We start from the raw sequence: 115343 nt of genomic DNA, 5'->3' as shown, positions 1-115343 counted from the left end.
CAGATTCAATTCGCAACGAGTTGAATAATGCTATAACAGGTGTGGCTGTCGCCAATGATAACACCTATAATCTAAATCCTGCATTGAATGTAAAACGTACGCCGTCTATAAGGCGTCAGGTAGACGTGCAGGCTAATACTGCTATTTTGACTGAGCTGGTAAAGAATACCGAAGTAGCGAAAGTTAATTTACGTAAAGAAACTCCTTTGATTCAAATTATAGATACCCCTGTTTACCCGTTGTTGAAGCAAAAGCCGAGCCGCTTATTATCTCTGATTGCCGGCGGCTTTGTGGGGGGGGGGCGTGCATATTTTTCTTATTGTTTCAATTGGTTTATCGGAGTGCTATGGGAGCAGAATAGCTGTTGCCATTAAAATATCGTTCTGAATATTTTCCTAACTAGTTTTTTTCTAGTCGACTTTTGAAGTATTATTTAATAAACTTTGATGGGTGCTTTTTTAAAAAATGAATTAAATAAGACTTCTTTATGGGGTAGTATTTTTCAGTCTGCTGGGATAGGAGTCATTAATAGGTTGGTAAGTATCGGCGTTCGTACTATCACCATTCCGCTCCTACTTAATTATCTTGGGGTGGAAAGGTTTGGATTATGGATGACAATATCATCCATATCTGGATATATTATGTTTCTTGATTTTGGAATAGGTTCAGCAATTGTGAATGAGCTTATTGGGTTTTATACAGAAGATAAAAATGGAAGAGCTAATTTACTTATCACAAATGTTTTGTTTTTTTTCCTGGGCACAGTAATAATTTTAATTGTTGCCACCTTAATCGCATTACCACTTATTGATCTTAATGCCATTTTTCATCTTAAAAGTCTCATTGCCCAGCATGAGGTTGCATCTGCAACATTTATTGCCCTGATAATGTTCTACATGCAGCTTATTTCTCAAATAGTATTGAAAATTCCCTATACTCTTCAAAAGGGCGCGCTTACCGAAACATATATACTTATAGGAAATTTAATTAGTTTAGCTGGGATTTTATATGGGGTTTATGAAAAGCTGTCTTTACCCTTTCTTGTGTTTTTTTTAACGGGAACAATGTTGTTTGCAGCAGCATTGTTGATTTTCAGATTGATACGTAAAAAGATATACTATTTAGCTTGGGAGGGGGTAGGGGCCATGTTTAAAGAAATACGAAGGATATCTAAGGTGGGTTTTCATTACTTGCTCATGCAATCTGCTGGTATGCTTTTGAGTTCATTGCCATTAACTTTAATTGTTTCATATCATGGTGTTGGGGCAGTAGCATTCTTTGGGCTTATGTCACAGGTGATGGCTGCCGTTCAAATACCTTTCACTGTACTTCAACAGCCTCTGTGGGCTAAACTTAATCAATTCGCTAATCTTAGAATGCGAGAAGCTATATTTAGCATTATTAAAAACTATGTGTTATACGCATTTTTATATTCTTGTCTGGCTGCTTGTTTTTTAATTTTTGCAGTGAATTACGCATTAAATATATTTCTTCATAAAGATATTCTCATTCCTCTTTCATTAAGGGCGCCGTTTGCTATATGGTGTGCCTGTGGTTTAATTGCCGGAGGAGGATTAGGTACTTTGATTATGGCATTGGGTTTAACTAAGCAAATGGCAGCAATATCGGTTTTTCAATTGGTTGTTTTTTTAGTGACATCCTATTGGTTAATTCCTAAATCGGCTGCAACAGGGGCCGTGTGGTCTATAGTGTTTGCTTATACGCTTTCCTTTCCATTTATTATCAGGCTAGTTTGGTTGAAAATATTTAGTAACAGACATGATAACTAAGTTAAAGAATATTTTACGTCGTTTATGGGCTTTATATAAAGCTTATAAACCTGTTCGCGTTTTAGATTATTATAACAATAAGTCAATTCCCCCTGTTGGTCGTGTATTGATAAATTATATTCCGGAGCCTCTTTTATGGAAAGAAGATGACAGAAGGTTTGGAGGCCATAGTAATTTGTGGGAAAGCAGGGAGATTGCCAGAATATTTAATGAGTTTGGATATGTTGTAGATTGTATTTCCTTTCTTGATGATCGTTTTGCTGTGTCGAAGAAATACGATATTGTGTTTGATATATTTAAAAATATAGAGAAATATTCTAATTTGCCAACGCATAAAATTTTGCATCTGACGGGCTCTGATCCCTTATTTGCGAAAGAAGCTGAATTGAAACGAATAAAAAATCTGAAACTCAGAAAAGGTTTTGAGGTTAAGCCAAGAAGGGTTGTTCCTGAAAAAGATATTCATATTTTTCACACGTCAATACTTCAGGCAGACACATTGACATTAATAGGTAATGCAACTACTGTTTCCACCTTTCCCTTGGAAATTCAAGGCAAAATAAATTGTATACCAGGTACAGGCTCTCTGTTAAATTATGTGAGAACTCCTGCGAAAATTGAGTTCCGTAAAGAGTTTTTATGGTATGCAGGTGCTGGAGCTGTTCATAAAGGACTGGATTTGGTTTTAGAGGCGTTTTTGATTTGTCCAGAGTGCAAACTGCATCTGGTTGGTCCATATGAAGAAGAGGGTGACTTTATGAATGCATATGGAGAAATAATCAGGAATACTGATAATATAGTGAGCCATGGGTATTTATTTCCGGGGAGCGAAAGATTTAAAGAGATTACTCAGTATGTTATTGCGTTTATCGCTCCTTCGTGTAGTGAAGGTACTGCTACGGCCGCAGTTACTTGCATGCAATATGGCTTTTTGCCTATTATAAGCAAAAATGTAGGAATCTCTATTACCGAGTTTATGGGAATACTTTTAAATGAGTGTTCTGTTGAAGAAATAGTAACCTCATTAAAATGTATCAACGAGAAAAAAAATGTAGAACTAAAGGATATGATTACTAAAAGTCAGGCTTATGCATCTGAAGTCTTTTCAAGGCAAAACTTTCATCACCAAATGAAAAATGTAATTTTCGAAATTTCTGAAAAGTTGAAGAAATAGCCATGTGTACTAAAAGAAGTCATATAAAATAATCTGACCGTCATTATGAAGATTGGAATTGTTGTAAATAATCTTGACACAACAGGTGGATACCAGAAGTTGGTCCTGAGAATGTATCAGGAGTTGACAAAAAGAGGATATGAGGCTATTATATATACGCTGTCTTTAAATAGGGAACGCTGTTACCCAGATATTATTAAAGATGTCAATATTATCGCTCTTTCAGAGGGGACTGTAAAAAAAAGTTCGAAGTTCGAACATGTAATTAAAACTATTTTTTCCAAAGTGAATGGCATTATAAAGATGCGTTCTTTAGCCAGGTTAATGGCCTCTGATTTAAATGGTCTAATATTACACGATGAGCCTTCGCTTCATTTGTTACCTTTTTACAAGTCAAATGAAAAAGAAAGTAAGGTTGTCTGGATGCTGAATAACCAATTATCTTATGACTTTTTGGATACAAAAAGCTGGTTGACCGAGCATTTTGCGGGCAATAGGAGTGTAAAATCCATTATAGCTAAACTGGTAACCTTAACGCCTGATTTTATCAACCATAAAATTATCAGTAAAAGAACGGCTTACGTTGATCATTTTGCAGTTTATGATAGTTTCAATCGCAATCTCGTACAACAAAGGGTCAAGCGAAACGCTGCGCTAGTATATGCAGGAGCTGACTTGCAATGGTTTGAAGAATTATCGCATGATAGAGTTTATGGCAAAAAAGAAGTCTATACCATTTTGTCTGTAGGTGTAATCTTTCCGCATAGAAGATATGAAGATTTGCTTTATGCCGTGTCTTCTTTAATAGAAAGAGGAATAATCGTTCAATTGAATATAGTAGGGGCTCAAGATAAGAGCCCTACCTATTTTAAAATGCTTTTAGGTATAAGAGAGCAATTAAAAATAGATAAGTATGTTAATTTTTTAGATTATGTTAGTGATCAGGAATTAAAAAAACTGTATAAACATGCTGATGTATTTGCTTTCGTGAATAATGGGTTTACATGGGGTATTTCTGTATTTGAAGCGGTTGCAGCCGGCTTGCCAGTTGTTATTACTAATAACATCGGAGCAGCGGATATCATAGAAAATGAGGTCGATGGGTGCGTTATAAATCCGTGCCAGCCAAAAGAAATTGCTAATGCAATTGAACAACTATTTTCCAGCCCGGAAAAGAACGCGGCCATCTGTCGCTCTGCGCGGAGCAAAGTAAATGATTTACTAACATGGCGGGCGTATACGCAAAGGATATTGTCTTTAGTTGGCGCTGAGCGAGACATTAGTAAATGAAGAATCAGTAGATGTTAGGAGATATTATTTTTTACAAGAAAGACTATTTCAGATATTTTAGTATAGTATTTTTGCTATACAGTGTTTCTATTTCGGTAAGTTCCGTTTTTGGGCTCCCTATCTTGTTTTATAGGCTGTCTACCTCTTTATTATCTTTACTTTCTTTATTTATAATTATTAAAAATTTAGATACAACGGATGCCTCTCCGATTGTTTATTGGTTGTTTGCATTAACATTGTCTTGGTATGGGATAATTGTTTTGCGGGGATTAAGCCTTGACCCCAGAATACTGGCTCGCTTATTCGTGAGCCCGACGTTCTTTTTGCCTTTTGTCGCTATTGTTTTTCTGTATATAAATAAGGATATTTCATTTATTAGAGTCCTTTTTAAAATAATAGTGGTGTATGATATCTTTTTTATATGCTTGGTTCTTTTTGGAGCGAGAGCTGTCTTTGATGATGTGAATAACTATGAAGCCATATCGAAACAACTTGCGTTCCCAAATTGTTTTTTGTTGTTGTGTTATGCTTATCAGAAGCGAAGAATAAAAATTTGGACTTTATTTATCTTTCTAGTTTGCTTTATTACCGTTCTGTTTTTAGCAAGAAGAAATCAGATATTTACTTTAGGTCTTTTTGCTTTTATGGCTTTAATGCTGCATATTTTTTACTTCTACAGAAGGTACATCATTCGTAATGCTTTGATAATATTTTTAGTAGTAGTGGTACTGGTGGGAGGTTATCAAAAATATGCCTCGGATCTTTTCTCTACATTTTCCCTGCTAGTCGAGCGGATTGATGCGAATACCAGACAGGTAGTTGAAGATTGCCTATATGAAGATATGAAGCCGCTAGATTACGTTATTGGTAAAGGTATGGCTGCTAAGTATTATTGTCCGAGTATTGACTATAACGAGGGGGAAAGCGATAAGAGAACAGAAGAAGAAAAAGACTATAGGATGGATATCGAAACGGGCTATTTGAATATTATTTTAAAAGGCGGTATAATTAGTCTGATGCTGTTTGCTCTATTTTGTTTGAGTGCTATTGTTAAAGGTCTTTTTTTCTCAAAAAATGGATTTGTAAAAGCTTGTGCGTTGCTTGTTCTAGTAAACATGTTAGGCATCTCTATAGAAAGTAACCAGGCCTTTTCTTTAAGGTATTTGTTAGTTTGGATTTGTATTGGATGTTGTTTTTCTAAACGGATTAATAGTTATTCTGATGCAGAAATTGAATTCGAAATAAAAGGAGATAATTTATTGAAATATGGTAAATTATAAATTTGATATATCTGTAGTTCTTGGCTCAAAAAATAGAAAAAATCTATTAAAAGCTACCATAGCTAGCATTCAGAATAACGGCTTTAAAGGGAAAATGGAGATAATTGTTGTTGATGGTGGGTCTACTGATGGCACATGTGACTGGCTTGCTAAGCAAAAAAATATTCTAACTTTCATTCAACCTAACTTTAAGATCAAAGATCAAGATGGCATTGATATATTGGCTCACTCTTGGGGTGAGTTTATGAACATTGGCTTTAAATACGCCAGTGCGCCTTGGGTCGTAATGGTCAGTGACGATTTAATTTTAGAATACGGATGTATTCAAAAGGGATACGATGAATTAGCTAAACGAACTAAAGAGGGACAGCGTATTGGTGGTGGAGCCTTTTATTTTAGAGAATACCCCAGACAGGCGTATTATCGGGTAGGCTTCCTACCTCAAGATTACATAGCTATAAATCATGGATTCTATAATAAACAAGCCTTGATAGAGATAGATTATTTGGAAGAAAAAGCGTACAACTTTTATTGTGCAGATGGCGACGTTGTCATGAGGCTACAGGGAAGAGGCTGGGAGGTGATAGCATTAGAAGAGTGCTATGCCGGGCACCTGGTTCATTTGCCAAAACTTTCCAAAGAAGCGGTTTCCAAGGCTACGTTGAGGGATATAGAGGTTTTTAGCAAGACATATCCTTATAAATGTAGTAGCTCCATTAAGGTGAAATACAGCAGACCTCAGATTAACTATAAGCCTTTTTGGAGGTTTGCTTTTTTGAATTGCGTACTTGGATATTTTTTGAAATTTGTTGATTTTTATCGAAAGAAATAATGATTGAAAAAGGAAGGCTTAGGATAATTGGCGAAAGGTTTAAAAGGCATCCTGCCTATAAATATCTTTTGCTTGAGAAGGTTTTTAGTATTGTTTTTACATTTACTATAAATCTTCTTTTATTTCCTTTAAGATATTTGTTTTTAGGTAAAATACGATTTGGCTCAAGCATTTCGATATCGGTGAGTTGTAGAAATCTGAAAAGCATATATATAGGGAATAGGGTACGGATTAATAAGGGAGTCGTGTTGTGGGCAGGTTATAGGGGGGGGATTTACATAGGTGATTTCTCACAACTAAATCCTTATACAACTATATATGGAGATGTCAAAATAGGCAGATATGTAATGATAGCTCCTCATGTAATGCTGGCCGGAGGGGGGCATGGATTCGACGATATATCAAAGCCAATGATGTTGCAACCTTCAACAAATAAAGGAGGGATCGTAATTGAGGATGATGTTTGGATTGGAGCAAATTGCACGGTTGTAGATGGAGTTGTTATCGGTAAAGGTGCAATTATTGCAGCAGGGTCGGTGGTTGTTGGCAATGTAGCTTCTTATGACATCGTAGCGGGGGTGCCTGCTAAGAGAATCAGAAGTCGTCTGGCCTAAATTCTTCTTTGATTGGCGATATTGGAAATTAGGAATGGTATTATAATGTTGGAATCAAGTGGATGTGATAAATAGTAATTTTATGCAAGTAATAGATTTTATGGGAGGCCTTGGGAATCAGATGTTCCAATATGCTTTTTATAAGAGGCTACTGGCAAATGATATAAATACGTTTGGTTCTTTATTATACTACAAATACATTGACCCACATAATGGTTTCGAACTTGATAAAGTTTTTGATGTAAAGCTCTGTTTTTATAAGGATTATAAATTGTATAGGTTTCTGCCGGATACCTTTAAAGTAGCTCAAATTGTTTGTGCTTTAAAGGGGCATAAAATTGTTAAGGAAAAAAAAACTAATTTTTATAGTTTTCATAGCAGGTACTTAAAGCAGCCCCCATCCCAAAGTGTACTTCGTTTCATAGGATATTGGCAGTCTCCATTTTATTTTCAAGACATAGTCAAATCAATTAAGGCGGATTTCGTTTTTGATGAGAACCGTGTCTCTACTCACAACAAGCAATTTTTGGAGGAACAGCGTGGGAGGATAACTGTAGCTATTCACGTAAGGCGTGGTGACTATTTGAATAAAGAGAATCATGCGCTATTGGGGAGTATTTGTTCTGTATCATATTACCAAAAGGCCATCAACTATTTTACATCTCACTTTTCTGATGTCTCTTTGGTTTTCTTTTCTAATGATATTCGGTGGTGCCAGGCGAATTTTTCTACTCAAAATAGTTATTTTATTGATTGGAATAAAGGCGCTGATAGTTGGCAAGACATGTATATAATGTCTAATTGCACCCATAATATTATTGCCAATAGCTCTTTTAGTTGGTGGGGAGCATGGTTAAATAATAATGAAGAAAAGATTGTGATTTGTCCTGACCGATGGACAAATGAGGGGGGGCATTCAAATTGTGATTTATTACTTGATGCTTGGATTAAGATTAAAGGGTAATTGTTTTAATATGTCTGATTTGGTATCTGTAGTAGTGGTAACATATAAGAGATTAGAATATTTAAGGCAGACTGTTGAGTCTATACTTCGCCAAAGTTATTATAATTTGGAAGTGATCGTTGTTGGCGACGGAATGGAAGAAGACGTGGCTGAATATATTACTAGTCTAAATAATCGACGAATTAATTATTATTGGGTTGAGCATTGCGGGTATCCTGCAAAGGCCAGGAATTTCGGTATTCAAAAGGCCTTGGGACAATACATTGCTTTTTGCGATGATGATGATTTGTGGTACCCTGATAAAATAGCAAAGCAGGTAGCAATATTGGATGGTTGCCCTGGACTACTGCTTTGTTGTTCCTTAAGAAATACGATTGACGGAAAAGGTAATAGAATAGCCAATAATGTAAATTGGATACCTAAAAAATTGAGTCTTAGGTCTTTACTTCTTACGAACTATATAACGTATTCGTCTGTGGTTATTAGGGGGGGGATTCTAAACAAAGTAGGCTTTTTCCCGGATACTGTTACTTTTAAAGCTGTAGAGGACTACCATTTATGGTTGCGGATAGTTAACAAGGGAGATGTTTTTATGATTAAGGAGGCTTTGGTTGAGTACAGGATACATAACTCTAATATTACGGCTAATTTATTCTGGGGAACAAAATTGACCTTGTTAGTTCTGAATGATTTTTTCAAGAATCATTCAGTATCGTATTCAACCAAAATGGTCGCTTTAATGGTTATTTATCTTAAGAGGATTTATTATAAAATAAAGTATAGCTATCCATTGGGTTAATTTTTGTTCGGACACATATTTTGTAGAGGAAGTTCTTCAAGAGAATAATATTTGGCTCTTATAGACTTAGAAATGTGGCAGGGAGTATTGACGGAGATAAGATATGCCAGTTGCTTCGGCCGGAATAAAGGTTTTAATCAGATGCAGCTATTAACTTCATCTTTAAAATATAAGTTTTACGGAGTTGCTATTTGGTGCAAATTTTAATCTGAAATTATAGTAATGAAAATAGGTATTATAGGGAGTGGAATTTCTGGCTTAAGCATTGCTAATTTGTTGAAAGACAAGCATGATGTGCAGGTATTTGAAAAAGAACAGCAACCTGGTGGGCTTATTAAGTGTGAAAGAGTGCAGGATTGCCTTTTTCATAAAGTGGGGGGACATGTATTTAATTCAAAGAACGAAAAAGTGCTGAACTGGTTTTGGGGGCATTTTGATAAAGATAGTGAGTTTGTGAAGGTGAAGCGTAATGCCAAAGTTTTTTTCAATAATTCAATTATAGGATATCCTATCGAAAACTATGTTTATCTGATGAAACCGTCTTTGGTTAAAGATATTACCAAGGAGTTGTTAGAGCTTTCTAAACGTCCCGGAAAATCACCTTTTGAATATGAGAACTTTGAATTGTTTTTAAAAGGGAATTTTGGACAAACACTGTTCGATATTTACTTTCAGCCATATAACTATAAGATCTGGAAAACTGACTTAGGTACTATTTCTATGGAATGGCTGGAAGGTAAGTTGCCTATGCCGGATTATGCTGAAATATTATATAGTAATATCATAAGGATAGAGGAAGAGAAGATGGTGCACGCCAGCTTCTTTTATCCTAAAGACGGAGGATCACAGTTCATTGTCGACAGGTTTAAGAAAGAGCTACAGATTCATTCAGGTGCAGCTGTTAACGTTGTGACAGAAATGGAGGGGCATTTAGAGGTAAACGGTGCTTCATTTGATAAGTTAATATATTGTGGTGATATAAGAAAGCTACCTGCTTTTTGTAAATCTATTCTTGCAGAAAGCGATGTGGATGTTGCGTATCTCGAAAACTTGCGTTCGAATGGTACCTCTAATCTATTCTGTGAAACTGATGCAACAGATGTTTCGTGGTTGTATATACCTGAGAGTTTTACAGAGGCGCACAGAATTATTTACACTGGTAATTTTAGTAGTAGTAATAATAAAGGAAGTAAGAGAACCACTTGTGTTGTGGAGTTCTCGGGCAAGGTAAGCTATGAAAAAATGCTGGAGGAAAGCAAAAAATTACCAGGTAATTTAAAGGCACTTGCTTGTAATTATGAACCTAATTCCTATGTGATACAAGACAATAGAACAAGGGAAGAAGTAGGTAAGGCGAAAAAAGCATTGGAAAAGCGGGGCATCTACTTGTTAGGGAGATTTGCGGAATGGGAATACTATAACATGGACAAAGCGATTGAGGCTGCATTCAGTCTTGCAGAACATTTTGATTAATCAGATAGCTCAATTTTCCAAAACTTGTTTCCTATTTTAAGTTTTTCGTATTTGTATGAACAATGAAGGGGATAGTTTTGATTATAAATATTCAATATTAGTTTAGAATGGGAATTAAAAAATCGCATATTTCATACTGCTTGGGTCTTATCAGGAGGATTGCCTATTATTACTTCTTGGATAAATTCCTTGTCAGGAAATGTCTGAATTTCTTGGATAATAAGTATAAAGGAAACAAGGTGCTGATTTTGATACTACATGGTGGCAAATCAAAAGAGCGGGTTGCTTATTTAAAAGAATATTACTCAGGTTTTCTGCAGTGTGACTTTTTATTTTATGCTGATTATTGGGATTTGGATAATAACGTTCTTAAAGTATCTTATTCAGACGAATATCAAAGTAATGAAATGAAGCACATTAACATACTTAATATAACCTCCCGCTTTGGGGTAATAGGTAAATATGAGAGTATTTTTTGTGTGGATGACGACACTTTTGTAAACATACAGGAGCTGTTAAAGAAGCTTGATGGCGATAAAAAATGGACTCAGCCTAATACAATTCTGGGCGAAATGCTGATACAATCCAGGAATACCGGGAATCCGTTTTTGAGAAAACATGAAGGACTTTGCTATCCTAGTGGAGGAGCTGGTTATCTGATTCATAATACAGTATTTGCTGTTATACCTAGGTTTCGCATGTATTTTACGGATTATTCAGACGTATCACTGGGAATTAATGTAAAGAAATCACAAAGTGTAATTCTGGAGGCCGATAGCGCTTTTCATAGCCAGCCTGTTGATTTTTACAATTTAAGTAAAGAAAACATCAATAATGCAGTGTCATTTCACTATGTAAAAACAAGAGAGCAGTTCGAATTTTATAGAGAGCAGCTAAGAAGTCTTTAACAGCTCATTTCTCAATTATTAAGGTGTTACAATAGTTCTTTAGGAAAGAAAAAAGGATGGGGTAACGGAACCTCTTTCTCAAATTGTGGTCTATGAAGTGTTTACATGTAGTTAACATCTCTTTCGTTTTGCCCTACTATATTGGAGGGCAATTTGATTTTTTAAGGGATAAAGGGGTGTCGTTTTATGTCGCGTGTACACCATCTGAGTTTCTAAATCAGTATGCTGAAGAAAAAAATTTTTTTTCGATTCCAATAACAGTTGCCAGAGAGATTAATATTATAAAAGATGTTAAGTCTGTCTTTGAACTTGTAAGGGTAATAAGAAAAAACAAGATAGATGTTGTAATAGGGCATACCCCTAAAGGAGGTTTACTAGCTATGACAGCTTCTTATCTAGCGGGAAGAAAGAACAGGATATACTTTAGACATGGCCTGATGTACGAGACCTCTAAGGGGATGAAAAAGGTCCTGCTCAAAAGCATTGAGAAATTAACTGGCATGTTGGCGAGTAAAGTTGTTTGTGTTAGCCCTTCTGTTTTAGAGATAAGTAACAGGGAAGCGCTTAGTGATGCAGGTAAGAATATTATTCTAAATAGAGGGACATGTAATGGGATAGATTTGCGGAGATTTAATAAGACGGCAGTGTGTCATAAGCGAGTTGAAGAAGTTCGAAGGAAATATGGGATTAATAGTGACAAAAAAATTATAGGGTATGTAGGAAGGTTAGTTAATGATAAAGGCATTAATGAACTTGTTGGTGGTTGGCGTTTGTTAAGGGAAAAGTACAGTGATATAATACTGTTATTGGCCGGTCCGTTCGAAGACAGGGATTCTTTACCAGAACGGACTAAAGAGGTATTGAGAAATGATGAATCAATCATTTGTACAGGATTGATTGATGAAGTGGAGTTGTTTTATTCAATGATGGATTTTTTTATTTTACCTTCTTATAGGGAAGGATTTCCAACGGTTGTATTAGAAGCTTCGGCTATGGAATTGCCTGTACTTACAACAAGGGTTACAGGGTGCTGTGATTCTATCCGGGATGGGGAAACAGGTTGTTTTATAGAGAACGATCCTACTGACATAGCCAACAAAATGAAATATTACCTGGATAATCCAGAGATAGCAAAAGAGCACGGTCGGAACGGAAGAATATTTGTTGAAAAAAACTTTCAACAGGAAATTATTTGGAATGATATTGCCAGCCTTATTTTTAATTTAGACAATCATGAAAATCACAATAACCGGCAGTAGTGGCTTTATCGGTAGAAATCTTTCTTCTTATCTCGAGGAGAATCTAAACGTTGAAATTGTAAAAATAGGAAGACCGCAAATTTATGATGGATCATATGTTGATTTGCTGGGCGATGTTGTTATTCATCTGGCGGGGAAAGCACATGATGTGAAGAATAGCAGTGCGGAAGACGAATATTATAAGGCAAATTTTGAATTGACTAGGCAGCTGTATGATGTGTTCTTAAAGTCTGATTCTCGGATATTTATTTTTGTAAGCTCTGTCAAGGCAGTTCGGGATAACTGTACAGAATCTCTGACAGAGGACATTATTCCTTCCCCACAATCTCCGTATGGCAAGTCAAAGTTAATGGCAGAGGAATATATCATGGCAAATAAGCCTCCTGAAGGTAAGTCATATTTTATACTTCGTCCCTGTATGGTTCATGGGCCGGGCAATAAAGGAAACATGAACTTATTGTATAGTTTTGTAAATAAAGGAGTGCCGTGGGTATTTGGGGCTTTTCAAAATAAGAGGTCATTTTGCAGTGTTGAAAATTTTTGTTTTGTGATCAACGAACTTGTTCAAAGAAATGATATCTATTCTGGTATTTATAATATTGCAGACGATACTCCTCTATCAACGAATGAGTTAATTAGTTTAATTGCTAATGCTTCTCACAAGAGGATTCATATATATAAGGTTTCGAAACGCTTTATAAAGGCCATTTTTAAATTGGGTGATATTTTGGGATTGCCTATAAATACGGATAAGCTGGATAAGATGACAAGTAGCTATATTGTTGAGAACTCAAAATTGATAAAGGCTTTAGGGAAAGGGCTCCCTGTTGGTGCAAAAGAAGGGTTGATAAGGACTTTTCAGTCGTTTAGAAATAAGGATAAATTTATTTAGGTTGAAATATTTTTTTATTTAAAAAATAATTGCGATGACGTCTGATGTTTTCGATGTAGAAATGTTTATAAAAGACAATGTTACAATGCGTAAAAGTAGTTTTTTTGCTAGTGACATATTATCGTCTCACGAAATTCTAAATAAAGAAATTGCCGATAAGAATGTATTGGTTATAGGTGGTGCGGGAACAATAGGAGCCTCTTTTATAAAAGCAATTTTAAAATATCCGGTTCGTAAGCTTTATGTGGTTGATACAAATGAGAATGGGCTTACTGAGTTGGTTAGGGATTTAAGAAGTTCAAAAGACTTAAATCTTCCTGAGGTTCTTAAGACATATCCTATAAATTTCAATGATATTATTTTTGAAAAGCTGTTCAAGCAGGAAGGTCGGTTCCATATAGTTGCAAATTTTGCAGCTCATAAGCATGTTCGTAGTGAGAAGGATCTTTTTTCTATTGAAGCTATGATTAATAATAATGTTATTAATGCGAAACGTTTATTGGATTTATTAGTTGAGTTTCCGCCGGAACACTTTTTTTGTGTTTCTACCGATAAGGCTGCCAATCCTGTTAATATTATGGGGGCAAGCAAAAAGTTAATGGAAAATATTATCATGGCTTACTCTAATAAGCTTAAGATAACGACAGCTCGTTTTGCAAATGTAGCTTTTTCGAATGGGAGCCTCTTGGCTGGTTTTTTTGAACGTATTTTGAAGAAACAACCTCTTTCTTGTCCTTCAGACGTGAAGCGATATTTTGTATCTCCATCGGAAGCAGGGGAGATTTGTCTGTTGGCATGTATTTTAGGGACTAGCGGGGATATCTTTTTTCCTAAATTGTCAATTGAAGATGATTTAGTCAGTTTTGCTTCCATTATTGAGCCTTTTCTTGCCCAGTTTGGGTTAACAGTAGATATTTGTGGAAGTGAAGAGGAGGCGAAGGTAAAAGCTGCAAATCTACAAGTTAATGCTTACCCCGTTTATTTGTTTGGTAGTGAAACATCCGGCGAAAAATTATATGAGGAGTTTTATACCGATTCAGAGCAGCCTGATATGGATTTATATAATTCGTTAGGAGTTATAAAAGTAAAAGAGAGGATGTCAATAGAAGCGGCTAGCTTAGTTGTGAAACAAATTGAAGATTTTTTCAAGACTAATAATTCTGAAAAATCGAGTTTGGTTGAGTTGTTAAATGCCATGTTGCCGGATTTCAGGCACATTGAAACAGGGCTTAATCTTGATCAAAAAATGTAAACAGGTATGTATTCAATTATTAAGCGTTTGTTCGATTTTTTGTTGGCACTGGTTCTTATTCTATTTTTGCTTCCTTTTTTGCTTCCAATAATTCTGATTTTGAAATTATCTGGAGAGGGGTTTATCTTTTACTATCAAAAGAGGATTGGCTTCAAAAACACTTATTTTGACATTATTAAGTTCGCCACCATGTTGAAGAATAGCCCCAACATGGGAACGGGGTCTATTACACTTCGAAATGATCCCCGACTTTTACCGCTAGGGAAATTCCTGCGGAAGACAAAAATAAATGAACTACCCCAGATTTTAAATGTATTAAAAGGGGACATGAGTATTGTGGGCCCCAGGCCACTTGTTGATAGGACTTTTAATGCCTATCCTGAAAGTATACGATATAGAATTTATGAATCTAAGCCGGGTATTACTGGAATTGGTTCGGTTGTATTTCGTGATGAAGAGAAACTGATTTCAGAGTCATCTTTACCACCACATGAGTTTTATGAGAAGGTAATAGCTCCTTATAAAGGCGCTCTTGAAATCTGGTATAATGAACATAAAAGTTTTCGCGTCGATTTAATTATTATGTTTTCTACTGCGTGGGTCATTTTGTTTTCCGAAAGCAAAATAATACACCGTTTTTTTAAGGACCTACCCCAGAGGAATTTATCTTAAGGTGTTTTTTGTGTAGCATCACGTCTATAGAATGATGACAAGCTTTAGTGGGAAGAATAAAAATTGCGACTTGTCTCTTTGCTTCTTTGCGCTACATCAGGGGAATGATATTTTTTATGCCAGTAGTAATAGGTGGCAGCGGTTATGGCCTGTTCTTTACAAAATTGCTTTACACTTAACCCACTGGATTCACATTGGGCGATCAACGCATACATGCGGGAGTATAGCATGCCGCTTCTTTTAGCCGCTTCATGACTACCAGCAAACAAATAATTCTTTCTGCCCAGGGCGACGGGGCGGATACTATTCTCAACTGGATTGTTGTCGATGTTCAGTTTGCCGTCATTGACGTAGGTCGATAACCTTTTCCATCGTTGCAGACTATAGGCGATCGCTTTGCCGATAGCGCTTTGAGGTAAGACCTGTACATATTGCTGTTGCAGCCATAAGTCCATTGACTTTAGGATAGGAACAGATTTGATCCTGCGAACTTCCGTTACTTCCTCAAAGTTCAACTGCTGCTTCTTGCAGATGCGTTCAATTACATATAATTTTTGTATCTCCTCCATGGCGTGAGAAGCACGGGCTTCATCATTATCCAACGCGTCATTAAACATACGCTGGGCATGTGCCATGCAATGGATTAGCGTAATGTCCTGCTTTTTAGCAAAAACATCATATGCTACGTAGCCATCGGTTTGCAGATAGCCTTTAAAATCTTTGAGTATTTCAACCGGCCCCTCTCTGCCACGGCCTTCCTGGTAGTCAAACAATACCGTTTTAGCAATGCTGTTCTGGTATACCCAGTAATACCCGCGATGTGTTTCACCTTTCTTATCCTTATCCATCACTTTGATAGGTGTTTCATCGGCATGCAGGTAATTACTTTGTAACACGTAAGCCTCCGGCTAAGTACATCTTTTCCGTAAGTGTTTGATCCTATAGCTTAGTGGTCAAAAATTATGGAAAGAACTTCCGCCGTAAATCATCGGCATTTTCGTGGTCGTGCTGTAATAGTGGAACTGTTGGAAGCTCATCGTCAAAGTGGGTTGAGTATAAAGGACTTTTGTGTTAATCGATGTATTCCTGAAGGCAGTTTTCATAATTGGCGGCGACGTTATGGCAAAGAAAATACGGCATCTGTCAGCAGTTCGTTTGCTCCTATACAATTGAATACTGGCTCTGCCAGCTTATTTGCGGAGGTAAACGGTATAAAGCTCTACCAGCCTGTTAGCGCTGCTTATCTTAAAGAGCTTTGCTCATGAGTAGTTTATTGCAGCTTGGTACACACCGCTGTTATCATTTGTACCGAAAAGAGACTGATATGCGCAAGGGCTTCAACCAATTGTGCGGTATCATTACCAATGAACCAGGCAGACAGGTAACGCAAGGTGATGCTTTTATTTTTATCAACCGGCCTCGTACACAGATACTCCCTATAATTTAGTGAATAGGGCTGTCTGCAGTTAATATCCCGGTGTGGAATTAGAAATTTGAATCTCCCCCCCCTTGCATTTGGCCACTTTTTTGCTTAACTTGGTTGGGTTCACCTTATCAAACACCAACCACTATGTCAACTATCGAATTCAATCAAATGCTGATGAGCAATGTGGACTTCCTGAAGCCCTTTGCCGTAACGCTAACCCGAGACACCGAATCTGCCAAGGACCTGTTCCAGGAAACCTTGTACCGCGCCCTTGCCAACAGGGATAAATACAGCGTAGGTACTAATATCAAAGCCTGGCTTTATACCATCATGCGCAACGTATTTATCAATAACTACAGGCGCAAGGCCAAGCAAAATGTCCTTTTCGACCACACTCCCGACGACTTCCTCCTGAATCAGAACCAATCCGCTACCACCAACGGAGCGCTGGTAAGCATCAATATGAAGGAGATCCAGCATGCGCTCAAAAGCCTGCCTGAGATCTTTCGGGGACCGTTTGTCATGTACTATGAGGGGTTCAAATATTACGAAATCTCAGAAATGCTGGGCGAGCCATTGGGGACCATCAAAAGCAGGATCCACTTTGCCCGTAAACTGTTGAAATTGCAGTTAAAGCGCTACTGATCAAATAATTAGCGCGTGCAGGAAAAAGTAGTTGTCATTGGAAGTGGTTTCGCCGGCTTGTCGGCAGCCTGTTTTCTTGCCCGCGATGGATACCAGGTCCGGGTAATAGAAAAGAATAGTATGCCTGGTGGACGTGCCCGTAAGTTCACGGCCCAGGGGTTTACCTTCGATATGGGCCCCAGCTGGTACTGGATGCCCGACGTCTTTGAACGTTTTTTTCAACAGTTCGGACGATCGGTTGGGGAATTTTATTCCCTTAAGCGGCTCGATCCTTCTTACCGTATTTACTGGGAAAAAGAAATTTCTGATATTCCCGCAGATTATTCCGCATTATGCCAGCTGTTCGAATCTCTGGAACCTGGCAGTTCCCATCAATTGGATCAATTCCTTGAAGAGGCAGCTTTTAAGTACCGGGTAGGTATGAATAAACTGGTACATAAGCCAGGGTTATCCATAAAAGAGCTGTTCGATAAAGACCTGTTTGCCGGCCTGTTGCGCCTGGATGTCTTTACTTCCATGCAAAAACATCTGACCAAACATTTCAAAAATGAACACCTGCAGCAGCTGATGGGGTTTCCCGTACTTTTCCTCGGCGCCCTCCCGCAAAAGATTCCCGCTTTATATAGTCTCATGAACTACGCAGATATCAAGGGCGGCACCTGGTATCCTGAAAATGGCATGTATAGTATTGTCGATGCGATGTACCGCCTGGCAAAGGAACTGGGCGTTACCTTCCATTTCAACGAAACGGTATCCCAAACTATCATCGAGAAACGGAGCGTAAAAAAGCTGGTTACCGATAAGGCTACCTACGATGTAGATATTGTGGTAGGAGGTGCAGACTATCATCATATAGAAACCAACCTGCTTCCGCAGCAGTTTCGCAGTTACTCCACAGCGTATTGGGATAGCCGTGTGATGGCGCCTGGCTGCCTTATTTACTACGTGGGACTAAACAAAAAGCTCGAAAACATTACCCACCATTCGTTATTTTTCGACACTTCTTTCAGCTTACACGGCTTAGAGATCTACGAAATGCCTCAATGGCCATCCGATCCCTTGTTTTATGTAAGTGCACCTTCTGTTACCGATCCTTCGGTTGCACCTCCGGGTTGCGAAAACCTTTTCTTCTTAATTCCCGTAGCTTCTGGTTTACAAAATGATTCCGAAGAACTCAGGAATTACTATTTTGAAAATATTGTAACCCGCATGGAAAAACGTACCGGCCAGAAGATCAAAGAGGCCATCATATATAAAAGATCGTTCGCGCACAGCGATTTTATCAGCGAATACAATGCCTTTAAAGGCAATGCCTACGGATTGGCAAACACTTTGCTTCAAACAGCCCACCTGAAACCCTCTTGTAAAAGCAAAAAATTAGATAACCTGTTTTATACCGGGCAATTAACTGTTCCCGGTCCCGGAGTGCCTCCCAGTCTTATCAGCGGAGAACTGGTGGCCACTCATATAACGAATGCTTACAGTCGATAAAAAACGATGATATATGATCCAACTGTTCCATGCAGCAAGCGGTGCCTGCAGCAGGATGTTTACTGAACAATACAGCACCTCTTTCGCCTCCGCTATAAGGCTGCTGCATAAAGATATGCGCATGCCCATCTATCACATCTACGGCTTTGTAAGGCTTGCAGATGAGATCGTTGATTCCTTTCACGACTATGATAAACGGCAACTGCTGGCGCAGTTGAAAGCCGATACTATGAATGCTATTCGTGACGGTATCAGCCTCAACCCGGTTTTGCATAGTTTTCAGATCACAGTCAATTCCTTTAAAATTGAACATGCGTTGATTGATGCTTTTTTCCGTAGTATGGAACTTGACCTGGATAAAAAAAGCTATGATCAGAATGCCTACGATGAATACATTTATGGTAGTGCAGAAGTCGTTGGCTTAATGTGTTTGTCTGTATTTTGTGAAGGGAAAGCAGCGCTTTACGAAAAACTGAAATCATATGCGAGAAGCCTGGGGGCGGCTTTTCAAAAAGTAAATTTCCTGCGTGATGTGAAAGCGGATATGCAGCAGTTGGAGAGATTCTACTTTCCGCAATGCGATTTCAGAAATTTCTCGCAAAACCATAAAAATGAAATAGAAGAAGATATCCGCAAAGATTTCGACAAAGCATTCGAAGGCATCAGGTTATTGCCACTGAAGGCGCGTTTTGGGGTCTATGTGGCATATAAATACTATCTTTCGTTGTTTAATAAGATCAGGCGTGTGCAGCCACATCGTATCTGGGAAGAAAGGATCCGCATTCCCGATTACGGAAAATTATTTATCGTCGCCAAAGCAGGAGTAAGGATGCGGCTGAACTTATTATAACTCGCAATGAACAACACATGGAAAAAGTAATTCTGGTAGATGAAAATGATTGCATGATTGGCACCGCCGGTAAAATGGAGGCTCATAGAAATGCTATGTTGCATCGTGCTTTCAGCGTGTTTATCTTTAATGCACAAGGCAAAATGCTTTTACAGCAAAGGGCCGATACCAAATATCACAGCGGAGGCTTATGGACGAACGCCTGTTGCAGTCATCCCCGTCCCGAAGAGGCTACGCTTGTTGCAGCAGAACGCAGGCTAACAGAAGAGATGGGCTTTACCACACCTTTAACCAGTGTATTCAGTTTTGTATATCAGGCGCCTTTCGATAATGGGCTGGTTGAATATGAATATGACCATGTGTTTGTAGGAGAGTACAATGGTGTGATAAGGCCGGATAGCAGCGAAGTAAAAGATTTCTGTTTTAAATACGCCGAAGAAATTGCCGATTCTCTGCGAGAGTTTCCCGAAAAATATACAGCCTGGTTCCATATCGCATTTCCTAAGTTGCTGGACTATCTGGAATCAAGGGCAAAAATAGCGGTATAGTTTTTATTTTATAACCAGCTAAATAAACATGATGAACTGGTTACTTTATATAGGCATTACACTGGTCACCTTTTGTCTTATGGAAGCTATTACCTGGCTAACACATAAGTATGTAATGCATGGTTTCCTGTGGTATCTGCACGAAGATCACCATAAAAAAGGGGAAGGTTTTTTTGAAAAGAATGATGCTTTCTTTATCATTTTCGCAATCCCCAGTTGCCTTTGTTTTTTGTTGGGCAGTATCTATGGGCTTGGCTGGCTCGTAAGTATAGGAATGGGAATACTGCTCTATGGAATTGCTTACGTACTGGTGCATGAGATCATCATTCATCAGCGTGTCAAGTGGTTTACAAAGAGCAATAACCGTTATGTAAAAGCTATTCGCTGGGCTCATAAAATGCATCATAAACATCTCGGAAAAGAAGAGGGCGAAAGCTTTGGTATGTTACTCGTTGCAAAGAAATACTGGGACAAAGTGCGCAGAGATGAAAAGATAAAATCTGCCTCCTCGTCCATATAAACATCGAACAGTTATTCCACAGCATCCTACATACGATTACATCATTGCCGGCGCCGGTTGCGCAGGTCTGAGCATGTTAATGCGTATGATGAAGCATCCTTTTTATTTCAATAAGAAGATTCTGATCATAGATCCCCTGATGCAGGAGCAGCCTTCTAAAACCTGGTGTTTCTGGGAAAAGCAGGAAGATATTTTTGAGCCGGTTGTCTTTCATCGATGGGAGCAGATTGAAATAGTAAGCGCTGAGTTAAAACTCCAAAAGCCGCTATTCCCCTATAAATACAAAATGATCCGGTCGCGCGACCTCTTCCACCATGTCAAAACTGCTTCCGCTGCTTTCTCTGATATTCATTGGCTGCAGGCGAACGTTACTGCCATAGATAATGAGGGGCCGCTTGCTTTCGCCCTGGTGAATGGAGAAAAGATCTATTGTTCAACGCTGCTGAACAGTGTTACCTATAGTGACTATTGGAAGCAGCAACCGGAAAGGCATTACCTGTGGCAGCATTTTAAAGGCAGGATGATAGAAGCTGAAAAGCCGGTTTTCCAGGATCATATAGCACGTTTGATGGATTTTAGAACGAAGCAGGAATCAGGTACCTGTTTCGTTTACGTATTGCCTGTTTCCCCGCGAAAGGCCCTCGTTGAGTTTACCGTATTTTCCGAAGCTTTGCTATCTCAGGAACAATATGACCTGGCCCTGGACGAATACATTGAAAATATCCTGCAGCCAGGGTCTTACAGCGTGCTGGAAACGGAAACCGGTGCCATTCCTATGACCAATCATCGTTTTTGCCGTCAGAGCGGCAACATCCTTCATATCGGCACTGCTGGCGGCGATACCAAAGCCAGTACGGGTTATACCTTCCGTTTTATCCAGAAAACAACGGCCAGGATCGTGGCAGAATTAGCAAAGGAGGGAGATGTTTCATTAACTCCCTGGTTTAAAGCCCGTTTTAACCTCTACGACAGCACGCTTCTTAGAATATTGCGGCATGAAACAATGCCGGGAGACCAGATTTTTACCCGTCTCTTCAAAAAGAATCCTCCAGCCAGGGTATTCCGCTTCCTCGACAACGAAACGTCTCTGGCAGCCGATCTGCCTATTTTCTCCAGCCTGCCTGTTTCCGTTTTTTTACCCGCTTTTTGTAAAGAACTATTCCTGTAACCGTATTTAGCGTATTGATTTGTCTGAAACCGGGTAATCCATTACTTTTGTGCCCCTGCGAACTTCCCGTCCGCATTTTGGCTTCGTAGTACAATGGATAGTATAAGAGTTTCCGAAGCTCCAGATCCAGGTTCGATTCCTGGCGAAGCCACTAAAAGTCTCAACATTTTGTTGGGACTTTTTTATTTATCATTGATTGTGTGATTACCACCGCCCATTGCCCTGGCGTGTTTAATAGTAACATACTGCTTCTTCAACACCATTTAACGATTGGTTAATTTTTGTAAACAAGCAGCTAAATTTTGTGGAGCACCCCATCCTGTTTTAAACGAAATTTATACTAATCAAAAAAATAGATTTTTAAAAGCAAAGCATATCTGAAAGATATAGCTGTTAATAGATTGCCTGGCCTGCAAACCAAGACAGCAAGCTGCTTTTCAGCGAATGATGTAAAAAAGTTGAAACAGATCTTCATTGAAATAATGAAGCCTGTTGCCGTACTTATTACCTGTGATAACTCCTGAGCAGAACGAGTAATAATTTATCAACCGAAAGGCTGAATGATAGTGTATTCGACCATTTAATGAGCAGCCGGTATAAAGTACCGGTTAAACAACTGTGTTCGCTTATGAGCTACCACCGCAACCTTATTAAACATCAGTAAGTAAACTACACGAGGTGTGGTTTGCCTGGATCTAACAACTAATTGCTTCACTAATTAACCAAAACATCAAATGTACAAGACAAGCATTGCACTTTCACGCAGGGCTGCTTTCTCAACCGGTTCCGTATGGATGGTTATTGTTTGCTTTCTGGCGATGAGTGCCGTTAAGGCACAGGATTCTATTGTCGTGACCGGGATTGTGATGGACTCGCTTAGCAAGCCTATCTCAGGCGCCAATATTGAAGTCATGAATAAGAAGTTGGTGGCGCAAACAGATGCAAACGGACGGTTTTCTGTTTCCGGTGTCCGCCCTAAAGAGTACCTGGTAGTAAGTTTCATGGATTATGAAACAAAAATGGTGCAGGTGCCTTCCGATGGCAGTGTCATGAACGTTACCTTATTAATGAATAAGGCATTGGATGAAGTAGTCGTAGTTGGTTTCGGTAAACAAAAGAAGATAAGTCTTACCGGGGCTATCTCCACCGTTGGAACCAAAGAGCTGCGGCAAAGCCCCGTAGCGAATTTGAGCAATGCGCTCGCTGGTCGTTTACCAGGCCTTATTACATTACAGAACAGTGGTGAACCAGGCTACGATGGCACGCAGTTATGGATTCGTGGCATGGCCACTTTCACCGGAAGCCAAACCCCATTGATCATGGTGGATGGGGTAGAGCGTTCCTTCTCCGGCATCGATGCAAATGAAGTGGAAAGCATTTCTATCCTGAAAGACGCGTCTTCAACGGCAGTATATGGTGTAAGAGGCGCAAATGGAGTAATACTGGTCACTACGCGCCGGGGAAAAGAGGGCAGGTCTCAGATCAACTTCACACTTCAGAGCGGATTGCAGTCGCCTACCCGCTTACCGGAATATCTCGATTCCTACGATGCCTTGAGCTTATATAAAGTAGGCCTGATAAACGATGGACAGAACTATGCCATGTATACCGATGAATATTTGAATAAGTTCAGAGACAGAAGCCATCCTGCTTACCAGTATCTCTATCCCAATGTGAACTGGCTGAAAGAGTTGCTGGAACCCAATGCCGCGATGTACCAGGGAAACCTGAATGTTAGCGGAGGCAATAAGGCTGTGAAATATTTCACATCTATTTCTTACCTGCGCCAGGACGGTTTGTACAAATATGCCGACTTGTCCGATTACAATATCCAGGCGGTTAACAACAAATATAATTTCCGCTCAAACGTGGATGTCACTATTACCAAGGACCTTACCATGGAGCTGAACCTGGGAGAAATAGTATACGATAATAACTATCCCAATGTAGGCGCCAGCGCGCTCTTTGCCGACATGCAGGGTATACCTCCTTATTTATATCCCATGTCCAACCCCGACGGATCAGTAGCTTATCTCCCGGCCAAACCATATAATCCCTATGGAAGGCTTACCCAGGGCGGGTACCAGCGCAATTTCTCTAACACCCTGCAGGCCACTGCCGGCTTTAACTTCAATATGCCTTTCATTACAGAAGGTTTAAGTACAAGGGTACGCCTGTCATTCGACTCTTATAGCTACAGGAATGTAACACGCGGCAAATCGTATTTTACCTATCAATACTCTCTTGCAAATGACCAGGAGACCGATCTTACAAAAGGCACATACACAAAAGTTACCGATGGCACTAATAACCTGGGTTACGATGTAGCAGCCAACAGTAACAGGAGAACCCAGGTTGAGGCGTATATTAACTATAACCGCACTTTTGGAGGCTTGCATGCTGTTGGAGGCATGTTGTTATATCAGCAGCAGAGTTTCTTTGAGGCAGTTGGCAGCGGACAGGCTATTATGGGCTTACCCTATAAGTACAATGGCTTTATTGGACGTGCAACCTATGCCTATAACGCTAAATTATTCTCTGAATTGAACTTCGGCTATAATGGCTCCGAAAACTTCCCGGCAGGAAAACGTTACGACTTCTTTCCGTCTGTTTCATTAGGTTATGTTTTATCCGAAGAATCCTTCTTTCAGAAGACCTTTCCTGCTATCAACTTTTTCAAAATACGTACTTCGGCAGGAACAGTAGGTAACGATAAGATCGGTGGCGAACGTTTTCTTTATCAAAGCACATGGTCATTAAGTGCTACCGGCTATCAGTTTGGCCTTAACAGGGATGGCCTTTGGTATAATGGTTCGGTAGAAGACCGTACCGGTAACCCCGATGTTACCTGGGAAAAAGCAACCAAGTATAACGTAGGTCTCGACGTTGAATTGTTCAGAGGCGCATTGTCATTTACCGGTGATGTGTTCTATGAAAAGAGGAAAGACATCCTGGCTCGCCCCGGAACAATTCCTTCTACCATAGGCATTGTAAACCTGCCCTATGTAAACCTCGGATCCGTTGAAAACAAAGGCTTTGAGGTTTCGGCAGAATATAAAAAACAAACCAAAACCTTCGGCTATTTTGTAAAAGGCAACTTCTCTTTCGCCCGTAATAAAATACTTGAAATGGACGAACCGCTTTACATTGGCCGTGAATACCAGAGAAGAACGGGCAGGCGTGTGAATGAACAATATGGCCTTACTGCCCTCGGCTTTTTCCAGACTAAAGAAGATATAACCAACTCGCCAAGCCAGTCTGCCTATGGTTCTGTTCAACCCGGTGATCTGAAGTATAAAGATGTGAACGACGATGGTGTAATTAATTCCATGGATGAATCTTATCTCGGAAAATCATCTACACCAGAGCAGATCATGGGTTTTGCATTGGGCTTTAATGTATGGGGCTTCGATGTAAGTGCTTTATTCCAGGGTGCGTTTGGTGGTAATGTGTGGTTAACAGGCCCAAGGGTATGGCCATTCTCTGGCGATGCCGGCGTTCTGTCCGATGTAAAGGATAATTATTGGACACCCGAGCGCCCCAATGCTGCCTACCCCCGCATATCATATGCCGCCAATGCCAACAACGATCAGAACTCCAGCTTCTGGCTCAAGTCTACCAACTACATCCGCCTCAAGAATGTGGAGATAGGATATACATTATCGCCCAAAATAACCCAGCGCATTGGCATTCGTAATGCAAGGTTTTTTGTAAACGGCATCAACCTTATCACCTGGGATGACATTAAAATATTCGATCCGGAGATCCCTAACAGCTCAGGAAATTATCCACAACAACGTGTATTTAATGCCGGCTTATCTATTGGACTCTGATAAAATAAATTACAATGAAAAGAATTAAATTATTATATAAAATAGCTGGTTTGGCAGTATTGCTGGGAACTGCTCTTCCTTCCTGTAAAAAGTTCCTCGACGTGGTTCCCTCCGAGCTGGTTACCGAAGATCAGGTATGGGGCAATATCAACAACGCCAACGGCGCCCTGGCCAACCTTTACTCCCTCATACCGGGCAACCTGCCTGATGGCTGGACCTTCGACATTACCGCAGCTACCGACGAATCATACCACCACTGGGGAGCAGGCTTTTATCCTTTATACTACAATACCGGTGCCTGGAATGCAGCCAATAATCCATATGGTACCTGGACAGAGTCTTATCAGAACATCCGGAAGGCCAACCTCTTCCTTGAAAATATAGATAAAGTGCCTATTACCGGCGACCAGCAGTCATATTACCAGGCAGTGATCCCCAGGTATAAAGCGGAAGTTCGCTTCCTGCGTGCACTCTTTTATTTTGATCTTTTCAAAAAATATGGCGCTGCTCCCATCTTCACAAAATCTTACAAACCTGCCGAAGGCGATGCGTTACGCGTACCAAGGGCAACCGTCGACGAACTGGTGAACTATATTGTTTCCGAATGCCAGGAAATTGCAGAACAACTGCCTACAGGCTACGACAATGCGAATATGGGACGGGCTACAAAAGGGGCGGCGCTTGCACTGGCTTCCAGAACACTCAGCTATGCTGCCAGTCCGTTATTTAATGGAAATACCCTTTATGCCAACGTAAAAAATGCAGATGGAACTGTTTTGTTTAATCAAACCTACGATAAGAATAAGTGGCAGAAAGCAGCAAACGCTGCAAAAGCGGTACTGGACCTTAACCTTTACTCACTGAACAAGATCGCTGGAGATCCTATCAATAGCTACGCGCAGGTGTTTAATAAACGCAACTGGACAGAACTCATTTTCGTAAAAGTAATTGCCAATAGCAAAAGCATAGAAAATGAACTGTTGCCTTATGGCGGAGAGTTTGGCGGATGGGGTAAATACAGCGTATTGCAGGAACTGGTGGATGCTTATGAAATGAAGAACGGTTATCCTATCAATTACAACGGATCAGGCTACCAGGAAACAGGATTCTGGAGCGGTGATATTTATGGCGGCGGTGGCTATACAGGCCAATCTGTACATGTAGACAATATCTCGAATATGTATAAAGACCGCGACCCGCGTTTTTATGCCACTATCTTCTTCCATGGTAGTAAATGGGCAGTTGCAAACACCAATAACATGCCGGTATGGCTTGCCTGGTGGGGCGCTAATGGCGGAACTTCGCAAGGCTGGCCTAAATCTACCGGAACTTATCCTATCAGTGGTTATAACGTCCGTAAATGGATAGATCCTGCTGTAGATATGAATAACTATTGGGGCTCGCCGGATGCACAACGTAACGACCCGGTTATCCGTTTGTCTGAAATTTATTTAAACTATGCAGAAGCCCTTAATGAATATAATGAGGGCCCTACGCCCGAAGCTTTTGCTGCCATAAATATGGTTCGTAACAGAGCCGGTATGCCCAACCTTCCCATCATCCCCGAAGACAATACTAAAGAAGGATTTCGCAAGCGTGTACAGAACGAAAATCGCATAGAGTTTGCTTTCGAAGCGCATCGCTTCTGGGACGTAAGACGGTGGCTTATCGGAGAAAAAGTAGATAACGGCCCTGTTCATGGTCTTAATGCAAGGCCCACCACTGCTGAACTCCAGGCTACAGGTCTCGATGTTAATAGCAAAGAAGCCGGCCTGGCCGTTTACTACAAAAGGGTAACTATTCAAAACAGGGTTTTCCTGCCACAGCATTATTTATTCCCGATACCTCAAACCGAATTGGATGTTAACAAGGAACTGGTACAGAATTATGGATGGTAACCTGTGAAATAAAATGCACATGTAAATTGGAAGAGGCCGTATCAAAAGACAGATACGGCCTCTGTTCGTTCAAACCTATCTGCTTTACATCATGCGGGAGCCCATTCCATAAGCGCCGTAAGGGCTGTGGGGCGCTGAATACGGAGACTTTTCTCCCTTTTTCAAACCAGGGTACATCCTGAAGTCATAAACAAGACTTAACAACAGCATACGTTGCAGTTGGTTGGTCTGGTTGGTATATACATAGTTGAATGCAGCCGACTGCGTATAGTTCCTGTTGGTATTAAGCAGGTCAAAGCCGCTTAACCGTATCTGCCATTGTTGTTTCTCGAATAAACGTTTAAAGATCGCGGCATTGAGCACACCGGATGATTGCGAAGGCAGCAACCCGGAAGTGCCCTGATGCATCCAGGAATAAGTACTTTGTATGTTGATGCCAAACGGCAGCTCATAGCTAAGATTTAGCGTAGCATTCTGTGTCCAGCTTCGGGTATTTTGTGCCGGGTTAACGGAATAGCGATAGTCCGAGTATTCCGATCCACCTACTAGTTCAGCGATAAATTGGTTGGCTATGCTGTAGTTGAATTTTACCGTTTGCCCCCATGATACACTATTCGTTGTATTTTGTTCTCCATTGATCATGCCCATATCGTGCCCGTAACGTAAGCGCGACGAAATACTGCCGCTGTTGCGCGTTCCTTTCGTTTTACTTAAACCAAAGCTGTACGAAGCCATTGTACCCAGGTGGTAGGTGCCGTTGATATTCATATAGCGCTGCTCCTGCACGCCGCCTGCCTGCAGTTTGGTAGAGGCTACAATCTGGTTTTGAACCATATCTCCCTGAACCGATAGCATGATGCCTTTAAAAGTTTTCATGCTGTACGAGTTAAGATTGGCGCTTATACTATGATTGAACGATTGCTTCAGATCAGGATTGCCCGTCTTTACAAGAAGTGGGTTGGTCAGGTCGGGGAGTGGTTGTAACTGCTCGAGCGTTGGCGCTGAACTCATGCCATTGTAATTAACAGACAGGCTTTTGCCTTTACCCAGGTTGAAGTTGATCATTGCTCTTGGAAACAGATTCGTGAACTGTTGCCGGGTGTTCCTGTCAGGTGCAAAGTTTTGATTGTCTAACGTCGTATGTTGCCAGCCAAGTCCAAGTTGGTAATTGATATCCTTCCTGTTCATACCATAACTACCCTCCACCCGGTGGCTGCTATTACGATTATTGAAACGGTTCGTTGTAAGGGTATTGGGTTTGCTGTAGGCGCCTGTAAGGCTGTCGAAATCATTACTCCTCCTGTCGTTCGTTTGAAGGTCGGTATTAAAGGAGTAGGTGAACGACAGTTGATGGTCGCGTGCCAGTGGTTCGGTATACATCACAGAGGTTCCGTACCCGCTGCCTTTGGTGTCTTGCGTAAACTGTTGGTTGGTGAGTGTTTGTTGAGTTATATTACCGGAACGGTCATAGCCGTTAAGAAGCGAATAAAGGCTGCCCGGGCTGTTACTGGTTTGGGTAGACTGCGTAACTCCCCATTGCAATGTCCTGCCGGCCTTGTTAAAACGGTGACGCCACTCCAACTGGTTATTAAGGCTAACCGAGTTTTGCCGCGATGTGTTATTTGTTTCCGTTTTGCTACTGAGATAGTTGTTGTTATTATTTAGTAATGTTTGTATGGCTGCGGTATCCTGGTTGCGGTTATTGCCGTTGGAAACGGTGATGCCGGAAATCAGTTGCAGCTGGTTCATACTGTCGACATCATAGGTTAACGAAAGATTTACCGGGTAGCTGGCTGTTTTGTTCACGCTTTGTCCCAGCCTGTTTTCCTGTAAACTGGAGTCACTGAAAAACGTGCGGCGGCTGGTGGTTTGCAGCACATCCATCTTTTGATTGCTGTTGTCGAATGAAAGTGCTGCTGTTAGCTTTTGCCCCCATTTCTCACGATAATTGATATTGAATGAGGCTGTAGATTGTATCCCATTCTGCGGCCCCATGTTCTTGCTTTCCACACCTGAAAAGCGGTTGTTGATATTATTAAGTTTTAACCCGCCCATTAGCATCCTTTCTCCACCGAACCGTGTAAACTGTCCTCCCGCAGCATAGCTGTCGCCTTGTCCCTTACTGGCATACGCATTGCCGAAAACAGCCTGATCCATTCCTTTCTTGGTCTTGATGTTCAATGTCCGCGTTTGACTGTTCTCTCTTACCTTACTGAATTTGGCTCGTTCAGACTGCGTACCGAATGCTTCTATTGAAGAGATCATTTCGGCAGGTAAACTATTGGCTTGTTTAATATTGCCAAGAAAAAAGTCTTTTCCGTTAACAGTGATCTTATCTATTTTCTGGCCCTGCATGGTTATGTTTCCGTCTTTGTCTACGTCTATGCCTGGCAGTTTCCGCAACAGATCTTCCAGCTGGGCATTGGGGCGTACCGCAAATGCATCGGCATGAAAAACAACTGTGTCGCCTTTTACACTAATAGGTTTAGGATTGGCTTTTACCACTACACCATCAAGTTCGTTGGCCAATGGCTTCAGTAAAACAGCCAGTGATAAAGAATCGCTGGCATTAACTATTACAGGCAGCGTATCGCTGTTATAACCTGCCGCACTTACCACAATACGGAAATTACCATTTGGTACCTGCCGGAGTACAAAACCCATACTATCGGCGCGTACATGCAACAAAGGTTTCCGGCTTTCCCTGCCCAGCAGGAATATATCGGCGCCATCGATAGCAGTATGGGAGGTACTGTCCTGAACTTTGCCACCAATAACGGCCGATTGGCCGTAGGTGATCGTCTGGACTACAAACAATGTTAGAATGGTAAGAATAGAAATTTTCATAACTTTTTGCCGACGGAAACCATAATCCTGCTTCCGGACTGCGAAGATGAAAAGGAAATCCCAATATCTACGAAGGTTGGTGTAGTTAATATGTTAAATTTCCTGTATTGGATAAGAGCTCTGCCTTTTGTACAAGCGTATAACTTAATGCAGATGCTTGTAATACCTATACAGTGGTAGTGAAGTTTCGAATAGCCCCCTTACGCTTTTATTGGCAAATTGAAATGAACGCTATCTGGCTCTCCCAATATGCTTAATAGCATAACGGAATTGTTTTATAATTGGTGACAGAACTGTTTTTTAAGCTGCTTTTCAGCTTAAATGGCCGCGCGGGCAGCTGGGGTTCTCTAAAAAACATATAACTTTCCGCCCAATTCTTTTGTGCATGTCGAAATCTATTATTATCACCGGCGGAGCTGGTTTTATTGGCTCCCATGTAGTTCGTCTGTTTGTAAATAATTACCCGGAGTATAAGATCATCAATCTTGATGCGCTTACTTATGCCGGAAACCTGGAGAACCTGCGCGACATAGAGTCTGCCCCAAATTATGTGTTTGAGAAAGCCGATATCCTTGACAAAGATGTAATAGAGGCGCTTTTCAAAAAACACGAAGTAACAGATGTCATTCACCTGGCAGCAGAATCTCATGTCGATCGTTCCATTTTGTCGCCACTGGATTTCGTATATACAAATATTATAGGCACAGTGAACCTGTTGAATGCTGCAAAAGAGTGCTGGAAAGGAGACTATGCCAACCACCGTTTCCATCACGTTTCTACCGATGAGGTCTTTGGAACGCTGGGCGATACCGGCTTCTTTACAGAAACAACGCCTTATTCTCCCAATTCCCCCTATTCAGCCAGCAAAGCAGGTTCCGACCACTTTGTCCGCGCCTATGGTGAAACCTATGGTCTGGGATATGTAATTACCAACTGTTCCAATAACTACGGTCCCAACCATTTTCCGGAAAAGCTTATTCCGCTTTTCATTAATAATATCATCCATAATAAGCCCTTGCCTGTATACGGTAAAGGCGATAATACCCGCGACTGGCTTTTTGTTATAGATCATGCCCGTGCCATCGACACCGTCTTCCATAACGGTAAAAATCACGACAGCTATAACGTAGGCGGCTTTAACGAGTGGAAAAATATAGACCTCGTAAAACTGCTTTGCAAGCTCATGGATGAAAAACTCGGAAGAACGCCGGGAACCAGTGAAGCATTGATCTCTTACGTCAAAGACAGACCCGGACATGACTTACGTTATGCCATCGACGCTTCCAGGATCAACAAAGAACTTGGCTGGAAGCCTTCTGTAACTTTTGAAGAAGGACTGAGCAAAACAATCGACTGGTATCTGTCCAATGAAACCTGGTTGAAAAACGTAACATCAGGTGCTTATCAGAACTATTACGAGACACAATACGCAGACAGATAATATCCATGAAAGTAGAGGCAACTAAATTAGAAGGCTGTTATATCATACACGATACAGTATTCCCCGACAGCAGGGGCTATTTTTTCGAGAGCTTTAATAAAAAAAAGTTTGAGGACCTTACGGGGCAGTCTGTCGAATTTGTGCAGGACAACCAGTCTTATTCCTCAAAAGGTGTTTTAAGAGGCTTGCATTTCCAAACCGGGGATGCAGCACAGGCAAAACTGGTTCGGGCTATCACCGGTGCTGTATTGGATATTGCCGTAGATATCAGGAAGGGCTCACCTACATTTGGAGAGCATGTAGCAGTAGAATTAACCGGTGAAAACCATTTGCAACTTTTTATCCCACGCGGCTTTGCGCACGGATTCGTGGTATTGAGTGATACTGCTACCTTCTTTTATAAATGTGATAACTATTATAACAAACAGGCAGAAGGTGGCATCATTTATAACGATCCCGAAATTGGCATCAACTGGCAGTTACCGCAAGAGCAGTTTTCTTTATCCGATAAGGATCTGCAATTGCCTACATTGTCTGAATTTTTCAAGGGTCAGTAATAGTCCTGGCCTGTGAGAGAACGATTGGTGATACCGGATAGGGCAGAACTTTAAATAAAGCATAACCAATAAACGACTTATAGCCGATGCCCCCGAAAGGCAACAAGCTATAAAAACAGAACAAAGAAAACATCCTAATAATGAAAGGAATTATTCTTGCCGGCGGATCAGGTACAAGACTGTATCCCATAACCAGGGGCATTAGTAAGCAACTCATGCCTATTTACGACAAGCCGATGATTTATTATCCGCTGTCTGTACTAATGTTGGCTGGTATCAAAGAAGTCTTGATCATTACCACTCCTGAAGACAGCAGCCAGTTCCAGCGTTTGCTGGGCGACGGTAAAAAATTAGGTTGCTCTTTCAGCTACGCCGTACAGGAAAAACCAAACGGACTGGCGCAGGCTTTTGTTATTGGTGAATCATTCATTGGTAATGATAAAGTAGCCCTTATCCTTGGCGATAATATCTTCTGGGGAGCTGGCTTTAGCCAGTTGGTTCAGTCTTTCAATGATGTAAATGGCGCAGCCATCTTCGGTTACGAAGTGCATGATCCCGAACGTTACGGCGTTGTAGAATTCGACGACAACTTTAATGCCTTGTCCCTGGAAGAAAAACCGGAAAAGCCAAAGTCTAATTACGCGGTACCCGGACTTTACTTCTACGATAACCAGGTGGTAGAGATTGCGAAAAATATCGCTCCTTCTCCACGTGGCGAGTACGAGATCACCGATGTAAACAAAGTATACCTCCAAAAGAAAGAACTACAGGTAGGTGTTATGAACCGTGGCGTGGCCTGGCTCGATACCGGAACTTTTGATTCCCTTGCCGATGCCTGCGAATTTGTTCGCGTCATCGAAAAAAGACAGTCTACTAAGATCGGCTGTATCGAAGAAGTCGCCTATCGTATGGGCTTCATCGATGAATCTCAATTGAATACACTGGCCAATGAATATGCTAAAAGCGGTTATGGCGAGTATTTGCGTAGAATAAAAAAATAAGCAAAGACCTTTTTAAGCTGTAGCAACCTTCACAACCGGTGCTACGGCTTTTTATTTTCCATCATTTTCCCACCAGATTTTACGGCCTTGGGCAAGGCAGCAAATAGATCGCTCTTTTTGCTTGTTTTTGCGGTATTTATGCGGTTTTTATCATTTACAGCTGTATTTCGCAGGAAGAGGGTCAAAGCATCCTTAAAGCATGGAGAAAGCTTCCTTAAAGCATGGTTAACAATTGTTAGCGTTCGCTGCCTGTAATGCAGGTTTTTGCAGTTTCAGGGTGCCTGCCTATGTCGTCTATTTTATGTTCAGGAAAGCTTTTTTCTCCGGAGCTCACTCAGGTATTCAGGCGAAAAGCCCAGAAAAGAAGCCAATATCTTCTGGGGAATGCGTTGTAAAAATTCAGGGTATTGCGAGGCGAAATTATCGTACAGCTCTTCTTTGGAAAGCCGGAAAATATAATGAATGCGAAACAGCGCAGCGGCATAGGCGCGTTGGTAGATCATCCGGAAATATTTCTCCATACTCGGAAATTCTGCTAACAGTGCATCAAACCCGGTTTTACTGATGCTCAGCAATTCAGACGTTTCTACAGCCTGTACAAAGAAACTGGCATTTCGCCCGGCGGAGAATGCATCTATATCCGTCATCCACCAGTTTTCAATAGCAAATTGTATGGTGTGCTCAGCGCTCTCTTCCTGAAGATATAAACGCAGGCAACCCTTGCTCACAAAATAAAAATGAGTGCATCTTTTACCAGCTTCAACCAACAGCTGCTTTTTGCGAACAGTAACAGGTTCAAAACGGCTTAGCACTTCCTCCTGCACTTCTTCGGGTAACTGTATAAATTTTGATATGTGCTGTTCAAGTGCCTGCTTCATATGATACGCCAGTCGCGGCCGGTATTGGTTTATTTGTCGCCGGAAGTTTTATCGGGCCTAAGATCTTTCACTATTACAGTAACAATGGAATTAAGCTTCATTTGTACGATAGAGATCTCGTAATTGTCGACGATGACCTTTTCATGCAGCGATGGAATACGGCGGAAATGGAAAACCAGGATTCCTGCCAGCGTAACAATCTGCCCTTCTTTACTAATAGGGCGGGGAAGCAGTTCGTTGATATCATCCAGCGAAGCCGAGGCCTGAACCTTAAATGTAGTATCGTTAAGTTGCTGCACAACTGGTATCTCGTTATCGTATTCGTCCTGGATTTCACCTACCAGCTCTTCCAGCAGGTCCTCCATGGTAACAATTCCGGTAATGTCGCCATATTCATTCACAACAATTGCCATTTGGTGATGTTTCTGCTGAAACTCTTTCAGCAGCTTACCTATATGCATGTTCTCAGGAATGAAGATCGCAGGTCGCATGATTTGCTCCAGGTTCAAAGGCTCATTTTTCCGCATCCGCAACAGCAGGTCTTTCAGATAAACGATCCCTTTTATATCAGCGAAGGTTTTATAGTACACCGGCATACGCGAATACCCGTCTTCAATAACCTTTTCCAGCGCTTCTTCATTAAAATTGTACAGGTCTATGGCCGTTATCTGGTTGCGTGGTATCTGAACCTGTTTAACCATACGGTTCGAGAAATCGAATGCATTGATGATAATGTCAAAGTCCCCTTCTTTGATCATACCGCTTTCTTTCCCTTGGGTAACAATATACTTCAACTCTTCGCTGCTATGCACTTCCGAGCCGTGTGAAGCCTGAATGCCGGTAGCTTTTAAAAGCAGGTTGGCAATACTGTTAAGCATCCATATAAAAGGTCTGAAAATAGTATAAAAGAATTGAAGCGGGTAGGCAACCACCAGGGTAGTGCGTTCCGAACGCTGAATAGCGAGCGATTTAGGTGCCAGTTCTCCAAAAACAATATGAAGAATAGTAATAACGGCGAAGGCTATCGGCAGCGCTATATCATGCGCCAGCTCCGGCCTTATAGCCAGTCCCAGTCCGGACATGATCTTGATAATGATCTTGGCCACTACCGGCTCGCCTGTCCAGCCCAGCCCAAGGCTGGCTAGGGTAATCCCCAGTTGCGTAGCAGCCAGGTAGCCATCAAGATGCGATACAATATGCCTTGCCAGTACGGCTACTTTATTTCCGGTTTTAGCCTGTACCTCCAGCTGAGAGGCTCTTACTTTAACGATGGCAAATTCGGCAGCAACAAAAAATCCATTCAGAAGAACCAGCACTAAAGTGATGGCGATGTCGAAAAACATATTCGCACTTTGATTTATATGCAAAAAAAGGCAATTACGGGCAATAGTCCCGGTATTTTTCCAGGAATAATGCTTGGGAAGGACATTAAAAACGGAGAAAATATTGTGCCAGGCGGAAAACAGGCAGTACACATGGCCTGTTCCTCCGGCTGGTCTTCATAAAATAAGCAATGCAAACTTACCATACCCGGCTATATTATGTTTGCGCGATCAGGAAATTAATTATTAAATCTGCCATCTATTTCCAAAAAGAAGGGTGTATCAGATCTGATACACCCTCCAGTGCTTGATTTATGAAGCCAGTAAGTTTTGGCCGGTCAGGAAAACGGCTCCCTGAATACTTGAATCAGACAGGCACATGCCCGGAAATGCTGCACAGGTTCCTAAAAAAATACAACTATTTATAGGTAGCTACCGTATTTGAAACCGGCAATTAAAATGTTATTAATTCTAAAAACCGGATATAATTGATGTTTAAGCGTAATGTTTAGTTAAAAGCTGCATTTTTGCAAGTGTGCAGTGGTGAAAGAGGAAGGCCCTATTTAAATAATTTATTCATATGTGTAAGCTTTTAAAGCACATTTACCTGTTAGCCATTTTTTGCGCTGCCTGTACCCTTACGCGGGCCCAGGAATCAATGCTGAAGGACGTAGATTATGCGTTGCTTCAAAAATTGATACAAACAGCAAAAGCCAATTACCCCCGTGTTAAACAGATGCAGCACCAGACGCTGGCTGTTAAAGCAAGTCTCGACGCAACAAGACTGGCCTGGTTCGATATCTTAAGCTTTTCTTACCTGTATAGTCCCAACAATAGTACTACACTCGTTAACCCCAGCCTGTTCAATGGTTACCAGATCGGGATTTCGCTTAATCTCGGAAGTATTCTTCAAAAAGGTCCCAATGTAAGGCGTGCCAGGGAGGAATATTATATGGCATTGGAAAACCAGGCTGAATATATGCTCAGCCTCGAAGCGCAGGTGAAACAACGCTATTTTCTCTATGTGCAGCAACTGGCGGCCATTAGATTAAGAACTTATACCGTCACCGACCTTGAGCAAACGATGCAGGAAACGAGGTATAAATATGAAAAAGGAGAAGCTACGCTCGACGAGCTGAATAGAAATATGACAGCGCTTACCGATCAGAATAACTCAAAGATGACCGCAGAATCCGCATTCCTGATAGCAAAAAGCTCACTGGAAGAATTATTAGGAAAACCCCTTGAAGAAGTTAAATAATGGAAGTTCTCAACTTTTTAAAAGCATTATATCGCAGGAAGTTCCTGTTGATCATAATACCGGTTATTACAATTATCATTACGTTTTTCCTGGTGCGCAATTTGCCCAATCAGTACGTTTCAAAATCCAGGATCTCTACGGGTATTACCGACGCTTCCCAACAGGTTCCCGGACTTGATATCATGCAGGAAAGCGCTATAGGCCAGGAGTTTGGTAACCTTACCCAGTTGATTCTTCAAAAACAAACCCTCGACCAGGTTTCTTACCTCATCATCATTCATGACCTTACCAGTAAAAGACCCTTCCGCCCAGACAGCAAACTGCTGGCTCAGTATTCGAAAGCGCAGCGGCAGCAGATGGTAACGGAATATACCGCTTTACACCAGGCCCATGAAAGTCTTGTTCCAAGCGATCCCGGAAGAACCAAATTGTGGGATGTGCTCAAGTCTATGAATTACGACGATGGTTCCCTGCGTGGTAAGCTGCGTGCCGACCGTGTTGCAAACAGTGACTTCATCGACCTTTCATTTGAATCGGAAAACCCCGAGTATTCGGCATTTGTTGCCAATACGCTGGCTACCGAATTTATCGATAACTACCAGGATATTGTAAAGAATAACCGTGCACGTACCAGCGATTGGTTGTCTAAACTGTTAGCTGAAAAGCTGAACGCATGGAAGGCAAAAATGGATGTGCTCAAAAATTACAAGATCCAGAATCATATTCTAAAGCTGGATGAGCAGGCGAAAGCTTTATACGGACAAATTGCCGACTACGAGTCCCGCAGGCAGGTGGTTGAAAAAGATATACTGGGATTAACAGCAAGCCTGCAGTCTATCAATAACAAGTTTGAACCCCGGGACAGAAAATACCTGGAAGGTACCATGACCCGTATCAATGAAGATATCCTCGACTCTAAAGCAGCGCTTCGCAAGTTACAGGACGAATATATCAGGAATGATTTCGATAATGCGCTGCAGGCTCGTATCGATTCTGTAAAACGGGCTATCGAAAAGCAAATACTGGCGGGAACAGACAAATACATTTTTAACCCGCTGACTGCGAAAACACAACTGGTTGCGCAAAAACTGCAGCTGGAAGTCGACCTCGAAATGGCGCAGAACAGCGTGGTTTCCGTTGCAAGGGAACTCGATAGGTTAAACAATAAACTGTACATGCTCGTTCCGCACGAAGCTAACATTCAAAGCTATGAGACCGATCTTGATGTAGCCTCGAGAGAATATCTCGACATCCTGAACAGGTGGAACGAGTTTAACATGGAAAAAGAATCTTCTTCCAAGATCAGGCAGGTAGAAACTGCCTTGCCCGGAACCATTCTTCCTTCCAAGAAAATGCTGCTGATTATTTTATCAGGTATTATCAGCTTGTTTTTCTGCGTGCTCATCATCTTTATCCTGTTCCTGCTCGATCATTCTGTACGTGACGACCAGGAGCTGGCGAATAAGTCGGAAGCGCCCGTACTCGGTAAAATCAACCAGGTACGCGGAGCGGGCATCGATTTGCGAGCTATCTGGACAGACAATGACAATAACGGCAAACTGCTGAAGAAACAGCTGAGAGCGCTTCGCTTTGAAATAGAAAATGAACTTGCAGGCAAGAATATACTGGCCATAACCAGCCTGGAGGAGTCGGAAGGTAAAACCTTCGTGGCAGTTAACCTGGCTTATGCCTGGGCCATGACGAATAAGAAAGTGCTGTTGATCGATGGTCACTTCGGACATCCTTCCATTACCGGTAATGCAAAACCTGCTTCCTTTATTGAAGATGTGTTTACAGGTAAAGCCGGTGTGCTCACAGCCGAGAAAGGCGTAACCATACTTGGAAACAGGGGCGGTGATAGTTCCTTAATGGAGCTTACTTCCCTCGGCGATCTTTCACATAAGATCCGGGAGCTGGCGGCTGCTTTTGATATTATAATCATAGATACAGCTTCACTGGAAGATATGGATAAAGCAAAAGAATGGATCAGGTTTGCAGAAAAAACGCTGGCTGTATTTGAAACCGGCAATGTATTGGCCGAAACCGATCTACACCAGGTGCAGTACCTGAAACAACAACAACAGTTGATTGGATGGGTGTTGAACAAAGCCTGATAAAGGAATGAGATAATGCAGGTGATCTGGAATACTATATGGACCGTTATTCAGGTGTTGATAGGTTATCAGCTGGTTATTCCCGTATTGCTGTATTTCATTTATCTCCTGCGGGGTAAAAAAGATCTCAGGACTGCGGATGCCTCAGGCCCCGAAGCCGATTATGCTATTATTGTTACCGCTTACGAACAAATAAATACGCTTCCGGCTGTAGTACAGTCTATACAAAAGCTTCAATATAGTAACTACATGGTTTATATTGTTGCTGATAAATGTGATGTATCGGGGCTTCATTTTAACGACAGCAGGGTAGTTGTGTTACGTCCACCCGAAACGCTGGCAAGTAATACCCGCTCTCATTTTTATGCTATCCGCAATTTTGTACGTCCACATGAACGGCTTACGATCGTAGATAGCGATAACCTTGTACATCCCGATTACCTGAATCAGCTCAACCGGTTCTTCGATAAAGGCTATAAAGCAGTGCAGGGAGTAAGAGCGGCTAAAAACCTGGATACAACATTAGCCTGTCTCGATGCGGCAAGAGATTTATATTACCATTATTACGATGGCAAACTGCTGTTTGCAACCGGTTCTTCCGCAACGCTGGCCGGGTCGGGAATGGCATTTGAAACACAGTTATACCGCGATTGCCTGGAACACCTCGACGTAACAGGAGCAGGTTTTGATAAGGTATTGCAGATGGCTATCGTTCAAAAAGACCTCCGGATAGCTTTTGCAGAAAAAGCCATTGTCTACGATGAAAAAACAACCGATTCCGGCCAGTTGGTAAATCAGCGTGCCAGATGGATCAATACCTGGTTCAGGTATTTCCGGTTTGGCTTCCGCCTGTTGTCATTGGGTATTGTTAACGGTAGTCGCAACCAGTTTTATTTTGGCGTTATTTTATTGCGCCCGCCTTTGTTTATATTTCTTGGGTTATCGGTGCTGATGATGCTATCCAACCTCGTGTTCTGGCAAATGGAAGCCTTTTTCACCTGGGTGGCGGCATTACTGCTTTTTGTGGGAGGCTTTGCCATGGCAATTGTACAGCCCGAAACCGACAAACGTATTTACAGGTCGCTGGTAAACATTCCGAGATTTATGTTCTACCAGGTAATATCACTGTTGAAGTCTGGTAAGGCCAATAAGCGGTCGGTTGCAACGAAACATTTTCATACTGCCGATATCGATAACGTATTATCCGACCAAAAACACTAGGCGAATGCGAAGAGAACCGCTGGTAAAGAAAAAAACAAATGACGTTAAAATACTGATGCCAATCCTGAGGGTAGTGGCTATAGTGGTTGCTGCTGTAAGTGTATTTGTATTTTTTTTTAAACTCTTATTCTTTTAATGGAGCTCGATAAACTGAATATAAGCCTCACCGGAAGAAAACGACGGCAGCCTAAGTTACTGACTTTTGCTGGTGACAACCGCTTTCTGTTTGTGCTGGCTTTGCTATGGTCAGTTGTGACGGCCTACCTGGTGTGGAAGGGAGGAATAAAAACCGCAGGCCTGCTTGCAGTATTGCTGGTTGCCTTACCCATTTTATATGGTATCATGGCTTATCCACCCTTTGCATTGGTATCGCTTATGGTGGCAGCCTATTTTATCATGTGGGTGATAAGAATGAGCCTGGTCGACTTCCCCCTTGGAACGATAATGGACAGCTTCGAGGCGCTCATATTGGTTACACTCTTCTGGCATCAGCGTTTCAGACCCGATTGGTCTTTTATGCTGCAGCCTGTCAGTTTTCTCGTACTTGGCTGGTTTGTTTTTTGTCTTTTGCTGGTGGCGAACCCCGATGCAGCATCGCAACTTGCCTGGTTATATAGCTTCAGAACCATGGCAATGGCCATGCTCATGTACTTCGCATTTGTTTATTTCATCAACAGCGTTAAGCTCATACGCCTTATTGTCGTTACCTGGCTTTCGTTGTCTGTCTTCGCTGCTTTGTATGCAATGAAACAGGAATATGCAGGCTTTGCCCAGTTTGAAATCAACTCTATTTCAGATCCGCTGAACACAATACTGTTGTATATCGATGGACACTGGCGTAAGTTCAGCATCTTTGGCGACCCGGTGGCTTTCTCCTATAATATGGTTGTAAGCAGTATAATATGCGTGTCACTGATCCCGGCTGTTAAAACCAAATGGCTGAAGGTGCTGCTGGGCCTTATTGCATTATTATATCTGAGGGTTATGTTATTTTCCGGTACCAGGGGCGCTTATGTACTGGTGCCTGCTGCACTTGGATTCTTTTTCCTGTTGAATTTTAAAACAAAACTGATCCCTTTTGCGATCATGGCAGTGGTAGTACTTATCGTTATGATAAGAATACCAACTACAAACCCCACCCTATACCGTTTTCAAACAGCATTCAGACCTACTGAAGATGCGTCTTTTAATGTGCGGACCAATAACCAGCAAAGGATCAAACCTTTTATATTATCGCATCCGTTTGGTGGCGGCCTTGGCGCAGCCGGCGCTTCAGGAGCGCGCTTTGCTCCCAATTCCTACCTGGCTGGGTTCCCCCCCGATAGTGGTTATGTAAGGCTTGCAGTGGAAACAGGATGGCTGGGACTGCTTATATATTGTAGCATGGTACTGGCTGCGCTTATAACCGGTATCATTAATTTCTTTTCAATCAGGAACCGCGAATTAAGAGCATATTGCCTGGGGATGCTTATTGCTGTATTTATTCTTAATATTGGCAATTACCCGCAGGAGGCAATCATACAATTCCCTACGAATATACTGTTCTATGTAGCTATTGCATTGATTGTTGCTTCCAAACGAATTGACAAGCAGGAGCAGAACGCAGTCTTAAAGCCAGTGTCTGCCGGAAATAGCTAAAACAGTGACAGATGTCTTTGGAAAACAAAACGATCCTATTACTGGGAACAGCCAAATTCGATGGCCCCTTTGAATCTACCAGTTTTACACTTGCCAAACATCTGGCCAGGAAGAACACTGTTTTTTATATCGATTATCCCTTTACCTGGAAAGACTATATTAAAAGACCACACAAAGGGGAGTTTGAACGCCGGAAACCTCATTTCAGGTTGTCATCCGATGGACTTATCTCAACAGAGATACCGGGATTAAAGGTCCTGATTTCACTGCCGCTGGCTTCCATTAATTTTGTTCCTGAAGGAAAATTATATCGCACACTGCTGAAATGGAACGAACGCATACTGCTGTATCGCATTAAAAAACTGATCAAAAAGCAGGGACTTAAGGATTATATTTATATCAACTCCTTCAATTTTCATTATCCCGACCTGGCGGATAGCCTTTCACCAGCCCTGCAGGTGTACCAATGTGTAGACCCGCTGATCATCGGCTATGATAAAAAGCATGGTGTGGTGTCCGAAGCGCAGCTGGTAAAGAAAAGCGACCTGGTGATTTGTACGGCGAGGCAGTTATATGAAGAAAAACGACTGCAGAACAAACACACTTATTTTGTACCCAATGCCGCAGATATCGCGCATAGCAGTAAAGTGCTTGACGATGCCCTGCCGGTGCATGAAAGTGTAGTTGGTTTATCAAAGCCTGTTATAGGTTATTTTGGCACCATAGAGCGGCGGATGGATTTCGACCTGTTAAAGCAGGTGATTACATCCAATCCGGGTAAGAGTTTTGTTTTTGTAGGCCCTCCTTCGCCAGAGGTAGTACCCGATTGGTTTTACAATCAGCCCAATTTATATATGCGTGGACGTATGCCTTACCATGCTATGCCCTCGATTGTAAAGGGGTTCGATGTTGCTATTATCCCATTTAAAAAGGATGCAGTAAGCCGAACCATTTTTCCTTTGAAATTGTTCGAGTATCTTGGCTCCGGCAAACCCGTGGTTATCACCGATTTTAACCCCGATCTGAAGGACTTCACAGACGGAACTGTTCCATTCTGTGAAAACGCGGCTGCCTTCAGTGCTGCACTCGACGATGCATTAACTAACGATACCGCAGAGAGAAAAGCAGCAAGAATTGCCGTAGCAGGTAATAATACCTGGGAAAAGCGGGTGAACGAAATCAGTGATATCATTTCTTTGCATTTACAGCATTCTGAACTGAGAAAGTAATAGCATACCCATGACCAAAGTACTTATAGACCATCAGAAATTCAGTACCCAGAAATACGGAGGTATCAGCCGGTACTTTGCCAATATACTTCAGGGTATGAAGCAGGTGCCTGATTTTTCTTATAAGCTGGGCGTACTCTATTGCAAAAACCATTACATTCAATCGGAGCCGCAGCTGCTCAATAATTCACTGGGCAGAGCCATCATTGGCCGCGGCAAGGAAATGGAAAAAGCATACAACCTGAACAGGATGTATTGTAAACAATTGCTGAAGAAAGGTAACTTCGACGTATTTCATCCCACTTATTACGAACCTTATTTTATAGGCAAAACATCCAAACCTACGGTTGTTACTATTCATGACATGACTTATGAAAGGCTGCCTGAATACTTCTGGGCGCATGATACGTTAACGCATGAAAAACGACTGAATGTTGAACGTGCGGATAAGATCATCGCTATTTCACAAACAACAAAGAACGACCTGCTGAAATACCTGCAGGTAGATCCGGATAAAATAACAGTGGTGTATCATGGCATAGACCTCGAAACACCATTGATCACCAAACCGGTTCCGGGATTGCCCGAACAGTATATCCTGTTTGTAGGAGACCGGAGCGGGTATAAGAATTTTTATCTTTTCATCAATGCTTTTAAGGAACTGTCACATAAGCATCCCCGCTTAAGGGTAGTGCTTACAGGCGGCGGCGGTTTGGGCATTGCTGAAAAGGAGTGCCTGCAAAGGCTTAGCCTGGAGGATAAGGTAAGCCACGTGAACGTGACCGATGAAGAGCTGAGCTACCTGTATCAGCAGGCACTGATATTTGTTTATCCTTCTTTGCATGAAGGGTTTGGACTGCCTATCCTGGAAGCATTTAAAGCTTCCTGTCCTATGGTGTTAAGTGATACGCCATGTTTCCGGGAAATAGCGACGGATGCGGCAGTGTATTTCAGCCCCTATGATCTTGATGACCTGATCGCTGTTCTTGATAATGCAGTTACTGATAGCGATATGCGAAAAGAACTGGTGAACCGTGGACTGGTAAGGCTGCAGGATTTTCCGCTCCGGGAATCTGTTAAACAAACACTCGATGTATACCGCTCATTGGTATAGCATCATAAGAAAACCACACAGCACATGGGCAGTAATACCATCAATACGGAACTCAGAAATAAATTGGAAGGCCAATCCATTCTCTTTATTGCACCGCAGTTTTATCATTACAGCGACGTGCTCAGGGAAAAACTACAGGCCTATGGCGCCAGTGTTGACTTTTTCTATGAAAGGGATGTTACTATAAAACATGCGCTGGTGGATAGCTTCTTCAAATCGAAGATGGATAGCTGGCAGCGCCGTCACTACAATAGTATTCTCACCAAAACAGCAGGTAAAAAGTATCATTACCTGTTTGTGATACGTGGGTACAAGATGGAAACCGCGTTTGTCGAGGAAGTAAGGAAAAGGAATCCCGGTATTGTTACACTGTTATACCAATGGGACTCTATTCACGCCTGGGAAAGCGATTACAGGCATCTTATACCAGCATTTGACAAGGTCTTCACCTTCGACTATGCCGATGCTGCATTGTTGAATATTCCTTATGTGCCCACGTTTCATACCGATGAATATGCACATATGCCCGGGCGTAAAAAAGAATACGATTTCCTTTTCTGTACCAGTTATACACGCGAGAAATATGAATTCATGCAGCAATTGGTGGCTTACTGCCGGCAAAAGGGATACCGCTTAAAAACACATATTTACATCAGCTACAAGAGATATATCACCGAACGACTGAAAGGCGTAACCATTAACAGGAAGGATATTGCATTTCACAGGCTCAACCGGCAGGCATATGCCGACCTCTTCAGCAGGTCCGGCGCTATTGTTGACTTTGCCGGCACCACACAAACAGGTTTAACCATGCGCGTGGTTGATGCGCTGGGAGCAGGTAAACGTGTTATTTCCAATAATGGCGCAGTGGCGCAGGAACCGGGCTTTAATGCCAGGCAGATCGTGCTGTTTGATACTGCCCGTTTTGAATTGCCTGACTGGGTTACCAATGATGAAACATTTGAGAAAATAGATTACTCTGCAGACAAGTGGCTGGAGAGGATTTTTAAATAACAAACAATGCTGTTTAACTCTCTTAACTTCCTGATCTTTTTCACGGTTGTTTTAACCTTGTATTACTTTCTTCCGAGAAAGTATACCTGGGTGCTGCTGTTGATAGCCAGCCTTTTCTTTTACATGTGCTGGCGCTGGCAGTACATATTCCTGTTATTCTTCCCGGCTACCATCGATTTCTTTGTAGCTCGTAAACTCGAGCATACACCCGAACAAAAGAAAAAAAAGCTGTTGTTATGTATCAGTATTATAACCAATCTTGGGTTACTTTTTTATTTTAAGTATTACAATTTCTTTATAGAGAGCTTTAATGCATCGGCAGCCTTCCTTCATTCTCCTCTTGTTATCAATAGCGCCAAAATAATACTGCCCGTAGGTATTTCTTTTTATACCTTTCAGAGTATCAGTTACACGGTAGAAGTTTACAGGGGGCATATAAAAGCCGAAAGGCATTTCGGCAGGTTTGCGTTATTTGTATCTTATTTCCCACAACTGGTAGCAGGCCCTATTAACAGGCCACAGATCTTACTGCCACAGCTGCGTAACCTGGAACCACTTGAGGCCGACAACTTTGTAAAAGGAGGCCGGCTTATCTTATGGGGCATGTTCAAAAAGATAGTCGTTGCCGACAGGCTGGCTATTTTTGTCAATATTGTTTATAACGATCCCGGTGCGTATCATGGCGCTTCCTTGATAATAGCCACCTTATTCTTCGCTTTCCAGATCTATTGCGACTTCTCCGGTTACTCCGATATTGCCATAGGTGTGGCAAAAACAATGGGAGTTGACCTGGTAAAGAACTTTAATAAACCCTACTTCTCTCACTCCATAAAAGAGTTCTGGAGTAAATGGCATATATCGCTTTCTACCTGGTTCAGAGATTATCTTTATATCCCATTGGGCGGTAACAGGGCGGGCACCGGTAAGTGGATCTTCAATCTCTTTATAACCTTTCTTGTATCAGGTATATGGCATGGCGCCAGCTGGAACTTTGTGATCTGGGGTGCTATACATGGCGTATTGATAGCCCTGGAAGCACTGAATTCAAAGTATAAGTTTATTCCGGTTAAGCTGCCTGGCCTGATAAGCAATCTGCTCACGTTTGTGCTGGTGTGTTTTGCCTGGATCTTCTTCAGATCTAATACTGTCCATGATTCATTCCTGGTGATCCGTAATATGTTCGACTGGAGCATTCCGTTGTGGAATGAAATAAAACAACTGAATGGGGCTAATATCTACAACTTTGCAGTGGGTTTCCCGCTGATAATATTGCTACTCTTATTTGAGAAAGGGTGGGAGGCCGCCTGGGCACAACGTCTGTTTCATGGATCTGTTATCATGCGGTTTGGCTGTTACCTGGTTTTATTCCTGCTGATCGCTTTGTTTGGTGTATTCATTTCTCAAGGTAGTTTCATCTACTTTCAATTTTAAACGTATGAAAAGATTCTTTATAAAGCTGTTTGTTTTACTGGCAATCACTTTCAGTCTTTTCTGGGTATTAGACCTGGCTTTTACTTACGTGTTCAAAAAGGGGTATTATACCAAAATTCAATGGCTGGCTACGGTTAAAGATCAGCACTTCAACTATGCTATGCACGGCAGTTCCCGTGCCTTTACTACTATTGATGTACCAATGATCGATAGCGCCAGAAAAATAAAAGGCATCAATATCTCTGTCGATGGCAGTTCTATTCCTGACCAGTATATTATGCTGAAGCTGTTTCTGAAGAATGGCAACACTATCGATAAGCTGTTCCTGCAAATTGATCCTTTCTCTTCCAATACCGAGGATATCTTTGATTTTGCTATCCCCAAATTTCTGCCTTACCTGAAAGATTCTGCAATATTTAACCACTTCAAACAGTTTGGTCCCGAATGGTATGCCTTCCGTTATATCCCTTTTTACCGTTATGCCAAGTATAATACACTCTGGGGAGCACATGAGGTATTGATCGACCAGTTTCATCTGTTACCAACAGATTTTGATCAGTACGGAGACTATTTCTATCCCGAGGTGAATTATAAAGGGCCGGAAAAACTGCGTGATCTCACTTTTGATCTGAATGGGAAATATAAATTTCTTAACCAGATCATCTCCTTATGCGATGAGCATAAAATAAAGCTCATATTGTTTACAGCTCCTGTAGCAGATATCATTATCGACAGCGCCTATAAGAAGAACATTGCGGCCTTCACAAGTATGATGAAGGCGAAAGGCGTTGATTACTATAACTACGGCGATTTATACGGCCACGATCCGAAGTTCTTTTACAACGAAATACATATTACGCGGAAAGGTGCAGAGGATTTCACGCGGCAGATGTTGGCAGACGGCAGATTTTAAATTAGAGTACGTTGGCCCAGGTGAATTTGCTGGTCATAATACCCTTGGGAAATTCCACTTTGGAATGAAAGCCTAACCAGTATTTAGGAGCTATTACCTGCTGCTTTTTGGGACTGAGATAAGCGGCCCACCACGCAAAGGAACTGTTAGAAATAATGGCGATGTCTGCATTGTGAATGATCTGGAAATCGGTTATCTCGTTATTCGAAGAGAAGATATAGTTTGGCCTGGTGTGAAATATGCTTTTCACATATTCAATATCGTCGCTTACGAAAAAGACTTTATAAGTATCGAGCTCAGGAATGCTGCCTAGTTGCCGCTGGAAGTATTCTATTGGCAAGGAAAGATCGCGGCTGTAGAAGTTTTTATAGTCGGTAAGCCTGATGTGTACGGCTATGGTCTTTTCCTGCTGAAAGATAGAACCAAACTGTTGGTTGAACTCCCTCACATATTTCTTTTTGATACTAATGGGAAAAGGTTTTGCCAGGTGTTTGATATACCAGTCGGACTGAAAATACCCATTGATAATAGTACGGTTTTCTGCCTTTACCGGCCTGGGGCCAGAAAAGTTATAAAACCACAGATCTTTGAAGGTGATGAGCTTAGGCAGTACACGCATGGCAACCGAATACAACCTGGAACCCAGCGTGAGGTTATAATACCAGCCCAGATTGAAATACCTGGGCAGATGTTTGGCATGATGCGGATTGGGAAAGAAATAAAAGCCCTTCCTGTTATTGTCTTTCAGGTAACGAAGAAAATAAAACTGGAACAACTGGTTGCCCAGGCGGCCTTTAAAACTTACTCCTGTCATTTCTTGATCTTTCTTGTAATATAAGTGTTGAAAAACTGAACATAAAACTGCCATGCATAAAGCCATGGATTGATAATACTTGTTTGCAGCGCTTTATGCAAAACGTATTGCGCCATTATAAAACCTACAATGTTGGAGCAGAGCGTGGCCCATGCTGCTCCCATGACACCCAGGGAATTAATGAACAGATAGTTGAGGCCTATATTCAGCGAGGCAGTGATCACTACCATGATAAAGGTGATCTTTGTTTTGCCTATCGAATCCAGTATTGTTCCGGCTTGTCTTCCGTAGGGGATGAAGATGGCATAAAGCAATGCCACCCGCAGCAATGGTATTGATTTTTCGTAGCGTGATCCTGCAATAATATGTATTACAAGGTCGGAGAATAAGAATACGAATATGATCCCTGGTACCAGTATTGCTATAATAGCGCCTACCGAGCGTTCATAAAGATATTTCACGGCATGGGCGCCATCTGCATCATTCCTGCGTGAGCTTTGTGGAAATACAATGGTTGCCATAGCATTTGTTGGAATATCAATAAGGTTGATCAACCGCACTGCAATATTGAATGCGCCTGATGCTGCGGGTGACAGCATGGCGCCCAGCATCATTTGATCGAGCGTACCTGAAAGGATAGAGCTTACCGATGTTCCGAATGCATATTTACCATAGTTCAGCAGCTTTTTTCCCCACTCTTTAGAGAATGTTTTTGAGAAATGCAGATAGGGCTTCACGTAGAACCAGGAAATGATGGTTACAACAACTATGGAGATCATTTGCATATACACCAGCCAGATAAGCCGGGCGGGGATCTTAAAAACGATACATACCAATATATAGCTGAAGAAGATCAGCTGCCGTAATACGTTTGTTACAAATACGCCTTTAAACTGGAGATGCGCCTGTTCTATACAGTTAAACTGGGTAAGTACCGCCGATGCAAGAAAGGAAAAGCTATACAGGTAAAACATCGTTTCCAGTTCCGGTGTTTTCCAGATATGACTTAACCAGCGGGCACAACCAACACAGGCGGCGATACAAATAAAAGTGACGATGCCGGTGATGCTGAAAGAAGCTGTCAGTATCTGCTTTTGCTCTTCAGAGCTGGCAGCAGCCATAAACTTGATCAGCGCATTCTGAATGAGACCATTGCGGATCATCTCCATAATGGTGACCGTTGACAGAAACAAGGTCCATGCTCCATAATGCTCAGGACTAAGCACTCTCACCAATACCCAGAAGCTGGCGAAGCCAAAAAATACGCCTGAGAAATTCTGAAGAAGATTAATCAGGCCCGACTTAATCCAATAGTTGTTTGCCAGCTTCATAAAAGGCATCTTAATGATTAATTACGAAATGCTTTTCTACTAACGCTTTTACTTCCTCGTCTGTTTTAGCGTGGAATATGGTAGCGCCTGAAAGTTTAGGATATAGTTTTTGGTAACATCCGAAGTAGGCTTCAGGCCCTCTCTTTGATAGAATAAGATTTTTACCTCCGAAATAACTGGCCAGGCAGGAGGTACCTCCGTGCGTAGACAGGAAATGGGAAGTATTGGCATATACCATCAGTTGAAGGTGATTGAAAGTCTTGGCTTTTGCCCTGTTTTCCTTCCACAGATCTTCCATCAGGATGACATCAGGATGCTCGTTCTGCAGCCATTCAAATTCATTCAGATCGTAAATAGCGCTGTTGTCGCCGGTAATATCTTTCGGGCGCGGACGATTATAGATAATGGTATAATCGTTTTTAAGCCTTGAAATCATATAAGATAAAATGTCGAGGCTGTAAAAGCTGATAGGCGGACCATCCCATTCCATATTATACCTGTTGGCGATAACCAGAATAGGCTTATCGAAAACATAGATATCGTTCTGGTAAGTTTCTTTCAGCGGTACCGGCAGCCATTTTTTCATATCGTAATTATGGCTGTAGAGAATACGCGGTGTTTCAAAGTTGTAATTGCCTTCGTTGGTGCGTATATCAAATGCCTCTTCGTGATCGGGGGAGAAGAAATAAAGCTCGTTGGTGAACCTGGAGGCTTTTGTTTTTTTAAGGGTACCGTTTTTATAGTGCCAGTAGGCAAAAGGTAGCGCAAATTGCAGCTCCGGGGCAAATTCTCCGTCGAATGCTATTTCCTTGTAAGGCTTTTTTATAATGTAGTCGCGGAAAAAGTACTTCCACTGTACGATGTTGCAATAATAGGTATCATAGTAGAAATAGCGCATTTCCGGCGGTATATAACCGAACCGGAGACGGACGTAAATGCTGATTATTTTTATGATAATGGACCTTAACATGGATACGATAGGTACTTATAAATATGAAGATAGTATTAACTGTAAAAGATCAGGACTTGCGCGACCTTAAATATTCCGACATCCTGTTCATATGAAGTTTGGCTTTTGCTGAAAAGGATTTTAAGAGACCACCCTCGCTGGTAATGCGTCTTGAAGAAGTGAATACTCTTGCTTTGTTATCGGTTACCAGCTTCAGTTGGCCTTGTTTCATCAAACTTACCGCCATACGGCCGTCTTCCGATTCCTCTACATAATCCTCGCCGCGGGCGTTATCGAATTTGCGGGCCTGCACTACCGCGAAGCCGCTTCCGTTACGTCCATTAGCAGTGATAAAGCCCATATTAAAACCAAGTACATTTACAAACTCCTGGTTCTTCTTCCTCAGGCGAATGAGTAATCCGGTTAGTTTCTCATAAAAGAAAAAGAGAAAGCGCCCTTCGCCCGGGGAGGGTATAAAACCGTATCTCCCATAAACGCCAACAACGCCATTATCGCGGGTAAGCGGTGCTACCATAGTGTCTATCCAATGCGGAGGATAAAGCGTATCAGAATCGGCACATAAATGATATTTCCCTTTTGCTTTATTCAGTCCCATCTGGCGGGCATGTGTAATGCCTTGTTCCGGCTGAAAATAGCTAACTACTCCGAGCTTGTCAAGCAACTCCTGTGTGGCATCAGTAGAGTTATTATTGATGACTACAATTTCAACCTTGTATTTTGTCTGGTTCGATGCAAGCGAAGAAAGGGCTCTGAAAATATTGTCTTGTTCGTTCCAGGCAGGAATCATTACCGATACATCCGGGCTGTTGTGCCCAAAGCCGGAGAGCCGTTGTTTCAGATCCAGGATTTCCTGTTCCGAAAGGTTCTCATACGTTCTGCCGGGATATAAATGTTGATGGATCCAGCCTGGTAAACGAAACAGCGACATAATAATGATTTAAATAATTTAACTGAACAAGTAATCGAAATGAAATCTTACATGCCGGTAAACTTCGCGCGTAAAGCTCACTGCCCAATTCCCCGTATTGCGCCAGTAACCGCGACGGATGGTGCTTGGTTCATCGGTAGGATTGTATTGCTCCAGCAGGCCTTGAAAGTCGTTATAGAAAAGGCCTTTGCCTTTATGTTGCAGAAATGAGATCATCATACGGTATTCGGTTCTTTCTGCTTTGATACCTTCTCTGTACCGTCCGAACTTTTCAGGAAAACTGCTCCTTTTGAGGTGCGGATGGTCACTGTATGCATAAAACTTCGCATAACCACCCTTTGAGAATGGATTCAAGGTGAAATACATTTCAGAGAAGCCATCTTTATAGGGGCGCACCAGCGGTGGAAAATAGCCATAGAATCTTACAAGATCTATGCTTTTGTCGGCTTCCATAAAAGAGAAACCCTGCTGTAACCTTTCTGTAAAGGCGGGCAGCGGTATAAAGTCTTCCTGGATATAAAGCGTATAGGGAGTCGTAATTGCGTCCTGACCTTTGTTGATATTGTTGCCAAGTCCCCTGTTCTGCGGTGTGGTCACCAGTTTAAAAAAGTAGCGCGTAGCCAGTTCCCGAACGTAATCCAGGTGTTCAGGTTTGCTGCCGTCGTCCGAAACCACGATGGCTTCAAACTGCATATCCAGTTCTGCCATCTTTGTCAGCAGTCTCTCCAGCGAATGGCTGCGGTTATAATGGGTTATGAGCAAAGAGATTCCTTGATATCGGGGCATATGCAGGGATATTAACGTTTAAAGAAGCTAAGGATCTTCTTTTTGGTTTTGTTGTAGGCTTTTCTGGCGAGACGTCTGTAGTCGCTAACCGGCTTATGGTTTTTCCATGCGGTGAGGCGAAGGTATTTGTAAAAGATCTCCTGGTAGGCAGGGGTTGAATTGTATGATTTAAAAATGGGCTTAATATCCAGGTAATGAATAATAAACGGATCAGGTACATTTTTAACGGCGAATACATTCCAGCGCCTATCGAGCTCCAGCCACCTGTTGGCCAGTACAATATTTAATCCGTACTGGTCTACGAGGTTTACATGTTTTATGTTATCGTGAATGATCTGGATAACCTGTTCCCCAATACGTTCTTCTTTCCAGCGTTTGGTATCCATGATCATGAGGCCTGCGTTAAAGTAACCTGTGTCAGGGTCCATACCCAGTTCTTTCCAGTTAGGAACGCCACCCCACGGACAGCTTACTATTTCTGCGATATCTCTTACAGCAGCGAAAATATGCCCGTCCAGTGATACCTGCCAGAGTTTGGAGATGTCTTCCTGTGCAATCATATCCACGTCGAGATAAATCAGCTTCTCTGCTTCCGGCGGCATCATATAAGGAGAGAACAATCTCATATACGAGGTAAGCGGGAATGAGGATGAGTCGAGCGGCATTTTCACATCGGCGGGAACTACCTCATTGCTTTTAAACCAGTGAAGGGTTGTTTTCGAACGATCGGATTGTGCTTCTATACGCTGCTTGTTGGCAGGAGATACGCCGTCGTCGATAATATACAGTTCAATATGTTCAGGAGTATGATGGTTCTCTTCTATTGATTTCAGAAGTGCTGCCAGCAATATGGCATAAAAGTTATCGGTAGCAACAACTAAATAGATTTTATCCTGCTTCATATTAGTGGGATTATAATATGTTTCGATTTAGTTGTAAAAATAGCAGGATTAAGTGGTGAATGATGAATGATATGGCATTATAATATTTATTTAAGCAGCTCTGTCTAAAGATAAATGCAGACGTCAAATAAGTTTTCAGCCGTTTGAGGGTTATACTCGTAATGAAACCGGTCGCTCGACAACGTTATCAGCAGTAGCCCAAAGTGTTCATGGAGACTATTGATGTTGCAGTCTTCTGTGGGTTTGGGGGTTACAGTAAATTCAGCGCCGGTTGGCGTAATGGTGAGCCAGAGCGCGTTAAGGTCATCTTCATAAACAACGATCTTTTCACCTGTTCGGTTTGGGGGAAGGGGCCAGGAAAGGGCCTCGCGGTGCGGGGACGCAGGAAAATGCAGCGGAGCGCAATAGTCGCGCCTTACAAAGCAAAGTTTGTTGCTGTAAATAACGGCTTCCAGCAATGTGGTCTTCTGATGGGTATGTTTGATGGTGTTCGTCAACAGCTCAGATATTACAACCTTACTCTTAAAAATCACCTCTTCCTGCCTTGCTGCGGGAACGTCTAAAAGGGGGGCAACAGTCTTAATAACCTCGTCCAGCAATGGGGCAACCCGATCAGTTCTTGTTAGCTTGAACTGAATAGTATGTAATGGTTGTTCAGCCACTATTTTTCACTTTTTAGCACGGCTTCATCAATATTGTTATAAATAGAAAACACCTTGTCTATTCTAATCAGGTGCATCAGGTTATAGATATCTTTTTGAAGTGAAACAAGCGAAATATCTGCCTGTTTTGAAATAGCATACTTCAGGCTTGCTACCAGGGCGCCCAGGAAAGAACTGTCGATATACGTTACTTTCTCAAAGCTGATGACTACACGCTTATGCCCGGCGTCGAGCAACTGGCTTACCTCGTCTCTAAAGGCATCGGCCTTATCGAGGCTGGCCTCGGCCAGTTCAATGGTTGCCAGCAGGTAACCGTTTCTTTCTTCTGATGATAAGATCATATTATGTGGTTGTTTTTTGAAAAAAAATCATACTGCAATCGTCTACAGGCGCTAAGTTCGCAAAATACGCAAACAGATCATCGGACAAGGCTTTAAAAGATTTGCTGTTGCCCAGGAAAGAGCCCATTTTTTCTACGAACAGTTCATAGTTGTTGTGCTTGCCGGTTTCATCCGTAAAGTCGGTCATGCCATCTGAGAAAAGCAGTAATTTATCGTTGGGCTGCATATCAAGTACCTGGTCTTCATAATTCCCGTCCTGTTTCAATCCCATCAGCAAACCGGATGAGGTAAGTTGTATTATCTTTTGCTCCCGGCTGCTATAATACAATGGCGGCAGGTCGCCTGCTCCTGCATAAGTGATCTGACCTGTAGTACAGTCTATCATAAGCATTGAGAGGCTGGAGAGTACATTCTGTAATACCTCGTCATAACAAATTACCGTGTTTATTTTTTGAAGGATACGTGCCGGAGAATACTCATGATCAAGTACACAGATACGGATGGCAGAGCGCACATAGCTAAGAAAGCCGAAACTAAAGAACCATGCCTGCCATTTTTTGCCCATAACATCGCCAAGTACTACAAAGGTGTAGCGTTCATCGGCTTTAACGAAGTCTATGAAATCACCGCCCGGATAATCGCGGTACGGCTTATAAATAAAATTAACACCGAAGCCCTGCAGCTCTGGTGGCGCCGAAGGTGCCGACTTTATATTCAGGGCGCTTGCCGCTTTTTTCAGTTCTTCTGTATTCAGTTCCTGCGTCTGCTGAACAGTATGGATGATATTGTCGAGCTTCGATACAATAACAGGGAAAGGCGTTTGTTTATCGATGAAGTCTACCGCCTGCATTCCCAGCCCTTCCAGTACCATCTTGTCATTGGTATGTGCGGTAAGAAATACGAAAGGAATATGCCTGTACTTTTTATGCGCCAGTAATTGCTGGCGAAAATCGAATCCGTTGCTGCCGGGCATTTCGTAATCAGATAATATAATATCCGGCATTTCCAGCTGAAGCGAAGTAAAGGCATGTTCTACTGAATTCGACAGAATGCACTTATACCCGGCTCCTCTGAAAAACTTTTCCAGCAGCCTTAAGAAGAGTTCGTTGTCATCAACGATCAGGATCTTTTTCTCGGGTATGGCTGTCATTTTTTATTTCTTTTGAACGTTGTTACCATCAGATATACACCACACAAAACTACCAGCAACGCTATCAGATCCATTAGAGTCACGCCGTCGTCGGTTGTGAAATAAAAGATGGTGAACATCTCGAAATATGGTGGTGCGGGCATGATGATCATTCCCATTCCCAACACTACCATTACCAGGCCAATCAGGAATAATAGTACTTTCCTGATGGTGATATTTCGCAGGTGCAGCTTCGACTGTTTACTATCGATCGTATTATTGGCCAGAAGAATACTTAAATTATCCAGCATCTGATCTCTCGACAAACTATCGGCATCAAGTTCCTGGAAAGCTGCCAGTGAACTGGCAGTACCGGCTTTATCCGCAGCTTCGTTAAACTTCTGGCGGATCTGTTTTATATTCTCACTGTCAAGTTCAGTATTACCGAGCAGTTCAATAAGCTCATTCAGCTTCTCTTCAACTTTCAGCTGGCTTTCGCTTAACTGTTTGATGTCAAAAATTTGTTCCTGTATGGGCTTCTTTCTGCTCAAGTTTGAATATTTTCACCCGTCAAAGTAAATCTATTATTAGCAGCAAGTGCCCTTCTATGCGTTCTGTTTCCATTATTTCAGTAAATTTTAATCACAATTACGTAACAGAAGCACTTCTGGCGTCTGTTTTTCGTACCAATTCGTATCCCAATATCGAGATCATTGTGGTTGATAATGCCAGCGAGGTGAACCCGGTACCCGGATGGAAAGAAAAATATCCTGGTGTTAAATTCATACGCTCGGAGAAAAACCTGGGATTTGCGGGCGGCAACAACCTGGGGGTGACGGAAGCTACCGGCGACTACCTGTTTTTTGTAAATAACGATACGGAGTTTACTGAAGGCCTGGTAGCAACGCTGGTGCAAACACTGGATGAGCATGATGAAGTGGGGATGGTTTCGCCACGCATTCATTACTTTCAACAGCCGGGGCTTTTGCAATATGCAGGATTTACGGAAATGAACTATTATACAGGCCGGAATAGCTGTATTGGCCAGTTTGAGCAGGATAACGGCCAGTATGATCATGTTACAGGTATTACCGGCTTTTGTCACGGGGCAGCCATGATGGTGCGCCGTGCTGCCATAGAAAAAGCAGGTACTATGGCGGAGCATTTTTTCCTTTATTACGAAGAGGTGGACTGGGGGGCGCATATCCGCCGCGCAGGTTATACTGCATGGGTGCAAATGGCGGCACTGATCTATCATAAAGAATCGATATCGGTAGGTGCAGGCAGCGCTTTGAAGGAGTTTTTCATGAACCGTAACAGGATCCTTTTCATCAGGCGTAATGCGCCTGCTTTTAAAAAGATGGTATTCTGGATCTACTTTCTGTCTGTGGTAGCGCCCCGTAATATTATAAGGTATATAAAAGAGGGAAATGCAAAGTTTATTGGTGTGCTCTTCAGGGCTATATGGTGGAATTTTACCAACGGCACCGAGAGCAGGAATTTAGGTTATCGTATCAAGTAGTTAATATTTATGGTATATATATTCTGGATAGCATTGTTTATCGTTTTTTACGCCTTTTTCGGTTACGGTATTTTATTGTACCTGCTCGTTAAGATACGTGTAGCGCTAAAGGGCAAACGGAGTGATGCTTTAAACAAGCTATCATATGAATGGCCTACGGTCACAGTGATTGTTGCTGCCTATAATGAAGCTGATTGTATTGAGGATAAGATCCTGAACACGCTGGCGCTCGATTATCCCGCAGACAAAATTAGTTACCTGTTTGTAACAGATGGCTCTTCAGATGCCACACCCGGTATTATTGCCCGTTATCCTGTGGTAAAGCTGTTGCACCAGCCCGGCAGGAGCGGTAAAATTGCGGCGGTGCATCGGGCTATGAGGGAAGTTACATCCGAAATAGTTGTGTTTACCGATGCCAATACGGTATTAAACAAGCAAGCGGTAAAGCTGATATGCCGTCATTATGCCGATGCTAAGGTAGGAGCTGTGGCAGGTGAGAAAAGAGTGAATGTTGATGCAGTTTCTGATGCAACGGCAGGCGAAGGTTTTTACTGGAAATATGAATCGGCTTTAAAGCGCTGGGACTCTGAGCTGTATTCTGTTGTAGGTGCTGCGGGTGAGCTATTCAGCGTACGTACAAGTTTGTACCAGCCCGTGTCGGCAAATAGTATCCTGGATGATTTCATGATCTCCATGCTGATAGCGCAGAAGGGGTATCGTATTGTGTATGAGCCCGAGGCTTATGCTTTGGAAAATAGCTCTGCTAATGTTGGCGAGGAACTTAAACGTAAAGTGCGCATAGCTGCGGGAGGTATACAGTCTATTTGCTGGCTGGCGCCGCTACTGTTGCCTTTCAGGCAACCGGTATTGTCGTTTCAGTATGTAAGCCACAGGGTTTTACGCTGGACGGTGGTGCCTTTTCTGATGATATTGGTATTGCTCTTGAATATAGTTATCGTAATACGAGGCGGTGGCTGGTTATATCAATTGTTGCTGGCAGGCCAGGTGGCTTTTTACGGTGCTGCCCTGGCTGGTTGGTTAATGGAACAGCGTAAGATCAAGGTGAAATTACTTTTCGTTCCCTATTATTTCTGCATGATGAACTATGCTGTGCTGGCTGGCATTAATCGGTTCATAGGCGGCAAGCAGAGTGCTGCATGGGAAAAGGCGAAAAGAAAGTAAAGCAATAAAAAATATCTGTTCCTACACATTCTCTTTCTGGAAGAGCGCAGGTATTGTTTTCAGTATAAGTTTAATGTCACTGGTGAAGCTGTGATTTTGCGCGTAAGTGTTATCGAGCATAAGGCGTTCCTCTTCCGACATTTCTCCTTTGCCTCTTTTTTCAACCTGCCAGAGGCCGGTGATGCCTGCAGGAGCAAGAAAACGAAGAGCATATTTGTCGGTAGTGAGTTTTTCAGCCTCATAAAGAGGTAACGGACGGTTGCCTACAATACTCATGTCGCCGATGAATACATTCCATAGCTGGGGAAGTTCGTCGATACTGGTATTGCGCAAAATCTTGCCTACTTTGGTAATACGGGGGTCGTCTTTTAGTTTGAAGAATGCAGAGCCGCTTTCCTTTTTACGGGAAGAGATATATTGTTTTTCACACCAGGTATTGTTATCGGCATAAATGAGAAATTGGCATTTGGTACCGGCTTTGGCGCAATCTGCGCAAAGCGGACTATTTGCAGTTCCGGACTCAGTTGTTTTGGCGGCAGCGTTATACTGGTTCAAATGTTGCAGATCTTTCAGACGTTTGTCGGCATTGACATACATAGACCTGAACTTGTAAAATTTAAATACATTGTAGCCGGTACCCACACGATAAGAATAGTAGAAGGCAGGTCCTTTTGATTCCAGTTTAAGCGCTATATATACAATCAGAAAAACCGGTGACAGGCACAATAAAGCAAGGCTTGAAAATACAAGGTCGAAGATCCGCTTTACTGTTGGCGTTTTATATTTTTCAGACCGCAGCTCATTCACTTTTCCGGGCAGCAGGTGGCCGTATTTTTTAAAGAAGAGAACACGTGTTTGTAATGCTTCTGAATCGAAAGGACGGGTAAATATGTCTGATACCCCCGATCTCAATGCAAGTACGGCCAGGTTTTCGTTTGAATGATCACAGATAATAAAAAAAGGAACGCGGGGGAATTTCTTCTGTTGAAGGATGGTTGCAAAAGAGATACCTGCAGGTGCCATTACCTCTGCTTCTGATATAATGCAGGATACATCGAACAGCTGCTTTTCCCATTTGGATATAAATTCTGTTTCGTTCTTAAAATAAACGAGTACGGAATCGTCGAAATCCAGTGAGTCAAGCCGGGTTGATACAGCTTCAGAAGCATTAATTACAGCTATTATAGCGCCAGGTGTTTCCTGCTGGGGGTTACTCATATATCAAAATCTCTAAGTATGTCAATCGCTGGTTAGTTGGCCAGTACTTTTCCGTGACGTTTAAGGATCATCTTTAGTCTTACTTCAAGTTCACGTGGACTAAATGGCTTCACTATAAAATCATCTGCACCTGCTTCCAGGCAGAGGATACGTGTTTCGCTGTTTTCTTCACCCGATAAAATAACAACCGGTACTGAATTAAAAATACCGCTTGATTTCAGCTGCTTCAATAGTTCCATTCCGCTTAAACCAGGGATATGCAGGTCTGATATAATAATATCAGGGATGTTCCCTTCCTGTAAATAAGCCAATGCATTCATTGCGCTACCAAATACGTTGAGTTCAAAAGTTTTTGACAAAAACTTACTCAACACCATCTGAATAGACGGGTCGTCCTCAATAATGAACAACTTAGGCAATATCGCATTTTCACTGAGGGCCATAGGAGATGTGAATTAGTATGTGACAAAAATATACATGATAGCGTACTAAAAATACCTTCGAACCTTAAATAAACATATAGATAAAATTAAAATGGAATAAATCTGCAATTAGCTTCCTTATTTGCCAAAGGCGGAAAGGTTGCTGCCAAAGATTTTTACGGCTATGGCTAACAGTATTACACCAAAAAACTTGCGGACCGCTGTGAGTCCGTTTTCACCTAATACTTTTTTGATCCAAACAAGTGATTTAAGTACGATATATACGATAATAAGGTTAATAAAGATGCCTGCAAGGATATAAGTCTCCTCAAAATTGGCTTTTAACGACATGATGGTTGTAAGTGTACCACTACCTGCAATAATGGGAAATGCTACAGGAACTACTGTACCTGACTGCGCATTGGCGTCAGCCTTAAAGATCTCGTGGCCCAGTACCATTTCAAGTCCTAACAGGAAAATGACAATAGAGCCGCCAACGGCAAAAGAGCGGATATCGAGCCCCAGTATTTTAAGAAATTCCTGGCCCACAAAAAGAAACGCCAGCATCAGAAAACCCGAGACCAGGGTAGCTTGTGTTGCCCGGAGTCCCCCCATTTTATCTTTCAGTGAAATTAATAGGGGAACGGAGCCAACGATGTCTATCACGGCAAAAAGTGTAAAAGTGATAGTTATTAACTGGTCAAAGTTAAACGACATAAAGGGGGTTTGTACAAACGTACTAAAAACTGCGTAATTGTACCAGCAACAGAGGCTTAACTATTCCGTAACATTGATATATTTTCTTTGCAGGCATGTGGTGCCGTTCTTTTTTTAAAAACTGCCTCTATACCGTAGTGGGAATAATCATATTAGTGGGGAATATTTTACCTGCTAATGCCCAGCACCTGCTTAAAAACGAACTGGAGAAAGCCATCAGTTTAAGCAAAGAATCGCCTGATACAGCTTTCATGCTGCTGCGGGAAATTTACAATAAGGCGCAGGACGAAAAAGAGCGCGTGGTTGCCGCCAGATGCTTACGCCAGATGGGGGTTATCAGCTATTATTTTGGGCATTATGCGCAATCGCTGGACTTTCATCTTCAGGCGTCCGAAGCGTTTGCAAAAGAAGGGCAGGACGAGTTGCTGGCTGCCAACTACAACGACCTGGGAAGCCTTTATTATCACAATAAACAGGAACCCCTGGCACGCCCGCAGTACGATAAAGCGCTGGCAATATATAGCCGTTTTCAGAATCAGAATGGTTTGGGCGATACATATGGCCGGATAGGCCATCTGTATGAGAAACGGCAGATGTACGACAGTGCATTTTATTTTCAGCGGCAGGCGTTTTATCACTATGAGGTTACGGGTAATAAATCGGGGCTGGCAAAGATCAATGAAAACCTGGGCAGTATATTTGAAGACCTCGGGCGTTTCGATTCTGCCCGCCATTACTTCAACAGGGCGCTGGAACTGCACCAGCAATTGAATAATAAACTGGCCATTATTGAAGTGGAGAACAACCTGGGAGACATTCTCCGGAAAACCGGCCATTACAGTGAAAGCCTTGTGCAGTCGGGCAAAGCGCTTCAGTTATCACTGGAGGCTAATGATCCTTATCAGCAGAGTTCCGCCTACCGTGATCTGGCCAAGGCCTGGAATTTATTAGGGCATAATGATAGTGCTTTTTATTACCTGGAGTTGAGCCGTGCGAAACTGTCGGATATTTATTCCATAGAGAACAGCAAGCAGGTAGCGTTCCTGCAGGTGATGAGCGAAACAGGGAAAAAGAATGCCGAGATCGAGCGGTTGCGGCTGGGACACAGGAATACGGTTATCCTGAGTATTGCAGGCATTATAGTAGTAGTGCTGCTGGTTGTGGTGGGGCTATTGGTGATTAGCCGGCAACGCCTGAAAATACGGAATGAAAAGGCGCTTCAGATGCAGAATCTGCAAAGGTTTGAGTCGCAAAAGGCGCTCATGGAAGCCGATTTACGCAATAAAGAGCTGCAGGAAAATAACCTGAAGCAGGATCTTGACCTGCGGGCCAGAGAATTGTCTACATATACCCTTCATATTATACAAAAGAACCAGCTTCTGGAAGAATTACGCGAAAGGCTGGAAGGTTTGGTGAAAGAGGATAAACGTGATCAAAAAAAGCAGCTCCAGCAATTGATCCATCAGATCAACCAGAATTTCAATCACGATCAGTATTGGGGGGAATTCAGAGGGGTATTCGAGCAGGTTCACCAGAGTTTTCTCAACAACCTGAAAAAATATGCCGACAATCTTACGTCGAACGATTTGAAGCTGGTTTCGCTTATTAAAATGAATTTGTCTCCAACTGATATTTCCACCCTGCTGGGAATATCTCCCGATAGTCTTAAGGTGGCGCGATACCGTCTGCGCAAGAAAATTAATATGCCCCGCGAAGAAAATCTGAATGCTTTTATTCAGGGCCTGTAGATGAGGCGGTTGGATGGTAGTTGGAGAATAGCATGCTTGTGGTTGAAAGGGGGATCGGAAATGTTACGTTAACAATTTGGTAATGGCGTATTTGTTATCTTTAATAGTGCTGATTTTCAATTAAATACGACTATTTTGTTTCCTTTGTTTTCCGATTGTTTACCTGCGTAAGCTGCTTGTTTACTTTTTGCTCTCCCCTGAAAATAGCTTTCCGTGATTGCTTCTTTCAATTTTGTGCGGTCCTCAAACCAATGGGAAAGGAACATCAAAAGTTCCGCCTGACCTTAAAACTAAAAGCATACAGATGAAAAAAGTGATCGGTATTTTTCTGCTCTGTTGCATATCCCTGATAGGGTTTGCGCAAAACGGGCTGGTAACGGGTACGGTGGCCGATGAACAGCAAAAGCTGTCGTTGCCGGGTGCTACTATCCGTCTTAAGCCTGGCAATCGGTATACTATTTCCGATGAGCATGGCAAGTTCGAGTTTCTGAATGTTCCCCAGGGGAAATATACACTCGAGGTAAATTATATAGGGTTTAAAAACGGCAGCTACCCCGTAACTGTAGCTCCCGGCAAGGCAGCGTCGGTAAGGCTGCTTTTAGAAGATGGGGCTGTTGCCGGCAAAGAAGTGGTTGTATTAAGCGATCGCTTGCGCGGACAGGCAAAGGCTCTGAACCGTCAGAAGAGCAACCCCAATATCACCAATATTGTTTCTGCCGACCAGGTTGGCCGCTTCCCGGATGCTAATATCGGAGATGCCATTAAGCGTATCCCCGGTATTACGATGCAAAACGACCAGGGAGAGGCGCGTAATATCATTATCCGCGGTCTCGCTCCTGAGTTAAACTCAGTTACATTAAACGGCGATCGTATCCCTTCAGCTGAAGGCGACAACAGAAGAGTGCAAATGGATCTCATCCCTTCCGATATGATCCAGACGATAGAAGTAAATAAAACACTTACTTCCGATATGGATGCCGATGCCATTGGCGGATCGGTAAACCTGGTAACACGTGCTGCCCCGGGCGGACTGCGTGTTTCCGGTACTTTAGCCGGTGGTTACAGCCCCATCAGGGAAAAACCTATCTATACCGGTGCACTGGTTGTGGGTAACCGCTTCTTTAATAATAAGTTGGGAATGGTGTTGAGTGCCTCTTATAACAGCAACGATTTTGGTTCCGATAACGTCGAAGGTGTATGGTCGAAAGACAAAGCCGGTCATGTGTATATGAGCGAGCAGGATATCAGGAAGTATGATGTAAAACGTGTAAGAAGAAGTGGGTCTGCCGCTTTCGATTATAAAATTAACGACAAAAACAGTATTGCTTTTAATGCGATGTATAACTGGCGTGACGACTGGGAAAACCGTTATCGTGTGCGTACACGTAAGATAGAGACAGTTCTTGATGCGAATAACAATATTACGGGATATAAAGGAGCTATCAGGCGACAAACCAAGGGTGGCGCTGATTTTGGAAGAAGTGATAACGCGCGGCTCGAAACGCAGCGTGTGCAGAACTACTCACTACGTGGAGATCATTTGCTTGGTAATGCTATAGCAATGGATTGGGCTGCCAGTTATTCTACAGCCAGTGAAAAGCGTCCTCATGAACGTTATATCGAATATGAAGCCAAAAGCCAGGTTTTGACAGAAGACTTATCTGACCCGGCTTTTCCACTGGTATCGACGCCGGCAGCAGTGCCATTGTCTGCTTTTGGAATGAACGCTTTAAGCGAGCAATATGGTTTTACAAAGGAGGGAGAGTTTGGCGCTAAATTAAACTTCCGTTTTCCCTTTAGTGTTGTAAGTGGGCAGAAAGGCCGTTTAAGGGCTGGCGCCCGTTTGCGGGTAAAGGATAAAAAGAGAGAAAACAATTTCTTTGAATATTCACCAGTTACTCCTTTTGGTAAGCTTGCTGATATGGCTACTGTAAACTGGGAAGGGGATAAATTTCAGGCCGGTTCCAAATATATTCCAGGCACTTTTGTCTCCAAACAATTCCTGGGTTCTCTTGATTTTACCAATCCCTTGTTAATGAAAGGGGAGGCTGTACCTTCTGAGTATATCACAATCAACTACAAAGCCAAAGAAACCATTACAGCAGGTTATGTTCGCTGGGACCAGGATCTGAGTTCCAAACTGAGTATGATCGCTGGTGTCCGTTTAGAGAATACCAACACCGATTATAAAGGTAATATCGTAGAAGATGAAGAAGATCTGAAAGGTCAGCGCGATGTAAAGAACAGCTATCTGAACGTATTGCCCAGCCTGGCTTTCAAGTATAATGTAAACCAGGATTTTGTATTACGTGCAGCCGCTACTACCTCCCTGGCGCGCCCTAACTATTATGCTATTGCGCCGTATGTAAGTATTCTCGCCGATGACCAGGCTATCGATGCCGGCAACTCAAAGCTGAAAGCTTCTTATGCCTGGAACTTCGATGTAATGGGTGAATATTACTTTAAATCGGTAGGCCTGATCTCAGGTGGTGTATTCTATAAGAATATCCGTGACTTCATTTATGTATACAGCAACAAACAATATACTACCGAAAACTTCGCTGCCGATTATCCCGGAGTAACCAATCCTATTCCTGCGGGTGAGAACTGGAAATACAAACAAAGCCAGAATGGCGACAATGTAAATATGTATGGCTTTGAAGTTGCCGTACAACGTCAGCTAAACTTCCTGCCAGGTGTCCTTAAAGGACTGGGTGTATACGTAAATTACACCTATACCAAGTCGAATGCCGATGGTATTTATAACGGCGATGGTGAAAAGAGAGAAAATGTAGCGTTACCTGGTACTGCTCCACATATGTTCAATGCTTCCCTGTCATGGGAGAACAAACGTTTTGTGGCAAGGCTCTCCGGGAACTATGCTGCCGCTTACCTTGACGAGCTGGGTGAAGATGATTTTACCGATCGTTACTACGACAAACAGTTCTTCCTCGATGCAAATGCTTCTTATAAGATAGGTAAATACCTCCGCTTGTTCGCTGAAGCCAATAACCTTACCAATCAACCATTGCGTTACTACCAGGGTGTTTCCAACCGTACTGCACAAATGGAGTACTACCGTTCCAAATTTAACCTGGGTATCAAATTCGACCTTTCGAAATAGTATTGGATAATTCATAAAGTATGAAGAAGAACAACTTATTTATAGTGTGTGTGCTGGCCGTCTGTGCCGTTTCCTGTAATAATAAATCCGGCAATAAAAGAACTGCTCAGGATAGCAGTACTGTAAAGCCCCTATATGTTTCTGATCCGGTTTCCATGGATAGCGATGATCCTGCTATCTGGATCAACCCAAACGATCCTGCGCAGAGCCTGGTAATTGGAACTGATAAGGACGCAAATGGTGGTTTATATGTATATAACCTGCAGGGTAAAGTGCAGGGAGATAAAGTGGTAAAGGGACTTAAGCGCCCTAACAACGTAGATATTGCCTATGGTTTGCAGTTAGGCGGTAAACCGGTTGATATAGCAGTAACTACTGAAAGAATGACGCATCGTTTACGCATTTTTTCATTACCTGATATGAAACCTGTTGACAATGGCGGAATAGATGTTTTTGTGGGCGAAACCCTGCCGGAATATCGTGATCTTATGGGGATTGCTTTGTATAAAGACAAGGCCGGAAAGATCTATGCTATCGTAGGAAGAAAAACGGGTCCCGTTGATGGCAGTTATTTATGGCAATACCTGCTGGAAGATAACGGCGCCGGCCAGGTAAAGGCGACACTGGTTCGTAAATTTGGTAAATACAGTGGCAAAAAGGAAATAGAAGCTATTGCGGTAGATCAGTCTTTAGGCTTTATTTATTACGCTGATGAGCAGGTAGGTGTAAGGCAATATTTTGCCGATCCCGATAAAGGAAATGAAGAGCTGGCATTGTTTGCCAGGGAAGGATTTGCGGAAGATCATGAAGGTATTTCCATTTACCAGCTTACAGATAGCACTGGTTATATCCTGGTATCCGACCAGGGAGCCAACAGGTTCCAGGTGTTCAGCCGGGAGGGTGCACCTGGGAAGCCTTATGAACACAGGCTCTTAAAAGTAGTGAATGTAAGTGCTACCCAAAGTGATGGTTCTGAAGTGGTGGCCATACCGCTTAATAAAGATTTCCAACATGGTCTTTTTGTAGCTATGAGCGATGATAAAACTTTTCACTTCTATCGCTGGGAAGATATTGCCGGTAAGGAGCTCAAACAAATACCATAACAGATAGCAAACGACGATTTCTATTTCTAACCAATAGCAACAAAGGGCCTGCGTCTTTTACGATGCAGGCTCTCTGTTTTTGATACCTGATAAATGCTGCCTGTTATGCCTTCGTTCTTTCCCACTCTCCTGACTGCGGATTATATTGTTTAATAACCTTAGCCGGGTTACCTGCTGCTACTGAAAACGGCGGGATATCTTTGGTAACAACGGAACCTCCCGCAATAACGGAATGTTTGCCAATGGTAACACCGGCAGTTATAACTACATTGGCAGCAATCCAACAGTCATCTTCAATAACAATAGGAGCCGTAGTCACATTCTGGGCCTGAATGGGCAGCGTAACATCTGTGTAGGTATGATTAAGCCCGCTTGCTACGATGTTCTGGGCCATGATCACATTATTGCCGATACTTACAGGCCCTATGATCACATTACTCATGCCTACCAGCGAATGATTGCCTATAGATACAGCGCCAACACCATTGTTGATAGTGCAAAAATCTTCAATAACAGCTTTAGTTCCCATCGTAAACGCATTGAAAGGCACTACATCTATGCGGGTACGCCAGCGGATAGTGGCGCCTTTTCCCTTTTTATGAATAAAAGGATTCAGGAACATTCTTACCCAGAGACGGGGCCTTGCCCCTCCTTTAGGTATAAGGAGGCGATGAACCAGTTTTTTAACGCGGGGATTGGTTTTTATGAAGGTGGTTACAGACATGCTGCCGCAAAAGTTTGATTATTGCGAAGGTAGAGAATAGCTGGTAGATAGCCGATGGTAGAATAATGAAGGATTTGAATGCGGTAGCAATAGATGATCGCAGGAAAGCGGACAGAAGGCCGGCCGGAAGTAAAAGGCTATCTAATGCCAACAGAGAAGCGGGGCTACCGGGGAAATTTTTCTTGGAAAAGTGTGGATTTGTTTTTTAATTCCAGCAGGCACTGGCGGCAGAGGCAGTCGCTGTACCTGTTTTCAATAAAGCTGCGCTCCTCCTCGGTAAAGCTGAGGCCGTTACACTGACAGTTGCCAATATCGCCAACTTTGCACTCAAACGGTTTTTGACAACGGGGACAGGATTTATGTTCGTGTTTGGCCATGGCTCAGGTATATCAATGATTAACAAAAAAGGAACCGGGAAGTTGAACTGCCCGATCCCTTTTTTCTCTTACAAATTAAACGTGGCACCCGCATTAATCATGAACGGGATGCTGTTATAACCTCGTATATCAAAGAATTCTCTATTAGCGAGATTCCTCGCATCAGCAAAGAATTTCAGCGCCTTGTTAAGTTTGTATTCGGCATAGGCTCCCAGGATAAAATAGTCGCCGATAGACTTGTCATTGGCTTGCCATCCGCCTACGTCGAAGCGTTTGCTTACATATTTGCCGTTGACGCTTACATATAATGCAGGCAGCAGCTGATAGCCAATAGTGGCATTTACACTGTGTTTGGGACGTTTCAGCAGGTATTTGTAAGTGCTGTCTTTTACTGTGGCCCTGCTTTGCGTATGTTCTTCTCCGGAGAGGAAGGTATAGTTCGCGTTTAATGTCAGCTTTTTAGTAACTGAAAGGTTTAACTCGTATTCAAACCCTTTTACATTTTGCTCCAGGAAATTAAAGTACTGGAAGGTAATGTTGTTATAGTCTATACCGTCTTTGATCTTCCGGTAAAAGCCGGCTATCCTGTGACTGAATGCGGCATATTGCTGCTGCACACCCAGTTCATAGTTGGTAGACTTTTCAGGGCGCAGTCCGCGATTACCCGAAAAAGCATCAAACAACTGATAAAGGCTTGGAGCTTTAAAGCCGGTAGCAATACTGCCAAATACACGATAGTGACTGTTAAAGGCATACGAAGGGTTAAAAGTATAAGTATAGTTGCTTCCGTACCTGGAGTGGAAATTAAACCTGCCTCCCAGTTCTACATTAAAGTGTGAACTGTTGTAGTTGAAAGATGTATACATAGAACCCTGGCTGATGGAGGTATCCATAAAATTGCTGTTCCAGGCAGGAGCGGCAAAGTTGGTATAAGCGCTGTTCATAGAGCCGTACCTGTATTCTACACCTTGCAGCAGGCTGAAACCATTACCCAGCTGCATATTACCATATAACTCCGCAAACTGTGCAATACTGCGGTAATCATTGGAGGCGGTGGTGCTAAGGTCATGACGGCGTGATTGGGTGTACTGGTAGTTGCCGGTGAGCGCTATAAAGTCGTCTTTATATTGAAATCCGGCCCCTGTATTAAGCCCTTTGTTATCCACTGTATGATCTTTTTCATCAGCGAAAATGCCCGCGTCGATATCTGTTTTGTACTGATTGTACATGGTAAAGGCTTTCAGCAGCAGATGGCTGTTTGCCTGGTACTGGATCATCGCGTTTGAGGAATTGCCTTTGTACCCGTCATTTTCAAATGACTGGTTGCCTATGCTGTCGTGCGCTGCAGAAAAGCCGTCGGTTTGTAAACGTGCATAACGGGCAGTATAGCTAAGTTTACCGGCTTTACCATACACACTCGCATTACCTCTGAATGTACCGTAGTTGCCACCCGCAGCAGATGCCTGCAGGTTTACAGGTTTGTTGATGTTTTTCTTTTGGGTAATAATGTTAATGACACCGGCAATAGCGTCGCTTCCATAAAGTGTCGATTGCGCACCTTTGCATATTTCAATCCTTTCTGCGTCGTTAACAGAAAAAAGATTAAGATCATATTCATTATTGATCATGCTGGGATCGTTCACGGGCACGCCATCTATAAGTATCAATGTTCTGCCCGATGAGGCGCCACGGGTGTAAACAGATTGTACGGTGCCGGCGTTATTGAGGGCGCCGTTAATAACAACACCAGCCTGTTCATTCAGTACCTGGGCAATTGTTCTTCCGGTACTTTTTTCAAGTTGTTCTTTAGTGATAACAGAAATGACCTTACCGGTGGTGTTCTGCTTCTGTTCTCTTTTGTTCGCGGTAACGATCACTTCGTTCAGCTCTCCGGAAGCGGGTTCCTGTGAGAAGCTTGTTTGCGCAATGGCCAATGCTGCAAAAGCGCAGGCGATTTTTTTCATGCATGTTTGGTTTAAACTGTTCAGAAGGGTACTGGCATGCGTTCAATGCAAAGAGGAGAGGATAGCAGCCGGCTGTGCAGCTGCCTCTCTTCGCTTTTCACCCGAAAGCGCAGTGAGTACTAATGAAACCTGGCAGGTCTTCTGGCTCGTGTTCTGCAGAACGCCTTCCCACCGGTTGCTAACCGGCAGTGGCTTCAGGTTCGGCAGTAAGAAGGTGCACCTTCTTTTTTACATTTTACAGCTACGGGGATAGCGCCGGAATTACACCGGACTTCCCTTTTAATTCCGCATAGCGGAAACCTGGCTCGCGGCAAATGTAATGGAAAAACCGGATTGCCTATTTTAGCATACACAAAACAGGCTTATATGGAACTTTCTTATATATTAAACGAACTGGCAGAAGACCGGGACGAATACTTCCGCGCAATGGCGCCTCCCATTGTTCAAACCAGCAATTTCGGCTTCAAACGTGTTGATGAGCTGAGAGCTGCATTTGCCGATGAATACTCCGGCTGGCTGTATAGCCGCGGCCTCAACCCCACCGTAGAGATCCTGCGCAAAAAACTGGCGGCGCTTGACGGGGCCGAAGACTGCCTCGTATTCAACAGCGGCGCTGCCGCCATATTCGCTGCCGTATTGGCTAATGTAAAAGCAGGTGATCATATTGTAAGTGTAAGGTCTGCCTACGGCTGGGCAAAAAAAATGTTTGAGGTTATTCTGCCCAGGTTTGGTATAACACATACTTATGTAAAAGGAACGGATATCGCTGAATTTCAGCAGGCAACTACACAAGCTACCACGCTTTATTATCTCGAAAGTCCTGGCAGCTGGACCTACGAGCTGCAGGATCTGAAAGCAATAGCCGTCCTTGCAAAACAGCGTTCTATTATCACAATCTGCGACAACAGCCATTGTTCACCACTCTACCAACAGCCTATTGCTATGGGTATAGACCTGGTACTGCAGTCTGCTACCAAATATATAAGTGGTCATAGCGATACTATCGCAGGAGTATTAAGCGGTAGTAGCGCCGTTATAGAACGCATTTTCAATAGCGAGTATATGAATATCGGAAGTGGTATTCAGCCTTTTAATGCATGGCTGTTACTACGTGGACTGCGAACGCTGCCGTTGCGGCTGGAGCAGGCATCACAAACCGCGCTTAAGGTGCTTACCTACCTGAAGCAGCATGAAAGGGTAGAGGAGGTGATCTATCCCCTGGATCCTGCTTTCCCACAGTTTGAACTGGCACAGCAGCAAATGAAAGGGGCAGGAGGACTAATAACCTTTGTTATCAAGGCCGCAAGCGTCGACGAAGTGGAGCGTTTCTGCGAATCGCTTAAACATATCGCTATGGCAGTGAGCTGGGGTGGACATGAATCGCTCATTATTCCGCGCTGTGCCGGTATTCCCCGTGCCGCTTTCATTGCAGGCAGCAGGGAGCATCGTATGTTAAGGCTTTACACCGGGCTGGAGGCTGCCGACTATCTTATTATAGACCTGGAGCAGGCATTTGCTGCTATCCGGCAGAAATGAGCTCCAGGTGCAGCGGGGGGAATCAATGCTGTAGCCGGTAAATACGCCATTACGAGCGCATCACACCTATAGGTGTGCCTTTCCAGTCGGGGAACAAGCCTGATGTATTGCTGATATTAAGGTGTTTACCGGCCACTTCGCTGAATACGGCACGAAAGTCTGTGGTTACAGCCAGGTCACGCCCATCTTCGAGGTTGTCAACAGAAAGGGGCTTCATATTTCCATGAACTATTCCACCATTGACATCGTTGCCCAGTATAAAGTTGCAGGAAGCCCTGCCATGATCGGTTCCATTAGTCCCGTTCTGTTTAACCGTGCGGCCAAATTCCGTCATCGTCATAACCGTTACCTGGTCCTGGTATGCCGATAAATCGGCCCAGAAAGCGGTAATGCTTTCACTCAGATCCTGTACATTACGGGCGAAAATACCATTTTCAGTTCCCTGGTTAAAATGGGTATCCCACCCTCCGGATTCTGCAAAAGCAACTTCCAGTCCCACGTCCATTTTTATAAGCTGGGCAATTTGTTTCAGAGAATTTCCGAGTGCTGAAGAAGGATAAATAGCGTTATTAGCCGGGGTATAGTTACGCACGTTGGTTTTCTGCAGCATTTTAATAGCTTCAAAGCTTTCCTTGCCTGTTTTGCTGAGTAGCGAAGAGGTGGTTTGGTCGTAAAGATCTTCGAAACTTTTGGCGGCAGTGTTGGCAGCAAGCGGATTGCCTTTCATTTGTATTGAGAAATCCTGCAGATTGCTGATGGCAAGCGCCGGGTTATCGCCATAAAACGAACGTGGCATGGCCGATGTAAGGCTTACTGCCCTGAAGGGCGAAGCATCGTGCCCTAATAATCCTGAGGCTCTGTTAAGCCATCCGCTGGAAGTTCCCTTGTTGAAAGGAGTGCCCGATTCCATATAGTCCTGCGCATCAAAATGCGAACGGGTATTATTAGGTGAACCTATGCCATGTACTATCGCCAGTCTTTTTTCACGGAACAGTGGTTCAAATGCATTCATGGAAGGATGCAGGCCAAAACGGCCATCCAGGTCTATTAAAGACTTGCCTGAAGCCGATTTTGCTGCCGACATAAATAAAGTGGGCCGTGCTTCTTTCAGAAACGTGTCGGTAAATGGTGTTACTGCCATTAAGCCGTCCATGGCGCCACGCTGGAAAATGCAAACGATGATCTTGTTCTTCTTATAAGGCCCCGCTTGTTTAAAGCTGTCTGCTGCACGGGCCAGAAAGCTGGGGACGCCACCGAAGCCTATGCCAAACAATGCCAGCCCGCCGCCTTTCAAAAATGCTCTTCTCGATGTCATATGCAATGAATTTTATTTTCTCTGGAATTCCGGTGAGCCAATGATGATACCGGTTACCTGGGGCAACATATACCTTACAGACTGGCTGGCAGGTAAGGCTGAATTTTTCGCCAGTGGCGGTGTTTCAGCTGTTGTGTCCATGGCAGGTTTCATGGCTACGCGGTTGGTATTACCTGCTTTTACAGGTGGAGGTGTTTTCCCGGCAGCGGTTTCTACCTTTTGTTGCAGATGAGGGTCGTTGAGCAGCGGAGTCAGTTGTTTAATAGTTTTAGAAAGGTCCCTTCCGGGTAAAAAAAGCCTGCTGTAAGTAACAAGGGCGGCTTCCGTACTTTCAGGTTCATGATTATTGTTAAGGGCCAGCAGGTTAAAGCTGATGCCCGGAATACGTTGCGAGGCTAATGCCAGCCCAAAGTTCATACGGCTTAAAAGGGAGCCGGTATTGATCCAGAACTGCCCCTTGTCAGGAAACCCTGTAGGCGCCTGGTAATAATACATCCGCTGTCCCATTCTGTTGATCCATGTATAAAGCTGATTGGGTTGTTGTATATCGGCCTTCAATGCTCTTACACTACTCATGGCAAGCTCAAAAGGCGACTTCGTTTTCTCTCTCAGCGCATCTTTGCTCCAGAACTCAGGAGCAGTAACCATTGTTATCAGCACTTGTTTGATATCGCCTTTTTTATTTTTAAAAGTGGTTGCCATTTTATTGACAAGGCTTTGCGGCGGATTATCACTTACAAAACGTATAGCCAGTTTAGTGCAAATGAATCTGGCGGTAGCGTCCTGTGTTGCAAGTAAATGCAATAGCTTGCGACCTTCATTATACCCGCCCAGACTATCGAAATGTGTACCCAGTACAGTTTTTGGCCTGTTATCGTGGCGCGATGGCACAAAAAGAAAATCTCCGTAATGCACATAACCACGTTCTGCCATCTTTTCTGCGCCAAGTTTTTCAAGTGAAACGCGGAAATTGTTGGGTCCAAGTAATGTATCTATAGGATAAATGGTCCAGCCTGTAAGTACGCGGGCTGCCTGTGTTACATCCTGCTGGGTATAACCGCCATCCACGCCAAGCGTATGCAGTTCCATGATCTCACGGGCGTAGTTTTCATTGAGACCGCCCCCTTTTCGTTTTTGTTGTTTCGGTGCGGCGGGCCTGGGGGCCATGTTTCCACTGGTTTGCATGGCATTTCCGTTTGCCTGCATGGTGGCTGGTGGCATGTTGTTTCCGCGCTGCGGCGTATTATTGTTGGCCCTCTGACTGTTTAAATTACGTTTGGCACCGTTGCCCATATTGGGCTGCATTGCCGCATTGGAAGCCGCAACCGGCATGATGCTGTCAGGATCGCCGGTACTGCTCGAGTTGTCGAGGTAGGCAAGCATCGCCGGCGACTGGGCAGTGGCTAACAGCAGGGCTTCAAAATTACCCGTTGCATTAGGGCGTATCGCATCCCGTTCATAGGCCGGTATATATTGAACACACTCTCCTTTGGTGAACGAAACGTTGAAATGGTTAAACCAGAATTCCGTAAGTACCTCCTGCAACTGGTTTTGAGAATAAGCCGCCCGCAGTATTTTCTGATTGGTGAACTGCTCTATCAGGCTTTGCGGATTACGCAGGCCCTTTACTTCCATATAAGTTCGCAGCACCTCACGGATCTCTTTCCTGTTCGAACCTATAGAATCTTTATCAATGAATCCGTCTCGTACCGCAAGCCTGGGTAAGGCACCACCGCGGGGTACAATATTCACTATCTCGGCATTGCTCAGGCTAAGAAGATCGTATTTGCTGAGTAGCTGATTAAGACTGTCGTCGTTTAAATCGGCTTTCAACTGCCCGCGAAACCAGTTTTCAAGTCCCATCGCCGCTACAGCTTGTACCTGCCCGGGCTGTGCACCATAAGTAAACCTGCTTAACAGGTGTGCTGCTGCCTGCTCACGCGTGAGACCAGCTTGTTTATAGGGAAACTTTGCCGCATCTGTCTCTTTGTCGTTGCCGCCAAAAGAAGACAATACAACGCCGAAGACAGTAATAATAATTACTATCCCGGTAAACCGGTACACAGTTTTCATAAAGAGAGTTTATGCTTTCCCTGTTCGACTGTTCAGGCAATGAAAAGTTTACTCGGTATTTATTTATCTGAAAGAGCCGCTTCTATTGCTACCCCAAGTTCGGCAGATGTTTCGGTAGCATTGTCGGTGCCGGCTTCAAACCAGTGATTGGCACCTTCATTATCCTGTCTCAATTCAAGTTGTAACGTTTGTTGAGGCAGTTTTACCGAAAAATGCTTTTTGTCTTGCTGGGTGACTTCAATTGTCTGGTTTTGCCAGGAAATGGAAAATGTGTTCATAAGGTTATACTTTTATAGTAGCAATACCTGCAATCATTGTGCCTCATCTTCCTTTTAACCGTTGCGGGCTCCGCTCATCAAATTTTGAAAAATGAAGTCCTGATTCGGTTATTTTTGTTTCATGGGAAAACGTTTTATACTAATGTTTATCGTTGCACTGCCCTTTCTGGCGCAGGCACAGGATAAATGGGATCTGCGCCGGTGTGTGGATTATGCCGTTAAAAACAATATTTCCGTAAAACAAGCCGATGTTCAGGCGCGGATTGCCGCACTGCAGTTGCACCAGGCCAAAATGAACCAGATCCCAAGTATTGGCTTTGGCTCTACCCTCGGCACGCAGTTCGGACGTTCTATCGATCCCACTACCAACCAGTTCACTACCACCCAGTTATTGTACCAGAATATGGGAATACAGGGCGATGTGCAGATATTTGGTTTTGGTCAGTTAAAGAAAGCAGTGAATGCGGCACGTTTTAATGCGGAAGCAGCTTTAAAAGATGTTGCCAGGGCGGCAAACGATATTTCTATTAATGTCGCTACCTACTACCTGCAGGTACTCGCAGCAAATGAGCAGATCCATATTTCCGAAGTTCAGATCGATCAGGACCTCGCACAGTTCAAAGACACGAAAAGCCGTGTTGAAGCCGGTGCTTTACCCGAACTGAACCTCGCCGAAATAGAATCGCAGCTCGCAACAGACAGCGCAGGTTTAATCACCGCAAGAGCTACTTTTCAACAAAATGTACTCTCGCTGAAAGGACTGTTAAATATCGATGCAGGCGCTCCTTTTGAACTCGATACGCCGCCGATAGAGCAAATTCCACTCGAAAGCCTCGCCGATTTGCAGCCCGATGCCGTATTCCAGCTGGCACAGGCCAATCAACCTATATTGAAAGTAAATGAGCTCAAGATCAAAGGCGCAGAAAATACCATTCAGGCAAATAAAGCGCTCCTGTATCCCCGCTTGTCATTTGGATATAATCTTAATTCGCAGTTCTCAAATGCACTCCGCGAGGTAGACCCCAGAACAATTACACCCACAGGGTATACGCTCGCCGAAGGTATTGTGGCACGAAATACAAATGGCGAAGAATATAAGATCTACAATCAAACTGCCACTTACCAGTATCACAACAAATCTTTCAACCGCTGGTGGTCGCAATATGGTTCCCAGTTAAATGAAAACTTCAGACAGTCGGTAGGGCTTACTTTAACTGTTCCTATCTTCAGCGCAGGTAATACCAGCCGCGTAAACTACCAACAGTCGAAACTAAACCTGCAAACTTTACAGTTGCAGCAAGACCAGGCGACTCTCGATCTTAAACAGAGCATCTATAAAGCTTATATCGACGCTACTTCGGCAATGCAGAAATATTATGCAGGAGAACGCAGCGTTACCTCGGCACAAAAAGCTTACGACTTTGCTTTCAAAAGATACCAGGTAGGGCTGTTGAGTTCAATAGACCTCCTTACCAACCAGAACAACCTGTTAAAAGCAAAGCTGCAACAGCTTACAAACCGGTATGAATATGTCTTCCGGATGAAGTTGCTGGAGTTTTACAAAGGACAGGGAATGAAATTATAAACCAGCTATTAAGCGTTAACAAGCTATTCAAACGTTGCATTTATGAGCAAGAAACTTAAATGGATTCTTATTATACTGGTACTGCTGATCGTGTTGTTGGTGGTGCTCAAGAAAGCAGGTGTTATCGGCAAAGAAGAAGGCACCCGCGTGACGGCAGAAAAAGCTGCCAAACGCGATATCACGGAAGTTGTAACTGCCAGTGGTAAAATATATCCCGAAGTAGAAGTAAAGATCAGTTCCGATATCTCCGGAGAAATAGTAGAGCTGAATGTTGCCGAAGGCGATACAGTTCGTAAAGGCCAGGTGCTTGCGAAGATCTATGCCGATATTTATGCGTCTCAGCGCGATCAGGCTGCCGCTGTGGTAGCCCAGAACGAAGCGCAGGTATCTAACGCCAGGGCGCAGCTTGCGGGCTTAAAAGCTACCCTCGATCAAACAGAGGCCGCCTATAAGCGTCAGAAAACACTTGTAGAACAAAAGGTCATTTCTGCCTCTGAATTCGAACAGGCAACACAGGCTTATTATGCAGCACAGGCTAATTATAAGGCAGCACAGGATAACATCAATGCCAACCAGGCAAGTGTTAAAGGTGCAGTTGCCAACCTCACCCGCGCCAATAAAGACATCAGCCGCACCACCATCGTGGCGCCCATGGATGGCGTGATAAGCCTCCTGCTCGTGAAAAAAGGAGAAAGAGTGGTGGGCACCGCGCAAATGACAGGTACAGAAATGATGCGCGTGGCCGACCTCAATAGCATAGAAGTTCAGGTAGATGTGTCTGAAAGCGATATCCCCAAGGTGAAGATCGGAGACAGCGCCATTGTTGAAGTAGATGCCTATAACAATCGCAAATTCAAAGGACGCGTATACAAGATCGCAAACCCCTCCACCGCGGCTACCACCAGTTCCAGCAACGCTTCTACCACAATTACCAACTACCAGGTGCATATCCGTTTATTCCCCGATAGTTACCGCGACCTGCTGGCGAAAGGACATGCTTTCCCTTTCCGCCCGAATATGACCGGCAGCGCCGATATACAAACCAGCACGCATGCCGGTGTATTATCTGTGCCGTTAAATGCCGTGACCACCCGCGATAAGAACGATGCGAAGGAAGGTGATAACAAAAAATCCGATAAAAAGAAAGAAGAAGAAAAGAAAGATGCTACCGCCGACAATCAGCCTAAAACAGGTAATGATGGCGACGATTTGCAGGAAGTGGTATTTGTAAGGCAACCCGATGGAAAAGTGAAAAAAGTAGTGGTAACCACAGGTATCCAGGATATCAATAATATTGAGATCAAATCCGGGTTAAATGGGGGAGAAGAAGTGATCACCGGACCTTACGACGTGGTGAGCAAGCAGCTGAAAGACGGCACCCTGGTAAAGGTGGTTTCTAAAGACGAGCTTACTAAAAACTTCAAGAAAAATTAAGGGATCCGCATCCTTCCAACTAAAACCGTAAGTTTGCCGCCGGATTATATTGATTATAAACAGGCGTGTCATGCAGTTTGGAATAATAGGAAGCGGAAGCTGGGCTACCGCTCTTGCAAAAATCCTGACAGACGGGAATCATCGTATTAGTTGGTGGGTAAGAAGCGAGGAAAATATCCGGTATATCCGGCAACGCCGCCATAACCCGCATTACCTGCACTCGGCTTATTTCGATAATAGCCTGCTGAACATGTCCGACGACATCAGGCAGGTGGTGGCCGATTCCGACGTAGTGGTCATAGCCGTCCCCTCGGCTTTTATCAAAGACGTATTGTCGGGCCTGCCGGCAGATGCTTTCAAAGGGAAAAAAGTGGTTTCAGCGGTAAAAGGCATTTTGCCCGACTGTAACCAACTGCTTCATGAATATCTCCTCGATGCATTTGCACTCGACCTCAGCGACTATTGCGCCCTGCTGGGCCCCTGTCATGCCGAGGAAGTGGCAGCCGAAAAGTTGTCTTACCTTACCTTCTCAGGCCTCGATGAAGAATTGACCCGCCGGATTGCCGACTGCTTTCATTGCGAATACATCAACACCGTCGTCAACCAGGATGTGGTAGGGGTGCAATATGCAGCAGTGCTGAAAAATATCTACGCCCTGGGTGCCGGTATCGCACACGGGTTGGAATATGGCGATAACTTCCTGAGCGTTTATATCGCCAACGCCGCACGGGAAATGGGACGCTTTTTACAGGGCTCTATGGCCCACCTGCCCGGAACCGAGGCTACAGATAACCTTAATTACTCCGCATCTGTATACCTGGGCGACCTTTTGGTTACCTGTTATTCGCTTTACAGCCGTAACCGCACCTTTGGTAATATGATCGGCAAAGGATATTCGGTGAAGGCGGCCATGCTTGAACTGAATATGGTGGCCGAGGGATATAATGCCAGCCGCTGCGTTCACCAGAAAAATATAGACTTCGGCGTAGAAATGCCTATCGCCGCCACCGTTTACGAGATCTTATGGGAACAACTGCCCGCAGGGGAGGGTTTCCGTAAAATAGAAAGCAGGCTGGTATAGCATCATAGCGGTAAAACAGCCTTATCCCGCCGGTGACAGTTCTAACAAAACAGGTCGGCAGCGATACCATCGGCCAATAGCCTTCCTGCATTGGTAAGTACCAGGCAGCTGCCATTGCGTGTCAGCGCATTGGTTCGAATATATTTTTCCGCCAGCTGGTTTACCCTTTCCGCCTCTGCCGGCGATAGTTTGCTGGTATCAAGCCCTTCAATGGTACGCAGGCTTGTCATAATATACTCATTTACCTGCTGTTCCGGCGTCAGGTATTCTATTTCAAAAGGCAATTGCTGTTGCCCGATACGCTTATAATAGAGTGTATTGTTCGAAACATTCCACTGCCGGCTGCTGCCGTTAAACGAATGAGCACCCGGGCCTACCCCCAGGTAAGGGGTGCCTGCCCAATAGCTGCTGTTATGCCGGCTGCGATACCCTGGCTTTGCAAAGTTCGAGATCTCGTAGTGTTCATATCCGGCCTCCGCAGCCCATAACATCAGCAGCTCAAAATGACGGCTTTGTTTGTCCGGGTCCACCTCTTCCTTTTTATGCTGAATGATCATCTTATCCAGTGCCGTCTGTGGCTCCACAGTCAATGCATAACACGAAAGATGCGGAATGTTCAATGCTACTGCCGTAGCAACATTCTCGCGCCAATGTTCATCCGGAAGCGTAGGGCCGCCGTAAATAAGGTCAATGGTAATATTAAAGAATCCTGCCTGCTGCGCCAGTTCTATTGCCTGCCTGGCCTGAAGCGCATTATGAGCCCTGTTCATCCACACCAGGTCTTCTTCAAAAAACGACTGGATCCCTATGCTTAGCCGGTTTATACCAGCCTGTTTCCATAATTCCAGTTGATCGGCAGTAATATCATCAGGATTGGTTTCCAGCGTTATTTCAGCATCCGGCACTACATTAAAGGTCTGTCTTATCCGGTCCATCAGCCGCTGAATGGTACCCGGCGGTAGAATAGAAGGTGTGCCGCCGCCAAAATAAACAGAATTGATCTCTCCCTGTACATAGTCTTTCCGCAATACCAGTTCCCATTCAATAGCCGCAATAACGGCATCCATCGTTTTCAGATTGGTAGAAAAGTGAAAGTTGCAATAGTGACAGGCTTTCCTGCAAAACGGTATGTGGATGTAGATCATTAAAGCAAAGTAATACATAATTCTACCATCTACCATCTGTCTTCTGCTATCTACTCTCTATCTTTGCTCACTCATGCTAAAGCCTTTTTTCTTAATATCTTTCTTATTGGCCTGTTTTACACTTACGGCGCAGTCCGATACGGTACGGAAGCGTGTTATAAGACAGGTGCCTGCACAGGCAAAGCCCGGGGATACCAATAAGCCAGCTGTCCGCAGGGCCTCGGTAACACCACCAAGAGATACTGCTACCCGTGCTACAGGTACACGTGCAGTAGCGCCTGCAAGAGCTGCAACACCGGGAACCGGGAATAGTGTACCGGCAGCGCGCAGCACAGCGCCACCGGCAGCAGGAGCAACAGTTGCAGGCAGAAACGCAGCCGCCGCCAATACACAGGCAATACAACCTGCACAGGCACAAAGGCCGGGCAGCGCCGGTATTATCACGGATAGCGCCGGCAAACTAAGAGCCGATTCTATGGCCATGCTTCGTGCTGCCCGCGATACAGTAGCCCTGGTAACAGCGGCAAAGCCAGCACCCATAAAAAAACTGACCTGGCAGGAAGATACATTGTTCCGCCGGGCGCTTAACGTAAAATACCTGCCTGCTCAAGAAAAGCCGGCCTACATGATCACTTCTTACTGGGTAAGAGAATCTACCGATTACCTTTTTTATCTGCTGGCAGGGCTGGTGCTGTTCCTGGCTTTCATAAAAGCCACTTTCCCTAAATACTTTCAACAGGTATTTAAAATGTTGTTTCAAACATCATTCAGGCAAAAACAAACCAGGGAACAACTGGCGCAAAACCTGCTGCCTTCAATGTTCATGAACCTTTTGTTCGTGCTGGTGGTGGCCGCATTTATAGCCGTAGTTGTAACACAAAAAAAATTAACAACACTTTCTTTCTGGGAATTAATGCTGTATAGCACAGCCGGGCTCATCGCTTTATACTGCCTGAAATACCTGTTCCTGCGCTTTACAGGCTGGGTGTTCCGCGTAAAAGAAGCTTCTGAAACTTATATTTTTATTGTTTTTCTGGTAAATAAGTTGCTGGGAGTTATTTTGTTACCAATGCTTTGGCTGGTAAGCTTTTCGAGCGGAGAGCTAAACGTAGTGGGACTTACAGCTTCTTTGTGCATCGCGGGTTTACTGGTGCTATACCGCTACATTCTCTCACTGGCGGCGGTCCGCGATATGCTGCGCGTCAGTGCATTTCACTTTTTTATTTACCTTTGCGGTGTTGAAATATTACCTATTATAATAATTTATAAGGTTCTATTCAATAAAACAGGCTTTACTATCTAATTTTGCAATCGAAATACATAAGGGAGAAATAGCATGGTAAAAAATGGGGTTAAAAGCTTAAGCACCAAAAAATCAGCAAGTGCCAAAAGAATTCTCATCACCCAGCCCAGGCCTGAAAGCGATAAGTCTCCTTACTTTGAGCTGGCCCGGAAGTATAACGTAGAACTGTTTTTTCATCCTTTTATCCGGTTGGAAGGCATCCCTGCGCGGGAATTTCGCAAACAAAAGGTAGATATTGCCAGTTTTACCGCTGTCATCTTTACCAGTCGTAATGCCATCGACCATTTTTTCCGCACCTGCGAAGAAATGAAGGTCAGCATTAAGCAGGATACCAAGTATTTCTGCATTACCGAAGCTGTAGCACTGTATCTTCAGAAATTCATCCTCTACCGGAAACGCAAAGTTTTCTACGGCGCCGATGGCTCAAACAAAAGCCTGTTCGATGTAATCAACAAACATAAGGAAAACGAACGCTTCCTTTATGTTTGCAGTGAAAATCAGCAGGACAATGAGATCGTAAACTGGCTGAAAACAAACAAATGCGAATTCCAGATGGGATTCATGTACCGCACTATCAGCAACGATGCCAAAGAAGTGCTCGAAAACCAGGTATATGATATCATTTGTTTCTTTACCCCCAGCGGTGTAAAAGCGCTGTTCGAGAACTGTCCCAACTTCAATTCCAGTGGCGTACATATCGGCGCCTTTGGCAGTAATACCGCTAAAGCGGTTGAAGAAGCAGGCCTTACCCTCGAAATAAAAGCACCTGCACCCCAGGCGCCCAGTATGGTTTCGGCACTCGATCAGTACCTTACCACAATGAAAGTACCTAAAGCCTAGTAGCGTCTTATAAAAAGGCAGGCTTTTTAGAAGAGATTACATTTAAAAGACCGGGGAATAATTTTTTTATCGTAAAATGCTAAATGCCGGAAGCGGAACTTTGTTGCCGCCCCGGTGTTTAGCATTTCTCATTTAATCAGTACCCTTTCATGCCCAACAAGCTAATAAACGAAACAAGTCCATACCTGCTGCAGCATGCGCATAACCCTGTTCATTGGTATCCATGGGGCGAAGAGGCGTTGCAGCAGGCGCGCGCGCTAGATAAGCCTATTCTGGTAAGCATTGGTTATGCAGCCTGCCATTGGTGTCACGTAATGGAGCGCGAGAGCTTCGAAAACGAAGACACGGCAGCCCTCATGAACGAGTATTTTGTGAATATCAAGATCGACCGTGAAGAGCGCCCCGATCTGGACCATATATATATGGATGCACTGCAGGCAATCAGCGGCGCAGGCGGCTGGCCGCTGAATGTATTCCTTACACCCGATTGTAAACCTTTTTTCGGAGGTACCTATTTCCCGCCGGTAAGAGCTTTTAACAGGTCAAGCTGGCGCGAAGTGATCCACGCCGTGCATGAAAGTTTCCGCACCAAACGCGGCGAGGTAGAAACCCAGTCGCAAAACCTGGTAGCCCATCTCCAAAATGCAAACCGCTTCACAGGCGGCAACGCAGCAGGTGTTATCGGCACCGGTAGCCTGCAGCTCATGGCCGACGGGATCCTGCACAGCGCCGATAAAGAATGGGGCGGGTTTGGACGGGCGCCCAAATTCCCGCAAACTTTTTCAATTCGTTACCTGCTGCGGCATTACCACTATACAGGAAACCAAGAAGCAGTAGAACAGGCCTTGTTAAGCCTCAATAAAATGATCCAGGGAGGCATTTACGACCAGGCCGGCGGTGGTTTTGCCCGCTATAGTACCGACACCGAATGGCAGGCTCCTCACTTCGAAAAAATGCTCTACGACAATGCCCTGCTGGTTTCCGCCCTATCCGAAGCATATCAGCTTACACAGGATGCTACCTACCGCGAAGTAATAGAACATACGCTGGCATTTGTTGAAAGAGAGCTCATGTCGCCCGCATTTGCGTTTTACAGTGCGCTGGATGCCGACAGCGAAGGGGTCGAAGGGAAATTTTATACATGGCAATACACTGAAATACAGGATATTTTGGGTGAAGAGGCTTCCTTATTTTGCGACCTCTATCAGGTAACTCCGGAAGGTAACTGGCACGAAGGGCATACCAATATATTATGGATGCCGCGATCGGTGGCTGCATTTGCCGCTGAAAAGCAGTTGAATGAAGAAGGGTTACAGGAGAAGAGGAAGGAATGGCATCGCCGGCTGATGGAAATGCGCGGCAAGCGTCAGCGGCCTTTGCTCGATGATAAGGTGTTACTGGGCTGGAATGCCCTGATGAACACAGCTTACTGCGATGCTTTTGCCGCTACCGGCAACCCGCATTTCAGAGAACTGGCGCTGCGGAATATGGCTTTCCTGGAACAGCATTTCAGAACAGCCGACGGATGGAAACATAGCTGGAAGAAGGAAGCGCGGATCCCTGCCTTTCTCGACGACTATGCCATGCTCATCCAGGCATATCTGAGGCTGCAGGAAGTAACAGGCGATACCGGATTCCTGGAAAAAGCGGCAGCACTCGTAAAATGGCTGCAGTTATGGTTCCTGGATGAGGAAAGTGGACTGTTCTTTTATACCCACCACAACCAGAACGATGTGGTGATAAGGAAAAAGGAAGTTTACGATGGGGCTACGCCTTCGGGTAATGCCCTGATGGCGGCAAACCTGGCTTATCTATCGGTCGTATATAATAAAAACGAGTGGTATCAGCAGGCGCAGCAAATGGTAGGAGCATTGGGGCAAACCATTGTCCGCTATCCTGGTTCCTTCGGCTGCTGGGCATTGCTGATACAGCAGCTGGCACAGGGTTTCAGGGAAATAGCAGTGGTAGGGCCCGAACATGAAACCCTTAGTAACGAGGTGTTGCAGCATTATATACCGGGAAAGATCTTTCAACAAGGCAAGGGCGCAGGCGAAAACTACCCTTTGCTGGCTGGCCGTGAAGGAACCAATGGAGAAACCAGGATCTACCTGTGTAAAGATTACACCTGCCAGGCGCCATTCGTTTCGGTTAACGATCTTTTAATAGCGTTGTAACGATAATTGTTCAGAAAATGCATTTAGTTGCATACTAACGCGAGGGAACCACACGTTTCTAAGAGAACATGTTAACGAAAACGTAAAGCGGGGGGAAATACCTTCAAAAAATGAAGGGAAACACCTAATATGGATTATAAGGGAAAAGCACTAATTTGCCAATCCCTCAAAATAAATACGATTTTTTAATAGATTAATTGAAGGTGTAATGGGCTTTAACTCTATATTTACATATCTGACTGAACATATGTTTTATTTTAAAGTGTATTGTTTGCCTGGTGGGAAGGGCAATCGTGGCTTCTTTAGCAATAAGAATGCCGTTTTCTGCCCCATTAGTAACCATATTTCGCCAATACCCTGCAATAACCATTATTGAACAATGAGAAGCCAATTGATCGCAATCAGTGCGCTAACTATCGCAGCCGCTCTCGCCTTAGGCGGTTGTAGTAAGAAAGGAAAAAGTGGTGTGGCCGACGATGGTCAGCTCCACGGGATATCGCCAGGAGCCAGGGGTAGCATGGGTAAACCTCTCGGAATGGTATATGTCCCCTCAGGAACTTTCCACATGGGCCCAAGTGATGAAGATGTAAACTTCAACTACACTGCCCGTAACAAACAAGTGTCAATCAATGGCTTCTGGATGGATGCCACTGAAATCACCAACAACGAGTACCGCCAGTTCGTATGGTGGGTACGCGATTCCCTGGCTGCTGTTGAAATGGGCTACTTTAAAACCGGTCAGGCTAACGATACTGCTATCGACTGGGCTAAAGCACGTACCATTAAATATGCCGACAAGGGCACACTCGAAAAATTAACCAAACTGGTGCTCGCTCCCGACAACAGATTGTACAATAAAATTGAGATCGATCCTGAAAAGATCGTCTATAATGTTCAGGGCTTTGACCTGAAAGAAGCCGCTAAACGCGAAAATGCAGGCAAACGCGGTAAATACATCTACCGTTACGATCAAAAGGTATATCCCGATACCCTCGTATGGATGCGCGATTTCTCCTATTCTTATAACGAGCCTATGGCGAAGCGCTATTTCGCCCACCCTTCCTTTGGCAACTACCCTGTAGTAGGTGTTAACTGGAAACAGGCAATGGCTTTCTGTCACTGGCGCTCTTTTTACCTGAACAGCTTCCTGGAACGCAGAAAGAAAGCAGTGGAAAGCGATTTCCGCCTGCCTACAGAAGCAGAATGGGAATATGCTGCAAGAGGTGGACGCACGCAATCTATGTATCCCTGGGGTAACTACTATCCAAGGAATAAAAAAGGTTGCCTGCTCGCCAACTTCAAACCCGGCCGCGGTAACTACCCCGAAGATGGCGGATTCTATACCGTTCGCGCCGATGCCTACTGGCCTAACGACTTTGGCCTGTATAACATGGCGGGTAACGTTGCAGAATGGACTTCTTCCTACTTCTACGAAGGATCTTACAACTTCCAGCACGATATGAACCCCGATGTAAGGTATAACGCCAGCGAAACCGATCCTCCACGTATGAAACGTAAGGTGGTACGCGGTGGTAGCTGGAAAGACGTAGCCTACTACCTCCAGACCAGTACCCGTAGCTACGAGTACCAGGATACGGCTAAGTCTTACATTGGTTTCCGTTGCGTAATTGATTTACCTGCTCAATTGGGTAGGAGATAAAATTCTAAAACACAACACAACGTCCAGGTTTTAACGTCCAATTATTTTATTTATAAACAAAACGCTGAATAGTTCTGGCGACCAAATAGGCTTTATCCGAAAGGTTCTCTCACAACTAGACCGAAATTTTTAAAACATCTTTAGTTATGGCATCAGGAGTATCCCCTAAAGTAAACAGAGCAGTTAACGTAGTCGTTTGCCTGGGTGCAGCAGTCGTAATTTTCGGCGCAATGGCCAAAATCCTCCACTTATCGTGGGCCGACTTAGCGTTAAAGCTGGGTCTTACTACAGAAGCATTAATCTTCATCGTATATGCATTCTTACCACCTCCCGATACAGGGCATGCTCCTCAACCTGCTGCAAAAGTGGTAGAAAAAGGCAACCCCGCATTAAAAGGCATGGAAAAAATGCTCCAGGAAGCCGATATCACTCCTGCTAACCTCGCCAAACTGAGCGCCGGTTTCCAGAAGTTAGGCGTTACCGTTGAAAAAATGGGCGAAATCAGCGACGTAGTAGCAGCTACAGGCGATTATACGCAGAAAACAAAAGAAGCAACCTCTGCTCTGGCCTCTGTTAAAGACGCCTACATAGGTACCGCTAATGCACTCTCTTCCTTCAACGGTGCAGCCGACAGCACAAAATCTTACCACGATCAGGTACAGGTGCTTACCCGCAACCTGTCTTCTTTAAATACTATTTACGAATTGGAATTGCAGGAAAGCAATAACCACCTGAAAGCCCTCAATCAGTTCTATGGTAAACTGAACGAAGCTTCTAACGCTATGATCGGAAGCGCCGACGACGCACTCCGCACACAGCAGCAACTGGCTTCTCTCGCCGGTAACTTAGGCAGATTGAATCAGGTTTATGGTAACATGCTCACTGCTATGCAGGGCAGATAAGGTAATAGCATTATTAGTTCACTAATTCTAAACCGTATTTAAAATAGTAATCTAAAATGTCATTACCAGCGGAACCACGGCAGAAGATGATTAACATGATGTACCTGGTGCTTACTGCACTGCTGGCACTGAACGTATCATCCGAAATCTTAAACGCCTTCAAAACTGTAAATAATAGCCTTACCCACGCAAACGAAATGGTGGAAGAAAAGAATGACGCCGTTTTTAAGTCATTCGAGGCCAAAATGAAAGACGAACAAACCAGGGAACGCGCCGCTCTTTGGAAACCCAAAGCAGATGCCGCCAAAAAACTGGCCGACGAAACTTATCAGTATATCGATGCGCTCAAGCAGCAACTGAAAGTTGAATCAAAACTGGAAAAAGGACCAAATGGCGAAGAGATCTTTGCCGAAGAAAATATCGACGCACCTACGAGGTTGTTTATCAGCGAACCTTTGAAAAAAGGCCCTGAATTACTGCAGAAACTCACCGATTTCAAAAACAACTTGTTGGCTATCGATCCTTCTTTAAAAACTGAATTCGGTAATACCTTACCACTGGATCTTGCTGTTCCTGTATCAAAAACAGGCGAAAAGAACCAGAAATGGGAAGAGTCTTACTTCCATATGACCCCTACCATCGCTGCAATCACTATCCTCAGCAAGTTTCAGAACGACGTAAGGAACAGTGAAGCTATGGTGGTTGATTACCTGCACAAAAAAGTAGGCGAAGTGGTACTGGTTTACGATCAGTTCCAGGCTATCGCCAGCCAGAGCTCACAATACCTGATGCCTGGCCAGGAACTGGTGATCACAGGCGGCGTAGGTGCTTTCAGTAAAGCAGCTTTACCTACTGTAACTGTCGACGGCGCTGTTGTTGCGCTGAATGCCGATGGAGTGGCTGAATATAAAACTACTGTTGGCGGTGCCGGTGCCTATACTAAAAAGATGAGGATCTCCTATAAGAAACCAGATGGTACAGAAGGTGTGCTTGAAAAAGACATTCAATATACCGTTGGTTCTCCTACAGGTGCATCTGTTAGCGCCGACAAGGTAAAAGTGCTTTATATCGCACTTGACAACGAACTCTCCGTAAGCGGTGGTAACGTAGGCGATGAAAAAGTACAGGTAAGCATCAACAACGGTACACTTAACAAAACAGGTGCAGGTAAATATATTGCCAAGCCGGCCAAACCCGGAATGGCAACTGTACACGTGGTGGCCGATGGTAAAGCTACCGACTTCGAATTCCGCGTAAAAACTGTTCCCGATCCTATTGCAATGGTAGGTAAGGAAAAAGGCGGCCGTGTACTTACAAATGCTATCAAAGCACAGCAGGGGGTACGTGCCGAACTCGAAAACTTTGTATTCGACGGTGTGCAATTTAATGTAACCAGCTACGTTGTATATGCTACAGGAGCAGGCTTTACTACTCCTATGTATGAACAAAACGGAGGCGCTTACTTTAATGCCGCATCCAAAAGGATCATGAATAAATTACAGGCGGGTTCTACCCTGGTAATTGATGAAATTAAGGCAACAGGACCTGGCGGACAAACCAGGAGTCTGCAGCCTCTGGTGTTTAACTGTTATTAATATATTATAATATTTTAGAGCGTATGAAACGGAGTATTAGCAAAATAGTGTACCCTTTGACGATACTGGCTGTATTGGCCGTGGTAAGTCAGGACGCTGCTGCCCAGCGCAGAAACTCTCGCAGCCGCTATGGATCATCCAGTGCAAAGGATACTACTGCACAAAAGCCGCCTGCTCCTGCTCCTTCAGGTTATGGTACACCTGCTCCCAGTGGATATGGCGCCCCTGCAACCCCTGCACGTAGCGGATATGGTAATGCCCCCGCTGCTACAGCGCCTGCGAATGATCCTGCAGTTAACGTGCCTATCGAAGTAGTGCCTAACTCAGGCGGCAGCGGCATCGGTGACACCATTCGCCCTTCCCTTCGAAACGACAATTCTATTGAAAGAAACCTGGTAAAAGACAGAACACCGCTTACTTATGAATATATCCGTGAAGACGACGCGGTGTATCGTCATAAAGTATGGCGTATCATCGATGCCAGGGAAAAAATAAACCTGCCATTCCGTTACTCTGCAAATGAAGATAACGGTAACCAGCGCTTTATCTCTATTCTCTATAATAGCATTACCGGCCCCGATAGCGTTACCGCTTTCTCCGCCGAAGACGACAGGTTTACTACCCCGCTTACAAAAGCAGAAGTATTAGCCCGTTTATCAGGCAGCGCCGGCGCCGATACCGTTGATGTAACCGACCTTAACGGTAACGTGGTGAAAAGAGAAGTAAGGAACAAACAAATTCCTATCGACTCTATCTACCAGTTCAAGATCAAAGAAGAATGGATCTTCGATAAAGAATCTTCCCGCATGTTCGTTCGTATCCTGGGCATAGCGCCTATGATGCGCTTACGTACCAGCAGTGGTATCGATCTGGGCGATGATATCACCCTGTTCTGGATCTATTATCCCGATCTCAGGGCTGCTTTATCTAAATACGAAGTGTATAACGGTAAAAACTACGGCGGACGTATGACCTGGGAAGAACTGTTCGAAAACAGGCAGTTCAGCAGCAGGATCGTAAAGTCTACGCTCGATAACCCCTTCGACAAGGATATCAAAGGTTTTATCACAGATCCTTTGTTCCAGCTGCTCGAAGGCGAGAATATCAAAGAAAAGATCTTCAATTACGAACAATCGCTCTGGGCTTACTAGAGCGCTATAGTCGGACAATATTTTTAAAAGGCTGTATCATTCGATACGGCCTTTTTTTATTGCCTGGCTTAAATAGATGGCGCTCTTAAATGCTACCCGTGCCTTCTGCACGTATCCGGTTAACCTTGTATGTTTGGTATGCTGCTGCGTTTGTGGTAAATTTTAGAACTGCTGCAGGTACTGTTGAACGATAAGCTGCTAATACCTGCTAAAGGCATAATGCAACGTTTTAGCAGTTCCTGTTTCTAAGTAAAAATAAATTAGTATCTATTTCTACCGATACTTTTACTGTCTTTACCGGATGTCTTCTTTTATAGAAAACCGGTATAGGGGGAACTTTAAAACTGGGTATGGGGGCCACCAAATACCTTTAAATACGGATGCTTTTAATATTGCTACTGTTCTGCTGCAAAAACATTTAATTATGATTAAAGCAAAAAAAATAGTTTATATAAAATTTGGAAGGTATCAATATCTCCTTATCTTTGACTCGGTTTTTCATAGGATATTGGATTTTAAAACGGGGTCGGATGTCTATCCAGACCCCTCTTTTTTTTATACCATTTCCCGTTTGTTATAGTTTTTTTTGATTGTAAAAGCCACCTCCGGCTGGTTATAATTTTTTTACGATAAAGCTTACTTGATCAGGTCTTGTCCGGTGCTGTATCATCGGGCCCGGGTAAAATAGACGCCGGTTGCTGCCCCGCTTCCTCCGGATGAAAATATTCCCATACCAGCCTGGCGCGCGAAGCGCCTATTTCACGGGTAAGCTCCCGTTCCGTCAATTCCCGGATATTACCCACCGATCTGAAGGTTTTCAGCAGCTGTGTGGCGGTTTGCTCACCAATACCTTTTATATCCTGCAGTTCATTTTTAAAAGTGCCCTTGCTGCGCTTCTGCCGGTGAAAGGTGATGCCAAAGCGATGCACCTCGTCACGGATCCGGCGTATCAGCTTCAGGCTTTCACTGTCCCAGGGTAGTTTCAAACTTTCACTGTCGCCGGGGAAAAATAGCTCTTCTTCATTTTTAGCCAGTCCCACCAGTGTCATACTGCCGGTAAGACCCAGCTCATGAATGCTTTCCATAGCCGCGCCAAGCTGCCCTTTACCACCGTCGATGATCACCAGCTGGGGTAAGCTTTGTCCTTCCGCAGTAAGACGCTTATAACGCCTGTAAACAACTTCCTTCATAGTAGCAAAGTCGTTGATGCCTTCCACCGTTTTTACGTTGTAATGGCGGTAGTCGCCCTTGCTGGGAACTCCGTCGCGGAAACACACCATCGCCGACACCGGGAAACTGCCCTGGAAGTTCGAGTTATCAAAACATTCAATATGAACAGGCACATCCGGTAACTGAAGATCTTCCTGCACCAGGTATAATACCTTCTTCCGCTCCATATCCGATTTACCCTCGAGCTGCAATATCTTCCGCTTCTTTAGCTCTTCCCTGAAATAGTTCACGTTCTTGGCCGATAGTTCCAGCAGTTTTTTCTTATCGCCGCCTTTGGGAATAGTTTGCGTTATCAGCGTATCGGGTAATTCAAGCGCAAAAGGCAGTACCAGTTCTGTAGCCTTGCTGTTAAACGTTTCACGCAGGTTGGTTACAGCAAACGCCAGCACCTCCTCGTCACTTTCTTCCAGCTTTATCTCAAGTTCTACCGTATGCGTTTGAACAATCGTGCCATTCTGCACCATCAGGTAATTCACATAGGCTGTATCGTGTTCCCGCAATAAGGTGAACACGTCAAGATTATTAAGATGTTTGCTTACAATAACCGAACGCGCCTGGTAGGTTTCAAGATGCTCCAGCTTCTTACGTACCATCTCCGCCTTCTCAAATTCAAGGTTGCCTGCCTTTTCACGCATCTCCTGTTCAAAATGCTGGATCACAGGCTGCAGGTTGCCCTTAAGCATCTGCCTTATCTGCTGCAATCCCGATTCATAGTCCTGCAACGTTTGCAATGCCTCGCATGGCCCCTTACAGTTACCCAGGTGATACTCCAGGCACACCTTGAACTTACCCTTCTGAATATTAGCCTGGCTTAAATTCAGCTTGCAGGTCCGCAGCGGTATATATTGCCTGATGAAATTAATGAGCTCCCGCACCTTGCCGGCCGAAGTGAACGGCCCCAGGTATTCCGAGCCGTCGTTGATCTTACGACGGGTAAGAAAGATCCGCGGGAAAGGCTCCTTTTTAATGACGATATAAGGATAGGTCTTATCGTCTTTCAGGTTGATGTTAAAGAACGGCTGAAACTGCTTGATAAGCGAATTCTCCAGCAGGAAAGCATCCTGCTCCGAATCTACGATCGTGAACTCTATACGGTGAATACGCTGTACAAGCTCATGCGTTTTATAACTGGTGAACGTTTTGGAGAAATAAGAACTTACCCGCTTACGCAGGCTTTTCGCCTTACCTACATACAATAGCTCACCCTGGTTATCAAAGTATTTATAAATACCCGGTTGCAGGGGTATGGTATGTGCTAGCTGCTGGAATTGTGTTGCCGTCATAACTTCATTTCAAATCTCATCAATTCCCGTTCCATACAATTCTGGCCGACTGGCTCGAAACGGATGCGCCTTTTCTTTCTACAAGGGTAACAATAGTGCAGCTTTCATTGGTTTTCCAAACCAGTTTATGGGTCACAACACTGTCGCCCGCTGCCTCCGATATGTCCATCATTATCCTTTTTACCTTCTGTGATTCCGGATCAAGCAGCACTACTGCCGATTGTACCGGCAGCGCAGCATTCCGGGTAGTATAATCCATGGTAATGCTATTGATGCTCTGATCGGCGAAAACTGTTTCTTTATAATATTTTTTAACCGTGCTGTCTTCAAACGAAAAACTGGTAAAAATGGCCGTTTCTGCAAGAAACTCCTGCCGGTTCAGGGCAATGGAATCCCGCCTTCCATCATGTTCAGTGATCTTGTAAATGTAGTAAGGAGTAGTGCTGATAGCCGCTATCTGCGATCGCAGGAACTGTTGTGCAGGATAAAACTTAACGCTGTCGTTATGGTACACCGGCACAGTTCCGGGTTGTTTGGCGGGGCTGTTGCAGGCCATTGCAACAATCAGGCTTATACCCATACAAGCGGGAACAAGCATGCGAACCATTTTCATCATGCAGCAAAGTTACAAAGGAGTTGTGATTCCAAACTTAATGCCGTAGTCAAGCAGGTATTCTTTGATCGGGTATTCCTTTTTGAACGAAGAGAACTGCTGGTAACGGAACTGCGGTCCTATCTGCCAGCGTACATTACCCGTGTTATAGCTCAGGAACATCTCAAAGCTCGTGTTCAGGTTCCAGCGGCGTGTTAACATCGCGCCGTTTGCATAGTTCTTGAAATCACTGCTTATGATAAACGGCTGCTTGTTGAATGTATAAGTAGGCTGCACTGTTGTGCCCACGCCCCACGACCATCTTCCCCTGCGCCAGCCAGTCCAGTTGATACCTACCGGTACCGACAGCTCATGATACCTGTTATGCAGGATAATAGGATAGTTGCCTTCTATGTTACGGTAGGGTGTATAGGTGCTGATCGTATCTTGTCCGTTCAGTGCAATACGCGTTAACTCATAACTATAACCAGAGGCTTCTATATTATACTGGCGCATGTTGTATTGCAAACCTGCACGCAAACTAAACTGGGGGTTCAGGTTATAGCCCACTGTAAATCCTATTTCAAAGCCCCGTGCCGGAGTATGACGTACCACCCTGTTAACATCTACAAGATAATTCGGCGCCAGTGGCGAACTAAGATACTGTGGCCCTTTGGTGTTTTTTTCTTCTACCAGTGCACGGAAGCTTGCCGAAGGAGAAACATACAAATGGAAATCCCACCTGCCCGGGCGGCTTTTCGTAACAGTTATCTCGGGCAATGGCGCTTCTTCTGCCGGTGTAAATGCATCGCCGGCAGTTGTTGTATCGTCGGATGCTGCTTCTCTGGCAGGCATTTGCGCGAGCAGCGCAGGCTCCTGCATTAAAACAGGTATCAGGGCCGGCAATGGTCCCAACGGATCCAGGGTATCATCCCCTGTTAAGGCTATCTGTGTAACACTATCGTCTGCAGGTACAAAAACAGGAATATTATGCAATCCCGGCTGCGGAAACAGCTCCGGAACTATATTGGCGGTAACATCAAAATGAGTGATGACACTGGCCAGCTGCGTATTGGAAACAGGAACCGAAACGGGAACAATCCCCGTTTGTATACGCCGGCGCGCATAGGCGATCGTTTGCTCTGTGGTGGTGCCTGTGGCAAGACGCTCAGCCAGCGGTACCACCGTACTGTCGGCAATCTGCACTTTAGGCGCCGGGGCCGCAGCCAGGTAAGGCGTCCGCTGAATAAAACGAAGATGCTCTTCGGGTTTCACCAGCAAAGTGCCCACTACAAGTAAACTGATAATAAAAAGGAAGATAAAGGTTAAAGCAGGCCAACGGCGGCGTTCATGTAAGGCATCTTGTATAGAGTGCCATACACCATCCGAGGCATACATGCGGTGCTTGTTTACCTGCTGCTGCAGGAAAGCCTCGAGATCATCGTCATTATACAGGGAATCACGCATCGGCCTTACTCAAAGAAGTTCATATACTAAGTGTTAAAATTCAACGCCCACGCTGCATCACCAGCCGGATTTTCAATAATTTTTTTCCGGATAAGGATGCCTTCCAGCATCGTCCGCGCCCTTGTAAACTGGCTGCGGCTGGTACTTTCCTGTATATCAAGCATCTCTGCTATCTCTTTATGACTATATCCCTCTATCGCAAATAAATTCAATACTGTCTTATAGCCTATCGGCAGCAGCCGTATACATTCCACTACCTGCTTGGCCTGCATAATACCAGGAATGGCTTCCTCCCTTACATGAATGTACTGGTCTGCCTGGTTCAGGTCTACGCTATCGCTGAATTTCTTTTGCTTTTTCAGGAAATTGATACAGGTATGCACCATGATACGGCGTACCCAACCTTCAAATACGCCCTTGTTCTCAAAACTGCTTATCTGCGTAAACACTTTTATGAAACCTTCCTGCAGCATATCTTCTGCATCCTGGCGATTGTGCGCAAAACGGTAACACACAGAAAGCATCTTGGGACTGTACTTGTTGTACAATGCTCTCTGTGATATCGGATCAAACTGTAAGCAGCCCGTAATGATGGCTTCTTCCGTCATGCGATAAGTTTATTGTCCTAAATATACGAAAAAAATTTAAGGGATAGGAATTGTAATGGAGAGGGGAAAAAGACAGGATTTCAGTTGACAGCGTTTGACCGGAAAAGTGGTATGTTTGCAACATTGTAACAAAATGGAGATGATGAAGAAATGTCTGCTGCTGGCGGTAATAACCTGTCTGTTAATGGCTTCAGGGTATGCACAGGGAAAGAATGAAGTGAACCGCCAATTGCTCCCGGGCTGGTTGTATGGTTCCGTAACTGATGGCAAAACAGGTGCGCCACTGGCAGGTGCAGCCGTGTTTATCTACGACCTGAAAACGGGAGCCGTTACCAGCGAAAACGGAAACTTCCGTACCGCCGTGCTCAAAGCAGGCACTTACCTGGTCGAAGTATCGTTCGAAGGTTATGCCAGCGCAGTAGCCACTATTACCATCAACGGAAACGTACAGCACAACTTCACCCTTGGCACCACCATCGTGGAACAGGAGGGCGTAATTGTAACCGGTGTCACTACAGCCACACGTTTGAAACAATCGCCGCAGCCCGTAGCATTAATACGGCAGCAGCAGCTATTACAAACCAGTTCCACCAATATTATCGACGCATTGGGCGCACGTGTTCCGGGCGTGTCAGGCATCGCCACCGGCCCCGCCATCAGTAAACCCGTTATCCGCGGACTGGGTTACAACAGGGTAGTAGTGGTAAACGATGGTATGCGCCAGGAAGGGCAGCAATGGGGCGATGAACATGGCATTGAAATAGATGACTACAGCGTTCAAAGAATAGAAGTACTAAAAGGCCCCGCGTCTCTTATGTACGGGAGCGATGCCATGGGCGGTGTCATCAACATCCAGTCGCTCGTACCGGCGCCCGAAGGAACAGTAAAAGGCCAGGTCATCAGTGAATATCAAAGCAACAACGGACTCAGGGGTTTCTACGGCGGCATCAGCGGCACGCAAAGAGGATTTAACTGGAACGCCTATGGTAGCTATAAGGGAGCGCACGACTATAAAAACCATTACGACGGTTATGTCTTTAATTCCAAATTCGATCAAAAGAATTTCGGCGGCATGTTAGGCTACAATGGAAAATGGGGATATAGTCATTTTATGGCCAGCCATTTTAACCAGCGTATAGGCATGGTAGAAGGGGAGCGCGATAACAGTGGCGCCTTTTTGAAAACTGATAGCGATGGCAATGAATCGCCGGCTTCAGATGCCGATTTCAAAAGACTGCGTCCTTACGGACCTTACCAGCATATCCGTCACCTCAAATTCATATGGGATAACAATATCCGCCTGGGCAGCAATACTTTTGCCGCCACGGTGGCATACCAGCGCAACCAGCGCCAGGAATATGGTGCACAGGAGACAGGTACGCCCGAAGCCTGGTTTCAGCTGCAGACGATCAACTATGCATTGAAGTATCATCTTACCGAACGTAACCACTGGAAAACAAGCATGGGCGTCACGGGTATGTTCCAGCAAAACAATAACAAAGCCGAAGAAGTGATCATCCCCGATTACGATCTTTTCGATATCGGTGGCTTTATGTTTACTCAATACACCTATAATGCCCTGCTTGTAAGCGGCGGCATCCGCTACGATCATCGCCATATCAACAGCAAACCAATGATCGATGACAATGGCGATCCGCGTTTTGTGGCATTCACAAAAGACTATGGTAATATCTCCGGCAGCATCGGCGCCAGCTATACCCTTACGCCGCGAACAACCCTTAAGCTGAATATAGCCCGCGGTTTCCGCTCACCTAATATGGCCGAGCTGGGAAGTAACGGCGCACACGAAGGCACCCGCAGGTTTGAATCGGGAAATACAACACTGAAGTCTGAAACCAGCCTCCAGGCCGATGCCGGCGTAGAGTGGAACTCCGACCATGTATCTGTATCTGCATCGGTTTTCTACAACCGCATCAACCGCTTTATCTTTTATGAAAAGGTCATAAACAATGCAGGAGCCGATTCTATACGTATCGATCCTGAAACAGGCGATGCGCTTACCGTTTACCGCTTCAACCAGCGCGATGCCAGCCTCTGCGGTGGTGAGATCCGGGTTGATCTGCACCCGCATCCGTTAGACTGGCTGCATATCGCCAATACCTTTGCCTATACCCGCGCCCGTTTCTCCAATGAAACGGAAGGTACACGTAACGTGCCTATGATCCCGCCGGCCAGGCTCTTGTCGGAACTGCGCGGCGATTTCCTGCCCAAAGGAAAATTCCTGCGCAACCTGTACATCCGCCTCGAAAGCGATTACAACCTGCGCCAGGGTAACGCCTTCACGGCATATAATACCGAAACGCCTACAACCAGCTATTGGTTATTAAATGCAGGCGTCGGCGCCGATATTTATAACAGCAAAAAACATAAACTTTTTTCTCTTGCATTTAACGCCTTCAACCTGGCCGATATCGCCTACCAAAACCATCTCAGCCGTTTAAAATACACTGCTGCAAACCCGGCTACCGGCCGCACCGGTGTCTTTGGTATGGGAAGAAATTTTGGTGTGAAACTGTCGGTTGAACTATAGGCCATCTGCCGTGTATTAAGAATGGCAGCTACAGCTTTCCGCTATTAATCTTCAATTCTTCAAATGCAACGTCTTCCCCTGGTAATAAGCCTGCACTTTGGCAGCCTTTTGAAGCCGGGGCAGAAAGCTGTCTATAGGCTCATTATGCAAAATAGTGGCGCTGAAACGGCGCTGGTTTAAAGAACTATCGTCAATGATAACAGGAATGCCAAACCAGTCGGGAAAAATAACCGTCAGCGCTTCCAGCGGCGTATTATCCATGATATACTGGCCCTGTAACCATTTCAGTTCTTCAGAAGGAATAGTTTGAACGGCAATATCATGACGGGGCGAAACAATTGCCTGCGAACCAGGCTGGAGCAAAATACTTTTGGTGCCCGAAGCAAGACGGATGGCGCCCTCGCGAAGCGAAACCTTAACCGACGTTGTATCGTACGAATTTACATTAAAGCTGGTACCCAATACCTCTATATCCGTATGCGCCAGGTGAACAACAAACGGGCGGGCAGCATCTTTGGCTACCTGCAAAAAAGCTTCACCGTGAATGGTGATCTCACGCCCATGACTATTGAAATAGGCGGGGAAAGAAAGTTGTGTTGCAGCATTAAGCGCTATCTGCGTACCATCGGGCAGGCGCAGGTTATAACGTTTGCCGTCCGGCACCTTTAATACATTCACGGCGCTGGATGCATCCGGGCTCAGTGTATAAGAAAGTACATCCGATGCAGTATCATTGAAAAACTGTGCATGCCCCGAACCAAAACGTGTGGTATTGGTAAGATCGATGTTCTCACCGCTGGCAAGTTGAAGGGTTACTGCCGAAGCAGGAGGCGCTGTTGCCAATGCATTCCGGTTCAGGTAAAACCAGGCGCCCGTAACCAGCACCACAAATAAAGTGCTGACCAGCGTAACGGTAAGCAAACGCCTGCGGTTCTTGGTCGAACTTGCAATAGCGGCCTCACGCGAAACAGCTTCCTTTTTTATGAGCAGCGCAACTTTGTCAAGCGCATCTTCACTTTCAAATGCTTTATGAAACTTATCCCATTCCTTGCGTGCCCATTCTTCCTGGAGTAAACGATTCATCTTTTCGCCATCGGCGCTGCTTATCGTTCCCAGTATCTCTTCGGTCATCAGCCGGTAGAGTTCCGTCATTTTATCTTCATCCGTCATAATCTTCAATCAACGGCACAGTGCCTGCTTAATTAAACAATACTACCTTAAACAATACAAGATTGCCTTTTCATATGGTAACATATGATGCAAATTCATAAGTAAAAAATGGGTAGTTTTCAGGCGAGCTGTTGTCCGTTGTATTCCTGTTAACCGTTATGAACGATGCTCAAATACTAAAGAAGCATGCTGATTGCTGCGAAAGCATTTGAAAATGTTGAAACATTTCAGCTGCTCTACTTCGAAAAGTGTGCCGGAGTGCCTTTGAAGGCGTCGGCATTCGCAATTCCCGCTCCTGCTATTAAAAAAGAAGGGGCGATGGAACGCCCCAAAAATAGGTATTATTGGCTATATAGGTGTATTCCACTATTTCCTGACATATAACACGTTGTTATGCAATTCAAAGCGCGCTTTACCCTGAGAGCGTAACGCATCCAGGAACGTTGCGAACGTTTCATCGGCCCTGATCGTTCCCGAATAAAGTATGTTTTCCGTAAAACCCGGTTCAAATACGATCCGGATATTGAAACGCTGCTTTAGCAACGGCCCCATTTTCAGCAGCGGCATTTCATTCAATTCATAAGCGCCTTCCGCCCATTGTGCCGGCCCGGCTTCGCTGCTGGTAACGTTAATTGCGCCTTTGCCGGCATAAGCGGTCTGCCCGGGTAATAGCTGCTTCAATGGTGCGCCGGTAACATCTATGGCAACCAAACCATCCTTAAGAGTGATCTTGTCTGCCAAAGAATCTTTGGTATTTACCGTGAAACTGGTACCAAGAACATGTACCGTACTCTGCTGCAACTTTACATAAAAAGGTTTGCTGGCATTGCTTTGCACCGAAAAAAAAGCTTCTCCCACAAGCGATACCGACCTGCCTGTATTATTGAATACGGCAGGAAACGAAAGACGGCTCTCCGCATTTACGAGTGCATAACTATTATCAGGAAAACTAACGGTACATTGCAGCCCAGGCGGTACATTCAGCGTATATAATTCATCAGTGGCCGCGTTACCTGCCTGTATTTTTATCGAACGTTTTACACTATCGTAAAAAGCAATGCCGTAACTGGCTAACTGGTTGATGCCGGGAACCAGTGCAAAGCTTTTTTTATGTCCTACGGTAACACTCAGTACATCATCTGCAATAATAACATCACCGGCTTTCTTCAGCTGCCAGAAAAAAGCGCCGCCAAGCAGTAATGCTATCACTATCGCAGCTGCTGCAAAACGGCTCTTCCGCTTTTGCTGCCGCTGGTCAACAAGCATATCGGCAATGTCGGAAGAATCGTCATGATCCATTAAATAACGTACACGCGTGATCTTCTCAGGATCGCTGTATGCGAGCTGAAAATGCTCCCACGCTTCCTGCGCACGTGGATCTTCCAGCAACTGGTAGAACCTTTGTTTTTCTCCGATGGTGATTTCACCTGTTAGCATGCTGAACATCAACGGGTATAATTCCCCGAGATGATCATCATCCTGGGAAGACTGTTTACTCATAGTCAGGGGGCTTTATGAAGTAAGTCGATAAACACCTTCTTCGTCGCTTCAATATAACGAATGGATGTTTTCTCCGAAATGCCAAAAGCAATGGCTATCTCCTTATGCGTTTGTCCCATATAACGTGCAACAGCTACCTGCCTTATTTTCTCAGGTAACAACGCAAAGGTCTTGTCAAGTATAGCCATCGCCTTTTCATAGGGTATAGATTCCGCTCCCGTTTCTACTTCGGGAGGCGTTGAACATGGTGGAAAGGTTTTATTATGCCTTTTTAAATCTTTGTAGTAATGAAAAATCGCATTCTTTAAACATTTATGCAAATAGGCGCTGATGTTAAAACCTTCCGGAACATGGTCGTACCTCCGGTTCCAAAAACTAACTAAACAGGTATTTACAAGCCACTGGGCTTCCTGTTCATTGTTAACCTGCCCAAATGCATGAAGTAACAACGCCTTGCGATAACGTTCACGTATCGCACTAAAAGCGTCCATGTTGTCTGCTTTAAGAAGCTCAATCAATTCTCCATCCGTCAAATGCGACAAATTGGTCATTTTATATTTTTTTTCAGGCAAATTCTTTTCTGCCTGTGTTTAAAAAAAAGACCGGTGCTGCTTGAATAATGTGTTTCAAGGTTTTATCATTGCATAAGATAGGTTGGATTGCATACAGTGTATTACCTAGGTTTCTTCGTTACGGGTAAGTAAATTTACCCTGCTTTTCATTTATAAAAAAAACAAATTTTCTTATGCAGAAAATGTCCGTAACGCCTTTTTCGTTACTTATATATATCGGTGGAAAAATATTAATAGCCAAGGCATGAAGCCCCGTGTACCCTTTTTGCTGCTAAAAACGATTGCCATTTTATTGTTTTTCAAAGGAATAACCGCTCATGCTCAGAACGATCCGCTCAAAAAGCAGGTTTCCCTGAAAGGTAAGAACCTGCCCCTGGGCGAATTACTGACGCAGATGAAAACGCAGGCTGGTGTCGTTTTCTTCTGGACGCAGGATATCAACATAAAAGAAACTGTAACAGTTCACTTCGCCGGTAAAACGGTGCCATACATATTAGATCATTTGCCGCTTAAACAAGCACTGGTCTGGGAATATCAAACCCAATCGGGGCGCATCACGCTCAAAGGATATAAACCACGGGCCAAACCTATGATAAGCAATGCAGGCAGTATCTCCGGCAGGGTCGTCGATTCAGCGGGCGAACCCTTGCCGGAAACTGCTATTAATGTCAAAGGCAATAGTAAATTAATTGCCGTTGACCAAAGCGGCAATTTCCTGCTCTCAAATGTTGCTGAAAACAGCATCCTCGAAGTAAGCCGTATCGGCTACTCCAAACAGGAAGTAATTGTAAAAGGGCCGCACCTGGTCATTGTTTTAAAACAGGAAGAACATATCCTCGACGAAACCTATGTTGTTGCCTATGGCAATACCTCACGCCGGAAATCTACCGGCAGTGAAGGCAGCATCAAGTCCGGCGAAATGGAAAAACAACCTGTCCTCAATCCATTGGCTATGCTCGAAGGAAGGGTGGCAGGCCTGCAGGTAACACAACGTAATGGCAGCCCGGGCGGCGCCTTCGATGTCCTCATCCGTGGCCTTACCTCCATTGGCGCTGTAAGTTCTACGCTGGTAAAAAGCCATACTTCCAATACGCCCCTGTATGTAAGAAACGGCGTACCCTTTGTCGCAGGATCTGCATTTTTCGACAGCAACGACGAATCAGCCTTTGGAAATGCTGTTTCGCCCTTTACCACACTCAATCCCTCAGATATTCAAAGCATAGAAGTCTTAAAGGATGCCGATGCTACTGCTATTTTCGGCTCACGCGGCGCCAACGGCGTCATTCTCATCACAACAAAAAAGGGTGTGGCCGGACCCGTACAAACAACGCTGCGGTTGGGCAGCGGTTACACGCGCTTAAATAACCAGCTTCAGTTAATGCATACCACACCCTACCTCAATATGCTGCGCGAAGCTTTTGCCAACGATAACAAACCCATCGACGCAAACGCACTGTTATACTTCGATCCAAACAGGTATACCGATTTTAATAAACTCCTGCTACAACGCCCCGCCTGGCAATCTTCTGCACAATTATCCCTCTCGTTTGGCGACGCCCGAACGCAGTTTATCGCCAACGTAGGCCATGCGGCAGAAACAGTTACCTATGCCCATGTGCCGGGACGAAACAGCTTCCGTGTTTACCGGCCTTCCTTTCATGTTAACGTAAATCATAGCTCCGCCAACGAAAGGTTTAAAATAAATGTCGACCTGCTTTATGCCACTTTCAGAGGTACGCTAACAGGCAGTGAACCTTTTGCTATGGCCACCTATTTCGAGCCCAATCATCCCGCTTTCATCGATGCCAATGGTAAGCTCGTATGGGAATACAATGGCGCAACAAATCTTTCCAATGGTTATGCCACCCTTTACAACGAATACCGCGGCAAACCCGACAACTTCTCTACAGGTGTAAATGCTTCTTATCAGCTGGCTGAAAAATGGCGCCTGGTTACCGCTATGGGATTCGACTCCTATGTCATCAATGAATCGAAACTGGTACCACTGAAATCAAAATCACCTGCAAGTAACGAAACCAACAGCGCTACTATTAGAGATGCCAGCATCAAAACATATATCATAGAACCACGCGTGGAATATAGCGCTGAACTTGGCCGGGGATGGTTGCAGGTGTTATGCGGCTTCACCTTACAGCAAAGCCGTTCCATCTCTTTGTCGTTGACAGGCAGTAACTTCCTGCCCGATGATCTCTATGGTTTCCTCGCATCACCCAACCGTAACCTTAAACGTATCGAAGGCGACTATCGCTATATGGCAGTATATGCCCGCGCCAACTACAACATCCGCAACACTTATATCATCAACCTTTCAGCCAACAGGGATGCCAGCAGCAGGTTCGCACCGGGTAAACGTTATTCCAACTTCGGCGCATTAGGGGCTGCCTGGGTTTTCAAACTGCCCTTCCTCTCGTTCAGTAAATTGAAAGCCAGCGCAGGTATTACGGGTAACGACGGTATCGGAAATTACCAGTACATGAGTACGTTCACTTCCACAGCTACTTACCAGGGGCAACCAGCGCTTGCACCGGCTACGCCGTTCAATAATAACTACCGCTGGGAGAAAACCTGGAAAATGGAACTGGGGCTCGACCTCGGCTTCTTCAAAAACAAGTTGCTCCTCGGACTGGCATTATACCAGAGCCGTACAGGCAACCAACTCTTATTCCAGCAGGCGCCTGCGCAAACAGGTTTCCCCAGGGTCATGGCCAATTTCCCGGCAATGGTGCGCAACAGGGGACTCGAAATTGAATTGCTCGCTACTCCCCTGAAAAATAAAACCTGGAAATGGACTTCCTCGTTCAATATCAGTTTCAACAGGAACAAACTGCTTGCTTATCCCGGGCTGGAACGCTCCTCAAATGCCACCTCCATGGCTATAGGCGAACCTATCACGGTATTGCGTGGCTTTCATCTCAAAAGAGTGAATCCGGCAACCGGTATTTACGAGGTAGAAGATAAAGATGGTAACGGTGTCTTCAATACTGCCGACTACATTTCGTTCGGCGACGCTGCACCCCGCTATTACGGCGGCTTACAACAGGAACTCAGCTTCAAAAAGTACTGGCGGCTTTCCGTCTTCTGCTCCTTTAAGAAACAAATTGGATTGAATGCCCTGTCGCAATATGGTGTTCCCGCCGCCAATGCCAACGCACCGGTTTATTTACTGGATAACTACTGGAAGCAACCCGGCGATATCGCAAAGTACCAGAAGTTGACGAGAGACCCGGGCAGCGCTGCCTATACAGCGGCAACGCTTTACCTCGCGAAAAGTGATGCTATTTATAGCGATGCATCTTATATCAGGATAAAGAATATTGAATTGGCTTATACGTTGAAGGAAAAATGGCTAAGGCGCTGCAGTATTAAAACTGCAACGGTTTACCTGCAGGCGCAGAACTTCTTTACCATCACCGGTTACCAGGGCGCCGATCCCGAGAACCCGCAGTTTATAAAACTGCCGCCGGTAAGATCGCTGAATATAGGTGTAACAGTGCAGTGGTAGGGAAAGGTATAGAATGAATGTTTTATAAAAAAAATATATGAAATATCTTTTGAAAATGGTGCTGCCTGGCTTTGTGTTGCTGCTGGCGGGTTGCTCGGCTTTTGTGGATGTTGCTGCACCGCCGCAGTTGACCGGTGAGGAATATGTTTTCTCAAGTGATGAAACGGCAGAACAGAGTGTACGCGGCCTCTATAGTAAAATGGGGCAGCAGGATAACTTCAGCGATTGTATGTTCTCGCTGCTGCTTTCCCTCATGAGCGATGACCTGGTAAGCACGGCTGCAAGTCCTACACGCGATGTTTTCCAAAATAATTCGTTGCTGCCGGGGAATACCATGGTAACGAATAATTTCTGGCGTAAAGGTTACGAGTATATCTACCATGCCAACGCCTGCCTGCAGGGTTTGCAAAACAGTACCGGGGTGAGCGCTGCCAGGAACAAACAGCTCACGGGCGAAATGCATCTCATGCGCGCTTTCCTCTACTATCATATGGTAAACCTCTTTGGCGGCGTGCCTTTGCAAACAGGGATAGACTATGCTGTAAATAAAGAACTGCCCAGGGCAAGCGAAAAAGAAGTATGGGATCTTATCATAGCCGATGCTGTTGCGGCAACGCAGGAGTTGGGCAGTTATGTTGCCGGCGATGTTAAAACAAGGCCCTGCAAAGAAGCCGCCCTGGCATTCCTCAGCCGTGTACAACTATATAGGCAACATTGGCAGCAGGCGATAGATGCAGCAACAAAGGTGATCAACAGCAGGATGTATGTCATTGAAGAAAATCTTTCAGGCGTATTTCTGACAACCAGTAAAGAGGTCATCTGGCAGCTGGGTTTTAACAGCGAAATACCCATGATCATGCAGGCCACCACTTACATCCCTGCAAGTGCCCTGCTCCGGCCGCAGCTTACTGCTACCGCTAGTCTCATGGCCGCATTCGAAGCCGGCGACATGCGGCAGAAAACATGGCTGCGTACTGTTATCGTAGGCGGAAAAAATTATTACTACCCTTTCAAATACATATCCCGCGCCATTCCCAACATCACGGAGAAGATCTGTTTTATGCGATTGGCCGAAGTATATCTCAACCGTGCAGAAGCTTACCTGCACCTGGGAAATATAACAGCAGCCGTTGCCGATGTTAATCTCATCCGTAAACGTGCTAACCTGCCGGCTTTGCCCGATACCATCAGCGCCGCTTCATTGGAGAAAACCATCGCCAATGAACGCAGGGTGGAAATGATGTTCGAATGGGGCCACCGATGGTACGACCTCAAACGAACATCACAGGCAAATGCAGTGCTGGGTAAAGAGAAGGGCAGCTATTGGCAGCCATCGGATCAGCTGCTGCCAATTCCTGATGAGGAAATACAACTCAATCCCAACCTGGTTCAAAATCCCGGGTATCAATAACTATTGCTCCCAAAGAAATTCATCCGCCTGTAATAACGGATAACCATCTCCATTGAGCTTTAGTGTGGTGCCATAGGTAGGGTTGCCCGACCAGGCGCCATAAACAATCGTGTCAAAAGGATTGGAATTCGTAGGATTGGTGCTTCGCCAGAAGTAAAAGCCTGCACTAATGACCAGCGTACCCGGGTAAGGGTAACCGCCGATATTAGTCTGTGCATCTGGCACCGTTCCATAATACTGGAACTGGTAGCTGACATTTGGATCGAACCAGATCAAAGGCGAAAGAGCGGCTTCCTGTTTAGCAGTAAAGGCACTCGTGCCGGCAGCAAGAATGAAGGCGTATAGCCCCATTACCAATGTGCGTTTTTTCATATTCTGGGTGATTTGGTGACGGAGGAACGGATGAGCAATATTGCTCCAAGAGCCAGAACCAACAATACGGCGTTGAACAACAAATGCTGAAATTCACTCAGGCCCCTGAACAACGGGCCGCAAACACATGGCAAGTGTACGCCTTTAACCAGTAGAAATAAACGATAGCAGAGGATAATGGATAAAGAGATAATGATGATATAAAAAACAGGTTTCCGCAAATGGCTGAAGAGTAATAATATAGCAAGACTTATCTCTGCCAGCGGAAAAACAATTTTAAGGAACATGGGAATGGCGCCCACGCCGGGCTGAAAACGGGCTAATACCAGGAACAAACGGTAGTCCCAGAATTTACTGAATGCGGTATACGCATAAAAGCTAAGAAAAAACAATACCAGCGCCTCGAGGGCAAAGGCACACAGGGATGAGGTTCTCATGCAGACGGATTACGGTTTAGTTAAGGTAAAATCGGGTAAAATGGAATAGGGGAACTTTAGCAACAAACACAGGGTACCGGTGAACCGTGCAACGCTGCCTGCCAGCTCATACTTTCACAGCAAGCTGTTCGCTTACTGTATATGCAGGATCCCTTCGTCGTAATAGGTTTTCACATTGGCAGTGCGCTCCAGTGTCGAAAGAAAACTTGCCAGTGGTTCCTTTTTCAGAAGGGTGCCGGTAAACCTTTCCTCGCGCAGCGAAGGCCTGTCAAATACTACCTTAATGCCAAACCAGCGTGGAAGCACGTTGGCCAGCGCGCCAAGGGGGGTGTTGTCCATAGTATAGGCGCCATTAGTCCAGCTTAATTCTTCCTTGCCAAATAACCTGACGGTAGTAGCTGCATTGTTATGCACAACAGCCTGCATGCCCGGTTCCAGTTTTACCGGCGGCTGCCCCGGTGTATTCAGCCGTACGCATCCCTGCTGTAACGATACCGTGATCTTGTTACTATCATATGTATTAATATTAAACGCAGTGCCCAGCGCCTCTACTGTGGTGGCCGGCAGATGTACAATGAACGGCTGGTTGGTAGCAGGCGCCACCTTCACAAATGCTTCCCCCTCTATAAAGATCTCCCGCCTGCCGCTGCCAAACTGGAATGGAAATGAAAGCAGGCTCGTGGCATTCAGAAATACTTCCGTACCATCCGAAAGCCGTACATGATAATCCAGCCCCGGCGGCACTATCAGCGTGTTCAGCTGGTGTGGCCGCCCGTTGTTACCCGAAAACCACAGCATACGTTGTGCGGTATCGTTATAAAGCGTTGCAGTACCCGCGTTAAGTTTTGCTGTGGCTGCCAAGTCAATGGTCTGTCCGTTGGCAAGCTGCAGCTTAAGTGCAGGTGTAACCATCGCAGGTGCGCCGGCATAAGCATTTTGCGTAAAGGCCGGCGACGAAAAATGTTCAACAGCCGGCATATGCCCGGCACGGCCCAGGTACATCCATCCAAAAGCAGCTGCTATTACTAGTGTCGACGAAACCGCTGCACGGCGCCACTGCCGCTTATGTTTCCTTTTACGGATGGTTTTAGCCAGGCCGGCGCCCGCAGCCTCCTGCATTTCGGAGTCTACCAGGCGATTGATATTTTCAACAACAGAAGGGTCTTTAAAAGTTTCACGGAAGGTGATCCATTCACGGCGCGCCCAGGGCTCCCGTAGCAGTTGGTTCAGCCGCTGCGAGTCTTCAGGCGGGGGCGTACCAAAGATCTCATCAGTCATCAGGCGATGCAGTTCCAGGTGTTTGTCTTCTTGCATATCTGCAGGTGTAAGCATCTTACTTACTTTAGGTGAATTAATTTCATCCGTAGCTGCTTCATCGCTTCTGCAAGATAACTGCGTACGGTGTTTTCAGTGATACCATGACATTCCGAGATCTCCTTATAGCGCTTGCCTTCTATGTATTTGTCAACAAAAACCTTAAACTGTTGCGCCGGAAGGGAATGTATGGCCTCATGTAATTCCTGTTTCAGTTCACTATTTACGGCGGGATCGGGCGTATAGATTTTATGCTGGCGGCTATAATAACGCACCGTGTGTTTTTGCCGCGTTCTTATCTTCTCCAGGTGATCCAGCGAACGGTAACGTGTGGCTGTAGTAAGATAGGCTGCTATATTAAAGCTGGCGCCTTTCAATGAGTGGCGCCTTTCCCAGAAATCGATAAAACATTCCTGGACGATATCCAGCGATTCCTGTTCACAGCGTGTAAAATGATAGGCATATACTACCAGGTATTTATAATGCCTGTCCCTTATAGCCAGGAAGGCAGTAAAGTCGCCTGCTTTAATGCGGTTGATCAGCGTTTCGTCGGTGACCGGCAGTTTTTTGGTGCCTGATAGCAAGGGAGATTCCGGCATACTCAGTTTGTTTAATAGCATGGTGTTTACTGCGTGCCTGTTACATAGAGGACACATATTTCAAATACCAACCTATGCGTTTAAAATTTTTTTAAAATATAGCACCCACAAAATCCTGCGGCACCCGATGTATTCATGTTTACTTGTGTGTTCCAAAGCCAATATGCTTGAAAGCCCTTGTTTTACAGGCTATTAACCTTACTGAGTATGAGAAGATCCATTAGTGTGTACGCCTTGCTGCGGTGTACACTGGCGCTGCTGTTATGCTGCGCCTTGAATGCTACCGGTCGTTCGCAAAGCCGCGCACAACCCATTGCCAAACGGGTGACTTTGCACAAAGCCGATGTTTCTTTAAAAGAAATTTTAAAGGATATTCAGCAACAAACCGGGGTACGCTTCTTTTATGCCGATCGTTTGCTGCCTCCCGATAAGCTAACGATAGATTTTACCGGGGTACCGTTACAGGAAGTATTGAACAGTTTGCTCACGTCGCGCAAGCTCAGGTGGGAATACAATGCTGAGCGGCAAACGGTGGAGCTCACCGCTGCCGATGCCGCGCTATCCGGTGAGCCAGTTCCTTTCCCCATGTCAGGAGACGGGCAAACGGTAACGGGACAGGTGCAAACAACCGGCGGCGACCCTTTGCCGGGGGCTTATATACTTATAAAAGGAACAACAAGAAGAGTGGCGGCGGGTAATGATGGCAGTTTTTCCCTCTCAGGCGTGCCGCCGGACGGTGTTTTACAGTTTTCGTTCGCAGGGTATAAACCGGTGGAAATGCCGGTAAACGGGCAATCCGGCATTATAGCCAGGCTTAGTGTTAACGTGGGCGAGCTCGATAATGTGGTGGTAAGTATCAATACCGGTTACCAGACCGTGAACAAGGAAAGATACGTGGGCGCATTCGCGGTGCTGGATAGCGCACAATATCATCGCAGGGCAGGAATGGATATCCTGGGCCGTTTAGATGGAACGGTGCCGGGGGTGTCATTTGATAAAAAGAATGCCAATGCAAGTGCCTCTATACAAATAAGAGGGGTGAGTACTTTGCAAAGGCTGGGTACAACAAGCGCTCCTTTAATCATCCTCGATAATTTTCCATACGAAGGTGATCTTAGCAGCATTAACCCGAATGATGTAGAAAGTCTGACCGTGTTGAAAGATGCTGCCTCCGCATCTATCTGGGGGGCAAGAGCGGGTAATGGCGTAATAGTGATCACTACAAAAAAAGGACGATACAATCAGCCGCTGCAAATAACAGCTTCTTCGAATGTAACGCTAAAAGAACGTCCCGACCTGTTCTATTACCCTTTGATCAACAGTACGGATATAATAGATCTTGAGCGCTTTTTATTTGGCCGTGGCTACTATGATAACATTATCAATAATACAACTTCGAGGCCCGTTGTTACACCTGTGGTAGAAATACTGGCCCGCCAGCGGAACGGGCTGATCACAGACCCGGAGGCTGCTGCGCAGATAGATGCCTTTAGGAACTTTGATCTCCGCAACGATCTGCAACAGTATGTTTATCACCCGGCATTATCACAACAGCATTACCTGAGCTTTTCAGGCGGCAATGCCGGTATGAACTATTCGGTTACTGGCGGTTATAATAACTTCATGTCCGACATAAAAGGAGGAAAGGGGATGAGCCAATATACCCTTAGCTCAAACTTTGTGTTTAAGCCGGTAAAGCGGCTTGATATCCAGGCTGGCTTTAATTTCAGTAATACTATCGACAGGTCTGTAAGTTTTGGATTGAACACGCTATATCCTTATGTACGTTTGGTAAATGATGACGGAAGCCCGGCAGCTATACCTATCAGTGTGAGGAAGGCATATACCGATACTGCTGGTGGAGGCCGGTTGCTTGACTGGCAATACAGGCCACTTGAAGAAATTCAGCTTGCCGATGAAAACAGAACTACCCGTTTTGCCCGTATCAACCTCGGATTGTCTTATCGGTTAAATTCATGGATAACGGCGGATATAAAGTATCAGTATATCGATCAGGTGTTATCAAGTGCAACCAATAACAGCCCTGCTTCTTTCTTCGCCCGCAACCTGGTCAATCTTTACACGAATCTTTCGCAAACCAATGCTAACCTGAGAAATCCTGTTCCTATAGGAGGTATTCTTGCCACGTCGACATCAAAATCCGCCAACCATAATGCAAGGGCGCAATTGAATGTGAACAGGAGATTTGGCGGACAGCATCAATTAGCAGCCTTATTTGCCGGAGAGTTTTCGGAAAGAGTCAGCAGTACTATAAGCAACCGCTTTTACGGATATAATAACGATAACGGCTCCTACAAAGCCAATATGGATTATGCTACCAATTTTCCTACCTATGGAGGACTGGGCGGTTCTGCTGCAATTCCTTCCGGTAATACGCTGGGAGCAAAAACCAATAACCGGTTTATTTCGGTGTTATCCAATGTGTCGTATACATACCAGGGCAAATATACCTTGTACGGAAGCGCCCGCCGCGATGGTTCCAATGTATATGGTGTAAATACAAACAGCAGGTGGAAACCTTTATGGTCTGTGGGCGCCAGCTGGAAACTCTCCGAAGAACGTTTTTACAAATTGTCGTGGCTTCCCATGTTAACGCTTCGTGGTTCGCTGGGGTATACAGGTAACACCAACAATTCTGTTTCAGGCCTGCCTACCATTAGATATTCCGGAACTTCAACTGTGACGGGTTTTCCGCAGGCTACACCGGGAGCGCCTAACCCCGATCTTCGTTGGGAGCAAGTGCGCATTATCAACTATGGCCTTGAGTTCTCGGCTTTGGCCAATCGGCTGTCGGGAAGTGTTGATGTGTTCCATAAAAAAGCAGTTGACCTCATCAGCAACGTACCGGTTGATCCTACCAGGGGCGTTACATCCTATTCTTTAAACGCAGCCAGTTTAAAAGGAAGTGGTTTCGACCTGCTCATCAACTCAACAAATATAAAAGGAAAGATAAGGTGGGAAACCAATTTCGGGTTAAGCTATGCACGAATGGTAGTAGACAAGCTCAATAATCCCAATTATTTAATTTCCAATTATATCAATTACGGGCTTTATCCTTTTCCGGGCAGGGTAGCCTATGGTTTATACAGTTACAAGTGGGCGGGGCTCGACCCCGAAACCGGTGATCCCAGGGGACTATATAAAGGGCAGGCTACGAAAAACTATGTAGATATTATCAGTGACTCAGTGCAAAACCAGGGCTTTTCAGGTTCTTCATTTCCGCTCTATTCTGGTTTTTTTCGCAATACTATAAGCTGGAAGGGATTCGCTCTGTCTGCAAATATTACTTACCGTCTGGCTTATTTTTTCCGCAAGCCAACGCTTAATTATGCTTCCCTGTTCCAGTCTTCCAGTGGCAGTGCAGATTATTACCGGAGATGGCGCCAGAAAGGCGATGAACAAAATACCGACGTGCCGTCACTGGTATACCCCATAGCTACTTACCGCGATGAGTTTTATGCCGGATCGGAAGTGAATGTATTACCAGGTGATAATATCCGCCTGCAGGATGTACGGCTTCAATATTCACTGGATAGAGCCATATGGAAGCAACTGCCTTTTGCGGGCATGCAGCTGTTCCTATATGCCAATAACCTGAACCTTATTCTCTGGAAAAAGAACCGGCAAGACCTGGATCCTGATTTTTCCGGTGGCAATGGTAATCCTGCAGCAGCGCCAACGCCGCGTACATGGACTGCCGGTATCTCTGTTAATTTTTAAAAGAGTGGTAATGAAAGCATCTGTCAATTACGCCATTATAGCATGGGTTGTGCTGGCCTTATCAGCAGCTTCCTGTTCAAAATACCTGGAGGAAAAACCGAACCAAAGTACAACCGTGCCTTCAACGCTTGCCGATTTGCAGGCTATACTGGATAATACAACCGGTATGAATATAAAAGACAGCAGGCTTATCAATGTTGTCGATGATAACTATTACGTCAATACTTCAGACTGGCAGTCTCTTGCCTCTCTGGCTGGTGTCAATGCAGACGATGCCAGAAATTATATCTGGGATAAAAATGCCACTAGTTTAACCGGCTGGCAGCAAACCTATACCTTCCCTGTTTATTATTCCAATTTTGTATTGGACGCGCTGCCAGACATCAGTTATCCTGCTGGCAGTGCTGCCACTGCCAGCGCTATCAGGGGGATGGCGCTTTTCTGCCGCAGCTTTGCATTCGTTACACTGGCACAATTGTATTGCTTGCCTTATGCCACCGCAAATTTGAATGAACCGGGTATCCCGTTAAGGCTCACAGCTGCTGTTGATAAACCAGTATCAAGAGCTACAGTGGCTGCTACGTATGAGCAGATCATCAACGACTTAACAGAAGCTGCCAGGTTGGTGCCGGAAACAGTTCCATTCGCCAGCCGCCCTAACAAAGCAGCGGTATTTGGCTTACTGGCAAGAGTTTACCTTACCATGCGTGATTATGAGCATGCAGGACGTTTTGCCGATTCCTGCCTGAAAAGGGTGAATACACTTATCGACTTTAATCTTTTAAGTACAACAGCTACTGCGCCTATCGCCCGGTTTAATGCTGAGACGGTTTTTTACAATGCTTTTGTTGGTTCATCTTTAACTTTTAATCCAAGGGGGAAAGTAGATTCCGTATTATATGCTTCCTACAATGATAACGATTTGCGTAAACGTATTTTCTTTTCAGCAAATGCGGGGAACAGCTTTAGTTTTAAAGGTAGTTATGATGGCACTACCAGCCGTGATGCTCCATTTAACGGAATTGCCGTTGATGAAATGTACCTGATACGTGCCGAAGCGCATGCGCGTGCAGGCAGGACGGATGCTGCGATGGCCGATCTTAATACCTTAATGATAAAGCGTTGGGCAAGCAACCGTTTCACGCCGTTCACCGCTTCAAGTGCAGCGGAAGCGCTGGAAAAGGTGTTGACCGAGCGGCGTAAAGAATTAGTATTTCGCGGGCTTCGGTGGTCCGATCTCCGTCGCTTTAATCTCGAAGGGGCCAATATCACGCTCAGGCGTGTGATAAACAATGTGAGCTATACTTTGCCGCCGGGTGATGCCAGGTGGGTATTATTATTTCCTGTTGAGGTGATCAGTTTTTCGGGAATGCCTCAGAATCCACGTTAATCTATTTTAATTCTTTTATATGAAATGCTTTTGTAGTTGGGCAGGCGGTTTCGTTTGCTGGGTCCTTATTTTGTGTAGTTGCCGTACTGTTCAGCCGCAGCCAAAGTATCCCGGAACTGATAGCGTTCGCAAGGCTGCCGGGCCCGCGGGTTACCGTACTATTATAACAGATAAAGCAAAAACCAGTGCGGGGCTGTTTAAGGTGCATCATGTGAATGCCCGTTATTATTTTGAGATACCCGACAGTTTATTCGGGAGGGAGATCCTTACTGTTAACAGGCTGGTGAAAGCTGCTGCCGAAGGGCGGATCGATGCCTGGGGTACGGCAGGCGATATGCTTGGCAGTAATGTGGTGAAGTTTGTTCGCGGGCCGGAAAACAAAGTATTTATCAACCGGATCTCTTATAACGAGCGTTCGGCCGACAGTTCGGAAAATGGTTTATATCGTTCCGTTGTGAATTCAACGATGCTGCCTATCATCGCCAGTTTTGATGTTAAAGCCTTTTCCGGTGATTCTACTTCTGTGGTGATAGATGTTACAGATTACCTGAATGCCGATAATAGCGACGTGTTTTTTTTCAATCCCATGTTTAAAAAACGTCTGAGCTTCCTGGGGGCTTATCAACCGGATAAATCTTATATAAAAGAAATAAAAGCGTTCCCGCTGAATGTAGAGATCAGGACAGTAAAAACCTATATCAAAGACAATTATAGCCCGCTGAGTTTTACCTATGAATTAAACAGCTCTGTCGTGTTATTGCCCAAGGTTCCTATGCAGCCCAGGATGGCTGATCTGCGGGTGGGGTATTTCAGGGAAAGCTACCGGGATTTCGATGACCCCATGGGCGTTGGTGTCACAGATCTGATCACCCGCTGGCGATTGGAGCCAGCGCCCCGGGATGTAGAAGATTACAAACGGGGTATACTGGTAAAACCACAGAAGCCCATAGTTTATTATATAGATCCGGCAACGCCCGCGAAATGGATTCCTTATCTCAAACAAGGCGTGCTCGACTGGCAGCAGGCTTTTGAGAAGGCGGGTTTTAAAGAGGCTATTTATGCCCTGGAAGCACCGGTGGGCGACAGTTCCTGGAGCCTGGAAGATGCGCGTCATAACGCCATTATCTACAAGGCTTCTTATGTCGAAAATGCCAGTGGGCCTCATATTCATGATCCGCGCAGCGGAGAGATCCTGGAAACGCATATTAACTGGTATCACAATGTTGTGAAGTTATTGCAGAGCTGGTACTTCGTTCAGGCATCGCCAAACGATCCCGCCGCGCGGTCTATACCATTTAATGATACCCTCATGGGTAAACTCATCCGCTTTGTATGCGCGCATGAAGTAGGACATACGCTTGGGTTACTGCATAATTTTGGCGCTTCTTCTACGGTGTCCGTTGAATTATTACGTAATAAAAAATGGGTCGAAGAAAATGGTTTCTGTCCGTCTATTATGGACTATGCGCGATTTAACTACGTAGCGCAACCGGAAGATAAGATAGGTCCGGCTGGTATCTTACCTCGTATAGGCGCCTACGATGAATGGGCCATAGAATGGGGATATCGCTGGTTGCCTGATTTGAAGAGCCGTGAAGCCGAAAAGCGCTTCATGAACAAATGGATTATAGCAAGAACAGGAGCCGATAAAAGGCTTTGGTTTGGTGATGAGGGAAGTATTTTCGATCCCAGGCGGCAGAGCGAAGACCTGGGCGACGACGCCATGAAAGCGGGAGCTTATGGAATCGCTAACCTGAAGCGGATCATGCCCAACCTGTACCAGTGGGCGGGCAAGCCAAATGAAGGCTATGGAACGGTGAACAGCTTACATAACAGCATTCGAAGCCAGTATGAAAAATACCTGTTTCATGTAGCGCGTAACATAGGCGGCATTACTGCCAATAGCAGAACCATAGACGAGCCAGGCGCTGTTATAGCATTTGTAAGCCGGGCAAAGCAAAAACAGGCAGTTTACTTTTTGAAAACAC

94 protein-coding genes, 1 tRNA gene and 1 riboswitch (2 of these 96 running past the window's edge) are annotated in these 115343 nt (G+C 44.3%); of the genes, 60 read left to right on the top strand and 35 right to left on the bottom strand.

The window, feature by feature from the left end:
* The 15 genes from ESB13_RS18870 to ESB13_RS18800 form a co-directional block, all read left to right on the top strand.
* Positions 1-374, top strand: the 3' portion of a protein-coding gene (locus ESB13_RS18870) for a Wzz/FepE/Etk N-terminal domain-containing protein (protein ID WP_129005247.1). It extends 715 nt beyond the left edge of the window; 374 of the gene's 1089 nt are visible here — the last part of the coding sequence; its start codon lies off the left edge, out of view; the stop codon is at positions 372-374.
* 72 nt (positions 375-446) lie between these two features.
* A complete protein-coding gene (locus ESB13_RS18865) occupies positions 447-1790 on the top strand; it encodes a lipopolysaccharide biosynthesis protein (protein WP_129005246.1) in 1344 nt (447 codons plus the stop codon).
* Positions 1780-2964, top strand: a complete 1185-nt coding sequence (locus ESB13_RS18860) for a glycosyltransferase (RefSeq protein WP_129005245.1) — start codon at positions 1780-1782, stop codon at positions 2962-2964. Before ESB13_RS18865 ends, ESB13_RS18860 begins: the two co-directional genes overlap by 11 nt.
* A gap of 45 nt (positions 2965-3009) precedes the next feature.
* A complete protein-coding gene (locus ESB13_RS18855) occupies positions 3010-4254 on the top strand; it encodes a glycosyltransferase family 4 protein (RefSeq protein WP_129005244.1) in 1245 nt (414 codons plus the stop codon).
* 11 nt (positions 4255-4265) lie between these two features.
* Positions 4266-5534, top strand: coding sequence for a hypothetical protein (locus ESB13_RS18850; protein ID WP_129005243.1), 1269 nt, complete (start codon positions 4266-4268; stop codon positions 5532-5534).
* Complete coding sequence (locus tag ESB13_RS18845; protein WP_129005242.1) at positions 5521-6366, top strand: glycosyltransferase family 2 protein; 846 nt, start codon at positions 5521-5523, stop codon at positions 6364-6366. Before ESB13_RS18850 ends, ESB13_RS18845 begins: the two co-directional genes overlap by 14 nt.
* Entirely contained in the window at positions 6366-6980 is a 615-nt protein-coding gene (locus tag ESB13_RS18840) for an acyltransferase (protein WP_129005241.1), read from the top strand. Before ESB13_RS18845 ends, ESB13_RS18840 begins: the two co-directional genes overlap by 1 nt.
* Before the next feature lie 82 nt (positions 6981-7062).
* Positions 7063-7944 (top strand): alpha-1,2-fucosyltransferase, encoded by an 882-nt coding sequence (locus tag ESB13_RS18835; RefSeq protein ID WP_129005240.1) that lies wholly within the window; start codon positions 7063-7065, stop codon positions 7942-7944.
* A gap of 10 nt (positions 7945-7954) precedes the next feature.
* The gene (locus ESB13_RS18830) at positions 7955-8743 is read left to right on the top strand and encodes a glycosyltransferase family 2 protein (protein ID WP_164974276.1); all 789 of its coding nucleotides are present in this window, start codon (positions 7955-7957) and stop codon (positions 8741-8743) included.
* Between the two features lie 222 nt (positions 8744-8965).
* Entirely contained in the window at positions 8966-10216 is a 1251-nt protein-coding gene (locus tag ESB13_RS18825) for an NAD(P)-binding protein (RefSeq protein WP_220399721.1), read from the top strand.
* Between the two features lie 107 nt (positions 10217-10323).
* Complete coding sequence (locus tag ESB13_RS18820; RefSeq protein WP_129005237.1) at positions 10324-11124, top strand: hypothetical protein; 801 nt, start codon at positions 10324-10326, stop codon at positions 11122-11124.
* A 92-nt stretch (positions 11125-11216) separates the two neighbouring features.
* A complete protein-coding gene (locus tag ESB13_RS18815) occupies positions 11217-12383 on the top strand; it encodes a glycosyltransferase family 4 protein (RefSeq protein WP_129005236.1) in 1167 nt (388 codons plus the stop codon).
* The gene (locus ESB13_RS18810; RefSeq protein ID WP_129005235.1) at positions 12358-13275 is read left to right on the top strand and encodes an NAD-dependent epimerase/dehydratase family protein; all 918 of its coding nucleotides are present in this window, start codon (positions 12358-12360) and stop codon (positions 13273-13275) included. The genes ESB13_RS18815 and ESB13_RS18810 overlap by 26 nt, the downstream gene beginning before the upstream one ends.
* Positions 13276-13309: 34 nt before the next feature.
* Positions 13310-14527 carry a polysaccharide biosynthesis protein gene (locus ESB13_RS18805; RefSeq protein ID WP_129005234.1) on the top strand — a complete coding sequence of 406 codons (1218 nt, stop codon included), beginning with the start codon at positions 13310-13312 and terminating at the stop codon, positions 14525-14527.
* Between the two features lie 6 nt (positions 14528-14533).
* The gene (locus tag ESB13_RS18800; protein ID WP_181955312.1) at positions 14534-15199 is read left to right on the top strand and encodes a sugar transferase; all 666 of its coding nucleotides are present in this window, start codon (positions 14534-14536) and stop codon (positions 15197-15199) included.
* Positions 15200-15243: 44 nt separating this feature from the next.
* On the opposite strand, the gene tnpC is transcribed toward ESB13_RS18800, so the two are convergent.
* On the bottom strand, positions 15244-16095 hold the full coding sequence (gene tnpC / locus ESB13_RS18795) for an IS66 family transposase (protein ID WP_129005233.1): 852 nt from the start codon (positions 16093-16095) through the stop codon (positions 15244-15246).
* Between the two features lie 66 nt (positions 16096-16161).
* On the opposite strand from tnpC, the gene tnpA reads away from it, so the two are divergent.
* The 11 genes from tnpA to ESB13_RS18740 all read left to right on the top strand — a co-directional run bounded on the left by tnpA (position 16162) and on the right by ESB13_RS18740 (position 27578).
* On the top strand, positions 16162-16464 hold the full coding sequence (tnpA, locus tag ESB13_RS24320; RefSeq protein ID WP_129005232.1) for an IS66 family insertion sequence element accessory protein TnpA: 303 nt from the start codon (positions 16162-16164) through the stop codon (positions 16462-16464).
* Positions 16461-16646, top strand: a complete 186-nt coding sequence (gene tnpB, locus ESB13_RS24210; protein ID WP_129005231.1) for an IS66 family insertion sequence element accessory protein TnpB — start codon at positions 16461-16463, stop codon at positions 16644-16646. The genes tnpA and tnpB overlap by 4 nt, the downstream gene beginning before the upstream one ends.
* A gap of 123 nt (positions 16647-16769) precedes the next feature.
* On the top strand, positions 16770-17270 hold the full coding sequence (locus ESB13_RS18780) for an RNA polymerase sigma factor (protein WP_129005230.1): 501 nt from the start codon (positions 16770-16772) through the stop codon (positions 17268-17270).
* Between the two features lie 15 nt (positions 17271-17285).
* Positions 17286-18761 carry a phytoene desaturase family protein gene (locus ESB13_RS18775; protein ID WP_129005229.1) on the top strand — a complete coding sequence of 492 codons (1476 nt, stop codon included), beginning with the start codon at positions 17286-17288 and terminating at the stop codon, positions 18759-18761.
* A 13-nt stretch (positions 18762-18774) separates the two neighbouring features.
* Positions 18775-19611: a phytoene/squalene synthase family protein gene (locus ESB13_RS18770; protein ID WP_129005228.1), complete on the top strand. Its 837-nt coding sequence runs from the start codon at positions 18775-18777 to the stop codon at positions 19609-19611.
* A 17-nt stretch (positions 19612-19628) separates the two neighbouring features.
* On the top strand, positions 19629-20159 hold the full coding sequence (idi, locus tag ESB13_RS18765) for an isopentenyl-diphosphate Delta-isomerase (RefSeq protein ID WP_129005227.1): 531 nt from the start codon (positions 19629-19631) through the stop codon (positions 20157-20159).
* 28 nt (positions 20160-20187) lie between these two features.
* The gene (locus ESB13_RS18760) at positions 20188-20679 is read left to right on the top strand and encodes a sterol desaturase family protein (RefSeq protein WP_246022625.1); all 492 of its coding nucleotides are present in this window, start codon (positions 20188-20190) and stop codon (positions 20677-20679) included.
* Positions 20660-21847, top strand: a complete 1188-nt coding sequence (locus ESB13_RS18755) for a lycopene cyclase family protein (protein ID WP_342772678.1) — start codon at positions 20660-20662, stop codon at positions 21845-21847. The genes ESB13_RS18760 and ESB13_RS18755 overlap by 20 nt, the downstream gene beginning before the upstream one ends.
* A 79-nt stretch (positions 21848-21926) precedes the next feature.
* A tRNA-Arg gene (locus ESB13_RS18750) sits at positions 21927-21998 on the top strand.
* A 583-nt stretch (positions 21999-22581) separates the two neighbouring features.
* A complete protein-coding gene (locus tag ESB13_RS18745) occupies positions 22582-25680 on the top strand; it encodes a SusC/RagA family TonB-linked outer membrane protein (protein ID WP_129005225.1) in 3099 nt (1032 codons plus the stop codon).
* 14 nt (positions 25681-25694) lie between these two features.
* The gene (locus ESB13_RS18740; RefSeq protein WP_129005224.1) at positions 25695-27578 is read left to right on the top strand and encodes a RagB/SusD family nutrient uptake outer membrane protein; all 1884 of its coding nucleotides are present in this window, start codon (positions 25695-25697) and stop codon (positions 27576-27578) included.
* Positions 27579-27662: 84 nt separating this feature from the next.
* On the opposite strand, the gene ESB13_RS18735 is transcribed toward ESB13_RS18740, so the two are convergent.
* Positions 27663-30425, bottom strand: coding sequence for an outer membrane beta-barrel protein (locus ESB13_RS18735; RefSeq protein WP_129005223.1), 2763 nt, complete (start codon positions 30423-30425; stop codon positions 27663-27665).
* Between the two features lie 385 nt (positions 30426-30810).
* Here ESB13_RS18735 and rfbB point away from each other — a divergent pair, with 385 nt between their 5' ends.
* The 3 genes from rfbB to rfbA all read left to right on the top strand — a co-directional run bounded on the left by rfbB (position 30811) and on the right by rfbA (position 33424).
* Positions 30811-31866: a dTDP-glucose 4,6-dehydratase gene (gene rfbB / locus ESB13_RS18730; RefSeq protein ID WP_129005222.1), complete on the top strand. Its 1056-nt coding sequence runs from the start codon at positions 30811-30813 to the stop codon at positions 31864-31866.
* 5 nt (positions 31867-31871) lie between these two features.
* Positions 31872-32423: a dTDP-4-dehydrorhamnose 3,5-epimerase gene (gene rfbC, locus ESB13_RS18725; RefSeq protein ID WP_129005221.1), complete on the top strand. Its 552-nt coding sequence runs from the start codon at positions 31872-31874 to the stop codon at positions 32421-32423.
* 140 nt (positions 32424-32563) lie between these two features.
* Positions 32564-33424 carry a glucose-1-phosphate thymidylyltransferase RfbA gene (rfbA, locus tag ESB13_RS18720; protein WP_129005220.1) on the top strand — a complete coding sequence of 287 codons (861 nt, stop codon included), beginning with the start codon at positions 32564-32566 and terminating at the stop codon, positions 33422-33424.
* Positions 33425-33729: 305 nt separating this feature from the next.
* Here rfbA and ESB13_RS18715 read toward each other — a convergent pair whose 3' ends face one another.
* Both ESB13_RS18715 and ESB13_RS18710 read right to left on the bottom strand, forming a co-directional pair.
* Entirely contained in the window at positions 33730-34302 is a 573-nt protein-coding gene (locus ESB13_RS18715) for a Crp/Fnr family transcriptional regulator (RefSeq protein ID WP_129005219.1), read from the bottom strand.
* 29 nt (positions 34303-34331) lie between these two features.
* Positions 34332-35645: a hemolysin family protein gene (locus ESB13_RS18710; RefSeq protein WP_129005218.1), complete on the bottom strand. Its 1314-nt coding sequence runs from the start codon at positions 35643-35645 to the stop codon at positions 34332-34334.
* A gap of 559 nt (positions 35646-36204) precedes the next feature.
* On the opposite strand from ESB13_RS18710, the gene ESB13_RS18705 reads away from it, so the two are divergent.
* The 9 genes from ESB13_RS18705 (at position 36205) to ESB13_RS18665 (ending at position 47559) form a co-directional block, all read left to right on the top strand.
* Positions 36205-36885 (top strand): TolC family protein, encoded by a 681-nt coding sequence (locus ESB13_RS18705; protein WP_129005217.1) that lies wholly within the window; start codon positions 36205-36207, stop codon positions 36883-36885.
* Complete coding sequence (locus tag ESB13_RS18700) at positions 36885-38999, top strand: exopolysaccharide transport family protein (protein ID WP_129005216.1); 2115 nt, start codon at positions 36885-36887, stop codon at positions 38997-38999. The genes ESB13_RS18705 and ESB13_RS18700 overlap by 1 nt, the downstream gene beginning before the upstream one ends.
* Before the next feature lie 15 nt (positions 39000-39014).
* Positions 39015-40220: a glycosyltransferase gene (locus ESB13_RS18695; protein WP_129005215.1), complete on the top strand. Its 1206-nt coding sequence runs from the start codon at positions 39015-39017 to the stop codon at positions 40218-40220.
* Positions 40221-40355: 135 nt separating this feature from the next.
* Complete coding sequence (locus ESB13_RS18690) at positions 40356-41858, top strand: O-antigen ligase family protein (RefSeq protein ID WP_129005214.1); 1503 nt, start codon at positions 40356-40358, stop codon at positions 41856-41858.
* 11 nt (positions 41859-41869) lie between these two features.
* Positions 41870-43087, top strand: coding sequence for a glycosyltransferase family protein (locus ESB13_RS18685; protein WP_129005213.1), 1218 nt, complete (start codon positions 41870-41872; stop codon positions 43085-43087).
* A gap of 10 nt (positions 43088-43097) precedes the next feature.
* A complete protein-coding gene (locus ESB13_RS18680) occupies positions 43098-44201 on the top strand; it encodes a glycosyltransferase family 4 protein (protein WP_129005212.1) in 1104 nt (367 codons plus the stop codon).
* Positions 44202-44225: 24 nt separating this feature from the next.
* Entirely contained in the window at positions 44226-45215 is a 990-nt protein-coding gene (locus ESB13_RS18675; protein ID WP_129005211.1) for a CgeB family protein, read from the top strand.
* A gap of 6 nt (positions 45216-45221) precedes the next feature.
* Complete coding sequence (locus tag ESB13_RS18670; protein WP_129005210.1) at positions 45222-46646, top strand: MBOAT family O-acyltransferase; 1425 nt, start codon at positions 45222-45224, stop codon at positions 46644-46646.
* A 4-nt stretch (positions 46647-46650) separates the two neighbouring features.
* Positions 46651-47559, top strand: coding sequence for a hypothetical protein (locus ESB13_RS18665; RefSeq protein WP_129005209.1), 909 nt, complete (start codon positions 46651-46653; stop codon positions 47557-47559).
* Between the two features lies 1 nt (position 47560).
* On the opposite strand, the gene ESB13_RS18660 is transcribed toward ESB13_RS18665, so the two are convergent.
* From ESB13_RS18660 to ESB13_RS18615, 10 genes are all read right to left on the bottom strand, one after another.
* Complete coding sequence (locus ESB13_RS18660; protein WP_129005208.1) at positions 47561-48373, bottom strand: alpha-1,2-fucosyltransferase; 813 nt, start codon at positions 48371-48373, stop codon at positions 47561-47563.
* A complete protein-coding gene (locus ESB13_RS18655; protein WP_129005207.1) occupies positions 48370-49704 on the bottom strand; it encodes a flippase in 1335 nt (444 codons plus the stop codon). The genes ESB13_RS18660 and ESB13_RS18655 overlap by 4 nt, the downstream gene beginning before the upstream one ends.
* Positions 49705-49714: 10 nt before the next feature.
* Positions 49715-50602, bottom strand: a complete 888-nt coding sequence (locus ESB13_RS18650; RefSeq protein WP_220399720.1) for a hypothetical protein — start codon at positions 50600-50602, stop codon at positions 49715-49717.
* Positions 50603-50723: 121 nt separating this feature from the next.
* On the bottom strand, positions 50724-51602 hold the full coding sequence (locus tag ESB13_RS18645) for a glycosyltransferase family 2 protein (RefSeq protein WP_129005206.1): 879 nt from the start codon (positions 51600-51602) through the stop codon (positions 50724-50726).
* Positions 51603-51620: 18 nt separating this feature from the next.
* Positions 51621-52388 (bottom strand): glycosyltransferase, encoded by a 768-nt coding sequence (locus ESB13_RS18640; protein WP_129005205.1) that lies wholly within the window; start codon positions 52386-52388, stop codon positions 51621-51623.
* Between the two features lie 11 nt (positions 52389-52399).
* A complete protein-coding gene (locus ESB13_RS18635; protein WP_129005204.1) occupies positions 52400-53290 on the bottom strand; it encodes a glycosyltransferase family 8 protein in 891 nt (296 codons plus the stop codon).
* A gap of 104 nt (positions 53291-53394) precedes the next feature.
* On the bottom strand, positions 53395-53952 hold the full coding sequence (locus tag ESB13_RS18630) for a hypothetical protein (protein WP_129005203.1): 558 nt from the start codon (positions 53950-53952) through the stop codon (positions 53395-53397).
* On the bottom strand, positions 53952-54293 hold the full coding sequence (locus ESB13_RS18625) for an STAS domain-containing protein (RefSeq protein WP_129005202.1): 342 nt from the start codon (positions 54291-54293) through the stop codon (positions 53952-53954). Before ESB13_RS18625 ends, ESB13_RS18630 begins: the two co-directional genes overlap by 1 nt.
* A gap of 1 nt (position 54294) precedes the next feature.
* Entirely contained in the window at positions 54295-55443 is a 1149-nt protein-coding gene (locus tag ESB13_RS18620) for a PP2C family protein-serine/threonine phosphatase (protein WP_129005201.1), read from the bottom strand.
* A complete protein-coding gene (locus ESB13_RS18615) occupies positions 55440-55973 on the bottom strand; it encodes a hypothetical protein (protein WP_129005200.1) in 534 nt (177 codons plus the stop codon). Before ESB13_RS18615 ends, ESB13_RS18620 begins: the two co-directional genes overlap by 4 nt.
* 56 nt (positions 55974-56029) lie before the next feature.
* Between ESB13_RS18615 and ESB13_RS18610 the strand changes: the two genes are divergently transcribed.
* Together ESB13_RS18610 and ESB13_RS18605 are read left to right on the top strand one after the other, a co-directional pair.
* The gene (locus tag ESB13_RS18610; protein WP_129005199.1) at positions 56030-56944 is read left to right on the top strand and encodes a glycosyltransferase family 2 protein; all 915 of its coding nucleotides are present in this window, start codon (positions 56030-56032) and stop codon (positions 56942-56944) included.
* 9 nt (positions 56945-56953) lie between these two features.
* Complete coding sequence (locus ESB13_RS18605; RefSeq protein WP_129005198.1) at positions 56954-58126, top strand: glycosyltransferase family 2 protein; 1173 nt, start codon at positions 56954-56956, stop codon at positions 58124-58126.
* Positions 58127-58147: 21 nt separating this feature from the next.
* Here ESB13_RS18605 and ESB13_RS18600 read toward each other — a convergent pair whose 3' ends face one another.
* The 3 genes from ESB13_RS18600 to ESB13_RS18590 all read right to left on the bottom strand — a co-directional run bounded on the left by ESB13_RS18600 (position 58148) and on the right by ESB13_RS18590 (position 60483).
* Positions 58148-59344 (bottom strand): sugar transferase, encoded by a 1197-nt coding sequence (locus tag ESB13_RS18600; RefSeq protein ID WP_129005197.1) that lies wholly within the window; start codon positions 59342-59344, stop codon positions 58148-58150.
* Between the two features lie 32 nt (positions 59345-59376).
* A complete protein-coding gene (locus ESB13_RS18595) occupies positions 59377-59787 on the bottom strand; it encodes a response regulator transcription factor (protein WP_129005196.1) in 411 nt (136 codons plus the stop codon).
* A gap of 117 nt (positions 59788-59904) precedes the next feature.
* Positions 59905-60483: a MarC family protein gene (locus ESB13_RS18590; protein WP_129005195.1), complete on the bottom strand. Its 579-nt coding sequence runs from the start codon at positions 60481-60483 to the stop codon at positions 59905-59907.
* A gap of 137 nt (positions 60484-60620) precedes the next feature.
* Here ESB13_RS18590 and ESB13_RS18585 point away from each other — a divergent pair, with 137 nt between their 5' ends.
* From ESB13_RS18585 to ESB13_RS18575, 3 genes are all read left to right on the top strand, one after another.
* On the top strand, positions 60621-62231 hold the full coding sequence (locus ESB13_RS18585) for a tetratricopeptide repeat protein (protein WP_164974275.1): 1611 nt from the start codon (positions 60621-60623) through the stop codon (positions 62229-62231).
* A 304-nt stretch (positions 62232-62535) separates the two neighbouring features.
* Complete coding sequence (locus tag ESB13_RS18580) at positions 62536-65355, top strand: TonB-dependent receptor (RefSeq protein WP_129005193.1); 2820 nt, start codon at positions 62536-62538, stop codon at positions 65353-65355.
* Positions 65356-65375: 20 nt separating this feature from the next.
* Positions 65376-66458 carry a phytase gene (locus ESB13_RS18575; RefSeq protein ID WP_129005192.1) on the top strand — a complete coding sequence of 361 codons (1083 nt, stop codon included), beginning with the start codon at positions 65376-65378 and terminating at the stop codon, positions 66456-66458.
* Between the two features lie 103 nt (positions 66459-66561).
* Here the strand turns inward: ESB13_RS18575 and ESB13_RS18570 are convergent, their stop codons facing one another.
* The 3 genes from ESB13_RS18570 to ESB13_RS18560 form a co-directional block, all read right to left on the bottom strand.
* The gene (locus ESB13_RS18570) at positions 66562-67182 is read right to left on the bottom strand and encodes an acyltransferase (protein ID WP_129005191.1); all 621 of its coding nucleotides are present in this window, start codon (positions 67180-67182) and stop codon (positions 66562-66564) included.
* 164 nt (positions 67183-67346) lie between these two features.
* Positions 67347-67559: a cysteine-rich CWC family protein gene (locus ESB13_RS18565; RefSeq protein WP_129005190.1), complete on the bottom strand. Its 213-nt coding sequence runs from the start codon at positions 67557-67559 to the stop codon at positions 67347-67349.
* Positions 67560-67627: 68 nt separating this feature from the next.
* Positions 67628-69523: a TonB-dependent receptor plug domain-containing protein gene (locus tag ESB13_RS18560; RefSeq protein ID WP_129005189.1), complete on the bottom strand. Its 1896-nt coding sequence runs from the start codon at positions 69521-69523 to the stop codon at positions 67628-67630.
* 114 nt (positions 69524-69637) lie between these two features.
* Positions 69638-69842, bottom strand: a riboswitch (cobalamin riboswitch).
* Positions 69843-69889: 47 nt separating this feature from the next.
* Here ESB13_RS18560 and ESB13_RS18555 point away from each other — a divergent pair.
* A complete protein-coding gene (locus ESB13_RS18555; RefSeq protein ID WP_129005188.1) occupies positions 69890-71059 on the top strand; it encodes a trans-sulfuration enzyme family protein in 1170 nt (389 codons plus the stop codon).
* A 49-nt stretch (positions 71060-71108) separates the two neighbouring features.
* Here the strand turns inward: ESB13_RS18555 and ESB13_RS18550 are convergent, their stop codons facing one another.
* The 3 genes from ESB13_RS18550 to ESB13_RS18540 are packed head-to-tail and all read right to left on the bottom strand — an operon-like array spanning position 71109 to position 74725.
* Positions 71109-72374, bottom strand: a complete 1266-nt coding sequence (locus tag ESB13_RS18550) for a DUF1501 domain-containing protein (protein WP_129005187.1) — start codon at positions 72372-72374, stop codon at positions 71109-71111.
* Positions 72375-72386: 12 nt separating this feature from the next.
* Complete coding sequence (locus ESB13_RS18545) at positions 72387-74447, bottom strand: DUF1800 domain-containing protein (protein ID WP_129005186.1); 2061 nt, start codon at positions 74445-74447, stop codon at positions 72387-72389.
* A gap of 59 nt (positions 74448-74506) precedes the next feature.
* Positions 74507-74725, bottom strand: coding sequence for a hypothetical protein (locus ESB13_RS18540; RefSeq protein WP_129005185.1), 219 nt, complete (start codon positions 74723-74725; stop codon positions 74507-74509).
* 121 nt (positions 74726-74846) lie between these two features.
* On the opposite strand from ESB13_RS18540, the gene ESB13_RS18535 reads away from it, so the two are divergent.
* The 3 genes from ESB13_RS18535 (at position 74847) to ESB13_RS18525 (ending at position 78825) form a co-directional block, all read left to right on the top strand.
* Positions 74847-76310, top strand: coding sequence for a TolC family protein (locus ESB13_RS18535; protein WP_129005184.1), 1464 nt, complete (start codon positions 74847-74849; stop codon positions 76308-76310).
* 42 nt (positions 76311-76352) lie between these two features.
* The gene (locus ESB13_RS18530; protein ID WP_129005183.1) at positions 76353-77744 is read left to right on the top strand and encodes an efflux RND transporter periplasmic adaptor subunit; all 1392 of its coding nucleotides are present in this window, start codon (positions 76353-76355) and stop codon (positions 77742-77744) included.
* Positions 77745-77814: 70 nt separating this feature from the next.
* Entirely contained in the window at positions 77815-78825 is a 1011-nt protein-coding gene (locus ESB13_RS18525; protein WP_129005182.1) for an NAD(P)H-dependent glycerol-3-phosphate dehydrogenase, read from the top strand.
* A 41-nt stretch (positions 78826-78866) separates the two neighbouring features.
* On the opposite strand, the gene hemW is transcribed toward ESB13_RS18525, so the two are convergent.
* On the bottom strand, positions 78867-79970 hold the full coding sequence (gene hemW / locus ESB13_RS18520; RefSeq protein ID WP_129005181.1) for a radical SAM family heme chaperone HemW: 1104 nt from the start codon (positions 79968-79970) through the stop codon (positions 78867-78869).
* 106 nt (positions 79971-80076) lie between these two features.
* Between hemW and ESB13_RS18515 the strand changes: the two genes are divergently transcribed.
* The 7 genes from ESB13_RS18515 (at position 80077) to porN (ending at position 89595) form a co-directional block, all read left to right on the top strand.
* Positions 80077-81273: a DUF4271 domain-containing protein gene (locus tag ESB13_RS18515; protein ID WP_164974274.1), complete on the top strand. Its 1197-nt coding sequence runs from the start codon at positions 80077-80079 to the stop codon at positions 81271-81273.
* Positions 81274-81306: 33 nt separating this feature from the next.
* The gene (locus tag ESB13_RS18510) at positions 81307-82113 is read left to right on the top strand and encodes a uroporphyrinogen-III synthase (RefSeq protein WP_129005179.1); all 807 of its coding nucleotides are present in this window, start codon (positions 81307-81309) and stop codon (positions 82111-82113) included.
* Between the two features lie 149 nt (positions 82114-82262).
* Positions 82263-84287, top strand: coding sequence for a thioredoxin domain-containing protein (locus ESB13_RS18505; protein ID WP_129005178.1), 2025 nt, complete (start codon positions 82263-82265; stop codon positions 84285-84287).
* 379 nt (positions 84288-84666) lie between these two features.
* A complete protein-coding gene (gene porK, locus ESB13_RS18500) occupies positions 84667-85947 on the top strand; it encodes a T9SS ring complex lipoprotein PorK/GldK (RefSeq protein ID WP_129005177.1) in 1281 nt (426 codons plus the stop codon).
* Between the two features lie 146 nt (positions 85948-86093).
* Complete coding sequence (gene porL / locus ESB13_RS18495; protein WP_129005176.1) at positions 86094-86849, top strand: type IX secretion system motor protein PorL/GldL; 756 nt, start codon at positions 86094-86096, stop codon at positions 86847-86849.
* Positions 86850-86905: 56 nt separating this feature from the next.
* Positions 86906-88444: a type IX secretion system motor protein PorM/GldM gene (gene porM / locus ESB13_RS18490; RefSeq protein WP_129005175.1), complete on the top strand. Its 1539-nt coding sequence runs from the start codon at positions 86906-86908 to the stop codon at positions 88442-88444.
* Positions 88445-88467: 23 nt separating this feature from the next.
* Positions 88468-89595 carry a type IX secretion system ring subunit PorN/GldN gene (gene porN / locus ESB13_RS18485; RefSeq protein WP_129005174.1) on the top strand — a complete coding sequence of 376 codons (1128 nt, stop codon included), beginning with the start codon at positions 88468-88470 and terminating at the stop codon, positions 89593-89595.
* Between the two features lie 644 nt (positions 89596-90239).
* On the opposite strand, the gene uvrC is transcribed toward porN, so the two are convergent.
* From uvrC to ESB13_RS18465, 4 genes are read right to left on the bottom strand one after another with little or no spacing between them, the layout of a single operon-like run.
* Positions 90240-92108, bottom strand: a complete 1869-nt coding sequence (uvrC, locus tag ESB13_RS18480) for an excinuclease ABC subunit UvrC (RefSeq protein ID WP_129005173.1) — start codon at positions 92106-92108, stop codon at positions 90240-90242.
* A 19-nt stretch (positions 92109-92127) separates the two neighbouring features.
* Entirely contained in the window at positions 92128-92724 is a 597-nt protein-coding gene (locus tag ESB13_RS18475) for a hypothetical protein (RefSeq protein WP_129005172.1), read from the bottom strand.
* 9 nt (positions 92725-92733) lie between these two features.
* Complete coding sequence (locus ESB13_RS18470) at positions 92734-94167, bottom strand: porin family protein (protein WP_129005171.1); 1434 nt, start codon at positions 94165-94167, stop codon at positions 92734-92736.
* Between the two features lie 26 nt (positions 94168-94193).
* Positions 94194-94775, bottom strand: a complete 582-nt coding sequence (locus ESB13_RS18465) for an RNA polymerase sigma factor (protein WP_129005170.1) — start codon at positions 94773-94775, stop codon at positions 94194-94196.
* 139 nt (positions 94776-94914) lie between these two features.
* Here ESB13_RS18465 and ESB13_RS18460 point away from each other — a divergent pair, with 139 nt between their 5' ends.
* Positions 94915-97326 carry a TonB-dependent receptor gene (locus ESB13_RS18460; RefSeq protein WP_246022623.1) on the top strand — a complete coding sequence of 804 codons (2412 nt, stop codon included), beginning with the start codon at positions 94915-94917 and terminating at the stop codon, positions 97324-97326.
* Between the two features lie 51 nt (positions 97327-97377).
* Here ESB13_RS18460 and ESB13_RS18455 read toward each other — a convergent pair whose 3' ends face one another.
* The 3 genes from ESB13_RS18455 to ESB13_RS18445 form a co-directional block, all read right to left on the bottom strand.
* Positions 97378-98496: a FecR family protein gene (locus ESB13_RS18455; RefSeq protein ID WP_129005169.1), complete on the bottom strand. Its 1119-nt coding sequence runs from the start codon at positions 98494-98496 to the stop codon at positions 97378-97380.
* Between the two features lie 366 nt (positions 98497-98862).
* A complete protein-coding gene (locus ESB13_RS18450; protein ID WP_129005168.1) occupies positions 98863-99996 on the bottom strand; it encodes a FecR family protein in 1134 nt (377 codons plus the stop codon).
* 2 nt (positions 99997-99998) lie between these two features.
* Positions 99999-100547 (bottom strand): RNA polymerase sigma factor, encoded by a 549-nt coding sequence (locus ESB13_RS18445; protein ID WP_129005167.1) that lies wholly within the window; start codon positions 100545-100547, stop codon positions 99999-100001.
* Between the two features lie 265 nt (positions 100548-100812).
* Between ESB13_RS18445 and ESB13_RS18440 the strand changes: the two genes are divergently transcribed.
* Positions 100813-104091, top strand: coding sequence for a SusC/RagA family TonB-linked outer membrane protein (locus tag ESB13_RS18440; protein ID WP_129005166.1), 3279 nt, complete (start codon positions 100813-100815; stop codon positions 104089-104091).
* 37 nt (positions 104092-104128) lie between these two features.
* Complete coding sequence (locus tag ESB13_RS18435) at positions 104129-105502, top strand: RagB/SusD family nutrient uptake outer membrane protein (RefSeq protein WP_129005165.1); 1374 nt, start codon at positions 104129-104131, stop codon at positions 105500-105502.
* On the opposite strand, the gene ESB13_RS18430 is transcribed toward ESB13_RS18435, so the two are convergent.
* The 4 genes from ESB13_RS18430 to ESB13_RS18415 all read right to left on the bottom strand — a co-directional run bounded on the left by ESB13_RS18430 (position 105503) and on the right by ESB13_RS18415 (position 108224).
* On the bottom strand, positions 105503-105874 hold the full coding sequence (locus tag ESB13_RS18430; protein WP_129005164.1) for a hypothetical protein: 372 nt from the start codon (positions 105872-105874) through the stop codon (positions 105503-105505).
* Positions 105871-106311: a MauE/DoxX family redox-associated membrane protein gene (locus ESB13_RS18425; RefSeq protein WP_129005163.1), complete on the bottom strand. Its 441-nt coding sequence runs from the start codon at positions 106309-106311 to the stop codon at positions 105871-105873. Before ESB13_RS18425 ends, ESB13_RS18430 begins: the two co-directional genes overlap by 4 nt.
* 132 nt (positions 106312-106443) lie before the next feature.
* Positions 106444-107625: a FecR family protein gene (locus tag ESB13_RS18420; protein WP_164974273.1), complete on the bottom strand. Its 1182-nt coding sequence runs from the start codon at positions 107623-107625 to the stop codon at positions 106444-106446.
* 23 nt (positions 107626-107648) lie between these two features.
* A complete protein-coding gene (locus ESB13_RS18415; protein ID WP_164974272.1) occupies positions 107649-108224 on the bottom strand; it encodes an RNA polymerase sigma factor in 576 nt (191 codons plus the stop codon).
* 207 nt (positions 108225-108431) lie between these two features.
* On the opposite strand from ESB13_RS18415, the gene ESB13_RS18410 reads away from it, so the two are divergent.
* The 3 genes in view from ESB13_RS18410 to ESB13_RS18400 are tightly spaced (at most 19 nt apart) and all read left to right on the top strand, a layout consistent with a single transcriptional unit that may run on beyond the window.
* Positions 108432-111965, top strand: a complete 3534-nt coding sequence (locus ESB13_RS18410) for a SusC/RagA family TonB-linked outer membrane protein (protein ID WP_129005160.1) — start codon at positions 108432-108434, stop codon at positions 111963-111965.
* Between the two features lie 10 nt (positions 111966-111975).
* Positions 111976-113355, top strand: coding sequence for a RagB/SusD family nutrient uptake outer membrane protein (locus tag ESB13_RS18405; RefSeq protein ID WP_164974271.1), 1380 nt, complete (start codon positions 111976-111978; stop codon positions 113353-113355).
* A 19-nt stretch (positions 113356-113374) separates the two neighbouring features.
* On the top strand, positions 113375-115343 hold the 5' portion of the coding sequence (locus tag ESB13_RS18400) for a zinc-dependent metalloprotease (RefSeq protein WP_129005158.1). Its footprint extends 545 nt past the window's final position; the window shows 1969 of its 2514 coding nt (coding positions 1-1969); its start codon is at positions 113375-113377; its stop codon lies beyond the right edge, outside the window.

The organism is Filimonas effusa, from assembly GCF_004118675.1.
Taxonomy (GTDB): domain Bacteria; phylum Bacteroidota; class Bacteroidia; order Chitinophagales; family Chitinophagaceae; genus Filimonas; species Filimonas effusa.
This window is presented reverse-complemented; position numbering and strand designations above follow the sequence as displayed.

What these genes read in the sequence shown, in the direction of transcription:
- ESB13_RS18865 (WP_129005246.1), top strand. Translation starts at nt 447, where the DNA reads ATGGGTGCTTTTTTAAAAAATGAATTAAATAAGACTTCTTTATGGGGT.
- ESB13_RS18860 (WP_129005245.1), top strand. Translation starts at nt 1,780, where the DNA reads ATGATAACTAAGTTAAAGAATATTTTACGTCGTTTATGGGCTTTATAT.
- ESB13_RS18855 (WP_129005244.1), top strand. Translation starts at nt 3,010, where the DNA reads ATGAAGATTGGAATTGTTGTAAATAATCTTGACACAACAGGTGGATAC.
- ESB13_RS18850 (WP_129005243.1), top strand. Translation starts at nt 4,266, where the DNA reads ATGTTAGGAGATATTATTTTTTACAAGAAAGACTATTTCAGATATTTT.
- ESB13_RS18845 (WP_129005242.1), top strand. Translation starts at nt 5,521, where the DNA reads ATGGTAAATTATAAATTTGATATATCTGTAGTTCTTGGCTCAAAAAAT.
- ESB13_RS18840 (WP_129005241.1), top strand. Translation starts at nt 6,366, where the DNA reads ATGATTGAAAAAGGAAGGCTTAGGATAATTGGCGAAAGGTTTAAAAGG.
- ESB13_RS18835 (WP_129005240.1), top strand. Translation starts at nt 7,063, where the DNA reads ATGCAAGTAATAGATTTTATGGGAGGCCTTGGGAATCAGATGTTCCAA.
- ESB13_RS18830 (WP_164974276.1), top strand. Translation starts at nt 7,955, where the DNA reads ATGTCTGATTTGGTATCTGTAGTAGTGGTAACATATAAGAGATTAGAA.
- ESB13_RS18825 (WP_220399721.1), top strand. Translation starts at nt 8,966, where the DNA reads ATGAAAATAGGTATTATAGGGAGTGGAATTTCTGGCTTAAGCATTGCT.
- ESB13_RS18820 (WP_129005237.1), top strand. Translation starts at nt 10,324, where the DNA reads ATGGGAATTAAAAAATCGCATATTTCATACTGCTTGGGTCTTATCAGG.
- ESB13_RS18815 (WP_129005236.1), top strand. Translation starts at nt 11,217, where the DNA reads ATGAAGTGTTTACATGTAGTTAACATCTCTTTCGTTTTGCCCTACTAT.
- ESB13_RS18810 (WP_129005235.1), top strand. Translation starts at nt 12,358, where the DNA reads ATGAAAATCACAATAACCGGCAGTAGTGGCTTTATCGGTAGAAATCTT.
- ESB13_RS18805 (WP_129005234.1), top strand. Translation starts at nt 13,310, where the DNA reads ATGACGTCTGATGTTTTCGATGTAGAAATGTTTATAAAAGACAATGTT.
- ESB13_RS18800 (WP_181955312.1), top strand. Translation starts at nt 14,534, where the DNA reads ATGTATTCAATTATTAAGCGTTTGTTCGATTTTTTGTTGGCACTGGTT.
- tnpA (WP_129005232.1), top strand. Translation starts at nt 16,162, where the DNA reads ATGGAAAGAACTTCCGCCGTAAATCATCGGCATTTTCGTGGTCGTGCT.
- tnpB (WP_129005231.1), top strand. Translation starts at nt 16,461, where the DNA reads ATGAGTAGTTTATTGCAGCTTGGTACACACCGCTGTTATCATTTGTAC.
- ESB13_RS18780 (WP_129005230.1), top strand. Translation starts at nt 16,770, where the DNA reads ATGTCAACTATCGAATTCAATCAAATGCTGATGAGCAATGTGGACTTC.
- ESB13_RS18770 (WP_129005228.1), top strand. Translation starts at nt 18,775, where the DNA reads ATGATCCAACTGTTCCATGCAGCAAGCGGTGCCTGCAGCAGGATGTTT.
- idi (WP_129005227.1), top strand. Translation starts at nt 19,629, where the DNA reads ATGGAAAAAGTAATTCTGGTAGATGAAAATGATTGCATGATTGGCACC.
- ESB13_RS18760 (WP_246022625.1), top strand. Translation starts at nt 20,188, where the DNA reads ATGATGAACTGGTTACTTTATATAGGCATTACACTGGTCACCTTTTGT.
- ESB13_RS18745 (WP_129005225.1), top strand. Translation starts at nt 22,582, where the DNA reads ATGTACAAGACAAGCATTGCACTTTCACGCAGGGCTGCTTTCTCAACC.
- ESB13_RS18740 (WP_129005224.1), top strand. Translation starts at nt 25,695, where the DNA reads ATGAAAAGAATTAAATTATTATATAAAATAGCTGGTTTGGCAGTATTG.
- ESB13_RS18735 (WP_129005223.1), bottom strand. Translation starts at nt 30,425, where the DNA reads ATGAAAATTTCTATTCTTACCATTCTAACATTGTTTGTAGTCCAGACG.
- rfbB (WP_129005222.1), top strand. Translation starts at nt 30,811, where the DNA reads ATGTCGAAATCTATTATTATCACCGGCGGAGCTGGTTTTATTGGCTCC.
- rfbC (WP_129005221.1), top strand. Translation starts at nt 31,872, where the DNA reads ATGAAAGTAGAGGCAACTAAATTAGAAGGCTGTTATATCATACACGAT.
- rfbA (WP_129005220.1), top strand. Translation starts at nt 32,564, where the DNA reads ATGAAAGGAATTATTCTTGCCGGCGGATCAGGTACAAGACTGTATCCC.
- ESB13_RS18715 (WP_129005219.1), bottom strand. Translation starts at nt 34,302, where the DNA reads ATGAAGCAGGCACTTGAACAGCACATATCAAAATTTATACAGTTACCC.
- ESB13_RS18710 (WP_129005218.1), bottom strand. Translation starts at nt 35,645, where the DNA reads ATGTTTTTCGACATCGCCATCACTTTAGTGCTGGTTCTTCTGAATGGA.
- ESB13_RS18705 (WP_129005217.1), top strand. Translation starts at nt 36,205, where the DNA reads ATGTGTAAGCTTTTAAAGCACATTTACCTGTTAGCCATTTTTTGCGCT.
- ESB13_RS18700 (WP_129005216.1), top strand. Translation starts at nt 36,885, where the DNA reads ATGGAAGTTCTCAACTTTTTAAAAGCATTATATCGCAGGAAGTTCCTG.
- ESB13_RS18695 (WP_129005215.1), top strand. Translation starts at nt 39,015, where the DNA reads ATGCAGGTGATCTGGAATACTATATGGACCGTTATTCAGGTGTTGATA.
- ESB13_RS18690 (WP_129005214.1), top strand. Translation starts at nt 40,356, where the DNA reads ATGGAGCTCGATAAACTGAATATAAGCCTCACCGGAAGAAAACGACGG.
- ESB13_RS18685 (WP_129005213.1), top strand. Translation starts at nt 41,870, where the DNA reads ATGTCTTTGGAAAACAAAACGATCCTATTACTGGGAACAGCCAAATTC.
- ESB13_RS18680 (WP_129005212.1), top strand. Translation starts at nt 43,098, where the DNA reads ATGACCAAAGTACTTATAGACCATCAGAAATTCAGTACCCAGAAATAC.
- ESB13_RS18675 (WP_129005211.1), top strand. Translation starts at nt 44,226, where the DNA reads ATGGGCAGTAATACCATCAATACGGAACTCAGAAATAAATTGGAAGGC.
- ESB13_RS18670 (WP_129005210.1), top strand. Translation starts at nt 45,222, where the DNA reads ATGCTGTTTAACTCTCTTAACTTCCTGATCTTTTTCACGGTTGTTTTA.
- ESB13_RS18665 (WP_129005209.1), top strand. Translation starts at nt 46,651, where the DNA reads ATGAAAAGATTCTTTATAAAGCTGTTTGTTTTACTGGCAATCACTTTC.
- ESB13_RS18660 (WP_129005208.1), bottom strand. Translation starts at nt 48,373, where the DNA reads ATGACAGGAGTAAGTTTTAAAGGCCGCCTGGGCAACCAGTTGTTCCAG.
- ESB13_RS18655 (WP_129005207.1), bottom strand. Translation starts at nt 49,704, where the DNA reads ATGAAGCTGGCAAACAACTATTGGATTAAGTCGGGCCTGATTAATCTT.
- ESB13_RS18650 (WP_220399720.1), bottom strand. Translation starts at nt 50,602, where the DNA reads ATGCGCTATTTCTACTATGATACCTATTATTGCAACATCGTACAGTGG.
- ESB13_RS18645 (WP_129005206.1), bottom strand. Translation starts at nt 51,602, where the DNA reads ATGTCGCTGTTTCGTTTACCAGGCTGGATCCATCAACATTTATATCCC.
- ESB13_RS18640 (WP_129005205.1), bottom strand. Translation starts at nt 52,388, where the DNA reads ATGCCCCGATATCAAGGAATCTCTTTGCTCATAACCCATTATAACCGC.
- ESB13_RS18635 (WP_129005204.1), bottom strand. Translation starts at nt 53,290, where the DNA reads ATGAAGCAGGATAAAATCTATTTAGTTGTTGCTACCGATAACTTTTAT.
- ESB13_RS18625 (WP_129005202.1), bottom strand. Translation starts at nt 54,293, where the DNA reads ATGATCTTATCATCAGAAGAAAGAAACGGTTACCTGCTGGCAACCATT.
- ESB13_RS18620 (WP_129005201.1), bottom strand. Translation starts at nt 55,443, where the DNA reads ATGACAGCCATACCCGAGAAAAAGATCCTGATCGTTGATGACAACGAA.
- ESB13_RS18610 (WP_129005199.1), top strand. Translation starts at nt 56,030, where the DNA reads ATGCGTTCTGTTTCCATTATTTCAGTAAATTTTAATCACAATTACGTA.
- ESB13_RS18605 (WP_129005198.1), top strand. Translation starts at nt 56,954, where the DNA reads ATGGTATATATATTCTGGATAGCATTGTTTATCGTTTTTTACGCCTTT.
- ESB13_RS18600 (WP_129005197.1), bottom strand. Translation starts at nt 59,344, where the DNA reads ATGAGTAACCCCCAGCAGGAAACACCTGGCGCTATAATAGCTGTAATT.
- ESB13_RS18595 (WP_129005196.1), bottom strand. Translation starts at nt 59,787, where the DNA reads ATGGCCCTCAGTGAAAATGCGATATTGCCTAAGTTGTTCATTATTGAG.
- ESB13_RS18590 (WP_129005195.1), bottom strand. Translation starts at nt 60,483, where the DNA reads ATGTCGTTTAACTTTGACCAGTTAATAACTATCACTTTTACACTTTTT.
- ESB13_RS18580 (WP_129005193.1), top strand. Translation starts at nt 62,536, where the DNA reads ATGAAAAAAGTGATCGGTATTTTTCTGCTCTGTTGCATATCCCTGATA.
- ESB13_RS18575 (WP_129005192.1), top strand. Translation starts at nt 65,376, where the DNA reads ATGAAGAAGAACAACTTATTTATAGTGTGTGTGCTGGCCGTCTGTGCC.
- ESB13_RS18570 (WP_129005191.1), bottom strand. Translation starts at nt 67,182, where the DNA reads ATGTCTGTAACCACCTTCATAAAAACCAATCCCCGCGTTAAAAAACTG.
- ESB13_RS18565 (WP_129005190.1), bottom strand. Translation starts at nt 67,559, where the DNA reads ATGGCCAAACACGAACATAAATCCTGTCCCCGTTGTCAAAAACCGTTT.
- ESB13_RS18560 (WP_129005189.1), bottom strand. Translation starts at nt 69,523, where the DNA reads ATGAAAAAAATCGCCTGCGCTTTTGCAGCATTGGCCATTGCGCAAACA.
- ESB13_RS18555 (WP_129005188.1), top strand. Translation starts at nt 69,890, where the DNA reads ATGGAACTTTCTTATATATTAAACGAACTGGCAGAAGACCGGGACGAA.
- ESB13_RS18550 (WP_129005187.1), bottom strand. Translation starts at nt 72,374, where the DNA reads ATGACATCGAGAAGAGCATTTTTGAAAGGCGGCGGGCTGGCATTGTTT.
- ESB13_RS18545 (WP_129005186.1), bottom strand. Translation starts at nt 74,447, where the DNA reads ATGAAAACTGTGTACCGGTTTACCGGGATAGTAATTATTATTACTGTC.
- ESB13_RS18540 (WP_129005185.1), bottom strand. Translation starts at nt 74,725, where the DNA reads ATGAACACATTTTCCATTTCCTGGCAAAACCAGACAATTGAAGTCACC.
- ESB13_RS18535 (WP_129005184.1), top strand. Translation starts at nt 74,847, where the DNA reads ATGGGAAAACGTTTTATACTAATGTTTATCGTTGCACTGCCCTTTCTG.
- ESB13_RS18530 (WP_129005183.1), top strand. Translation starts at nt 76,353, where the DNA reads ATGAGCAAGAAACTTAAATGGATTCTTATTATACTGGTACTGCTGATC.
- ESB13_RS18525 (WP_129005182.1), top strand. Translation starts at nt 77,815, where the DNA reads ATGCAGTTTGGAATAATAGGAAGCGGAAGCTGGGCTACCGCTCTTGCA.
- hemW (WP_129005181.1), bottom strand. Translation starts at nt 79,970, where the DNA reads ATGATCTACATCCACATACCGTTTTGCAGGAAAGCCTGTCACTATTGC.
- ESB13_RS18510 (WP_129005179.1), top strand. Translation starts at nt 81,307, where the DNA reads ATGGTAAAAAATGGGGTTAAAAGCTTAAGCACCAAAAAATCAGCAAGT.
- ESB13_RS18505 (WP_129005178.1), top strand. Translation starts at nt 82,263, where the DNA reads ATGCCCAACAAGCTAATAAACGAAACAAGTCCATACCTGCTGCAGCAT.
- porK (WP_129005177.1), top strand. Translation starts at nt 84,667, where the DNA reads ATGAGAAGCCAATTGATCGCAATCAGTGCGCTAACTATCGCAGCCGCT.
- porL (WP_129005176.1), top strand. Translation starts at nt 86,094, where the DNA reads ATGGCATCAGGAGTATCCCCTAAAGTAAACAGAGCAGTTAACGTAGTC.
- porM (WP_129005175.1), top strand. Translation starts at nt 86,906, where the DNA reads ATGTCATTACCAGCGGAACCACGGCAGAAGATGATTAACATGATGTAC.
- porN (WP_129005174.1), top strand. Translation starts at nt 88,468, where the DNA reads ATGAAACGGAGTATTAGCAAAATAGTGTACCCTTTGACGATACTGGCT.
- uvrC (WP_129005173.1), bottom strand. Translation starts at nt 92,108, where the DNA reads ATGACGGCAACACAATTCCAGCAGCTAGCACATACCATACCCCTGCAA.
- ESB13_RS18475 (WP_129005172.1), bottom strand. Translation starts at nt 92,724, where the DNA reads ATGATGAAAATGGTTCGCATGCTTGTTCCCGCTTGTATGGGTATAAGC.
- ESB13_RS18470 (WP_129005171.1), bottom strand. Translation starts at nt 94,167, where the DNA reads ATGCGTGATTCCCTGTATAATGACGATGATCTCGAGGCTTTCCTGCAG.
- ESB13_RS18465 (WP_129005170.1), bottom strand. Translation starts at nt 94,775, where the DNA reads ATGACGGAAGAAGCCATCATTACGGGCTGCTTACAGTTTGATCCGATA.
- ESB13_RS18460 (WP_246022623.1), top strand. Translation starts at nt 94,915, where the DNA reads ATGATGAAGAAATGTCTGCTGCTGGCGGTAATAACCTGTCTGTTAATG.
- ESB13_RS18455 (WP_129005169.1), bottom strand. Translation starts at nt 98,496, where the DNA reads ATGACGGATGAAGATAAAATGACGGAACTCTACCGGCTGATGACCGAA.
- ESB13_RS18450 (WP_129005168.1), bottom strand. Translation starts at nt 99,996, where the DNA reads ATGAGTAAACAGTCTTCCCAGGATGATGATCATCTCGGGGAATTATAC.
- ESB13_RS18445 (WP_129005167.1), bottom strand. Translation starts at nt 100,547, where the DNA reads ATGACCAATTTGTCGCATTTGACGGATGGAGAATTGATTGAGCTTCTT.
- ESB13_RS18440 (WP_129005166.1), top strand. Translation starts at nt 100,813, where the DNA reads ATGAAGCCCCGTGTACCCTTTTTGCTGCTAAAAACGATTGCCATTTTA.
- ESB13_RS18435 (WP_129005165.1), top strand. Translation starts at nt 104,129, where the DNA reads ATGAAATATCTTTTGAAAATGGTGCTGCCTGGCTTTGTGTTGCTGCTG.
- ESB13_RS18430 (WP_129005164.1), bottom strand. Translation starts at nt 105,874, where the DNA reads ATGAAAAAACGCACATTGGTAATGGGGCTATACGCCTTCATTCTTGCT.
- ESB13_RS18425 (WP_129005163.1), bottom strand. Translation starts at nt 106,311, where the DNA reads ATGAGAACCTCATCCCTGTGTGCCTTTGCCCTCGAGGCGCTGGTATTG.
- ESB13_RS18420 (WP_164974273.1), bottom strand. Translation starts at nt 107,625, where the DNA reads ATGCAAGAAGACAAACACCTGGAACTGCATCGCCTGATGACTGATGAG.
- ESB13_RS18415 (WP_164974272.1), bottom strand. Translation starts at nt 108,224, where the DNA reads ATGCCGGAATCTCCCTTGCTATCAGGCACCAAAAAACTGCCGGTCACC.
- ESB13_RS18410 (WP_129005160.1), top strand. Translation starts at nt 108,432, where the DNA reads ATGAGAAGATCCATTAGTGTGTACGCCTTGCTGCGGTGTACACTGGCG.
- ESB13_RS18405 (WP_164974271.1), top strand. Translation starts at nt 111,976, where the DNA reads ATGAAAGCATCTGTCAATTACGCCATTATAGCATGGGTTGTGCTGGCC.